Origin of the sequence: Stenotrophomonas sp. SMYL41, assembly GCF_036319965.1 — a bacterium.
Taxonomy (GTDB): Bacteria; Pseudomonadota; Gammaproteobacteria; order Xanthomonadales; family Xanthomonadaceae; genus Stenotrophomonas; species Stenotrophomonas maltophilia_R.
Genome location: NZ_JAWIRX010000006.1, coordinates 141,935 through 226,092 on the forward strand (window position 1 = coordinate 141,935; position 84,158 = coordinate 226,092).

An 84,158-nucleotide genomic window follows, 5' to 3' on the forward strand; every position below is an offset into this window, starting at 1 on the left:
CGGGGTGGGTCCGGTTGCGGGGGCGTGAGCCGCATGGATGCGGCGACCGAGCTTACATGGACGTACTTGCAGCGTCTCCCGCAACCGGACCCACCCCGCCAACCCTCAGGAAACCAGCTGTTGCTGTTGCTTCGGCCGTTGCCGTTGCTTGCGCGTCTGCGGGTGCAGGGCGCAGCCCTGCCGAGCAACCCTATACTTGCCGCCGTGACTGCCTTCCCTTCCCTCGTTCCGCTGGATGCACCACTGCTGGTGGGCTACAGCGGCGGCGTCGACTCGACCGTGCTGCTGCACTGGCTGTGGCACTGCGCGCGTGCCTCCGGCACCACGCTGCGTGCGGTGCATGTGCACCACGGCCTGCACCCCGATGCGGACGACTGGGTGCTGCACTGCCAACAACAATGCGCAGCACTGGGCATTGAACTGGCCGTGCATCGCGTGCAGGTCGACCACACCCTGGGCCTGGGCCTCGAAGGCGCGGCACGGCAGGCGCGACGCGCCGTGTTCGCCGCCGAACTGCGCGACGGCGAAACACTGGCGCTGGCGCAGCACCTGGACGACCAGGCCGAGACCTTCCTGCTGCGTGCCTTGCGTGGTTCCGGCGTCGATGGCCTTGCCGCGATGTCCGCGGACAGCCGCCTGGGCGAACACCGTTTGTGGCGACCGCTGCTGGCGGTGCCGCGCAGTGCGCTGCTCGACCATGCCCGGCAATACGCACTGCATTGGATAGAAGATCCCAGCAATGCCGACGACCACGCCGATCGCAACTTCCTGCGCCTGCAGGTGCTGCCGCTGCTGCGCCAGCGCTGGCCGCACGCCGCTGCGGCACTGGCGGGCAGCGCGATGCACTGCGGGCAGACCCGCGAGCTGCTGGAGGAGGAAGACGCCGAGCTGATCGCGCATCTGGAGGTCGTACCGCGGGTGCTGTCGCTGCAGCTGCTGCGCCAGGTATCACCGGGCCGTGCGGCACGCGTGCTGCGCGCCTGGGTGGCCGGCCACGGTGCGGAGCCGCTGCCGGCCACGGTGCTGCAGCAGGCACTGGACGAGCTGCTGCCGGCCGGCAACGATCGCCAGGCGCGGGTACGCTGGCACGATCATGCCATCCAGCAATGGCGCGATCATGCCTATCTCCTGCCCGCGCAGCTGCCGGCGCTTCCCCATGATTGGCAGGCCGAATGGGATGGACGCGCGCCATTGGCGTTGCCCGATGGCGGTCAACTGTGCCTGCAGGGCGCCCCGGCCTTCGAGCGCCGATTGCAGGTCCGTGCACGCGTGGGCGGGGAGCGCATCCTGCTGCCCGGTCGCCCGCATTCGCATGCGCTGAAGGACTGCCTGCAACGCGAACACCTTGCCCCCTGGCGACGCGCCCAACTGCCGCTGGTCTTCGATGGACCACAGCTGCTTGCCGCCGCCGACGTGGTCATTGCGGCTCCCCTGCAGGCCTGGTTGCAGGCCCATGACGCGCAGCTGCAGTGGCGTCCCGGCGGCTGGTGAATTGACCCCCGCCCGCGGCCCGTCCACACTTGCCACATGGCCAAGAAGTCCCCCGAAAACGCCTCCCCTGTCGCCCAGTTCGAGCAGTCGCTCGAATCGCTGGAGCAGTTGGTGGAGCAGATGGAAACCGGCGAGCTGAGCCTGGAAGCCTCGCTCAGTGCTTACGAACGTGGCGTCGGTCTGTACCGCCAGTGCCAGCAGGCGCTGGAGCAGGCCGAACTGCGCGTGCGCCTGCTCAGCGATCCGGCGCAGCCGGAAGCCTCCGAGCCTTTCGATCCGCCCAGCCATGACGGCTGAGGTTCTGTTCGCGCGCTGGCGCGACCGTATCGAAAGCCAGCTCGACGCTGCCCTGCCCTCGCCTGCCGAAGCACCGCAGGGCCTGCACCAGGCCATGCGCTATTCCGTGCTGGGCGGTGGCAAGCGCATGCGTCCGCTGCTGGTGTATGCCAGTGGCCACCTGTTCGGCGCACAGCCTGAAAACCTGGATGCGGCGGCGATGGCCGTCGAGCTCATCCACGCCTATTCGCTGGTGCATGACGACCTGCCGGCGATGGACGATGACGCCCTGCGACGCGGCAAGCCGACCACGCACATCGCCTTCGATGAAGCCACCGCGATCCTGGCCGGCGACGCCCTGCAGACCCGTGCCTTCGGCCTGCTGGCCGATGCGCCGCTGCCGGCCACGCTGCGCGTGGCCTGCCTGCAGACCCTGGCCCACGCGTCCGGCGCCTCCGGCATGTGCGGCGGCCAGGCGCTGGACATCGATGCCACCGGCCAGCAGCAGGCACTGGCGGCACTGACCCGCATGCATGCACTGAAGACCGGCGCGCTGATCCGTGCAGCGGTGCGCATGGGAGCGCTGTGCGGCCAGGCCCACGAGCCGCAGCTGGCCCAGCTCGACAGCTTTGCCGACGCGCTCGGCCTGGCCTTCCAGGTACGCGATGACATCCTCGATGTCGAGGCCAGTTCCGAACAGCTGGGCAAGACTGCCGGCAAGGATCAGGCACATGACAAGAGCACGTTCCCCGCCCTGCTCGGCATGGACGGTGCGAAGGCCCAGCTTCACGAACTCGCAGCACGCATGCAGGCGATCCTGGCCGGATATGGCGAGGAAGCCGATCCGCTGCGTGCGCTGGCAACACTGGCGGTGGAGCGCGATCACTGATCGCTGTCGGGCTGTGCGCCCGCCGGGCGTGGCCCACATGGAAACGCCCGGCAATGCCGGGCGTTTCTTTTTGCGTCGTTGATCGTTGCCGCTTACTTGATCAGGCGCAGGGTGAACGGGTAGCGGTAGGCTTCGCCGTTGTTGGCCTTCACTGCGGCAATGATGCAGAACACCAGGTTGATGATGCCGACGATCGGGGCCAGGATGCCGCCGATGATCACGATCATCAGGATGATGCTGATGACCATGGCAATGGTCACGGTGATCTGGAAGTTCAGGGCTTCCTTGGCCTGGTCGGTCACGAAGGCCTTGCCAGCATCGTCCTTGTTGATCAGCCAGATGATCAACGCGCCGATGAAGCCGGTGAAGATGCCCAGCAGGTGCGCGGCCAGGGCCATGGTGCGCTGGTCGGCCGGCACGTCGGTGGTGGCCGGCGGCGGCGGGACGTTATCGAATTCGCTCACGACAAAACTCCTTTTCATTGGGTGGTCTTGACCCACCAGCACCAAGCTGGTCGCGTCAGGCGGGCATAGCTTACGCCATCAATGCCATCAATCATTACCGGCGATGGTCATCCGCCCCAGCAGGATCGAACCAGTCCGGATGTGCGAGCGCGGATCGACGTCGCTGCCAACCGCCTCGATACTGCTGAACATCTCACGCAGATTGCCGGCGATGGTGATGCCGTCCACCGGGTACTGGATCTCGCCGTTCTCGACACGGAAGCCGCCCGCGCCCCGCGAGTAATCGCCGGTCACCCCGTTCACGCCCTGCCCCATCAGCTCGGTCACCAGCAGGCCGTCGCCCATCTGCCGGGCGATCTCCTCCAGCGGGCCGGCATTGGCCGCCAGCTGCAGGTTGTGCACGCCACCGGCATTGGCGGTGGTCTGCAGGCCCAGCTTGCGCGCCGAATAACTGCCCAGCACGTAACGCTGCAGGACGCCGTCACGGACCAGCGCCGAAGCACGGGTGGCCACGCCGTCGCCGTCGAACGCGGCCGAACGCAGGCCGCGGCGCAGGTGCGGCAGTTCGTCGATCTGCATCCATTCCGGGAACAGGCGCTGGCCGACGCTGTCCAGCAGGAAGCTGGCCTGGCGGTACAAGGCGCCGCCGGACACCGCCGACAGCAGGTGGCCGACCAGGCTGCGCGCAACTTCCGGGGCGAACAGCACCGGCATGCTGCCGGTGGCCAGCGAACGCGGCTGCAGGCGGGCCACGGTGCGCTCGGCGGCACGACGGCCGACCAGGCCCACGTCTTCCAGATCCTCCCGGGCCAGCGCGCTGGTGTACCAGCCATCACGCTGCATGCCATCGCCCTGGCCGGCGATCAGCGCGCAGCCGATCGAATGGTGGGTGCCGCGCTCACGGCCGAAGAAGCCATGCGAGTTGGCATACACCGACAGGCTCTGCATGCTCGACACCGAGGCGCCGTCGGAATTGCGGATCTGCACGTCGGCCTCGCGGCCGGCGGCCTCGCAGGCCAGGGCCAGGTCCACCGCCTCATCGGCCTGAAGCGCCCACGGGTGCCAGGCATCCAGATCCGGGAAATCGGTGGCCATCAGCGCCGCCTCGGCCAGGCCGGCGGCCGGGTCATCCTCGGTATGCCGGGCGATCGCACAGGCCTGCTCGACCGTAGCGGCCAGGCTGGCCTCGTTCAGGTCGCCGGTGCTGGCACTGCCCTTGCGTTGGCCGAAATAGACGGTCACCGCAATGCCCCGGTCGCGGGTTGACTGCACGGTCTCCACTTCACCCAGGCGGACATTGACCTCCAGGCCACGGTCCTCGCTGCAGCTGACCTCGGCCTGGCTGGCGCCCAGCGCGCGGGCGCGGTCGAGCAGCTGCTGGGAGAGGTCGGCCAGCCGTTCCAGCCGGGCCGGGCTGTCGTCGCCGACGGCCACTTCAGGGGCGATCACGTTCAATGCTTTATCCTGTGCGGGTTGGGCCCGGCATCACGCCGGGCGACTTTTTTTGAGATCAGGTAGGGACGATGCGCGGACGCGACGAAGAAACCGGTGAATTCCACGACAAGAGCCGCAGCCAGAACCGGCGCGACGCACTCGACGTGCTGGCCCTGGGCGAGAAGCTGGTGTCGCTGACCCCGGCCCAGCTGGCGCGCCTGCCGATTCCGGAAGACCTGCTGCCGCACATCGCCGAGTGCAAGCGCATCACCGCCCATATCGCCCACAAGCGCCAGCTGGCGTTCCTGGCCAAGCACATGCGCCGCGAAGAGGACGCCACGCTGGATGCGATCCGCGATGCGCTGGACGCCAACAGCGAAACCGGCCGCCGCGAAGTGGCGATGATGCACCGCGTGGAAGACTGGCGCGAGCGCCTGCTGGCCGAGGGTGACAAGGCGCTGGCTGCACTGCTGGACGACTACCCGCAGGCCGACCGCCAGCAGCTGCGCACGCTGGTGCGCAATGCGCAGGCCGAGAAAGCGAAGAACAAGCCGCCGCGCGCCTATCGCGAGATCTACCAGGTGCTGCGCGGCCTGATGCTGCCGGCCGCGCTGGGCCTGAAGGCCAGCGCCGAAGACGCCGCCCCCGTCGAGGGCGACGAAGCCGACGAGGACTGAGTCCGCGCCGGCCAGGGCGGTGGCCGCGGCCATCGCCATGCTCAGGCCTGGGTACCGCCGACGGTGATGCCCTCGATCAACAGCGAGGGCTGGCCGACACCCACGGGCACACTCTGCCCGTCCTTGCCACAGATGCCCACGCCCTCGTCTAGGGCCAGGTCGTTGCCGACCATGCGCACCTTCTGCATGGTTTCCGGGCCGTTGCCGATCAGGGTCGCGCCCTTCACCGGCGTGGTGATGCGGCCATCCTCGATCAGGTAGGCCTCGGTGGCCGAGAACACGTACTTGCCGCTGGTGATATCGACCTGGCCGCCACCGAAATTGACGGCGTACAGGCCCTTCTTCACCGAACGGATCATTTCCTGCGGGTCGTGCTGGCCGGCGCGCATGTAGGTGTTGGTCATGCGCGGCATGGTCAGGTGCGCGAAGGATTCGCGGCGGCCGTTGCCGGTCGGCGCCACGCCCATCAGGCGGGCGTTGAGGCTGTCCTGCATGTAACCGACCAGGATGCCGTCCTCGATCAAGGTGGTGCACTGGCTGGGATGACCCTCGTCGTCGATGTTCAACGAACCGCGGCGACCGTCCAGCGTGCCGTCATCGACGATGGTCACGCCCGGGGCGGCAACGCGCTCGCCGATGCGGCCGGCGTAGACGCTGGTGCCCTTGCGGTTGAAGTCGCCTTCCAGGCCATGGCCGACCGCTTCGTGCAGCAGCACGCCGGGCCAGCCCGGACCAAGCACCACCGGCATCACCCCGGCCGGCGCCGGCACCGCGTCCAGGTTCACCAGCGCCTGGCGCAGCGCTTCGCGGGCGAACGCTTCGGGGCGGCCGTCGGCGAACAGCTGGTCGTAGCCATAACGGCCACCGCCACCGGCATAGCCGGACTCACGACGGCCGTTCTGCTCGACGATCACCTGCACGTTCAGGCGCACCAACGGGCGCACGTCAGCGCCCAGCACACCGTCGCTGCGGGCGATCAGTACCGTATCGACGCCGCCGGACAGGCTCACCATCACCTGCTTCACGCGTGGATCGGCGTCACGCAGGTAGCCATCCAGGCGCTTGAGCACCTCGACCTTGGCCTCGTTGCCGATGCCATCGATCGGATCCAGCGCCGGGTACAGCGCGCGCGCGTTGCCGCGCAGCAGCGATCGCCCGGACTGGGCGCCGCCCTCGCGCGAGATCGCGCGCGCCGACTGCGCCGCCGCCAGCAGTGCGTCGGCATGGATGTCATCGGAGTAGGCGAAGCCGGTCTTCTCGCCGGAAATCGCCCGCACGCCCACGCCCTGCTCGATGGAATGGGCGCCGCCCTTGACGATGCCGTCTTCCACGCTCCAGCTCTCGCGGCGGGCGTGCTGGAAATAAAGGTCGCCGAAGTCCACACCGGGGCCGAGCAGCTGGCCGAAGGTGCGCTCCAGGCCAGCGGTATCCAGGCCGCCGGGGCGCAGCAGGCGGTCTTGGGCAAGCGTCAGGGCGATATCAGTCATGGTTCTCGATCTGGGGATGCGGGGGCGCTCAGGCAAGCCCCGTGAATAGGGAACCGCGCTCAACGCGAGCGCGGCAGGCCGGTGACGGTCGGCGGAATGGTCGGTGCAGGTGCCGGCTCGGGCGGTGATGGGGTCTTGTCGCGGCTGCGCTCGATCACTTCCACCTTCGGTTCCTTCCATGGACCGGTCACCTTGTAGGTACGGGCGCCAATCTCGCCCAGCGGCTTGGACAATACCGCATTGGTGGCCGCGCCCAGCGCCGCCCCCACCGGGCCACCGGCCACCGCACCGACCACGGTCAATAGGTTGCCCGCGCGCGGGTTGACGTCGATGGTCTGGTCGAATTGCTGGTTGCGCAGGTCGGCCTCGCCACGGATGGTGATGTTGGCTGCCGGGCCTTCGATCAGCACCTTGTCGGTGCGCGCCATGCCCTGGCCGAACTGCATGCTGCCGTCGATCTGGTTGAACGCGAAGCCCTTGGAGAAGAAGTCGCGGAAGTCGAACATCAGACGCCGCGGCAGCTGGGTCACGCTGAGCAGGCCCAGCACGCGGCCTGCGCCCGGCTCCAGCTCCAGCAGCTGGCCGTTGCGCGCGTGCAGGTCCAGGCGTCCCTGCAGGTTGCCCAGCTGGAAGTCCGACGGACCGCCACTCCACGTGGCCTGCAGCTGCGCCTGGCCGGAACCGCCACGCAGCTGGCCACCGTAATCGAGGTTCTGCATCAACCCGCCCAGATCCTCGCTGCGCACCTGTGCGGTCAGCTCGGTGCGGCCCCCCCCGGTAGGGCCCAACCAGCGACCGCTGATGTCGATCTCCTGGTCCGGCGCACGGAAGCGCAGCTCGTCCACGTTCAGGCCATTGGCCAGCGGGCGCGTACGCAGCACCGCTTGCCCCAGCACCACCTTACCGAACTTCAGGTCGGCGATGTCCAGCGCGAATGGCGGCAGCTTGGCCGGGTCCATGTCGTTGGCGCCGGCCTGTACCCGTGCCGGTGCGGCCGGTGCACCTGGAACCGCCGGCAGCGACTGCCAGTGCACGCGGTCCAGTTGGCCACTGATGGTGCCGCCGTCTGCATTGGGGACGGTCAGGCGCCCGGCCAGCGACGGGCCGTCCAGGCGCACATCCAGTGCCTGCGCTCCCGGGCGCAGCTGCAACCGGGTCTGCTCGAACACGCCACCGATCAGCTTCAACTGGCCGACCTGCACGTCCACCGCACGCAGTGGCATGGTGTCGTCATCACTGCCACCACGCGCCAGGCTGATCCATTCCAGGGCGTCCAGGGTCGGGCTGCGGCCATTGACGGTCAATCCGCTCGGCGACGGCTCGCGATCGACGTGGTCGCTGCCCAGCGTCACCTGCACCCCGGTCTGGTTGTTGTGGCTGCGTGCGGCCAGGGCCAGGCGCTGGCCGAAGGCCACATCGATGCGCCCGGCGCCCATCGGCAGCTGCGCGGCTACGGTGGTCGCCAATGGCTCGGCAGCGGGTTTGTCCAGCGGCGCCGGCAGGTCCAGCCGGGTGCCGACCAGGTCCGAACTCAAACGCAGCTCGCTGGGCGGCGCAGGTGCCCCGGGCGCCACCTTGGGCAGGTTGACCGCGATGGTCCATGCCGAAGTGCCGGAGATGTAAGGCTTGAGCCAGGCCATTTCCGGTGCGCGGTCGATCAGCACGCCGGCATCAAGATGGGCCGTCAGCTGCGACTCGAAGGCCCGCGTGCTGTCGTGCACGTAGCCGCCGGCGCGCAGGCTCAGCCGACCGTCCTGGCCAAGGTGGCGCACCGACAGTGCCTCGGCATCGAAACCGCCATTGCTGTAGCGCGCCTGCCCGTGCATGTTGTCGAAGGCGAGCTGGAAGCGCTTGTCGACCAGCTTCACGCCGGCCAGATCGACCGTCCCCTGCAGGTGGCCGCCACCCTCATCGTGGTGCAGTGGCTGCAGCAGATCGAAGGTCACATGCGCCGGGCCAGCGGCGGTGAGGTTGTCCAGGGTGTCGCCATAATCCTTGTGCAGCGGGCTCTGCCGCAGCATTGCCAGCAGTTTGCCGGCCTCGCTCTGCGCATCGGCGCGCACGTACAGCGGCTGCTGCCCGAAGTCCTGGATGCCTGCCTCGAATTTCTGCACCGCCACGCCCGCCAGGTCGCCGCGCCCGTGCATGTCGAAGCCGGGGCCGATGAAGGCGATATCGGCATCGACCTGGCTCATCAGCGGCCAGTCGTGCTGGAAGCGGATGTCGCCGTTGGTGATGTGGCCGGTGGCCTCGAAGCGGCCATCGTTGTTGTCGAACGGCCAGTCGTCCAGGTCACCGCTGACCAGGCCGACGCCATTGCGCACCTGGCCGCCGGCCAGCGCCATGTCCAACCAGTCGGTGGCGCCCTTGCTCATCTTGGAGTGGATCCAGAAGCGCTTGGCTGCGGTCATCGGCACATCGTCCAGCTTGGCCGCCAGCTGCAGCCACGGCCGGGTGCCGTCGCCCTGGAACCAGACACCACCGCGCACATCGGCCGCATAGTCGGTGCCTTCCACGCGCATCGCCGCCGTGCCGATGCGCCAGCCACCGCCTTCATCGCGCCAGCCCACCACCTGGCCCGCCAGATGCAGATCGTGGCGCACGCCGAAGCCGGTCGGCCAATCGAACTGCAGCTGTCGTTGCGGCGGCAGCTGCAGGCTGAAGCCATCCGCGTCGCCTTCGAAGCGCCCGCCCAGGCCGCGCAGGCCGGGCGAATTGCCCACGCTGGCGAAGCCCAGCGACTGCAGCTCGCCCTGTGCCCACAAGGGGCCATCGCGTTCGCCGGCCAGCGTCAGGTCGCGAACGTCCAGCTGCGGCCTGGACAGGAAAAGCCAGCGGCGCAGGCCCGGTTCAAGGCGATCGCTCAGCGCCAGTGCGCGCAGCGCAATACCGGCCTGCACCGCACCGGCGTTCACCCGCAGCTGCTGGCCGACCTGCAGCTGCAGGCCATCGAGCTGCTGTTCGCCTTCTTCGGTCTTCAGGCGCAGGCGCGGTACCTGCAACGCCCAGCCATCGGCCTGGCGCTGCCAGCGCAGGCGGGCCTGCAGCCGTTGCAGCTGCAGCTGCGGTGCCGCCATGCCGGGCATCGGCGCGCCGTCAATGCGCACCTCGCGCAGGTCCGAATCGGTGGTCAGCGCCACCGGTGCGAAGTCTCGCAGGGTCAACCACAGGTTCAGCTCGCCCTTGCCCTCGCGAAGGCGCGCACCACCGGCCGCCAGCAAGGGCGACCAGGCATGGAAATCGACCGGGTCGGCGCCCAGCCAGGCCTGGCCGTTGCCGCGCACACGGTCCACGTCCAGTACCGCAGTCAGCGGCAGCGCTTCGGCGTGCGCCCAGGCGCGCACGCCCACACGCAGGCGATCGCCATTGACCCGCATGCGCAGGTCGATGCGCGGCAGGGTGGTGTCGATGCCCAGCGCCGGCGCGTGCACGCCCAGGCGGCCTCCGATCACCTGCAGCTCGCCCAGCCGGCGCATCGCATCCAGGGGATCACCGCCGTTGCCGGGCTGCGGCAACCCGCGTACCGACCAGCGTCCATCCTCGTCCTGCTGCAGGTCCAGCACCAGGCCACGCAGGCGCAGCTCGGTCAGCGAGCGCCCCGGCAACAGCCCGCTGTACATCGACACCAGCACCTCGGCCTCACCGATCGCCAGGCCCTGCCCGGCGCCGATGCGCAGGCCCTTCAGCTGCAGCAGCGGGCCGCGGCGGGTCCAGGCAGTCTGCAGCTGGTCGAAACGCACCGGCTGGCCGGCACGCTCACTCAACCAGGCGGCAATCCTGTCGGGATGACGCTCGGCCAGCGGCAGCAGCTGGCTGAGCGTGCCCACCAGCAGTGCAAGCCCGACCAGGCCCACCGCACAGGCGGCGATGAAATGACGGCGGATCCTTCGCAGTCGCAGGCGCGGCGGCGCACTCATCGGCCACCGCCGGCCTGCAGCCGGCGAGGATCAGAGCAGAACGACATCGAATTGCTCCTGCAGGTACTGCTCGTCCGCCTGGAAACGGATGCTCTTGCCGAGGAACTCTTCCAGCTCGGCCACCGCCGAGGATTCCTCATCGGTGATGCGTGCGACCACCTTGGTCGAAGCGATCACCAGCAGGCGCGCGGCATCGAACTGGCGCACGGCACGGGTGATCTCACGGAAGATCTCGTAGGTCACCGTCTCGGTGGTCTTGATGCTGCCGCGGCCGCTGCACTGCGGGCAGGTCTCCGACAGCTGGCGCTCCAGGCTTTCCACCGTGCGCTTGCGGGTCATCTCCACCAGGCCCAGCGGCGAGAAATCATAGACCGTGGTCTTGGCATGGTCGCGGGCCAGTGCCTTTTCCAGCGTGCGCAGCACCTGGCGGCGGTGCTCTGCATCATCCATGTCGATGAAGTCGATGATGATGATGCCGCCCAGGTTGCGCAGCCGCAGTTGCCGCGCCACCGCCTGCGCCGCTTCCAGGTTGGTGCGGAACACCGTTTCTTCCAGATTGCGCTGGCCGAGGAACGAACCGGTATTGACGTCGATCGTGGTCATCGCTTCGGTCTGGTCGATCACCAGGTAGCCACCGGACTTGAGTGGTACCTGCTTGTCCAGCGCGCGGCCGATCTCGTCCTCCACGCCGAACATGTCGAAGATCGGCCGGTCACCGGAATACAGCTCCAGCTTCTCGGCCAGCACCGGCATGTACTTGGCGACGAAGGCCTGCAGCTGGCCGAAGGTCTCCTTCGAGTCCACCTTCACCTTGTCCACGTCCTTGCGGATCAGGTCGCGCACCGACCGCAGCGGCAGGCTCAGGTCTTCATAGATGATGCTGCACGACGGCGCTTCGCGGCCGCGGCGTTCGACCACGTTCCACACGCGCGACAGGTAGGCGATGTCCTCGGCAATGGCCTCGGCCGGCTGGCCTTCGGCGTTGGTGCGCACGATGTAACCGTAGCCACCGTGCTGTGCCGACAATTCGGTCACCAGCGCCTTCAGGCGGGCGCGCTCGGTTTCGTCTTCGATGCGCGCCGACACGCCCACCACCTTGGACTGCGGCAGCAGCACCATGTAACGCGAGGGAATACTGATCTGCGTGGTCAGGCGTGCGCCCTTGGTGCCGATCGGGTCCTTGACCACCTGCACCACGATATCCTGGCCATCGCGCAGCAGCTCGACGATCGGCACGCTGGCCGGCGGCGGCAGGGTGGTGTTCTCGGTGTCGGCGCTGGCCACCGGCGCCGGGCGCACTACGTCGTTGGCATGCAGGAACGCCGCCCGCTCCAGGCCGACTTCGACGAAGGCGGCCTGCATGCCGGGCATTACCCGCTGCACCTTGCCCTTGTAGATGTTGCCGACCACGCCACGGCGCCAACCGCGCTCGATGTGCAGTTCCTGCAGCATGCCATTTTCGATCACCGCGACCCGGGTCTCGCGCGGGGTCACGTTGACCAGGATTTCCTCAGACATCGGCAGCCTCCCTGGCGGCATCGGCAGTGGGGGCCGGCACGCCACAGCGCGCCAGCAGACGATCGGTGTGCAGCAGCGGCAACCCCATTACACCGGAGTAGCTACCGGAAAGGTGTTCGATCCAGCGTTCGGCCCCACCCTGGATGGCGTAGGCACCGGCCTTGTCCAGTGGCTCGCCGGTGGCGACATAGGCGGCGATGTCGGCGGCGTCGATCGGGGCGAAGGTCACCTCGGATATGACCAGCTCGCTGTCCAGGCCGGCCGCGTCGACCACCACGACCGCAGTCATCACCTGGTGGGTGCGCCCGGCTAGTCTGGCCAGCATCGCCCGCGCATCGGCGGCATCGGCCGGCTTGCCGAAGACCTCGCCATCGAGCACCACCTCGGTGTCCGAACCGAGCACGCGCGCCTGCGGGTCACCAGCCAGTACCTCGGCCAGGCCGGCGCGCGCCTTGTCGGCGGCGACCCGGCACACGTACTGCTCGGCACTTTCAGCCGCCGCGCGCTGCTCGACGACCTCCAGGTCCAGGGCCTGGAAGGGGCGCCCGAGTCGGGACAGAAGCTGGTTGCGTCGGGGGGAGCGGGAAGCAAGATAGAGCATCGGCACAGCATAACCTGAGGCCGCCACCTGAATCGCCGGCAACCCGTTCCGGAACGCGTACAACCCCGAACAGGCTCACAGCGCGTTCATCGCTACGACACCACCCTCACTGCCACAACAAGGAGATCCCATGCGCCTGACCGCCACCCCGTTGCTGCTTGCCCTGTCCCTTGCCCTTGGAACCTCGATGACCGCCCATGCCGCTCCGTCGTCGCCGTCGATCGCCGCCGCGGCCGAAGGCACCCTGTTGAACATCTCGGCCAACGCCGAGGCAACCCGCGTGCCGGATGTCGCCACCCTCTCGGCCGGCGTGGTCACCCAGGCCGCCGACGGCAACAGCGCCATGCGCCAGAACGCCCAGCAGATGGACAAGGTGCTGGCCGCGATCAAGGCCGCCGGCATTGCCGAGCGTGACGTGCAGACCAGCGGCATCAGTCTCAATCCGCAGTACCGCTATGCCGACAACGAAGCGCCGAAGATCACCGGCTACCAGGCCAACAATACGGTCAGCCTGAAGGTGCGTGACATCGCCAAGCTCGGCAAGGTGCTGGATGCCCTGGCCGCTCAGGGTGCCAACCAGATCAACGGCCCCAGCTTCGAGATCGACCAGCCCGAACCGGTCTATGACGAAGCCCGCCTGGCCGCCTTGAAGAAGGCCCAGGCCCGCGCCCAGACCTATGCCAAGTCGTTGGGCCTGCAGGTGCGCCGCATCGTCAGCATCTCCGAGAACAGCAACGGCGGCTTCCGCCCGATGCCGGTGATGCGCACCATGGCAGCCGGTGCGGCGATGGACAAGGCCACCACCGTCGCGCCGGGCGAATCGACGGTCTCGGTCAACCTGGACGTGGTGTTCGAACTGGGCCGCTGATCGCGTCCGCCGCGCTCGACCCGGGCGGGCCCCGCAGGGGGCCCGCCTTTTTCATGCGCGCCGCCGGCACTGGCTGAAGGCCAGCCCAACGATCTTGCCCCTGCCTCTAGGCAGTGGCCGCCATGCCGCGCTACTGATGGACTGCCAGCCGCGTGCGGCAACCCCGCCACGGGCCCTGGTGCGTTGAGGACTTCGTCACTGGCATGGAGGTGGATCATGGTTCGTACGTACCCCGTTGCATCCCCGCATTTCGACCCTGCCCGCGTTGCCGCCTGGAGCGCGGCGATCGCCCTGCATCTGCTGGCCTTCCTGTTGCTGCTCATCCCTGCGACCTACCAGGCGGTGCAGGTCCCGCGTGACAAGACCACGGTCAGGCTGATCGAGAAGATCCCGCCGACACCGCCCCCGCCGGTGCTGCAGGAACCGAAGGAAGTGGCCCGGATCGTGCCGAAACCGCAGGCCCAGCCGGTCACGCCGCCGCTGCCGGCCCCCACCGCGACCGTGGAGGAAACCCAGGGCATCGCACTGCCGGCGGCCGAACCGGCCCCGCCGCAACTCGCGCCGAGCATCGACACGTCCACCCCGTTGGCCGGCGCCCAGTTGCAATACCGCAGCGCCCCGCCGCCGAGCTACCCGATCCAGTCCCTGCGCAACCACGAACAGGGCACGGTGCTGTTGCGGGTGGAAGTGGACACCCAGGGTCAGCCAGTGGCCGTCAGCGTCGAGCGCAGCAGCGGCTCACGCAACCTGGACCAGGCCGCTCGCCAGCAGGTGCTCAGGCACTGGCGCTTCGAGCCTGCCCAGCGTGACGGCGTGGCGGTTCCGGCCATCGGCATGGTGCCGGTGCAGTTCTCGCTGCCGGATTGAGCGAGCTTCCGGCCCGGCCTCGCGCCGGGCCGGCCGCCTGCCTTCAGCCGCCGAGACTGCGGACAGGCGCGGACCAAGCGTTACCGATTAAGCAAAAATTCACGACTTCGTCACCTGCTGGAAACCTAGATTGGCATGTCCCGGTATCGATCCGGCGACAGCCCTCAACGCTACGGTTTTCCAGTTAGGAGAGAAGCTGTGAAACACCCGATCCAACGGCCCGCCAGCCGCCGCAGCACCCTGGCATCGTCCATCACCCACATCCTCACCGGCGGCGCCCTGTTGCTGGCCGGCGCCGTCGCTTCCTCCTCCGCCTTCGCGCAGGAACAAGCCACCAACCTCGACCGCATCACGGTCACCGGCTCCAACATCCCCCGCACCAACACCGAGACGCCCTCCCCGGTACAGGTGGTGAGCCGCCAGGAAATCGACCGCAGTGGCAAGACCACGCTGGCCGAGTACCTGCAGACCATCACCGCCGATGGCGCCGGCTCGATTCCCAAGACCTTCGGCAACGGTTTCGCCGGCGGTGGCGCCGGCATCTCGCTGCGCGGCCTGGGCGCGGGCTCGACGCTGGTGCTGTTGAACGGCCGCCGCATGGCGACCTATGGCCTGGCCGACGACGGCCAGAAGGTGTTCACCGACCTCAGCACCATCCCGCTCGATGCCGTCGAGCGCGTGGAAGTGCTCAAGGATGGCGCCTCGGCGATCTATGGCTCCGACGCCATCGCGGGTGTGGTCAACATCATCCTGCGCAACGACTTCCAGGGTGCGATCCTGCGCGCGTCCTACGGCCTGTCCGGTGACAGCGACGGCGATACCAAGAAGGCCACCCTGACCGCCGGTACCGGCGACCTGTCCAAGGATGGCTGGAACGCGTTCTTCAGCCTGGACGTCGGCAAGTCCGATGCGATCAAGATCAGCGACCGCAAGAACCGCAAGTGGATCGGTACCGGCGATACGCGCCCGTGGGGCTATGACGCCACCGATGCGCAGTTCCTCGGCGGCCCCTACCTCAGCGGCCGCACCAACGGCGGCGTCGGCCCGAACGGCTCGGTGTTCAACAATGACTCGCCGTCGCCGCACCTGGTCGCCCTTCCGGGCTGCGCCAACCTGAGCACCATTCCGGGCCAGACCGAAGCCTCTTCGGCGGCCCAGGGCTGCCTGTGGGATCCAGCGCAGCAGTATCGCGACCTGACCCCGGAAGAGAAGTACATCAACGTGTTCGGCCGCGCCACGTTCGCCTTCGGCGAAGGTGGCGAGATCTACACCGAGATCGGCTACTCGAAGAAGGAAACCATCTTCAGCAATACCCCTTCCAGCGTGTCCGGTGGCTGGGGCTTCCCCGGCGGCCCGAAGAACGCCAGCAGCGGTGACGGCGCGACGATGCTCTATGCCGGGCATCCGGACAACCCGCTGCCGTATGCGGCGCGCCTGCGCTACAGCGCGTGGGATGTCGGCCCGCGGGTGACCAACAACACCAACGAGTTCAACCGTTTCCTGGTCGGCGCCAAGGGCAACTGGGGCGACTGGAGCTACGACACCGCCTACCTGCATTCGGGCACCGACCTGGTCAACAAGCGCACCGGCTTCCTGCGTTACAGCTCCGTGCTGTGCGCGCTGGGCAACCCGAACTGCGCAGGTGGTACGTGGCGCATCGGTGACAACGCAAACCTGAACTCGCAGGCGCTGTACGACTACATCTCGCCGACGATCAGTGCGCGCGCCAAGTCCAGCCTGGACATGTTCGACTTCACCGTGTCGCGCAGCCTGGCCGACCTCAAGGGTGGCCCGCTGGGCCTGGCCATCGGTACCGAGTGGCGCAAGACCAGCAACAGCCTGACCCCGCAGACCTACACCGACCAGGGTGACATCATCGGCCTGGGCTACTCGGCCTACGACGGCACGCAGAACGTGTACGCCGGCTACGTCGAACTGTCGGCGCCGGTGCTGGAACAGCTGGAACTGTCCGGCGCGGTGCGTTATGACAAGTACGAAAGCGGTGAAGGCAAGGCCACGCCGAAGCTGGGTGTGAAGTGGACCCCGGCCGACTGGATCGCGCTGCGCGCCAGCTACGCCGAGGGCTTCCGTGCGCCGAATCCGGCCGAGAACGGTGACGGTGGCCTGGCCGCCTTCTCCAACGCCCGCGATCCGGTGCGTTGCGCCATCGATGCCGACGAGTGCACGCCGCGCTCGATTGCGATCATCACCCGCCCGAACAAGGACCTGAAGCCGGAAGAGTCCAAGAGCTACTCGGTGGGCCTGGTGCTGCAGCCGACCTCGACCACCTCGATGACCGTCGATGCCTGGCAGATCAAGCGCACCAACGAGATCGTACAGGGCAACACCGCGGCAGCCATCCTGGCCGGCAACGTGCTGCGTGATTCCAACAACATCGGTGGCGTGCCCAACTCCGGCAGCATCCTGGCCGTCAACACCGGCTACGTGAATGCCAGCTCGTCGCGCGTTCGCGGTATCGATACCGATATCCGCCAGACCTTCGATATCGGCCCGGGCCAGCTGGAGCTGGACCTGCAGTGGAGCCACATCCTGAAGTTCGAGCGTACCGAAGACGGTGAGACCGTCGACTATGCCGGCACGCACGGCAACTGCGACGTGACCAACTGCATCGGCACGCCGAAGGACAAGATCAACTTCGGCACCACCTGGAAGCAGGGTGCGTGGAGCGTGAGCGGTGTTGCCAACTACATCAGCAAGATGGACAACACCGACAAGCGTGGTGGCGACTACCAGGCGTTCTACGAGGATGGCACGCCGGTGACGAAGATCTCTTCGTTCACCACCTTCGATCTGTCCGGCCGCTGGAACATCACCGACGCCTTCGAGCTCAATGCCTCGGTGGCCAACGTGTTCGACCGCATCGCACCGCTCGATCCGACCACCTACGGCGGCGTGAACTACAACCCGATGCACTTCTCCGGTGCACTGGGCCGTTATTTCACCGTGGGTGCCAAGTACACCTTCAAGTAATCCTGCAGCAGCGTCACCTGCAAAGGCCCGGGCCAACACCCGGGCCTCTGCATTTTCAATGCCACCCGGCATTGTCGAGCCAGCGTCAGCCGAACAACCATAGCCAGCACATCCAGCAGATCAGCAGCACCGCAGCGGTGGTGAGGCCCCAGAAGCAACGCTGGTACAGACGCCGTTCGGCCACCTCCGAATTGAGATCATCACGAGCGGACTGCAGCACCTTCTGCAACGTCAACTTCTCCTTTCTCAGATCAGCAGCGACTTTCTGCATGCCGGCAAGCAGCTCCTCGCTCTGCTTCAACTGGGCAGATAACCTGCCATGGCTCTCTTCCAGTGCAAGACTGCGTGCGCTCGCCCCTGCCACCTCGGACTGCAGCAAGGCTTCCCGCCCGCTCGCCGCCTGCAGGTCCTTTTGCTGGCTGCGCACCAGCGCCTCCAGATAATCGTTGCTGCTGGGATTGCTGAGGACCATCGCCTGCAGGAATCCACGCTCGCTTTCCAGCAAGCGCTTGATTCTTTCGAGGTATCGAGCTTCCTCCGCATCACTGGTTTCGTCCTCGGGAATGGTATAGCCGTAGATCGGCACCCTGCCGATATCCACTTCGATCACTGCAATGCCCAGTTGCCGGAGGCCATCTTGTTTTGCAGCATCCACAGCATGTGAGCGCCTGACCTCAAGCAGGAACTTCCCGTCCCACTTGGAACCCAGATCATCCTCGCTGGTGAACTCGACATACAAATCTGCCCGATAATCGCCCCTTCCCGGCACCTGCCACTCCTGCTCCACCCGGGAGATCGAGATTCTCGATTCACGCCAGCGACGAGGCCCTTTTCTGGTAGGAAGCGAAAGGGACAGCTGCACATGATCCAGCCGACTGAAAGCCTCCTTGAACAACAGATGCTGCAGCGATTCGCCTCCCGCTGCCGCTCCGCCCTTCGCACCGTCGATATATGCGAAGTACCACGACCGCCCCTTCATCACGTGCTTCACTGGGCGCCGCTGGCCTGCACGGTGCGTTGAGAAATAGCGATCTCCCGTGGGTTCTCCCGCATAGTCCCTGTTGCGACGGTGGCCCACAGCCTGCGCCGTAACGTACTCGGTTCCATCGGGAGTGAGAAAGGCCCGCGATTTGGTCATGGGGGTGCGCGCTCATGGAGGGAAGCCGACTATGCCAACCTTCCATCGCACCCGATGAGATGGATAAGATCGATGACCCGAATGCAACTGCTGCACTGCCCGGCCAAAAGGCCGATGGGATGACCGCAAGGGAACCAAAGCATGCCCTCGTCCAACCACCGTCTCGGCCTGCCCGCGTTGACTGCACTGGTAGTCGGCTCGATGGTCGGCGCCGGCATCTTCTCATTGCCGCAGAACGTTGCGCGCAGCGCCGGCCCGGCCGCCGCGATGATCGGCTGGGCGCTTAGCGGTGCGGGCATGCTGATGCTGGCCTTCGTGTTCCAGGCCCTGGCCAACCGCCGGCCGGACCTGGACACCGGCATCTACGCATACGCGCGGGAAGGCTTCGGCAACTACATCGGCTTTTCCGCGGCATGGGGTTACTGGGTTGCCTCGGTGCTCGGCAACGCCAGCTTCTTCGTGCTGATCTTCAGTGGCCTCGGCCACTTCATGCCCATCTTCGGGGAAGGCAATACCCCGGCCGCCGTGGCCGCATCGTCATTGCTGTTGTGGACCGTGCACCTGTTGGTGCTGCGTGGCCTGCGCACTGCCGCCATCGTCAACGGCCTGGTGACCGTGGCCAAGCTGCTGCCGATCGCACTGTTCCTGATCCTGGCCGCCGGCGCGTTCCGCATGGACGTGTTCCGCGCCGGTTTCCTCGGCACGCCTGCGCTCGGCGACCTTGGCCAGCAGCTGCGCGGCATGATGCTGGTAACCGTGTGGGTGTTCATCGGCATCGAGGGCGCCAGCATCTATTCGCGGCGCGCCGCACGCCGCGCCGACGTGGGTCGCGCCACGGTGATCGGCTTCCTCGGTGTGTGGCTGCTGCTGGTGCTGGTCAGCCTGTTGTCGATGGGCGTGCTGTCGCAGGCGGAACTGGCCGGACTGCCCAATCCGTCGATGGCCTATGTGCTGCGCGCCATTGTCGGCGAATGGGGCGCGACGGTGATCATCATCGGCTCGATCATCTCCGTTCTCGGTGCGCTGCTGGCCTGGGTGCTGCTGTGCGCCGAAGTGCTGTATGCCGCCGCAGGTGACGGCACCATGCCGGCCTTCCTCGGCCGCGAGAATGCGCGCGGCGTACCGGCCAATGCACTCTGGTTGAGCAACGGCCTGATCCAGCTGTTCCTGCTGCTGGTGCTGGTCAATGCAGGCAGCTACACCGGGCTGGTGCTGCTGGCCGCATCGATGAGCCTGGTGCCCTATTTCCTGTCCACCGCGTTCGGCGTGCAGTTGGCCTGGCGCGGGCAGGCCTACGTTGGCGAACCGCGCGTACGCTGGCGTGATTTCGGGGTGGCACTGCTGGCCAGTGCGTATGCGCTGTGGCTGGTGTATGCCGGCGGGCTGGACAATCTGTTGTTGTCGGTGCTGCTGTACGTGCCCGGTGTAGTGCTGTTCGCACTGACCCGGCACCAACGCGGCGAGCGGGTATTCACCCGCTGGGAGTGGGTACTGTTCGGCGCGATCCTGGCGGTGGCGATCGCCACGCTGGTGGCGTTCTGGCGAGGAACACTGACACTGTAGCCAAGCCATGCTCGGCTGCTGCGGATGAACCAGCCGAGCATGGGCTCGGCTCTACAACAAGGCAAAAAAAACCTGCATCTCGCGATGCAGGTTTCTCAAGGTGGCGCCCGAAGTTGGACTCGAACCAACGACCCCCTGATTAACAGTCAAGTGCTCTAACCGGCTGAGCTATTCGGGCAGACGACCAGTATAACCACTCTTCACGCGCGATGGTAGGGGTGATTGGCAATCATTGCGGCGGCCCGATACAACTGCTCGGCCACCACCAGGCGCACCAGCATGTGCGGCAGCGTCAGCGGTCCGATCGACCACGTCTCATCGGCCAGTGCGGACACGTCCGGCGAATGCCCTTCCGGGCCACCGATCAGGAACGCCAGGTCGCGGCCCTGCCCGCGCCAATGCTCCAGGCGCTGTGCAAGCTGTTCCGAACTCAGCTGTCGCCCCGGCACATCCAGTGCCACCACATAGGCGTTCTTCGGCAGCGCAGCGATGACCCGCTTGCCTTCATCTTCAGTGGCGCGGCGCGGATCACGCCCCTTGCCGCGCAGGCCGGGCTCGATTTCCACCAGCTCGAACGGCAGCCAGTGCGACAGCCGCTTCTGGTATTCGGCGAAGCCCTGCGCGACCCAGCTGGGCGCACGTTCACCGGTGGCGATCAGGCGAGCTTTCATCAGCGGTTCTCCAAAACGCCGACGGCGCCATCGGCGCCGTCGAAGGGATGCATCAACGTGCGGCTCAGGCCACTTCGTCGTCGCTGGACGGCGGCTGGTCGCCGACGGTCCACAGGCGCTCCAGGGCGTAGAACTCACGCACGCGCGGCAGCATCACGTGGACGATCACGTCGCCCAGATCGACCAGCACCCACTCGGCTTCGCGCTCGCCTTCAACACCCAGCGGCATCACGTCGATGTTCTTGGCGAAGCGCACGACTTCATCGGCGATCGACTTGACGTGGCGGGTCGAGGTGCCCGAAACGACGATCATGTAGTCGGCAACGCTGGACCGGCCGCGTACGTCGATCTCGACCAGGTCCTTGGCCTTCAGGTCTTCGGTGGCTTGGCGGACGCTGGCCAGCAGTTCCGGCACGGACGGCGGCGGGCTGGGCAGATCGACCTTGATGGTCTGGGGCTGGGTCTGGTTGCTCAAAGTGGATCGACTCGATAAACGTGGGGGCGATTATACGGGGATGGCGCGGCCGCGGCATTCACGCTGTGGCCGGGCGGTACAGCCCGTGTGCAGCGACATAGTCGGCCACGGCCGGTGGCAGCAGGGCGCGCCAGGGGCCACCGGCGGCGATCTGCGAGCGCACGGCGCTTGCCGACTCCTCACGCAGCGGGTGGTGCAGGCGCAGGATGCGCCCGGCCGGGCTGGCGAACAGGGCCTGTTCGTTGTCGGCCCAGCGCCCTTGCAGGGCACGCCCCAGCTCGCCATTGATCGACGCCTGCAACGGGCTGCCCGGCCGTTCGGCCACCACGAAGTGGGCCAGCCCGAACAGGGCCTCCCATTCGTGCCAGCCGGACAGGCCCAGCAGGCTGTCGGCGCCAACCAGCCAGGCCAGCGGCCGGCTCGGGCCCAGCTCGCCACGCAGCTCGCGCAGGGTATCGACGGTGTAGGAAGGACGACCGGGAAAGCGTGCGGCACGGTCCAGCTCACGGCGGTCCAGCAGCAGGCCCGGCTCGTCGCCGATGGCCAGCGACAACATGCTGCAGCGCTGCTCAGCGGTGGCGCCGGGCACCTCACGGTGCGGCGGATCGGCCGCCGGCAGCATGCGCACAGCGACCTGCAGTTCGTCCCGGGCGGCCCGCGCGATTGCCAGATGCCCCAGGTGCACCGGATCGAAGGTGCCCCCGTAATAGATCCGCAGGCTCATCGCTCAAACCCGCGCCAGCAGGCGCACGGCACGCGGTTCGGCCACGGCCACCAGCAGGCGCTCCAGCGCCAGCCAGGCATCGCCGTCGGCCCGTCCCTTGGCGATGCGGTCGACCAGACCGGCTTCGGCCACGAAGCGTTCCCAGCGCTTGCTTTCCGGGTGGCGCTGCAGCGCGCGCTTGTAGGGCGCCTGCCGCGATTCCCAGATGCCACGCGATTTCATTTCAGCGGCCAGGTTGCCGCCACGGGCCTGCACGCGGGCCAGGGCCGCACCGGCCAGCAGTTCACGGATCACGATCGGCATCAGTGCGGCCACCGCCTCGCCTTCGCCGCGCAGGCCAGCCAGCATGCGCAGCACGGCCGGCGGCTGGCCGGAGAACGTGGCCTCCACCAGCCGGAACACGTCGTAGCGGGCGGCGTCAGCCACCAGCGATTCCATCCGCTCCACATCCAGCGGCTGGCCATCGGCCAACAGCGCCAGCTTGTCGATTTCCTGGGCAGCGGCCAGCAGGTTGCCCTCCACCCGCTCGGCCAGGCGCTGCACGGCGGCCGGGTCGGCACGCAGGCCCTTGCCGCGCAGGCGCCGCTCGATCCAGTCCGGCAGTTCGTGCGGCTTGATCGCCCAGGCCACCGACAGCACGCCGATGCGGCTGACCGCATCGGCCCACTTGCCCTGATGGGCCTTGCTCCATTCATTGGCGGTGATCATCAGCACCACGTCCGGCGCCGGATTGGCGCAGAACTGGCTGATCACCTCGGCGCCGTCCTTGCCCGGCTTGCCGCTGGGCAGGCGCACCTCGACCAGGCGGCGGGCGCTGAACAGGCTGGGCGCATTGAAGCTGGCGTCGAGCTGGTTCCAGTCGAAATCACGCCCATCGGCGTCGAAAACTTCGCGTTCGCCGATACCCGAGGCCCGCGCGCGCGCGCGGATGGCATCTGCCGCCTCCAGCACGCGCAGGGTTTCCGGGCCTGCGATCAGGTAGACCGGCGCCAACGCGGTGTCAGCGCCCTGGCTGGCCAGCTGCTCCGGACGCAGTTCCATCGCCGCTGCCGCTCAGTGCTTGACGTCGGCGGCCGGTTCGGCCGGCACCGCACCCTCGATCGGCTTGGCCTTCGGCGCGGACAGGCTGCCACCCTTCTCGAGCTCGGCGCGGACCACGCTGTCGATGCGGCGGATGATCGAGGCGGACATTTCCCGGCGCAGCTCCGTGGCCAGGATTTCGCGTTCGGTGGTGGTACCGGTGGCGTCGGTCGGCGGCGACACGTAGTCGCGCGACAGTTCGATCACCTGCTGCGGGACCAGTTCGCTGCCATCCTCGCGGCGGAAGATGAAGATCACCGCGTAGCGCAGGCTGTATTCCTGTGCGCGGCCCTGCGAGTCGATGGCGATCGGCAGGTCACCCCAGCGCTCGGACAGCACCTGCAGCTGGGTACTGGGCCCCTTGCTGTCCTCATCGGCCAGCTTGGCACCGGAGGCCAGCAGGCTGCGGTTGAGCAGCTTGACCAGTTCACTGTACGGGGCGGTGGAGACCACCTTCACCGGGGCGGTGTCGGTCGGCAGCATCAGCTTGTTGCGCAGATGGAAGCCGCAGCCGGCGAGGCCGAGGACAAGAACGAGGGCAAGCAGGATTCGGGTCATGGAGACAGTCTGGCGGAGCCGGGCGATCACGGCAACACACAGCGTGCCCGACGCCGCGTGAATGCAGGGCCATCAGGCACCCGGCCCTGCTTCTGGAAACGCACCGGCCACCGCGCGGGTGACCGGTACGGGGGGACATCAGGCAGCGACGATGTTCACGATCTTGCCCGGCACGATGATGATCTTGCGCACCGTCAGGCCTTCCATGAACTTGGCCGCGTTGGGTTCGGCCAGTGCCAGCGCCTCGACCTGCTCGCGCGCGGCATCGGCCGCCACCTCGATGGTGCCGCGCAGCTTGCCGTTGACCTGCACCGCCAGGGTCAGCGCATCGCGCACCAGCGCGCTGCTGTCGGCCTGCGGGAACGGCTGGTCTTCGAGCAGCGTCTCGCCGTGGCCCAGCACCTGCCACAGGGCATGGCTGGCGTGCGGGGTGATCGGGTTGAGCAGCAGCACGATGGCCTGCAGCGCTTCCTGGCGCACCGCACGGCCCTGCTCGCTGCCGTCCTCGAACTTGGCCAGCGCGTTCATCAGCTCCATCACCGCAGCGATCGCGGTATTGAAGCTGTGGCGGCGGCCATAGTCGTCACCGACCTTGCCGATGGTCTCATGGGTCTTGCGGCGCAGCGCCTTCTGGTTGGCATCCAGCACGGCGGCATCCAGTGCCGGGGCGGCACCGTCGGCGGCATGCTTCTGCACCTGTGCCCACAGGCGGCGCAGGAAGCGGGCCATGCCGTCCACGCCGGCTTCGTTCCACTCCAGCGACTGTTCCGGCGGCGCGGCGAACATCGAGAACAGGCGCACGGTATCAGCGCCGTACTTGTCGACCATCGCCTGCGGGTCCACGCCGTTGTTCTTCGACTTGGACATCTTCTCGGTGCCGCCGACCACCACCGGCTGGCCGTCGGCGATCAGGGTCGCGCCGGTGATGCGGCCGCGCTCGTCGCGCTGCACTTCCACATCGGCCGGGTTGATCCAGTCCTTCGAGCCATCCGGGTTAGGGCGGTAATAGGTTTCGGCGATCACCATGCCCTGGCACAGCAGGTTGCGCGCCGGTTCGTTGCTGTCCACCATCCGCGCGTCGCGCAGCAGCTTGTGGTAGAAACGGAAATACATCAGGTGCAGGATCGCGTGCTCGATGCCACCGATGTACTGGTCCACCGGCAGCCAGTAGTTGCCGCGCTTGTCGACCGCATCACGGGCACCCGGGGAGGTGTAGCGGGCGTAGTACCAGCTCGACTCCATGAAGGTATCGAAGGTGTCGGTCTCGCGCTCGGCCGCACCGCCACATTCCGGGCAGGTGGTCTTGCGCCATTCCGGGTCGGTCTTGATCGGCGAACCGGTACCCGAGAACGCCACGTCCTCCGGCAGCACCACCGGCAGCTGTTCTTCCGGCACCGGCACCGCACCGCACTTGGCGCAGTAGATCACCGGAATCGGGCAGCCCCAGTAACGCTGGCGGCTGACGCCCCAATCGCGCAGGCGGTAGTTGACGCGGCGCTGGCCCTGGGCCTTGCGCTCGAATCGTTCAGCCAGGGCTTCGAAGGCGCCCTGGAAGTCCAGGCCGTCGAACTCGGCCGAGTTGACCAGCTCGAAGGCACGGCTCTTGTCGCTGTACCAGTCCTGCCAGCGGCTGCCGTCCCAGTTGCGCTCTTCTTCGGTGCGCGCATCCTTCAGCGCGATCACCTGCCTGATCGGCAGGCCGTACTTGTTGGCCACTTCGTTGTCGCGCTGGTCATGGCCCGGCACGGCCATTACCGCACCGGTGCCGTAGCCCATCAGCACGAAGTTGGCGACCCACACCGGTACCGGCTCGCCGGTGACCGGATGCAGCGCGCGCAGGCCGGTGTCCATGCCGCGCTTTTCCTGGGTTTCCAGTTCCGCCTCGGACACGCCGCCCTGCTTCAGGTCGGCCAGCATTGCGGCCAGTTCCGGGTTGTTCTTCGCCGCATGCAGCGCCAGCGGGTGCTCGGCGGCGATCGACACGAAGGTCACGCCCATCACCGTGTCCGGGCGGGTGGTGAACACGCGCAGCGGGTCCAGCGCACTGCCGTCGACATCGCGCACGTCGAACTGGATTTCCAGGCCTTCGGAACGGCCGATCCAGTTGCGCTGCATGGTCTTGACCGAATCCGGCCAGCCGTCCAGCTCGTCCAGGCCATCCAGCAGTTCCTGCGCGTAATCGGTGATGCGCAGGAACCACTGCGGGATCTCGCGCTTCTCGACCAGGGCGCCGGAGCGCCAGCCGCGGCCGTCGATGACCTGCTCGTTGGCCAGCACGGTCTGGTCGACCGGGTCCCAGTTCACCACGGCGTTGCGGCGGTAGGCCAGGCCCTTGCGCATCAGGCGGGTGAACATGCGCTGCTCGTGGACGTAATAGTCCGGACGGCAGGTGGCGAACTCGCGCGACCAGTCAACGGCATAGCCCATGGCCTTGAACTGGCTGCGCATGTGCTCGATGTTCTTGTAGGTCCAGGCCGCCGGCGCGGTCTTGTTCTTGATCGCGGCGTTTTCCGCCGGCAGGCCGAACGCGTCCCAGCCCATCGGCTGCAACACGTTGTGGCCGGTCATGCGCTTGTAGCGGCTGATCACGTCGCCGATCGTGTAGTTGCGTACGTGGCCCATGTGCAGCGCACCGGACGGGTACGGGAGCATCGACAGGCAGTAGTACTTCGGCTTGTCCGAGGTCTCGTCGACTTCGAAGGCACGGGTGGCGTCCCAGTACTGCTGGGCGGCGGATTCAACCTGCTGCGGGTCGTAGGCGTTGGTTTCAGCGCTGGTCATGGAACACGCGGATGCGGCGGCAAAGCGGTACAGCGTACCGCAGTGCGGCAAACGTCTCCAATCCTGCCTGCGGCGCGCCGGCGCCCCGGCACCACGGAATGCGTCTCAGCGCGGGCGCGACAGCGGCAATGCCACCGCCAGCCAGACCAGCCAGCAGGCGAACGCGAGGCGTTGTGCCATCGGCGCCGGCAGCGTGCCCTGCAAGGCAAACGCCGCCAGCGCGGCCAGCGCACCGCAGGCCAGGGCCAATGCGCCGAAGGCACGGCCAAGCGCCTGGCGCAGATGGGACACGCCCAGCAGCACGGTGCCGGCGACGAAACCCAGCACCCAGATCATCCAGGCACTGGCGTGCAGCTGACTGGCCGGCCCGTGCAGGTCGTCCACGTCCAAGGGCAGCAGCCCCATCGCGGCAAAGGCCAGCCCGGCCAGCAGCAGCATCTGGCTGCCGACCCGTGGCGCCCAGCCGGCGGTGGCCGGCAGACTGCGACGCAGGCGTTCAGCCACCGCCGCCGCCAGTAGGCCGGGCAGCACGAAACCCAGCAGATTGAAGGCCAGCGCATGCGGTACGCCCTGCGCGCCCAGCAGCGCCACCGGGTGGCGGGCCTGCGCGTAGCCGTCCAGGCCGGCACCGAAGCCGGCCACGGCCAGGACGAATACAACTGCAGCAAGCAGCCCCAACCAACGATCAAGCCGGACCACGGACATTGCGCGCAATCACCCGGAAAGGAATGGACCCCGGCATTGTCGCGGCAGCGACGCGATGCGCCAAGCGCCGCGCATTTTCAGAGAAATTCGATGTCCGTGGTTCTCTCCTCCCACGATGCTCCCTGCATGGCAATCCCGCCATGCAGGGAGTTCCCCGTGATCCAACGCATCCTCATCGCCGCCGCACTCAGCCTGGGCCTGGCCACCACCGCCCACGGCGCTGATTTCAACTGCTACGCCAAGGTCGGCCCCGCCAGTGCCGCGCAGAACAGCAGCACCCTGATGGGCAGCGTCAGCGCTGCCGGCCTGCAGGCCGCCGAGGCCGAGTACTTCCGACGCACCTCGACCACCAAGCCGGTCAGCTCCGGCAAGTGGGTGATCCACGAGCTGTACTGCGTGCCGCGCTCCTGAGGATGTCACGGCGGGCCTGCAGGCCCGCCCCCTCCCGGGCGCACGCGTGTGATGGCAGGGTTGAGACCGACATCGATCGTCACCATAGAATCGGTCTCCAGATGCCAAGCGATGCCACCCCCATGACCGAGACGACCTACGTATTCGACGCCACCACTGCGACCTTCGAGGCCGAAGTCCTGCAGAAGTCGCTGCAGACGCCGGTGCTGGTCGACTTCTGGGCCACCTGGTGCGGGCCATGCAAGACCCTGGGCCCGATGCTGGAAAAGCTGGCTGCCGAGTACAACGGTGCCTTCGAGCTGGCCAAGGTCGATGTCGACAAGGAACAGCAGATCGCTGCGGCCTTCCAGATCCGCTCGGTGCCGACCGTGTTCCTGGTCAAGGGTGGCCAACTGGTGGACGGCTTCCCCGGCGCCATTCCGGAAGGCCAGCTGCGTGAGTTCCTGGCCCAGCACGGCATCGCGCCGGCCGATGTCGGCGACGCCGCCGCCGAGGATGACGCCCCGCTGGACCCGCAGGCGCAGGTGGACGTACTGCGCGCGCAGATCGCCGCCGAACCCGACAAGGACGAGCTGAAGCTCGACCTGGCCCTGGCCCTGCTGCAGATCGGCGGCGTGGACGAGGCCGGCACCCTGATCGACGGCCTGCCGGCCAATCTGGCCACCGACGACCGTGCCGTGCGCGCCCGCGCCCGCCTGGCCTTCGCCGCCGCGCTGAAGGATGCCCCGGCGGCCGAGGTGCTGGAGGCACGCATCGCCGCTGATGGCAGGGATCTCAAGGCCCGCCACCTGCGCGGCGTGCAACTGCTGCTCGGCGGCCATGACGAGGCCGCGCTGGCCCAGTTCCTGGAAATGCTGCGGATCGACCGCGGATTCGAGGAAGGCCTGCCGCGCAAAGCCTTGATTGACGCCTTCAATGTGATCTCCGACGAGGACCTGGTGGGCCAGTACCGCCGCAGGATGGCCTCGCTGCTGTTCTGAACGGGATCCCGCTCCGTTCAGAATCCCTGCACTGAACGCGGGCAATAATGCGCGCGCTGGCGGCCATGCGGTCGCCACGATCCGTTCGGGGGGATGAGGTCGGGGCCATGGGGTCTTGCAGCTGCACCCCCGCATTGCCGGGATTGCAAACTGTGACCGTCGTCCGCTCTTTGTCGTTCGCCATGCGTTTAACGAGCGCCCTGCTCTGCGCCCTCTTCCTGCTGCCCGCCATCGCCGGCGCCCAGGACTGGAACTACCGGGTCCGGCCCGGCGACACCCTGTGGGACCTGGGTGGGCTGTACCTGAAACCCTCGGTACGCTGGCAGCAGCTGCAGCAGCACAACCGCATCGACAACCCCTACCAGTTGCCGCCAGGCCAGCTGCTGCGCTTTCCGATCAGCTGGCTGCGCACCGAGCCGGCGCCGGCACGGGTGCTGTCCGTGCGCGGCAAGGTCGAGCTGTCCGGTGCCGATGGCACCGCGACCCGTGCGCTCCAGGCCGGCGAGCAGCTGCATATCGGCGACACCGTGGAAACCGAGGGCGATTCCAGCATCACCCTGGAATTCGCCGATGCCTCGCGCCTGCAGCTGCGCGAACACTCACGCCTGCGCCTGGACCAGCTGAGCCGCTATGGCCACACCGGCATGGTCGATACCCGCCTGCGCCTGCAGCAGGGACGGGCCAGCAACCGTGTGACCCCGGCGCGCGGCCCGGCCTCGCGTTACATCATCGATGCGCCCACCGCGACCAGCAGCGTGCGCGGCACGGTGTTCCGGGTCAGCGCCGGAGATGCCGGACACGTCGGCGCCACTGAGGTCCTGCAGGGCAAGGTGCAGGTCGGCAATCACCATGGCCAGCGCCTGGTCCGGCCAGGCCAGGCCACCCGCAGCAGCAGCGTGGATGCTGCCCCTACCACAGTCTCGGCACTGCTGCCGGCGCCGGTGCTGCGCAATGACGAGCTGCGCCTGGCGCCACTGCCAACCGTGCTGGCCTGGGACCCGGTCAATGGCGCCGACCACTACCGGGTGGAAGTGGTGCAGGCGGCAACGCCGGAGATCCTGCTGTTCGCCGCCACCACCGCCGACACCCGGCTGGCGATCGGCAACCTGCCGCCCGGCCAGCTGCGCATCCTGCTGCGCGCGGTCGACATCCAAGGCGTCGAAGGCCTGGATGCCAGCGCCGATTTCGAGCTCAGTGACCAGCCTCCGCCGCCGCTGACCGTATCGCCGCTGCATGGGCAGACGATCAACAGCGACCGCCCGCGTTTCCGCTGGAGCCAGGCCCCCGGTGCGCGCAGCAGCGTGCTGCAGATCGCCGCCGAACCCAGCTTCCGGCAGCCGCTGCAGGAGCAGACCACCCAGGCGACCGACCTGCGCCTGGCGCAACCGCTGCCGCCCGGCCAGTACTACTGGCGCGTTGCCTCGCGCGATGGCGAAGGCCACCAGGGCCGTTATGGCCAGGCCCTCCCGCTGCAGCTGAGCAATGAGCCGGTGGACCCGGCGCTGCAGCCCCCCGAGGCCGCGCATGGCGAGCTCACCCTGCGCTGGCAGGCCGGCAGCGAAGGCCAGCGCTACCGGGTTCAGGTGGATCGTCGAGGCGACTTCAAGGCCCCGCTGGTCGATGAAACCGTGGCCCAGCCGCAGGTGAGCTTCAAGCGCCCATGGAGCGGCACCCTGCACGTACGCGTGCAGTACATCGACGATGACGGCCACGCCGGCGAGTTCTCTCCTGCCCAACAGATCCCATTGCCATGCCGCCTGTGCTACGGCGCCGGTGGCGGGGCCCTGCTGCTCTGGTTGTTGTTGTGAGGCGCTCGCCTTTGCCATGGTCGAAGCGGATCCTGCTGGCCCTGCTGGCCGGCGTGCTGACCATCGTGGCCAGCCAGGGCCAATGGCTGTGGCGACAGGACGAGGCGGCCTATGACGCGCTGGTCGGCAACTGGGACTACCGCCCGGACCCGAGCGTGCTGATCGTGGCCATCGACGAAGGCAGCCTGCAGCGTATCGGCCAGTGGCCCTGGCCGCGCTCGGTGCACGCTCGCCTGCTGGACCGCCTGACCGATGCTGGCGCCGAACGCGTCGCGCTGGACCTGATGCTGTCCGAACCCGACCGTCGCGACAGCCGCCAGGATGACGCGCTTGCGGCCGCCATCCGGCGCAATGGCCGGGTGGTGCTGCCGGTGCTGGCCGCGCCTGCAGCCGGCGACCGCATGGCCGAGGAAATGCTGCCGATCCCGCAGATCGCCGCCAGTGCCGCCGCGATCGGCCACACCGATGTCGAGGTGGATGGTGACGGCGTCGCCCGCGGCGTCTATCTGCATGCCGGTATCGGCCAGCCGCATTGGCCGGCGCTCGGCCTGGCCCTGGCCGACCTGCCTGCGGGTGCGGTACGCGGCCTGCCCGATCCCGACCCGGAACTGGGCTCGCCCTATCAATGGCGTCGCGACGATTACGTTCGCGTGCGCTACGCCGGCCCGCCCGAGAGGCTGCCGCAGGTGTCCTATGCCGACGTGCTCGATGGCCACGTGGACATGGCGATGCTGCATGGCCGTCGCATCGTGGTCGGCATGACAGCCAGCGGCATTGCGCCTCGCCTGCTGACCCCGACTACCCGCGAATTCTGGATGAGTGGCAGCGAATACCAGGCCAACATCACCTCGATGCTGCTGCAGGACAAGCAGATCGATGTGCTGCCTCACGCGTGGCAGCACGCCATCAGCGGCGTGCTGGTGGCGCTGTGCGTGATCCTGCTCGGCCTGCGCCTGCCCTGGCTCGCCGCGTTGTGCTCGTTGCCGATGCCACCGCTGCTGAGCTGGCTGCTGCTGCGCACGGCAGACCTGTGGTGGGCACCGGCCAGCGCGATGCTGGGCGTGGCGCTGGCACTGCTGGTCTGGGCGGTGTGGCGGATCTCGGCCTGGCATCGCCAGGCCAACCGCGATGCCCTGACCGGCCTCGGCAACCGCCTGCGTTTCGAGCAGTCACTGCAACAGGAATGCGATGCCGCGCGGCGCAGTGGCAAGCCATTGAGCCTGGCGCTGATCGACGTTGACCATTTCAAGCGCCACAACGATCGTCACGGGCATCAGGTCGGCGACCGCGTGCTGCGCGATGTCGCCCGCCTGATCGGCGCGCATGCCCGCCGCCCGCGCGACATGGCGGCACGCTACGGTGGCGACGAATTCGCACTGGTGCTGCCGGATACGCCGGCCGAGGGCGCGCGCCGGGTGATCGAGGACCTGATCGCCTGCGTGCGAGCACTGCCGGCGCCGGGCGATGGCAGCGAGGACGCTGTCACCCTCACCATCGGTGTATTCACCCGCGTGCCCGACGGTGACCTGCAACCACACCATTTCGTGGAAGGCGCCGACACCGCCCTGTACCAGGCCAAGGCCAACGGCCGCGATGGATACGTGATCGACGGCGGGACGTGACCCACCCCGGGTACAACATACGCATACGAATGGTTAGACTGGGCACCTCGCCTCGCGCCCCTGACCCGCATGAACGCCCGCCTGTTCCGTTTCGGCATCAACCTCTGGCCGCCGTTCCTGTTCACCGGCATCCACGTCACCCGGATCACGCCCGATTACCGGCAGATCGACGTGGAGCTTCGGCTGCGGCCCTGGAACCGCAATTACGTGGGTACGCATTTCGGCGGCAGCCTGTTCGCGATGACCGATCCGTTCTGGATGCTTGGCCTGCTGCACATCCTCGGCCGTGACTACTATGTGTGGGACCGCGCCGGTGCGATCGATTTCCTCAAGCCTGGGCGGGGCACGGTGCGCACCTCGTTCCGCATCGACGATGCATTGCTGGATGAACTGCGTGCCGAAGCGGCTGGCGGCGAAAAGGTGCTGCGCTGGTTCAGCAACGATGTCGTCGACGAAAGCGGCGACGTGGTCGCCCAGGTACGCAAGCAGGTCTACCTGCGATTGAAGCCGCACGCACGCTGAGCCAGCACGCGGGCGCTATCCTCCCTCCTGCCATGGAGGCTGCGATGCGCCCGAATCCGCTTGCCCCACTGCTGGGCACTCTGCCCTCCGAGCCCACGCACGCCCGTCCGGGCATGCGCTGGCAGTGCAGGACCAGCGGCTGATACCGCGCCGGGACAATCCGGTAATGAGCGGCCCGCTCGAAGATGGCGGCGTCAGCATCCAACGCAGCCCCCTGGAAATACGCTGTTTTCATTCGCCAGCGCGGGACGCTGGTCAATGGGCGCGACCGCCTTCACCTTCCGCTGGCAGCCGCTGCTCAGTCGCGCGCAGCGCTAGCCGGGGCGTCCTCCATCACCAGCGGCACCGACAGCCATGGGCTCTCTTCGCTGCTACGCGACGGTGACCGCCGCGGCACCTGCAGGCGGCGGCCATCGGCCGACAACTGCGGTGCCCGCACCGGGGAGCGGAATTGCGCAGGCAGGCGCGGCAGCGCCGCCACCGGGTCCTCCGCCTGCTGCCGCAGCCAGCGCTGCGCGCCGATCAGCCGTACCATCGCGGCGGCATCCTGGGTCCGTGACGAATAGGCGGGATAGACCGGGCCGGCGATATCGGTCAGCACGCATCCCATGATGTTCGACAGGCAGCCGAAGTCATGCGGCGGCGGCGCTGGCACCGGCAGCGGGCGATCCGCTTCCAGCGCCACCATGGCCGCCGCGCCGCAGGCCCAACCCAGATTGCCCGCCGCGCGTGCCAGGGTGCTGCGGCGATCCAGCACCAGCACACCGCCGAATTCCTGCGCCGAGGTTTCGATCGCGACCCGGCTCATCGCGTACTCACCCTGCATCGCCCGGCACAGGCTCTGTTCGGCAGCCAACATCGGCTGCATCGCTTGCTCGCATTCCGCTGGCAACGAATGGTCGGCCGGCAGTTCAACCAGCATGTCGGCCAGCAGCTGGGCGTTGGCCTGCACCAGGCTGGCACCGATGATGCTCTCCACCAGGTAGCTGCCGCCCGTCACCAGCCTGCGGCCCAGCTGCAGCCCCCGGCAACTGCCACGCAGCGCACCGTCGACATCGCCCTGCACATAGGCCAGCGCGCGTGCGCTGGTGGCATCGAGCAACAGGCCGTACGTTGGCATCGGCACCAGGATGCCATCGCCCGTGGGCCGGAACGGCGACACGAAGTGGTCCGCATCGGCCAGCTGGTCCAGTCGCGCATGCAGCTGCTGGTGGCCAGCATGGGCATCGATGAAGCGCTGCGGATCGGCGCGCACCTGGCCCAGGCAGTCGCTGGCGGTCGGTCCGCAACTGGCCGCCGGCCGTGATCGCAGCTCGTCGTGGTCCTCCGCCAGCTGCGGGCCGGCGCCGCCACTGCCGCGCGGGTCCGCCTCCCAACGCTGCACATCGCGGGCCAACGCCTGTTCGCGCTGGCGCGCATCGAGATCGTCGAACGCGAGTGTCCACAGCAGCGCAAAGCCGTTGTGGCCGTGGGCAGGCAGGCGGGCCTGCAAGCGCTGCTGGGCCTGCAGCCACGCGTCCGGCACCGGCCACATGCGCGAGGCGCACCACACCACCATGGCCAGCAGCAACAGGCCTGCCAGGGTCCAGCCCAGTCCGCGCAGAATCTTCAACACAGCTTCCCTTCCATGTGCCGTTACCGCAGTCAATTCCCCAGCGTAATCGACCGGCCGCGACCGCTACAATGCGCCCATGTCGCTTGAAGCCCCCGCCCTGGTCCCCCGCCCCTCCCTGCAGCGCCTGTTCCTGACCGGCCTGCTCACCCTGCTGCCGATCTGGCTGACCTGGGTCGTGGTCAAGTTCGTGTTCGTGCTGCTGTCGGGCATTTCCAGCCCGTTGGTGGTGCCGCTCTCCGAGCAGATCGCGACCAGCTTCCCGCATTACCTCGGCTGGGTCCGTGCCGAGTGGATCCAGAACACCATCGCCCTGCTGGCCACCCTGCTGGTGATCCTGGCGGTAGGCGTCGCCAGCCGCCGCGTGCTGGGCCAGCGCCTGCTGCGCTGGGTCGGCGCGGTCATCAAGCGCATTCCGCTGGCCAGCATCATCTACGACAGCGCCAAGAAACTGCTGGACATGCTGCAGACCGAGCCGGGCAGCACCCAGCGCGTGGTGCTGATCGACTTTCCGCACCGCGACATGAAGTCGGTCGGGCTGGTCACCCGCGTGATCAAGGAACACGGCACCGACCGTGAACTGGCCGCCGTATACGTGCCGACCACACCGAACCCGACGTCGGGCTACCTGGAAATCGTGCCGGTCGAGCTGCTGACCCCGACCGACTGGACCGTCGACCAGGCCATGAGCTTCATCATTTCCGGCGGCGCCGTGGCACCCGCCAGCGTACCGTTCACCCGCGCCGGCGACCGCGCCGAATGACTGCGGCGCCGATCGAGCGCCCGTTGCAGGACCGCGCGGTCCTGCTGTTCATCGTGCTGGCCGCGTTCTTCTGCGGCAATGCGGTACTGGCCGAACTGATCGGGGTGAAGATCTTCGCCCTGGAAGACACCCTCGGCATCGATCCGCTGAACTGGAACCTGTTCGGCCAGACCGGTTCGCTCAGCTTCACCGCCGGCACCCTGCTGTGGCCGGTGGTGTTCATCATGACCGACACCATCAACGAGTTCTTCGGCAAGCGTGGCGTGCGCTTCATCTCGTGGCTGGCCGTGGTGCTGATCGGTTATGGCTTCCTGTTCGCCTTCGCCGCCATTTCGCTGGCGCCGGCCAGCTGGTGGGTCACCTCGATGAACGGTCACGGCGTGCCCGACTACCAGGCCGCATTCGCAGCGGTGTTCGGCCAGGGCATGTGGACCATCGCCGGTTCGCTGGTGGCCTTCCTGCTCGGCCAGCTGATCGACGTAGCGGTGTTCCATCGCATCCGCCAGGCCACCGGCGAACGCCACGTGTGGCTGCGCGCGACCGGCTCTACCGCGGTCTCGCAGGTGGTGGACAGTTTCGTGGTGATCTGGATCGCCTTCGTGCTCGGCCCGCAGCACTGGCCGACCTCGCTGTTCCTGGCCGTCAGCAGCGTGAACTACATCTACAAGATGGGTTTTGCGATCGCATTGATTCCGCTGCTGTACCTGATGCGACGTGCGATCACCCGCTATCTCGGCGCAGACAGGGCCGCCGCGTTGCGCGCCGCCGCCGCGGCTGACTGAAGCCCCAGCGACGGCAAGCTGACTGCGCCTTCACGCTGGCCGTAGGCGGCCGGATCGTGCAAGCTCCACGGTCTGTGTTCCACGGAAGCTCCTGATGCCGCATCCCACCCGCGCCCTGGCCGTCGCCATTGCCGCGTTGTTCCTGTTCAGTGCCGTGCCGTCGGCCGAGGCCGCGAAGAAGAAGGCCAGCCGCCCCGCCGCCGCGCAGACCCGTCAGGCCGCCAAGCCCAAGGCCCGGCCCGCCCGCGCCACCGCGCCGGCGCGTGGCAGCTCGGCGCGTCGCGCCACCCCGCGTCCGGTCGCACCGGCCCGTGCCGTACCCAAGCAGGTGCAGCTGGAGCGCCTGTATGACGAATACTGGGATGCCTCGATGCGGTTGAATCCGCTGCAGGCCACTTTCCAGGGCGAGGCCCGCTACAACGACCAGCTGCCCAACATCCTGTCCGCCGCCTGGCGCCAGCAGTCGCACGACTTCACCACAGAGTGGCTGGGCAAGGTCGAGAAACTCGGCAGCGATGGCCTGCAGGGCCAGGACCTGCTCAGCTACGAGATCTTCGTGCGCGACGCACGCGCCTCGCTGGCCGCCGAGCGCTACCCCAGTTGGATGATGCCGATCAGCCAGTACTACAACATCGGCAGCATCATGGCGATTCTCGGTGCCGGTGCCGGCGCCCAGCCGTTCAACACCGTGCAGGACTACGACACCTGGTCGCGCCGTTCGCTGGGCATTCCCGGGCTGTTCGACCAGGCCATCGACAACATGCGCCAGGGCATGAAGGCCGGCGTGGTACAGCCGCGCGACCTGATGGAAAAAGTGCTGCCGCAGCTGGATGCAGTGATCAAGCCGACCGCCGAGGAGAGCATCTTCTGGTCACCGATCCGCACCATGCCCACTACCATCGCGGCCGAGGACAAGGCGCGCATCAGCGCCGAGTACAAGCGCATGATCGAACTGCGCATCATGCCGGCCTACCGCGCCCTGCGCGGCTTCATTGCCACCGAATACCTGCCCGCCACGCGCGCCAGCAGCGGCCTGGGCGCGCTGCCCGATGGCCAGGCCTGGTACGCCAACCTGATCGTGCAGACCACCGCCAGCGACCAGAGCGCCGCGCAGCTGCACGCGCTGGGCGAACAACGCGTGCAGGAACTGCAGGCCCAGATCGCCACGGTGATGAAGGATGCCAAGCTGCGCGGCACGCCCACCAAGCTGCTGCGCAGCATGCGCAATGACCGCCAGTTCCAGTACGGCGATGCCAACGCGCTGCTCAATCGCTACCGCCAGGTGCAGCAGCAGGTCAACGCACGCCTGCCGCAGGTGCTCGACACGCTGCCCAAGTCGACGCTGGACGTGCGCGCAGTGGAACCGGAGCGTGCGCTGACCGCCGCCGCAGCGGCCTATCAGCCGTCTGCGGCCGGGCAACCGGGCGTGCTGTACGTGAACACCCGCGACCTGCCCAGCCGCAAGCGCTGGAACGTGCCGGTGCAGTACCTGCATGAAGCGATCCCCGGCCACCACGTGCAGCTGGGCCTGCAGCAGGAGCTGGCCAAGCTGCCGCGCTTCCGCCGCCTCGGTGGCGATCTCGCCTTCGTCGAAGGCTGGGGCCTGTACGCCGAAACGCTGGGCGAAGACCTGGGCATCTACACCGATCCCTACGACCGCATCGGCTACCTGTACTCGCGCCTGCTGCGCGCCGCCCGCGTGGTGGCCGATACCGGCGTGAACGCCCAGGGCTGGAGCAAGCAGCAGGCCGTCACCTACCTGCAGAAAACCGTGGACATGAGCAGCGACGACGCCAACGCGGAAGTCGAGCGGATCATGGCCCAGCCCGGCCAGGCGCTGTCCAACGTGGCCGGCCTGACCACCATCGTGGCCCTGCGCGACAAGGCCAAGGCACGCCAGGGCGCTGCCTTCGACCTGCGCCGCTTCCACGCCGAACTGCTGAAGGACGGCTCGATGCCGCTGGACGTGCTGGACCGCAAGATGGAACGCTGGATGGCGCAGCCGGCCAGCGCCTCGCCCGCGCCGTCACCCTGACCCTTACGGAGCCGCCATGCGCCCTGCCGCCGCCTTGTTTGCCGTCGTGCTGGGCCTGCTGCCGCTGGCCACCTCTGCCGCACCGGTGCTGACCCCACCGGATGCGGGCATCGACGGCCTGATGCGGGCCTACGACGGCCAGGTGCCCGGCGCCGCCGTTCTGGTGCTGCATGACGGGAAACCGGTGTTCCGCCGCGGCTACGGCCTGGCGGTGGTGGAAGACGGCACCGCGGTCACCGCGGCCAGCAACTTCCGGCTGGCCTCGGTCAGCAAGCAGTTCACCGCTGCGGCGGTGTTGCTGCTGGTGGAGGATGGCCGGCTCGGGCTGGATCAACCTGCCCGGCACTGGCTGCCCGAACTGCCTCCGGCTGGCGCCGGCATCACCATCCGCCAGCTGCTCTCGCACACCAGTGGCCTGCTCGATTACGAAGACCTGATGGACCCGGCCAACAGCCGCCAGGTGCACGACGCCGATGTGCTGACCCTGCTGTCGCGCCAGGACCGGCTGAACTTCGCCCCCGGCACGCAGTACCGCTACAGCAACAGCGGCTATGCCCTGCTGGCACTGATCGTCGGTCGCGCCTCCGGGCAGGACTTCGCAGCCTTCCTGCAGCAGCGCATCTTCCGCCCGCTGGGCATGGCCCACACCGTGGCCCACCAGGACGGCGTCGATACCATCGCCGCACGCGCCTATGGCTACAGCTGGATCGATGGCCGCTGGCAACGCACCGACCAGAGCACCACCAGCGCCGTGCTCGGCGATGGCGGCATCTATTCCTCGCTGGACGACCTGGCCCGCTGGGATGCGGCGCTGTACGACGACCGCCTGCTGTCGAAGGCCTCGCGCCGCGCGATGTTCAGCCCGGCCACGGCAACACCCGAACCGGACGTGCCGCACTACGGCTTCGGCTGGCGCCTGAATGGCCCGGTGCAATGGCACAGCGGCGAGAGCATCGGCTTCCGCAACGTGATCGTGCGCCATCCGGAGAAGCACCTGACCGTGATCGTGCTGACCAACCGCAACGACCCCGAACCCTATCCGCTGGCGCTGAAGATCGCCCAGCGCTGGCTGGACACCCTGCAATGACCCGCGATGCCGACGCCCTGCTGGGCATTCACCACGCTGCACTGATCTGCAGCGACTACGCACGTTCAAAAGACTTCTACGTGCGCATCCTCGGCCTGCGCGTGCTGGCCGAGAACCACCGCAGCGCGCGCGCCTCCTGGAAACTGGACCTGGCCCTTCCGGACGGCAGCCAGCTGGAACTGTTCTCCTTCCCTTCCCCCCCGCCCCGTCCCAGCCGCCCGGAAGCCCAGGGCCTGCGTCACCTCGCGTTCCGGGTGGCCACGCTGGAGCCATTCATCCAGCGCCTGGCCGCGCATGGCGTGGTGTGCGAACCGATCCGCGTGGACGAGTACACCGGCCGCCGCTTCACCTTCTTCGCCGACCCCGACGACCTGCCGCTGGAGCTGTACGAGGTCGGTTGACCCCGCATTCCCACGGAATCCCGCCGCTGCCGTTGCTGTTGCCTCTGCAGGTGCAGGGCGCAGCCCTGCAAAGCCCCCCTTCCCCATACCCAGCCGAATGGGTATACAGTCGACCCGTACCGGCACCGTGCCGGAATGAACCCTGGGAGGGGACCATGCGCAACACCTTCAAGACCCTGCTGCTGGCACTGCCGCTGTGCCTGGCCGCCCTGTCGGCCCAGGCCGCCGACGGCGCCGCCGGCCGCTGGAAGACCATCGACGACAAGACCGGCAAGGTGAAGTCGATCGTCGAGATCACCCAGGCCGCCAACGGCACGCTGACCGGCAAAGTGGTCGACATCCTGCACTCGGACAAGGGCCCGAACCCGGTCTGCGACGGCTGTGAAGGCGCCAACAGGAACAAGCCCGTGAAGGGCATGACCATCCTCTGGAACCTGAAGGCCGACGGCACCAACAAGTGGTCCGGCGGCACCATCCTCGACCCGGCCAACGGCAAGACCTACAAGTCGAAGATGGAACTGCAGCCCGGCGGCACCAAGCTGGACGTGTCCGGCTGCATTGCCTTCATCTGCCGCGCGCAGACCTGGCAGCGCGAGTAAGCGCCCCGGCCCCCGCTTCATCCCCGTGACCCGGCCCCGGCCGGGTCACCTCGTTGCGGGCATGCGATACTCTGCGGTTCCCCTCGGCTTCACCCCGCGACCATGACCCGTACCGCGCTCGTCACCACCGCCCTGCCCTACGCCAACGGCCCGCTGCATCTGGGCCACCTGGTCGGCTACATCCAGGCCGACATCTGGGTGCGTGCGCGGCGAATGAGCGGCGGCAAGGCCTGGTTCGTCTGTGCCGACGACACCCACGGCACGCCGATCATGCTGGCCGCGGAAAAGGCCGGGGTCACCCCGGAAACCTTCATCGCCAACATCCAGGCCAGCCACGAACGTGACTTCGCCGCCTTCGGCGTGGCCTTCGACCATTACGACTCGACCAACTCGGCGGCCAACCAGGCGCTGACCGAGCAGTTCTACCTGAAGCTGGAAGCGGCCGGCCACATTAGCCGCCGTTCGGTCGCCCAGTTCTACGACCCGGCCAAGGGCATGTTCCTGCCCGACCGCTACGTCAAGGGCATCTGCCCGAACTGCGGCAGCCCCGACCAGTACGGCGACAACTGCGAAGTCTGCGGCGCCACCTATGCGCCGACCGACCTGAAGGAGCCGCGTTCGGTCATCTCCGGTGCCACGCCGGAACTGCGCGATTCGGAGCACTTCTTCTTCGAGGTGGGCCACTTCGATGCGTTCCTGCGCGAATGGCTGGCCGGCGATGTCGCCCTGCCGGGCGTGAAGGCCAAGCTGGGTGAGTGGCTCAATGCCGAAGGTGGCCTGCGCGCGTGGGACATCTCGCGCGACGCACCGTACTTCGGTTTCCAGATTCCCGGCCAGCCGGGCAAGTACTTCTACGTCTGGCTGGATGCGCCGATCGGCTACCTGTCCAGCTTCCAGACCCTGTGCGGCAAGCTCGGCGAAGATTTCGAAGCGCACCTGCGCGCCGGCACCACCACCGAGCTGCACCACTTCATCGGCAAGGACATCGTCAACTTCCACGGCCTGTTCTGGCCGGCGGTGCTGCACGGTACCGGCCACCGCGCGCCGACCCGCCTGCACGTCAACGGCTACCTGACCGTGGACGGCGCCAAGATGAGCAAGTCGCGCGGCACCTTCGTGATGGCCCGTACCTTCCTCGATGCCGGCCTGGAGCCGGAAGCGCTGCGTTACTACTACGCTGCCAAGTCCGGCGGTGGTGTCGACGATCTCGACCTGAACCTGGGAGACTTCATCGCCCGCGTCAACGCCGATCTGGTCGGCAAGTTCGTCAACCTGGCCAGCCGCTGCGCCGGCTTCATCAGCAAGCGCTTCGACGGTCTGCTGGCGGCGCAGCTGCCCGATGCGGCGCAGTACCAGCGCTTCGTCGATGGCCTGGCGCCGATCCGTGAAGCCTACGAACGCAACGACCCGGCCGCGGCGATCCGCCTGACCATGACCCTGGCCGACGAAGCCAACCGCTACATCGACGACGTCAAGCCGTGGGTCATCGCCAAGCAGGAAGGCGCCGACGCGCAGCTGCAGGCCGTGTGCAGCCAGGGCCTGAACCTGTTCCGCGTGCTGGTCACCGCACTGAAGCCGGTGCTGCCGGCCACCGCCGCGCAGGCCGAGGCCTTCCTCGCCGCGCCGGCCAACGACTGGACCGACCTGGTGCAGCCGCTGCTGGGCCACCGCATCACCGACTACACCCCGCTGTTCACCCGTATCGACCCGAAGAAGATTGACGCCATGATCGACGCCTCCAAGGACACCCTGCAGCCGGCCGCCGCTGCCGCCCCCGCCGCCAAGACCGAAGCGGCCAAGCCGGCCGCACCGGCACCGGCCAAGGACGACGCAAAGAGCGCCGATGCTCCGGCCTACATCGGCATCGACGATTTCGCCAAGCTCGACCTGCGCATCGGCAAGGTGCTGGTGTGCGAGTTCGTGGAAGGTTCGGACAAGCTGCTGCGCTTCGAACTGGACGCCGGCGAACTGGGCAAGCGCCAGATCTTCTCCGGCATCCGCGGCAGCTACGGCGAGCCGGAAACGCTGGTCGGCCGCAGCGTGGTGTTCATCGCCAACCTGGCTCCGCGCAAGATGCGCTTCGGCCTGAGCGAAGGCATGATCCTGTCGGCCGGTTTCGACGGCGGCGCACTGGCGCTGCTGGACGCCGACAGCGGCGCACAGCCGGGCATGCCGGTGCGCTGATGCCTGCAGCGGGCGTGGCCACCGCCGCGCCCGCCGGCAGCACCGGCCACCGGAGGCAACGCGATGGGAAGCAACGGAATGGAACTGGCGCTGTTCGACTTCGACCACACCGTGACCACCTGCGATACCTATGGCCGTTTCCTGCGCCGCGTGGCCACCGCCGAACAGCTGGCGCAGGCGTGGTGGAAGGTCGGCCCGTGGCTGGCCGCGTACAAGCTGAAACTGATCTCGGCCGAACGCATCCGTGCACGCGTCACCCGCCTGACCTTCAGCGACCGCCACAGCGATGACATCACCACGCTGGCGGCCGGCTTCTCGCGTGAGTTCCTGCCCGAGGTGGTGCGTCCGGAAATGCTGGAGCAGATCCGCTGGCACAAGGAACAGCAGCACACCGTGGTGATCGTGTCCGGCTCGCTGGACCTGTACCTGCGGCCATGGTGCGAACAGCTGGGCCTCCAGTTGATCTGCAACCGGCTGGAGAGCCAGGACGGCCGCCTGACCGGTCGCTATGCCGGTGGCGACTGTGGTCCGCGCAAGGTCGAGCACATCCGTCGCCAGTTCGATCTGTCGCGCTACGTGCGCATCCATGCCTACGGTGACAGTTCCGAAGACAAGCCGATGCTGGCGCTGGCTCACGAGCGCTGGTTCCGCGGCAAACCCCTGAAGTAACCCCGACGCGCAGCCTTCGCCACGCATGAGCCTGATCCCGCCCCTGACCGAACGCCTCGACCGCCTGCTGCCGCAGACCCAATGCGGGCAATGCGGCTACGACGGCTGCCGCCCATATGCGCAGGCCATGGCACGCGGCGAGGCCGGCGTGGACCACTGCCCGCCGGGCGGCGATGCCGGTGCGCGCGCATTGGCGCAGGTGCTGGCCGTGCCGGCCGTTCCCTACGACCGCTCGCGTGGCGAACACAAGGCACCGCAGGTCGCGTTGATCGTGGAAGCCGACTGCATCGGCTGCACCAAGTGCATCCAGGCCTGCCCGGTGGACGCCATCGTCGGCGGTGCCAAGTACATGCACACGGTCATTGCCGACCTGTGCACCGGCTGCGAGCTGTGCATTCCACCGTGCCCGGTGGACTGCATCGAGCTGGTGCGCCTGTAACAGGGGGTCAGATCCCTTTTCCTTCGGAAAAGGGATCTGACCCCGTTCAATGATTACGGCACCGCTGCCGTCACCACGATCTCGACCTTCCACTCGGCGTGGGCCAGCTTGGCTTCGAACGTTGCGCGGGCCGGAGTCGCGCCCTCGACCACCCATTCGTCCCATGCCTTGTTCATGCCGTCGAAGTCGGCGATGTCGGCCAGGAACACTTCCGCGCGCAGCACGTGCTGGCGATCACTGGCGACCAGCGCCAGCAGCTTGTCGATCTCCGCCAGCACCTGCCGGGTCTGCCCGGTGATGTCCTGGCTGGTGTCTTCCGGAATCTGGCCGGAGAGGTAGGCGACCTTGTTGTACACGGTCATTTCGGACATGCGCGGTCCGACGTCGTAACGCTCCATCATGGGCGTGGCTCCTGCGGTTGATCAGGCCTGCATTGTCCTCCAAACCGGTCAACGGTGGGTGCAGGGGGACGCTTCGCGCAACGTCACTACCGGGCTCCGACACGCCGGCTGGTCAAATGACGGCGACAGGCGCACGATGCGCCACGCCCCGCGTTGACATCGCACTCGCCCCTCCTGACGCACCCTTGCGCCGATGACCCCAGCCACCACGCCCGCCACCGCTTCCTCCACCCCGGCATGGAAGCGGCTGCTCACCATCGTTGTTCCCCTGCTGATCCTCTCGCTGGCCCTGCATGGCCTGGCCAGTGAATTCGATGAGCACGGCTACCGAGCCATCCGCCAGGCGTTCCGGCAGCTCAGTGGCGCCCAGATCGCGCTCACCGTGGCACTCGGCCTGGCCAGCTACGCCTGCCTGATCGGCTTCGATGCCATCGGCCTGCGCCGCAGCGGCATCCGCGTGCATCCGGCGCGCATCGGCATCACCGCCTTCCTTGCGCATACGCTGGGCCAGACCGTGGGCTTTGCGGCATTGACCGGTGGCGCGGTGCGCCTGCGCGGCTACCGCAGCGCCGGTCTGGACCTGGCGCAGATCGGCCAGGTGGTGCTGATGAGCACGCTCGGATTCGTGTTCGGTGCGTGGCTGCTGATCAGCGTGGCGCTGTGCATGGAACCGGCGGCGGCGGCATTGGCATTGCCGTTGAATCCCGATGCCGTGCGCATCGTCGGCGTCGTCGCCCTGCTCGCCTACCTCGCCACCGTGCTGCTGGTCGGCCGCGAGGGACGGCAGTTCAGCGTGTTCGGCCATGCATTGTGGCTGCCCGACCGCCGCACCATGATCGGCGTCACCGTGCTCAGCGTAATCGAGCTGGTGCTGGCCAGTGCCGCCTTCTACGTGCTGCTGCCGGACTCCACGCCGACCGGCCTGCCCGGCTTCGTCGGCCTGTACCTGGTGGCGGTGCTGGCCGGCCTGGTCTCGACCGTGCCGGCCGGCCTGGGCGTGTTCGAATGGAGCCTGCTGAAGCTGTTGCCACAGGTGGCACCTGCGGCGGTGCTGGCCGCAGCACTGATCTACCGCGTCACCTACTACGTACTGCCGCTGGTGCTGGCCACTCTGCTCGCCCTCGCGCCCGCCCTGCGGCAACCGCTGCAGGCCAGTGCCGGAGCGACCCGTGCGGGCTGGAACGCACTTCGCCCGTGGCTGCCGCAGATCATCGCGCTGGCGGTGTTCAGCATCGGCGCGGCGCTGGTCATCGATGGCACGCTGCCGACGCCACGCCGTCACCTGGTGAATGCCTCGCTGCCGATCCTGGAAACCTCTCACCTGATCGGCAGCCTCAGTGGCGTTGCGCTGCTGCTGATCGGCCAGGGCCTGGCACGGCGCAGCCACGCAGCGTGGATGCTGGCAATGGCGTTGTGCGTGGTCACCCCGCTGCCGCTGTGGCTGCGTGGCGGCCAACTGTTGATCGCGGTGTCCGCACTGCTGGTGGCAACGGCGCTGTGGGCCGCCCGGCGCGAGTTCTACCGCCAGGGCGCGCTGCTGGATGAGGCCTGGTCATGGCCGTGGCTGCGCAACCTTGGCCTGGTGCTGGTAGCGGTGACCTGGTTGCTGTTCTTCACCTACAGCCATGTCGAATACCAGAACGAGCTGTGGTGGCAGTTCGCGCTGTCCGGCAACGCGCCACGCGCACTGCGTGCGTTGCTGGTGGTGGCGATCGCGCTGGTGATGTTCGGCCTGGCGCGGCTGCTGCACAGTACGCGCAGCCCGCTGCCAGCCGCTGACGAGGCCACGCTGCAATCGCTGGCGCCGGTACTGGCCGGTGCCACCGACACCCAGGCCTGCCTGGTACTGACCGCTGACAAGGCGGTGCTGCGTGATGATGCGAAGCAGGGCTTCGTGATGATGCAACGCTACGGCGGTTCGCTGATCGCGATGGGCGATCCGGTGGGTCCGCCTGACGTGGCGCGCGCGCTGATCTGGCGCTTCCGCGAGGAAGCCGACCGCCTCGGCCTGCGCCCGGTGTTCTACCAGGTCGGCGAGGCCTATTGGCAGACCTATCTCGACCTCGGCCTGGGGCTGGTCAAGCTGGGCGAAGAAGCGATGGTGCCCCTGCACGACTTCGGCCTGGAAGGCCGCGAACGTGCCGACCTGCGCCAGGCCTGGAACCGTGGCAAGCGCAGCGGCCTGTCGTTCCGCGTGGCACAGGTGGAAGAAATCCCCAGCCTGCTGCCACGCCTGCACGCGATCTCCAACGCCTGGCTGGAAGACAAGGCCGGCGACGAAAAGGGCTTCTCGCTCGGCAGCTACGACCCGGATTACCTGGCGCGCTTCCCGGTAGCGCTGGTCGAAGCCGAAGGCCAGATCGTGGCATTCGCCAACCTGTGGCAGGCGCCGGCCGGAGCCGAGCTGTCGGTGGACCTGATGCGCCACGTCAACGAGGCGCCGAAGGGCACGATGGACTTCCTCTTCATCGAACTGTTCCTGTGGGGCCGCGCGCAGGGCTATGCCCGCTTCTCGCTGGGCATGGCGCCATTGTCCGGGCTGGCACAGCATCGCCTGGCCGGCCGCTGGAACCGCCTGGCCGGCCTGTTGGCGAGGCATGGCGAACGCTTCTACGGGTTCAGTGGCCTGCGCCGTTTCAAGTCGAAGTTCGATCCGCAGTGGCGGCCGCGTTACCTGGCCGCACCCGGTGGCATGCACCTGCCAGCGGCGCTGCTCGATGCCACGCGCCTGATCTCGCTGGATCCACGGCGGAATTGACGCCGCGATCCGCCGGGCCCAGCTCGACGCTACCGCGGCTCGTTCCGGTGGGTGCGAACCGTGGGTTCGCACGCGCTCCGGTTTACGCCCCGCCCTTGAGGATCACTTCGGCCAAGCGGTCGTAGTCACCACCGAAATGGTGATCGCCCGGCAGCTTCACCTTCCTCACGCCGTCATTGGCCGGCAGGTCCGGGCACAGTGCGTCCTCATCCTTGTCGCCGTACACGCACAGCGTTTTCTCCGCCGGCAGCCTGGCCACTTCCGGCGCGATCGGCACGCCGTCACCGCCACCGCCCAGCCAGTTGCTGACATGGAATTCGAAGTCGGCCTTCCTGCCCACCGACAGCAGCACGATGCGCTCCAGCGCCTCGCGGGTACCGGCGTCGAGCTGGTTGATGGTGGCCGGCAGCACGTCGGCGCCCTGCGAGAAACCGATCAGCATCACTTTGTCGCGGTGCCACTGCCGGCGATAGTGGTCGATGATCTTCTGCAGGTCAGCGGCGAACCCCTTCGGCGTGCGCTCGCTCCAGAAGTAGCGCAGCGAATCGATGCCGACTACCGCCACGCCATGCTCGTTGAGTGAAGACGCCACGTTCTTGTCCAGGCCGGCCCAGCCACCGTCACCGGAGACGAACACAGCCATCGTATCGCCGCTGCCGGCCGCCGGCATTTCCACCACCGGCAGGCCCTTCAGTGCAGCGGGTGGCGGTGCCAGGCTGACGCCGGCCTGTGCGCCCATCACCCGTGCCGCAGCCACCAGGCCTGGTGACGCATCACCGCGCGCAGTGCGCTTGAACTCGCGTGCCATCGCGACCTGCTGCACGAACTGGCCGGCCTCGCCCGCCTTGCAGCCGTGATCACCGGCCGCACTCAACCACGGGACGTTCAGTTCGGCGGGGTGCAGCGCGTTGCGCTTCACGCCATCGCCGCAGACCATGCGTTCGTGGTTGTGGTCCGGGCAGAAGCCGGTGGTGAGCAGGCCGGCGAATACCTGGGTATCGGCCTGCGCAGCCAGCGAATAGGCCAGTTCGGCACCTTCACCATCACCGCCGACCAGCGGCAGGTGGTAGCCCGGCAGGTGCAGGAAGGCCTGCAGCCAGCGCGAGAAGTTCTCGACGTCGCCGGAACCGAACGAACAGGCCAGGCCGCCTTCACGCTTGAGCACCCCGCGCAGGTGCGCGATGTCCACGGCTGCGACCATCGCACCATCGGCACGCAGGGCCTCGATCGGCAGACGGCTGGTATCGCCGCCTGCGGAAGGTTCATGGAACCAGATCACCACCCGCTGCGGCGTGCCGGCCGGCATATGCACCGGAATCTGTTCGAACCGCCCGTGGCTGAACTGCTGCGCGGGTGCTGTCGCGGTGGCTGCCGCGGTTGCCGGCAGTGCGGCCAGTGCCAGCACCACACCCATTGCCCTGCCCAGCCCTGCACGCTTCATATCGCAGCCCCGATGGAATGCGCACACGATACGCTGCCTGCACGTGCACGGCACGTACCAGCGCAGGCCGTTGGGCCTTCAGCAGGCCGCGGCGCGACGACTGCGCCGATACAGCGCCAGCGCCAGATACAGCAGCCAACCTACGATCACCACGATCACCGCTTTCTGTCCCAGCCCGCGTGGCGGCCCGCCACGCCACAGCACGTGCAGCCACAGCATCACGAAGGCCAGCCAGGCCCAGCCCCAGAGCAGGCCGGCGGCAGACTGCCAACCCGGTTCGCGGCGCAGGTACCAGGCCTGCAGCAGCATGCCGACGCTGGCGCACAGGAACGCGGTGTTGGCCGCCAGCCCATGGATGAACGGTGCCAGCAGCGGGGTTGCGTCGGGCAGCCAGCTGTCACCGATGGCGACCGTGGCCAGGCCCAGCGCCGAGACCGTGAACAGCAGCGGCGCCGCCGCGCTGCGCCGCGGGCCGATGCTGCCGCGATAAAGGGCGATGCCGAGCAGGGCGATCGCCAGTGCCAGCAGGCAGTAGGCCGCGCGCAACGTCAGCCCCCACGGCCCGTGCAGGTAGAGGCTGAGCGTGGCCCGCACCCAGTCCAGGTCGGTGCGTGCGAACTGCGTCCACAGCGCGGTGGCCAGGAACAGAACAAGGGCTGCCAGCGCCAGCAGCGCCGCCGGACGCGCGCGGCTCATGCGGACGCCTCCGGGTGCCGCGCCTGCCACTCGGCCAACGCCTTGCGATAACGCTGCAGCTCATCGGCATACAGATCCAGCACGCACAATGGGCAACCGCTGCCACAGCATTCGTTGGGACCGGGCTCTTCCGGTGGCAGCGGGCGGGGATCGGGATCAGGGACGGACACGATTGGAAGCGACGATCGTTGGAAACGGGCCTAGTGTACCGGGCTGGCTCAGCGGCCCAGCTGGCGGCGCAGGTTGTCACGGGCGGCGGCGTCGAGGCGCTGGTGGAAGAACTCGCTGAGGAAGATCCGCGGTGCGCGCAGCAGGCCCTGCAGGAATCGGCGGCGACCGGCTCGGTACAGGAAGCCCGGCACCACGCCCTTGTATTCTTCGGCCACGCCACGGTCATAGGCAGCAAACACCGGCTCTGGTGCGGCCAGGATCGCCATGTCGCAGTCCAGGAACAGCGCCGCCTCGGCATCCACATCCTCCGGTCCCAGCGCGCCATGGCGGGCGGTCAGCAGGATCAACTGTTCGACGCGTGCGGCATCCACCGTGGCCAGCTCCGGCGCCTGCGCGATCGCCTGCAGGGCCAGCTGCGCCGAACGCGCCTCGTTGTCCTTTCGCCCCGCCACGTAGATCGCATCGTGGTAGAGCACCGCCAGGTAGACTTCGGCCGGCTGCTGCCAGCCGGGGCCGTCGGCAACCTCCTGGCAGTGCTGCAGCACCGCGCGCACGTGGCCGAAGTGGTGGTAGGCCCGTGGCGGCGTTGCATAGCTGTCCTGCAGCGCCTGCCACTGCTCTGGAGCGAGCGTCAGCGGGGAAAAGTCCATGCCCGGATCATCCCGCCTGCGCCGTTGGCGGGCAAGATGTCGCTTTTTTCACCACCCCCTCACAACGCCCTTCGCACTAAGCCGCATCGCGGTTGTCCACAGCTTTTTCGAGCGCTGGTCCACACCGGTTGTGGATGAACGCGTGGACCGACCAACGGTCGCTGCAGTGGTGCGCACACAGGTCTACACTCGCCTCAGGCGGGAGCGCCCGCCGCTGCCGGGAGCCGTCATGTACTGTCCTGCCGCCCGATTCGCTCTGCTCGCACTGGCCGCGTGGGCGGCACCGTCCGCGATCGCGCAGGATCGCGCCGGAACGGCCGCCCCCCTGGTCGTTGCCAACACCGCCATTCCGGCGATGCCGACGCCGCAGCAGGTGTCCGCAATTCCACCGGCGATGCTCGACATGCTGCGCACGCAGGTGATCAATCGCAGCTACTCGCGCGAGCAGCGCCTGCAGGCGCTGGTGGAGATGATCTTCGACCGCCACGGCCTGGACCTGCAGTACGACGCCGACGCGACCCTCACCGTCAGCGAAATCTGGCAGCAGCGGCGCGCCAACTGCCTGGCCTTCACCCTGATGTTCGTCGCCCTGGCACGCGAAGCCGGCATCCAGGCGCGCGTGCAGGAAGTCGGCCAGGTGGTGTCGTGGTACCAGGACCAGGCCCAGGGCCTGGTCTACAGCGTCGGCCACGTCAATGCCGGGGTCGGCTTCGCCGGCCGCTTCGCCACCGTCGACCTGGATCGCAACGTGCTGTACGACCGCCGCGGGCCGCTGCCGATCAGCCAGGCACGGGCATTGGCACACTTCTACAACAACCGCGGCGCCGAACGCATGGCCAGCGGCGATCTGCTGGGCGCACGTACCTTCTTCAATGCCGCGCTGGCACAGGACAACAGCTTCGCCGCCACCTGGAACAACCTGGGCGTGCTGGAAAACCGTACGGGCGATACCGCCGCCGCGCGCCGGGCACTGGAAACGGCGCTGCGACTGGACGGCCGCCAGGACGCTGCACTGACCAACGCCAGCGCGTTGTACCGAAAGCTGGGCATGGTCGTGCAGGCGCAGGCGCTGGAGCAGCGGCTGCAGTCGGTGCAGCGCGAGGATCCGTTCGCGCAGTACATGCTCGGCGCCGAGGCCGAACGCGCCGGCCAACTGGATCAGGCAATCCGCCATTACCGGCAGGCCGTGCGCCTGTACGACACCGCCCACCAGTTTCACTTCGGGCTGGCGCGGGCCTATTTCCTGGCCGGCCAGCTCAAGCGCGCCGATCGTGAACTGCAGCGCGCGCAGGAACTGGGCGGTGCCCCGCAGCAGGCGCGCTACCAGGCCAAGCTGGACAGCCTGGCCCGCTGGCGCGCACAGCAACAGGCCAGGCGCTGAAGGCCGGTCAGGCCTTCTTGAGGAAACAGGTCTTCAGGACCAGGCCCTTGATCTTGTCCGAGTTGCCTTCGATGTGCTCGGCATCGTCCTCGACCAGGCGGATGTTGCGGATCACGGTGCCCTGCTTGAGCGGGATCGAGGAACCCTTCACCTTCAGGTCCTTGATCACGGTGACGGTGTCACCGGCCTGCAGGGTGTTGCCGTTGCTGTCACGCACGACCAGGGTCGAACCGGCACCTTCCTCGGCGGTCCATTCGAAACCGCAGTCGGCGCAGATCCACAGCGCGCCATCGGCATAGGTGTTTTCCAGGGTGCACTGCGGGCAGGCGGGGACAGAAGACATCAGCAAGTACCTCAAAGTGAATCAACAGCCGCCATTGTAACCGCCGGCTCCCCTGGCCTTTTCCGGGCAGCGCCCGGCTGCCTGCTTGACCCGATCCGGCCTCCTGGATCCGGAACAGGTGGCCGCAGGAACTTGCAGTCGGCGGCGAACTGCAGCAGAGTGCGCGGCCCCTGATCGCCCCCGGACCTCCCCATGCGCCTCGGCATCGACTTCGGTACCAGCAACTCCGCCGCCGCCATCGTGCATGAGGGGAAACTGCTGCCGATCCGCTTCGGCGACGCCGAGCAGTTCCGCACCAGCGTGTATTTCCCCGGCGTGGTGCCCGACCCGGACGACTTCCAGCTCGACGACGGCCAGGAACACCAGCTGCAGCAGATGATCGACAGCGCCGCGCGCGCGGCGCGTGCCGCCGGCCAGGAGCGCACGCCGCAGGCCCTGCGCCGCGAAGCCCTGCGCGCACTGCGCCGGGAATGGATGGAAGCCCGCGCCGGCAAGGAACGCAGCGCCAGCGACCTGCTGCAGAACGCGGTCTACGGTGACGAAGCGCTGGAAGCCTATTTCGAAGAACACGAAGGCAACCTGGTGCAGAGCCCGAAGTCGATGCTCGGCTACAACCTGCACCCGCGCGCGAAGCAGACCATCACCGGCATCGCCGCGCACATTCTCGAACACATCCGCCTGACCGCCAGCGCCCAGCTCGGCCAGCCGCTGCGCGCCGCCCTGCTCGGGCGCCCGGTGCAGTTCCGCAGTTCGATCGGCGCCGCCGGCAACGACCAGGCGCTGGACATCCTGCGCGAAGCGGCCACCCAGGCCGGCTTCGACCAGATCGATTTCCTCGAGGAGCCAGCCGCGGCGGCCATGCATTACCACGCCGAAAGCCGCGAGCGGCACCAGGCGGTGATCGTCGACATCGGCGGCGGCACCACCGACATCGCCCATGCCGAGGTCGGCGGCGACGACGCCCCGCGCATCCACCGCGCCTGGGGTATCGCCCGTGGCGGTACCGATATCGATCTGGCGCTGAGCCTGTCCAGCTACATGCCGCTGTTCGGTCGCGGCATCACCCGCGTGCCCGCCCACCACTACGTGGAAGCCGCCACCGTGCAGGACATGACCCGCCAGCGCGATTTCCGCCAGCACACGTACGACCACGTCGACGCCCCATGGGGCCCGCGCCTGCAGGCCCTGCAGGACACCGGCAATACCGCGCGCCTGTACCGCGACGTCGAGCGTGCCAAGATCGCCCTCAGCGCCGTCAGCGAACACCGCAGCACGCTGGACTACATTGCCCGCGACCTGCATGCCGACAGCAGCGCCGATGGACTGGCCGCCGCCGCCCATGGCTACCTGGAGCAGATCCGCGAGCTGCTGGCCCAGGTCCGCAGCGACATCGGCGGCGACCCGGATGCGGTGTTCCTGACCGGCGGCATGTCCCGCGCCGGCTACCTGCGCCAAGCGGTGGCGGCCGCGTTCCCGGGCGCCCGCATGGTCCACGGCGAACCCTCGCTGGGCGTGGTCCAGGGCTTGGCACTGGCGGCAGCCAGCCAGGATTAACAAAACGTTACGCGGTCTAAGTTACTCTTGGTCGGCTAGAACTTCGCTGCACCTTCCATCGGCCACGCCGGTGTGTGTCCACGGTGCAGCCAGGCCCGCCCTGCGGGCCTGGCGGCCATGCCTTTCTGGCTCGTTCATGGTCCGCGTCCCACCTGAGCCGCCATCGAGACCCGCTTTGGGCACCCGCCAGGCCCCTGAGGCCTTACAACCTGACGCAGCACCTGCACCCATCGACTGCCGCCGTTGTGACGCGGTCTGTTGCCGGTTGCCCGTGCTGCTGCAGCCCGGCGACCACGTGCCCGGCCAGTTCCTGTCACGCGACACCCACGGCCGTGCCGTGATGGCGCGCAACGAGGAAGGCTGGTGCGCGGCGATCGATCCCTATCACCTGCGCTGCACGATCTATTCGCAGCGCCCGGCGATCTGCCGCCAGTTTTCGATGGGCGGCGATGACTGCCGCCGCGAGCGGCAGGACTACCTGCGCCAGGCCGACGCCTGGGCGCTTTCCTCCCCTTCCACCTGACAGGAGCAACCATGCCCCGCAAGGCAAAGACCCCCGCGAAGGCCAGCAACAGCATCCGCAGCGAACGCAAGGGCGCGGCCGCCAGCACCGTGGTCAGCAGCGATTCGATCGCTTCGGACCTGGCAGCGTTCCGCAAGGCCGGTGGCAAGATCGAAGTCCTCGGCACCACCTGGGCGCTGAAGAAAGCCAGCTGACCCAGCTCCGACCGCGGCGGCGCTGCCGCCGCGGCCTGCCGGATCGCGCTCAGCGATCCAGGCTTACCCGGACGCTGCCCGAATGCGACTGGATGCGGATGTCACCGTCGCCACTGCCGAGCCGTGTATCGAGATGGCTCCCGGGGCCGTAGCGCGGCCGCTCCACCTGGCCGGCATCGCTGTTGATCGACCCGCTGAAGCTGTTCACCGACAGCTGCGCCGAGACCGAGCGTGGCAGGCGCAGGTTGACCGACGCACTCACCGATTCGACGTTGATACGCCCCCCCGGCGCCAGCCCGGCCGCCGACAGGTCGATGCTGCCCGACACGGTTTCCACTGCCAGCCGCTGCACCCGCCCGGCATCCACCTCGACCCGGCCGGATACCGTCTGTGCACCAATATCACCGGACACGCCGCCACCGGCGTCGATGCGGCCGCTGACCGTGTTCACATCCAGCTTCGGGGTCTGCAGGCGCGCGCTGACACCGCCACTGACCGTATTGAGCCTGCTGTCGCCGCTGCGACCGGAAGCGCTCAGGCTGCCGCTGACGGTGTCGGCCTGCAGGCGGCGCACATCGATGCCGCTGATGTCCTGGCTGGCACTGACCGTGCTCAGCAGCAGTTCCACCGAGCGCGGCACGTTCAGCACCAGCGTCGCGCCGCCGTTGTTGTTGCGACGCGGATATTCGATCTCCCAGCGCACGCGGTTGGCACTCTTCTCCTGGCGCAACTGCAGGCCGTCGCTGAGCGTACCGGTGAGCTGCACGTCATTGCGGTCCCAGCCACGCACGGTCACTTTGCCAGCGACGTTGCTCAGTTCGATGCGGCCACCAGTGGCCAGGTTGTGGCGCTCGTCGATCCGGGTCTCAGCCAGGGCTACCGCGGGCAGCAACAACAGCGCAGCGCAGCAGGTCATCAGGGTTCGTGTCATCGGGGGGCTCCTCAGGTCGTCAGGCCGGACTCGGCGGCATAAGCCGCCTGCCGGGTCAATTCCAGCCGCAGCGCATAGGTGCGCTTGAGCTGGCCAAGCAGGTGCGGCGCACGTGGATCCTGCGCCAGCGCGGCCTGGATCTGTGCCGCGCTTTCATCGAGTTCGTGCAGCGCCGGCTGCCATTCCGGCGCCCGGCCCGCGGGCAACGAGGCCACTGCCTGCCGGTACTGCTCGGTCATCGCTGCGGCCTGCAGCTGCAGGGTAGACGGCACCGGCGCGTCCGGCTGCACATGGCGCCATGGCGCCACCGCGTAGACCGCCAGGCTGGCCGCCAACGCCGTACCCACCGGCAACCACCAGCGCCGACGCGAACGAGCGGGCAGCGCCACCACGTTGTCGGCCAGCACAGGCCCCGCCTGCGGTTCACGCGGCGGCAGCTGCGCCGACAACCGCGCCCAGCCATCGGCGGGCACGCTGCGTTCGGGCGGCAGCGCGCGAAGTCGGGCCACCAGATCGGGGTCGGAATCGTGTTCGTGTGTACTCATGTCATGTCTCCCAGCCGTGCACGCAACAAACCGCGCGCACGATGCAACTGTGCCTTGGAACTGCCGATTGCCATCTGCAGCTGCTCGGCGATTTCCTGGTGTTTCCAGCCTTCGATGTCATGCAGCACCAGTACCGCGCGCGCCCTCGGCGGCAGCGTCGACAGCGCCCGTTCGAGGTCGCGTTCGGTCCCGGCACAGCGGTCGTGCACCGCCAGTTCCTGCAGTCCTCCGTCCACATCATCAAGACTGTCGTGGTCCTGCCCGGCTGCGCGCCCACGCAGTTCCATCAGCGCAGCGTTGACACCCAGCCGGTGCAACCAGGTCGACAGGCTGCTTTCGAAGCGGAACCCCGGCAGCGCCTTCCATGCCTGCAGGAAGGCTTCCTGCAAGGCATCTTCGGCACGCGCCTGCTGGCCGCCACACAAGCGCCACAGCACGGCGAACACGCGCGGCGCATGGCGCCGGTACAACAGTTCGTAGGCCGCGGTATCGCCGGCGACCGCCGCCCGCACCAGGGCGGGTTCGTCGACGGGGTCGTTGGCGGCAGGCGGCGCGGGCATGGTGGTGTCGAGCATATCGCTTGGATGCGGCGACCCGGGAAAAGGTTTAGAGCCCATCCATGGTCGATGCCATGCAACCTTTTTGATGACTGCTGCATCCATAGAGGGTCCTTCGCGAAATTGCCGTCCAGGAGTCCTGCCATGTCCAGCCCATCCTGCGCCGCCCTGCTGGTGATCACTGCCTGCGTCCTGTTGCAGGCGCTGGGCCTGTCACTGCAGCTGCGTCCCGGCAATGGCCGCGCCTGCCTGCAGCAGCATCGCCAGGAGGTGGTGTGCCTGGCCTGGACCCCGGCGGTCGAATCCCCCGCACGCGCCGGGTAACATCGGGGGCCGTTTCCCCCCTCCGTAGTCGCCCCATGATGTTGTCGCTGAAGGATCACCTGCCCGCCTGGACCCACCCGTGGTTGAACTACGCCGGCGTCGCCCTGCAGATCGTACTGGTGTTGCTGGTCGCGTGGCTCCTGCGCGTGCTCGCCCGTCGCCTGATCCGCCGCTTCGCCGAGCACTACACGCTGCCGCCCGAAATGGTGATGGGCGCGCGCCGGATCACCAGTTTCGTGGTCTATTTCAGTGCACTGCTGTACATCCTCAGCCTGCTTGGCGCGAAGCCATCGGTGCTGTGGACTGCCTTCACCGGCTTCGCTGCCGTGGGCGCGGTCGCCTTCTTCGCGGCGTGGAGCGTGCTGTCCAACATCTTCTGCACGCTGCTGATCTTCACCACTCGCCCGTTCCGCCTGCACGACTACATCGAGGTGCTGGAGAACGGCGAGAAGCCGGGCCTGAAGGGCCGGGTGATCGACGTGAACCTGATCTACACCACCCTGCAGGAAACCGGCGACGGCCACGAAGGCACGGTGCTGCAGCTGCCGAACAACCTGTTCTTCCAGCGCACGGTGCGCCGCTGGCGCGACCCGGCGCAGGCCCCCGGCGGCATCCAGGGCGACGGCTGAGGGGGGGTTCGGCAGGGCTGTGCCCTGCCGAACAACCTTTACCTCAACTGGCTGTCCTTGCTGCCGCGCCGGTTGTAACCGGCATGCGCCTGTTCTTCATCGTCATGCGCCTGCTGGCACGCCACGCACAGCCGCACCCCGGGCACGGCTCGGCGCCGCGCCAACGGGATCGGCGCGTCGCATTCCTCACAGTGTTCCAGACCCGGGCCCTGGCGCAGCTGGCGCCGCGCGCGGGCGATCGCATCGTCGACGGTGGCGTCAATCTGGTCCTGGACCGCGCCGTCTCCCGCCCAACCGGTGGCCATGGCCATCCTCCGCAGGTGTGTCGCCTGATATGGGGACGATACACCCCGGCAAAAAGACAGGCCTTCATGTGGAGCCGAGCCATGCTCGGCGGCTCTTCAGGATGACGAACAGAGCGTGGGCGGATCCGATCAGGCCGATTGCGGCTTAATCCCCTCCGTCCCCTTTTTGCTTACCAGACCAGGTCGTCCGGCACCTGGAACTGCGCGTAATAGGCGTCGTCCTCGGCGTTGCCGGTGGAGATCTCGGCGGTCGAGCCCGGCTGGCCGTGGTCGACGATGATCGCCTCCGGGGCGCGCTCACGCACCTTCTCGGCGGCAGCACGCGGCAGCAGGGCATAGCCCTCGCCATGGGCAACGATGACCAGCACGCCCACCGACAGCGCCTTGCGCAGCTTGGGGTCGATCAGCAACGTGCGGATCGCCGCGCCGTCGCTGAAGCGGTACTCGTCGTCGCCCTTGTGGGGTACGGCATGGGCCGTGATGATCTGCCTGGCCTGGGCCTTCTGTTCAGCCTGCCTGGCCTGGGCATTGCGTTCGGCGGCCAGCGCACGGTCGCGCTCGACCTTCTCGGCGCGGGCGCGTTCAGCCTCGCGCTGGACCTCGGCCGACGTCGATTCGGCCTTGCCCTGGCGGGCCTTGGCCTGCTCGCGCGCGGCGGCGCTGGCCTGCGACTTCTTGGCCAGGCCGGCCTTGAGCAATTGTTCCTGCAGCGCGTTGGGCTTTGCCATGGTCGGTGCGTACCGCGTGTAATCTTGGATGTCCCCATTCTACCGACGCCCCGCCGCCCCTGCATGGCAGTCCTGAAGTACCTCACCGGCTATCCCGAACCCCTGGTCGCACAGGTCAGCGAACTGCTGGCGCAGGGCAAGCTTGGCCCCTGGCTGCAACAGCGCTACCCCGACCCGCATGAGGTGCGCAGCGACCGCCAGCTGTACGACTACACCCAGGACCTGAAGGACCGCTACCTGCGCAAGTCGGTGCCACTCAACAAGGTCTGCTACGACAACACGCTGGAAGTGATCAAGCACGCGCTGGGCACCCATACCGCCATCTCCCGCGTGCACGGCGGCCGCCTCAAGGCCAGCCGCGAGATCCGCATCGCCACCGTGTTCCGCCAGGCGCCAGCGGCATTCCTGCGCATGATCGTCGTGCATGAGCTGGCCCACCTGAAGGAAGCCGACCACAACAAGGCCTTCTACCAGCTGTGCCAGCACATGGAGCCTGATTACCTGCAGCTGGAGTTCGATACCCGCCTGTACCTGACCGAGCTGGCCAACCGCAGCCAGCGCTGACCGGCCGCAGCAGCTACACTGCGCGCCCCCTGCCCGACCTGCCCATCATGGAACCGATCCGTCTCGACAAACGCCTGTCCGCCCTGCTCGGCATCCCGCGCGGCGAAGCGCGACGCTACATCGAAGGCGGCTGGGTCACGGTCAACGGCGACGTGGTGGAACAGCCGCAGCGCCCGGTCGATGACAGCGCAGTGATCGTGGTGGCCGAACAGGCCAGCGATGAAAAGGCCGAACGGGTCAGCATGCTGCTGCACAAGCCGGCCGGTGTCGCCGCCGAAACCCTGTGCGCGCTGGTCAGCAGTGACAGCCGCAGCGAACTTGATGCCAGCGACATCCGTCCGCTGCAGCGTCACTTCCACGGCCTGCAGTTGGCCGCCTCGCTTCCGGCCAGCGACAGCGGGCTGGTGGTGGTCAGCCAGGACCCGGCCACGCTGGCCCACCTGCAGCGCAACCTGGGCCGCACCGAGCAGGAATACCTGATCGAAGTGGCCGAAGGCGGCCCCGAGCGCGGCCCGTGGCTGCTGGCGCGGCTGCAGCAGGAATCCGGCGGCGCCAAGGTCAGCTGGCAGAGCGAGCAGCGCCTGCGCTTCGCCGGCAAGGGCCTGACGGCCAAGGGCCTGCGTGTGGCGGTCAGCGCCGCCGGCCTGCAGGTCACTGCCGCGCGCCGCCTGCGTATCGGGCGCGTGGCGCTGGGGCCGCTGCCACCGGCGCAGTGGCGTTATCTGGGCAGCGACGAGCGGTTCTGAGGTAGGCGGGTCAGAGCCCTTGCCTGCGGCAAGGGATCCGACCCATCGGTGACGCCCTCTCGGGGTCGGATCCCTTGCCGCAGGCAAGGGCTCTGACCCCCTATCGATCCTGCAGGCATTCCTTCATCCATGGCGTGGATCTACCATCGGGGCATGAGCCTGCCCAACTCCTTGTGGCGACGCCTGATGCGCATCGCCGCGATCGTCATCGCCGCGCTGTTGCTGCTGGTCCTGTCCGGCCTGCTGCTGGCCGACCACCTCACGCCGCAGGCGCACGGCCCCCCCTCGCACGTGCTGCCGCTGCAGCCGGCGCAGACCCGCATCGACCAGCAGATCGTGCCGTTGCAGGCGGCCCATCCCGGCCAGTCCGGCGTGGCCTTCCTCAGCGATGGCCTGGATGCCTTCGCCGCGCGCGCGCTGATCACCAGCCAGGCCGGCCGCAGCCTGGACCTGCAGTACTACATCTGGCACGACGACCTGATCGGCCACCTGATGGCCAAGGCGCTGCATGACGCCGCCGAGCGCGGGGTGCGCGTGCGGATCCTGCTCGACGACATGAATGCCAAGGACAAGGACGCGCTGATGATGGCCCTGGACCGGCACCCGAACATTGAAATCCGCCTTTACAACCCGTTCCGCAACCGGACCGGCATCCTGCGCATGGTGGAGATGGTGCAGCGCTTCTTCAGCGTGAACCATCGCATGCACAACAAGAACTGGATTGCCGACGGCCGCGTCGCGATCGTCGGTGGCCGCAACATCGGCGAGGAATACTTCAGCGCACGCACCGATGTGAACTTCCAGGATCTGGACCTGCTGGTGGCCGGCCCTGCCGTGGAACAGGCCAATCGGATCTTCGACGACTACTGGAACAGTGAAGCAGCCATTCCAGTATCGGCGCTAGCCTTCCATACCGATGCACAGCTGCGCCTGCTGGTCCGCGAATCGGACCATGAAGCGCAGCGGGACGTGGCGCGGCCCTACCTTGCGCGCGTGGCCGAATCGCGCCAACGGCAGCGTCCAAGCCCCGAGCCATTGCACTGGAGTGGTGCGGTGCGCATTGTCTCGGACCCGCCGATGAAGCACCGCGACGATGATCGCGGGGCCTGGCTGGTGTCGACGCTGATCAGCGAGCTGCAGGCCGCCCGGCACAAGTCCCTGCTGATCTCGCCCTACTTCGTACCCGGCAACGAGGGCCTGGATGGCTTTTCGGCCATGGCCGGGCGGGGCGTGCAGGTCGGCGTGATCACCAACTCACTGGCCGCCAACGACGTCGCCGCCGTGCACGGTGGCTACATGGGCTACCGCGTGCCGTTGCTCGACGCCGGCGTCCACCTGTACGAACTGAAGGCGCAGGGGCAGTCCGGCGACGCCGGGGTCTTCGGCAGCAGCGGCGCGAGCCTGCATACCAAGGCGTTCCTGGTCGACGACCGCCGCGGTTTCGTCGGTTCATTCAACCTGGACCCGCGCTCAGCCTATCTGAACACTGAAATGGGCGTGCTGTTCGACGATCCGGTGCTGGGCGCACAGCTGCGGGACGAGTACCTGCGCCTGGCTGACCCCAGGCACAGCTGGTGGCTGGCGGTGGACGACCGCCGCCGGTTGCGCTGGCTGGAGCGAGAACCGCCACCGCACTGGGTGGAGGCCGAGCCGGGCGCCACGGCGCGCAAGCGCTGGTTGTCGCGGGCGATCAGCTGGCTGCCGGTGGAATCGCAGCTGTAGCGTTCAGGCGGGCGGCCCGACATCGTCCTTCGCCGCCTCATCCAGTGTTTCCACGCTGCGCCCATGCAGGCGCCGCCAGATCCAGCGCAGGGCATGCGGCGGTGCCGATGGCAGCTGTTCCAGCAGGGCCAGCATGCGGCTCTGGCTGGCATGCCCATGGCGGCACAACAGGCTGGCCGCTGCGGCGGCGCTGGCCAGGCGCAGGCTGTCGGCCAACGGTCCTTCTGCATCCACCGCCAAGGCCTGGTGAACCGGCTCAGGCAGCTCCCATGCGGCGGCCACCCGCTGCGCCAGCGGCAACGACCACTGCTGCAGCAGCTGCAGGGCCAACGCCGGCTCCATGGCCTCGCCACGGGCCTGCGCCTCCTGCAGCAGCTGGCGCATCACCAGTGCTGCACCCAGCCCCTGCACCAGGCCCAGCCACTGCGCGGCGAAGGCATCGCCGAAAGTGACCGTGCGCGCGTGGTCGGCCGCTGCACGCGATGCCAGCAGCGCGTGCTCCCAGATGATCGCGCTGAACTGCGGGAACACCTCGCATTGCACCTGCATCACCGGCTGCACCAGTACCGCACTGATGATCTGCCGCACGCCCTCGGTGCCGACCAGGGTCACCGCCCGCTGCAGGCTTTCGACCGGGCGCTCGTGGACCTTGTAGGCCGGGCTGTTGGCGATGCGCAGCAGGTTGCCGGTCAGCACCGGGTCCTGGCCGATGATCGCGGCCATCACCCGGGCCGAGGCGGCATCGTCGTTGACGGTCTGGATCAGCTGCGGCAGCAGCTGCGGCCGGCGGGGCAGCTGCCTGGCCGCCCAGTCGCGGTCCTGCAGCGCGCGCGCCACCGCTTCGCCCAGGCCGGGGTCCTGCACCGGTGCCGGCTCGCCTGCCAGCCGCGGGTACAGGGCCAGCGCATGCAGACCGCGTTGCAGGTGAGCGGCGATCTCCGCCGGCGGCAGCGCCTCGCCCTGCAGGCTCGCCGCAGCGGCAGCCACCGCCTGGCGGGACGCGGCAACCAGCCGCGCCGGTGCCGCCCCGGTCGAACGCGCCAGCCAGCCACGCAGCGATCGCCACCAGGCCGGTGTCATCGCCGCCCGCCCTGTCGTTGTAATGCCCTTGCCATCACTGACCGACCTGCCTCTTCACGCCCATCCGGCCACCCGCCGTCGTCGCAGCATCGGCCGCACTTTCATCTTCTTTAACCGGACGGCCACCAACGTCGACGGCAGCGGCCGGGGGAATGGACTAGAATGGCGCCGCGCGACCCGTCCCCCTGCCATGACGACGTCGCTTTTTTTGTTTTTGGGACCCTACCGTTCACTGGCCGTTCGCTGCAGTTCGCCGCTGTTCGCGCCATCGGAGACGCCATGCTATTCGAAACCCTCGCCACCACCGGCCACGAACAAGTGGTGTTCTGCCACAACCACGATGCCGGCCTGAAGGCGATCATCGCCATCCACAACACCACCCTGGGCCCGGCCCTGGGTGGCGTGCGCATGCGCCCCTACGCCAGCACCGACGAGGCACTGGCCGACGTGCTGCGGCTGAGCCGGACGATGACCTACAAGAATGCGCTGGCCGGCCTCAACGTCGGTGGCGGCAAGGCAGTGATCATCGGTGATCCGAAGGTGGACAAGACCGAGGTGCTGTTCCGCGCCTTCGGCCGTTATGTCGACTCGCTGGGTGGGCGCTACATCACCGCCGAGGACGTCGGCACCGACGTCAACGACATGGAAAACATCTACCTGGAGAGCCAGTTCGTGACCGGCGTGCACCAGGTCCATGGCGGCTCCGGCGACCCGGCCCCGTTCACCGCCTACGGCGCGCTGCAGGCGCTGATGGCGGCGATGCGCTTCAAGTTCGGCCATGAGGAAGTGGGCAAGACCAGCATCGCGGTGCAGGGCCTGGGCCACATCGGCATGGAGCTGGTCAAGCTGCTGCGCGACCGTGGTGCCAAGCTGTATGTCACCGACCTGGACAGCGCGCTGGTTGATCGCGCGGTCAGCGATTTCGGCGCCGAAGCGGTCAAGCCGGACGAGATCCACGAAGTGAACGCCGACGTGTTCGCACCGTGTGCGCTGGAAGGCGCGATCAACGCCGACACCCTGCCGCGGATCAAGGCGAAGATCATCTGCGGTACCGCCAACAACCAGCTGTCGAGCCTGGAAATCGGCGATGAACTGCACGCCCGCGGCATCCTGTATGCACCGGACTATGCGGTCAACGCCGGTGGCGTGATGAACGTGTCGCTGGAGATCGACGGCTACAACCGCGAACGCGCGATGCGCCTGATCCGCAGCATCTATCACAACCTCACCCGCATCTTCGAACTGTCGCAGCGCGAGAACATCGCGCCGCAGCGGGCGGCCGACCGCATCGCCGAAAGCCGCATCCTGTCGATCGGCAAGCTGAAGATGCCGCTGGGCCGCAGCACCCCGCGCCTGGGCAACCTGCGCGGCGGCTGAGCCTGCCAATGTCGCGCCGGGGCTGACGTCCCGGCGCGAGCGCCCATTCAGAACCCGGTGCTGTAGCGAAGTGCCGCCTGGCGCGCGCCCTCGCCACCAACGCGCTGGTCGAAGCCCAGGCTCAGGCGGCCATTACGGCCCCACCACGACTCCAGCGCCACGCCGAACAGCGCACTGCCGCGCGGCGCGTTCCAGCCCGCCAGCGGCGCCCAGGCATCGACACCAACGAAGCTGGCCTGCCAGCCCGCATCGGCACCGTCGAGCCGCTGCTGCCATTCGGCATGCCCACGCAGCGTCCAGCGCCCCCAGCCGCGCTCGCCACGGATGCCGGCCAGCATCTGGCTGCGCTGCACGCGGTTGGCATCACCACGCAGGCCGAAGCCGAACCCGCCCAGCTCGTTGAAGGCATCGGTATCCACGCGCGTGGTGCTGGCACCCAGGTACGGTGTCAACGACGCACCCGGGCGCCCGAAACGATAACCACCTTCGACGCTGGCACTGCTGAAGCGTCCACCGTAACGTGCGGAAACACCATAGGCACCGGCGCCCAGCAGCAACTGGCGGTCCAGCGCACGTGTGAACTGGCCGCTGCCGACCTGGGCCAGCGCATAGCCCCGGCCCAGGTTCCAGCCGGCATACAGCTGCGCCTGCGCCTGGCGATCACGCCCACGATCGCCGCCGAAGCTGCTGCCACCATTGCTGCGGGTCTCGCCGAAGGCCACGCCCATCAGCCCATTGCTGCCCAGCGGCAGGTCCTGACCGGCCATCCAACCGCGGCTGTCGGCGGCATTGCCGGCAAAGCTGCCCTGCCCGGCCTCACCGAGCGCGCTCTGCCAGGCCCCGCGCAGGCGCGGCGCAGCCTGCACGCGATCAAAACGCTCGGCAATCGCACGGCGTGACATGTCGATGCTGTCGAAGGTGGCTGACTCGGCCCGCGCATGCGCCTGCCCGGACAGGCTCTGCAAGCTGGCCTCCAGCCCTTTGCTGCCACCGCCGGTCCACTGCAGCGCACCGGCCGCCGTACCGAAGGCCGAACCCTGCAGCGCCTTATTGCCATCGAGCGCACTGAACGCACCGTCCACGCGTTGCGCAGCGGACTGCGCCGAGGCCGTGAGCCCGGTCGCCGCCGCCGTGACGCTGACCTGGGTCAGGTTCAACCAGGCATTGTTGCTGTCATAGCCATAGCTGCTCTGCAGCAGCGACAGTCCCTGCAGGCCGCTGGAAGTGGCCGGAGCGCTGAAGGTGCCGCTCAGGCCACCGGCGGCGTGGATCAGGTCCTGGCGGCTGCCGTTCTGCGGCACATAGCCGGAGACGAAGCCATGCACGCGCACGCCACCATTGATCGTGGCGTTGCCGGTTACCTGCAGCGCATTGGCACCAAGCGCGATCATCAACTGCGCGCCCGCCTGCTGGGTGTAGTTGCCCTCGATGGTGCCGGTGGTGTTGCCGGTGGTGAGGAACACGCTGCTGCCGTTGACCACGTTGCCGATCACGCGCGGTGTACCGCCATTGAACTGCAGGCCGGTCGAATCCGGATCGGGCTGGCCGAGGATGGTCACGTTGGAACGGATGACACCGCCGTTCTGTAGCGACAGGATGCCGCGCTCGATGCGGGTGGCGCCGCTGTAGTTGTTGTTGCCCGCGAGCACCAGGGTGCCCCCGCCCTGCTTGACCAGTCCGCCGCTGCCGACGATGTCGTTGCTCCACTTCGAGCCTGTCGAAGCCACATCCACGTTGGCGACCACATCGCCCCAATCGAAGCGGCCAGGACCGTTGATCGCACGGCCGATGTCGAGCAGGCCATAGCCGAACACCGCATCCACGCCGGGCGCGCCGATGTCCTTGGCGGTGCCCAGCAGGGTCTGCCGCACCAGGTTGTTGTCGAAGTACGGATAGCGCTGCCAGACCAGCGCGGCGGCGCCGGAGACCAGCGGCGCGGCGAAGGATGTGCCGTAGTTCCAGTAGTAGGTGCTGCCATTGGCGTCCGGATAGACCGCGCTGCCCGGCGCCGCCAGGCAGTAGCGCGCGGCCTGGCCACAGGCATTGGCGTAGCTGGCCAGCGTGCCCGGTGCATACGGATCCACGGCGGTCGCCACCAGCCAGCCGCGCTCCAGGTCGGCCGCCGGCAGCGAGCCGGCAACGCCCTGCTGGCTGGGCAGGGCGGCCAGGCTGCTCGGTTCGGTGCGCGCATCGTTGCCGGCCGCGAACACCACCAGGCCGCCATGGTTGATGACGAACGGACGGTACTCGGCCGCTACCTGCGCGGTGGTCGGCAGGTCGGTCCAGTACAGGCCGCCCCACGAATTGTTCATCACCTTCACGTTGTAGCTGATCAGGTCCTGGTGGACCTGCGCCACGCCCAGCGGGCCACTGAAGGAATTGCCCTTGCCGCTGCCGTCATCGACGGGCGGCTTGTCGGCGATGATCCGCGCCGAAACGATCTGCGCACCGGGGGCGATGCCGCCCGGCCAGGATCCCACCGACGCGCCGGCAGCCAGGCTGGCCACCGCCGTGCCGTGGCCCACCACGTCGTCCACCAGCAGGTTGTTGCGCGCCGGATCGATGTAGTTGAGGTTGCCCACCACCCGCCCGTTCAACGCCGCTGCGTTGCGCTGTACGCCCGAGTCGACGATGCCGATGCGCACGCCCTGCCCGGTCAGGCCGGCGGCCTGTGCGGCACGCGCATTGGTCACTGACAGGTGCGCGTCGAAGGCCGGTTCCTGCGGCTTGGCCGGAGGCGGTGTCGTCGGAGGGGGCGTGGTTGGGGGTGTCGGGGTGGTCGGGGGCGGATCGATGCGGACATTGCCGCCGCCTCCACCGCCGCCACATGCCGTCATTGCCATCGCCAGCGCCGTTGCCAGCGCGGACCTCACCATCATCGTGCGTTCCATCGATTCCTTCCCATGAACGTTGGCCTGCCTACATCCCGGCAGGCGTGCGGTGCCACCCAGCGGCGGCCCTCCCCGACCCTCTATACTTGGGCCGACCCCCACGCAGTCTGCCGGGAAACCGCGTCGCTTCCAACGTCTGCGGTCTCCTTTCCGAACATTGCTCACGCATCAACGAGATTGCCATGTCCAACATCGTCATCGCCGCCGCCAAGCGCACCGCCATCGGCTCCTTCCTCGGCCAGTTCAACGGCGTGCCGACCCCCACCCTCGGCGCGGCCGTCATCGCGGCCGCCCTGGAACAGTCGGGCGTACCGGCCGGCGACGTCTCCGAAGTCCTCATGGGCTGCGTGCTGCCGGCCAACCTCGGCCAGGCGCCCGCCCGCCAGGCGGCGATCGCCGCCGGCATTCCGCTGTCGACCGGTGCCACCACCCTCAACAAGGTGTGCGGTTCGGGAATGAAGACCATCATGCTCGGCCATGACCTGATCAAGGCCGGTTCGGCCAGCATCGTGGTCGCCGGTGGCATGGAATCGATGTCCAACGCCCCGCACCTGCTGCCGAACTCGCGTACCGGCAATCGCTTCGGCAACTTCCAGGCGGTCGACCACATGGCCCACGACGGCCTGGTCAACGCCTACGACGGCAAGGCCATGGGTGAATTCGCCGAATGCGCCGTGGACAAGTACCAGTTCAGCCGCGAGGAGCAGGACGCCTACGCGATCGAATCGGTGAAGCGCGCGCAGGCCGCACAGGCCAACGGTGCGTTCGCCGACGAGATCGTCGCGGTGAAGGTGGCCACCCGCAAGGGTGATGTCGAGGTCGCCATCGACGAACAGCCGGGCCGCTCGGACATCGCCAAGATCCCGACCCTGCGCCCGGCCTTCAAGAAGGACGGCAGCGTCACCGCCGCCAGTTCCTCCAGCATCTCCGACGGCGCCGCCGCAGTGGTCCTGCTGACCGAGGAAGACGCGGCCGCACGTGGCATCACTCCGCTGGCGCGCATCGTCGGCCACGCCACCCATTCGCAGGAACCGGAGTGGTTCACCACCGCCCCGATCGGCGCGATCCACACGCTGCTGGCAAAGACAGGCTGGTCACTGGACCAGATCGACCTGTTCGAAATCAACGAAGCCTTTGCCGTGGTGGCGATGGCACCGATGCGTGAACTGGGCATCCCGCACGACAAGCTCAACGTGAATGGCGGGGCCTGCGCACTGGGCCATCCCATCGGTGCCTCCGGTGCACGCCTGGTGGTGACCCTGGTCAACGCCCTGCGCACGCGCGGTGGCAAGCGCGGCATTGCCACCTTGTGCATCGGTGGCGGCGAAGCAACGGCAATCGCCATCGAATTGATTTAAAAAGGTTTAACGACGATTTCGCAAAAATGAATGCGGGATCGCTTGACACCCAATCTTGGCTTGTCATCATGTTGTCGGCGCGCAGCATGCGCGTTGCCTAATTCTAACGACGAGGATTTACACAATGAGCATCAACAAGCTGCTGGTCGCGATGTCCCTGGCTCTGGCCCTGGCCGCCTGCTCGAAGCAGGAAGCTGCCCAGGACGCCGCTGCTTCGGCCAACGAAGCCGCCACCGAAGCCCAGGCTGCTGCCGACCAGGCCGCCGCTGCCGGCGCCCAGACCGCCGACGCTGCCCAGCAGGCTGCCAACACCGCCGCCACCGCTGCTGACGCTGCGACCGATGCTGCTGCCAGCACCGCTGCTGCCGCGACCGACGCTGCTGCTGGCGAAGCCAAGGACGCTGCCAAGGCTGCCGAAGCTACCGCTGAGCAGGCCAAGGACGCTGCTGAAGAAGCCAAGAAGTAATAACTTCTTTCTTCACGCTGTTCTGGAAAAGCCGCTGGTCCGCCAGCGGCTTTTTCTTTGCACCGATGCCACCGCGTACCACTGGCATCGCGACCCCGTCTTCACAACGGCATGAATAGGCTGGCGTCCCCATCCATTGCAGTACCGGAGACCGCCATGAAGATTCGCCCGATCACCACCACCCTGCTGGCCGCCTCCCTGCTGCTGGCCCTGGCCGCCTGCAAGGGCCCGGAAGCCGAACAGGCCAAGCAGGACGCACAGCAGGCCGCTGACAGCGCTGGTGCGGCCGCCCGTGATGCGGTCGACAGGGCAGCAGAAGCCACCCGTGACGCCGCCGACAAGACCGCTGCAGCCTCCGAGCAGGCCGCCGCCGATACCCAGCAGGCACTGGACACGGCCGCAGACGCCACCGCAAACGCTGCTGACAAGGCCAAGGACGCCGCGACCGACGCCGCTGCACACGCCAGCGATGCCACCGCCAACGCCGCGCAGAAGGTGGCCGACAAGGCCCGCGACGTCGCCAATGACGCGAAGTCGAACGCGGCCAAGGAAGAAGCCAAGCACTGAGGTGTACCGCCAGCCGGGCATGGGCTCGGCGCTACAGGAAAAGCCGCGGCACTGCCGCGGCTTTTCTGTTTTTCGCTTTCCGCTTTTTCTGTTGATTCCGTGGTGGACGCGTACGGAAAGTGTCCAAGGACGCGCGGGCAGGTCGCGCAGGGGCGCAAGCGCCATGGATGGCGCGCCCGAGCCTACAAGGACGTATCCACGGCGCCCCCGCGCGACCAGCCCGCGCGCGCCCCACCCACAGTATCGGCGCCCATCACGAGGGGCACCGCCGTTGGCCGCCTCCTACGGCAGCGCGCGCACCAGCATCGCCGACAGATCCACGCCCGCCGGCAGCGTCCCGAACACCAGCCCATGGTTCCCTTCCAGCCGGCTGCGCACGAACGCTTCAGCCATCGGACTGCGCGCACGCAACAGCAACGCGGCCTGCAACAGCAGCGCGGTGCGCTCGCAGAACAGCCGCGCCTGCGACTCATCCGGTGGTGGCGCCGCTGCCCAACGCTGCAAAGCCGCTGCATAGCGCGCATCACGATCGGCCACCGCCGCCAGTTCAGCGCGCAGCGCCGCCAGCGTCTCCGGCTCGCGCGCCAGCGCACGCAGCACGTCCAGGCACTGGATGTTGCCGCTGCCTTCCCAGATCGAATTCAACGGTGCCTGCCGGTACAACCGCGGCAGCATCGATTCCTCCACATAGCCCGCACCGCCCAGGCATTCCTGCGCTTCATTGACGAAGGCCGGCGCGCGCTTGCACAGCCAGTACTTGCCCAGCGCCGTCCCCACCCGTGCCAACGCAGCTTCGTTGGCATCCATGCCGGCCCGATCCACCGCACGTGCGATGCGCATCGACAATACCGTGGCCGCTTCCGACTCCAGTGCCAGGTCGGCCAGCACATTGGCCATCAACGGGTGCTCGACCAGCGGCTTGCCGAACGTGCGGCGATGACGTGCGTGATGCAGGGCCTGCGCCAGCGCCATGCGCATTTCCGCCGCCGCACCCAGCATGCAGTCCAGGCGGGTCATCATCACCATGCCGATGATGGTGGCCACGCCGCGTCCCTCCTCACCCACGCGCCACGCCTGCGCCCCGCAGAACTCGACTTCGCTGGAGGCATTGGCCCAGTCGCCGAGCTTGTCCTTCAAGCGCATCAGCCGGAATGCGTTGCGGTCGCCGTCAGCCAACCGGCGCGGCATCAGCAGGCAGGTCAGCCCGCCCGGCGCCTGCGCCAGCACCAGGAAGCCATCGCACATCGGCGCGGAAAAGAACCACTTGTGGCCCACCAGGCGATAGCGCTCGCCATCGATCGGTTCGGCGCGCGTGCTGTTGGCGCGCACGTCCGAACCTCCCTGCTTCTCGGTCATGCCCATGCCCAGGGTAATGCCGTCCTTGTCCGTCACCGGCACATCGCGCGGGTCATAGACCGGCGCGGCGGCCTTGCGCGCCCACTCGGCCAGATGCGGCTGCGATTGCAGCACCGCCACTGCCGCATGGGTCATGGTCAGTGGGCAGCTGGTGCCCGCTTCGGCCTGGTGGTGCAGATAGCTCAGCGCCGCCCGCGCCACGTGCGCACCCGGCTGCGGCTCGTGCCAGGACAGGCCCGCCACGCCATGTTGCTTCGCTGCGCCCATCAGCTGGTGGTAGGCCGGATGGAACTCCACCGCATCGATGCGGTGGCCCTGCGCATCATGCGTGCGCAGGCGGGGTCGATCGCGGTTCGCGTCGAAGCCAAGCCGGTACAGCTCGTCACCCGCCAGCGCGCCATAGACCGCCAGTCGCGGCACGAAGCTGCCAGCGCCTTCGCGCTGCGCGGCGTCCATCAATGCCATGTCGTCAGTCCACAACTGGCGCCCCGCGAACGGCGGCGGCTGGTTGAGCACCACATGGGTTTCGTACGGCGCGTTGCTGCTGAAGCTGGGTCCACTCATCCGGTCCGTCCTGGCGGCAAGAGGTGTGCGGTTCGATTGTGCCGCATCGCCTGCCAAGCCCGTGTTCAGGCCGATTCTCACCCTGTGCACGAGCGGCCGGCCACAGTGATCACATGGCAGTCAACGACGATCTGGTGGTCCTGCGCCCCGAAGGGCTGTACTGCGCCGCCGGTGATTTCCACATCGACCCCTGGCGACCGGTAGCGCGCGCGGTCATCACCCATGGCCACGGCGATCACGCACGCCCGGGAATGGGCGAATACCACTGCAGCGACGGCAGCCTGCCGATCCTGCGCTGGCGCCTGGGCGATGTGCCGGTGCAGGCGCATGCCGAGGGCGTGCCGTTCCGCCTGGGCCAGGTGCAGGTATCGCTGCACCCGGCCGGCCATGTACTCGGGTCTTCGCAGGTGCGCATCGACGACGGGCAGCAGGTCTGGGTAGCGTCCGGCGACTATAAGCGCCAGCCTGATCCAACCTGTGCGCCATTCGAAGTGGTGCCCTGCGATACCTTCATCACCGAGGCGACCTTCGCCCTGCCGATCTACCGTTGGCCGGACACGCCCACCGTCGCTGCGGAGATCGTGGCATGGCGCCGCGAATGCGAGCAGCGCGGCGAAGCTGCGATCCTGCTGTGCTATGCACTGGGCAAGGCGCAACGGGTGCTGGCCGAACTGCTGCCGCTGGACGATCGCCCGGCCTGGCTGCACGGTGCCATCGCCAATGGTGTGGCGGTGTACCGGCAGGCCAACGTGCCAATGCTGGAGACGCTTGCGGTGGCCGAGCAGGGTCGCCAGCCGGATGCCGCCGGCCAGTTGATCCTCGCCCCGCCCTCGGCTGCCGGCACACCGTGGATGCGCCGCTTCGGCCGCCACCAGTTGGGCTTCGCCTCGGGCTGGATGCAGCTGCGCGGCAACCGGCGTCGCCGCAACGTCGATCGTGGCTTCGTCATTTCCGATCACGCCGATTGGCCCGCACTGCTGCAGACCATCGAACAGACCGGCGCGCAGCGGGTGATCGCCACCCATGGCAATACCGATGCGTTGATTCCCTTCCTGCGCGAGCGCGGCGTGGCGGCCGAAGCCTTCCGTACCGATTTCGGGAGCGAGGAATGAAGGCTTTCGCTGCGCTCTACCAGCGCCTGGACCGCAGCACCGCCACCCTGGACAAGCGCGCAGCGCTGGTCGATTACTTCCGCCAGGCAGGCGCGCATGATGCGGCGTGGGCGCTGTACCTGCTCAGCGGTGGCAAGGTCGGTGGCGCACGCCGGAAGATCGCCGCCAGTGGCGAACTGCGCACCTGGATCGCCGAGGAATCGGGGCTGCCACCGTGGCTGGTGGAAGACAGCTATGCGCAGGTCGGTGACCTCGCCGAGACACTGACCCTGCTGCTGGATGATCCACCACAGCCTTCGCCCGACCGCCCGTTGGCCGAATGGATCGAACAGCACCTGCTGGCGGTGGCCAACCAGCCCGAAGCGGTGCGCCGTACGGCGGTCGTCGCCGGCTGGCGGCAGCTTTGCAGCGGCGAACGCCTGGTGTTCAACAAGCTGCTGACCGGCGCCTTGCGCGTCGGCGTCTCGCAGCGCCTGGTGCAGCAGGCACTGGCGGAGTGGTCCGGCCTGGACATCGCACGCATCGCCCAGCGCATGCTGGGCGAATGGGTGCCCTCGCCCGGGCTGCTGGGCCAGCTGCTGTCGCCGGATGAGCTGCCACTGGACCGGCAGCAACCCTACCCGTTCTTCCTCGCCTCGCCATTGGAAAGCGATCCTGCCGAACGCCTCGGCCCTATCGAAGATTGGCTGCTGGAATGGAAGTGGGATGGCATCCGCCTGCAGCTGCTGCGTCGGCGTGGTGAGGTCGCATTGTGGTCACGCGGCGAAGAGCGGCTGGATGGCCGCTTCCCCGAAATCGAGCAGGCGGCGATGGCGCTTCCCGATGGCTGCGTACTGGACGGCGAGCTGCTGGCCTGGGACGACGCCACCGACCTACCGCGTGCATTCACCGCACTGCAGACCCGCATCCAGCGCCGCAAACCCGGTGCGGCCACCCTGCGCAACACGCCGGTGCGCGTGCTCGCCTATGACCTGCTGGAACTCGATGGCGCGGACCTGCGTGAGCATCCGTTGCAGGAACGGCGTGCACGGCTTGCCGAGATCGTCGGTGCCCTGGGTGATGCACGGATCCGGCTGTCACCCGACGTTGCCGCCGAAGACTGGCCGCAGGCTGCAGGGATGCGGGAAATAGCGCGCGAACGCGGCGTGGAAGGGCTGATGCTGAAACGACGTGGCTCGCCCTACCAGGCCGGGCGACGCCGCGGCGACTGGTGGAAATGGAAGGTCGATCCGCTCACCATCGATGCGGTGCTCTTGTATGCGCAGGCCGGCCATGGGCGGCGCAGCACGCTGTATACCGACTACACGTTCGGCGTCTGGGACGGCGACGCGCTGGTACCGGTGGCCAAGGCCTATTCGGGCCTGGATGACAAGGAAATCCTCGCGCTCGACCGCTGGATCCGCGCCAACACCCGCGAGCGCTTCGGACCGGTGCGCAGCGTGCGCGCCGAACAGGTGTTCGAGCTGGGCTTCGAGGCAGTCAACCGCAGCAGCCGGCACAAGTCCGGTATCGCCGTGCGCTTTCCGCGCATCCTGCGCTGGCGCCACGACAAGCCGGCCAGCGAGGCCGATCAGCTGGCCGCCCTGCAGGCGCTGGCGCGATGAACCGCAGCCAGGCCCTGCGCCAGCTGGAAGACTGGTTCGCGTCGAAAGGCTGGCGCTCGCTGCCGTTCCAGCGCGCGATGTGGCGGCACTATCTCGCCGGCGGATCCGGGTTGCTGCACACGCCCACTGGCAGCGGCAAGACACTGGCGATGTTCGGGGGACCGCTGCTGCAGGCCATGATCGCCCCACCGCCCCCGCCCCGGCGCGCAAGCGCGGTGCGCCCACTGCAGGTGCTCTGGGTGACGCCCCTGCGCGCGTTGGCCAGCGACACCGCGCGCGCACTGCAGGCCGTGGTTGATGGGGTGGGGCTTGGATGGCGCGTCGGCCTGCGCAGTGGCGACGCCAGCAACCGCGAACGACGACAGGCGCGCGAGGGCCGCATCGACGTACTGGTCACAACGCCGGAATCGCTGGCGCTGCTGCTGAGCTATCCGGATACGCTGCAGCGCATGCGCCAGCTGCGCTGCGTGGTGGTGGACGAATGGCACGAGCTGCTGGGCAGCAAGCGTGGTGTGCTGCTGCAGTTGAACCTGGCGGTGTTGCGCGAGGCCGCGCCTGCATTGCAGCTATGGGGCCTATCGGCCACGCTGGGAAACCTGCAGGAAGCGCGCGACGTGCTGCTGCCCGGGCAGCCGGATGCACCGATCGTGCAGGGCGTGCGCCCGCGCGCAATCAGCGTGCGCAGCCTGCTGCCGGACCCCGGCGAACGTTTCCCGTGGGCCGGGCATCTCGGCCTGGCGCAGCTGCCACGCGTACTGGAGGCACTGATGCAGGCGCGCAGCAGCCTGCTGTTCACCAACACCCGTGCGCAGGCAGAACTGTGGCACCAGGCGCTGGCGGCGGTCTGGCCGGAAGACCCGGCCACGTTGGCGCTGCACCACGGCTCGCTGGATCCGGCGCTGCGCCAGGAGGTGGAAGACGGGCTGCGCGCGGGCATGCTGCGCTGCGTCGTTGCCACCTCCAGCCTCGACCTCGGCGTGGACTTCCCCGAGGTTGAACAGGTACTGCAGCTGGGCAGCCCGAAGGGCGTGGCGCGCCTGCGCCAACGCGCCGGACGCGCACGCCACCGTCCGGGTGCCAGCGGCTCGATCCTGTGCGTCCCCAGCCATGCGCTGGAGCTGGCCGAGTACGCCGCGGTGCGCCGTGCATTGGCCGAAGGCGTGGTCGAAGCACGCAGGCCACCGACGCTTTCGCTGGATGTGCTGGCCCAGCATGCGGTCAGCCGCGCTCTGGCTGGCGGCTTCGACAGCGCCGCGCTGCTGGCGCAGGTACGGCGTACCCATGCTTTCGCGTCTCTCGGCGACGATCAATGGCAGGCCGTGCTCACGTTCATCGTGCAGGGCGGCCAGGCGCTGGCCCAGTACCCCGATTTCCACAAGGTCGTGCGTGATGCCGATGGGCAGTACCGCATGCACGACCGTCGCCAGGCGCTGCGCCATCGGCTGTCGATCGGCACCATCAGCAGCGATGGCAGCGTGCGCGTGCAGTTCCTGCGCGGCGGTAGCTTGGGCGCCGTGGAAGAACAGTTCGCCAGCCGCCTGCGCCGAGGCGATCGCTTCCAGTTCGCCGGACGCCTGCTGGAGCTGGTGCAGCTGCGCGACATGACCGCCTTCGTGCGGTTGGCACGAGGGCGCGGTGACGGTGTCGTGCCACGCTGGCAGGGCGGCCAGCTGCCGCTGTCGATGCCGCTCGGCCGCGAGCTGGAGTGGGTCCTGTCCGGGGCCGACGACAGTGCCGAATCACGCTGGCTGTCACCCCTGCTGGCACTGCAGCAGCAGTTGTCGTCGCTTCCCGGCCCTGGCCACCTTCTGGTGGAAGAGGTGCGACGCCGCGAAGGCCAGTTCCTGTTCGTCTATCCCTTTGCCGGCCGCCACGTGCATGAGGCGCTGGCCGCCCTGCTGGCGCTGCGCTGCACCCGTCAGCAGCGCAACAGCATCGGCTATGCCGTCAATGACCATGGCCTGGTGCTGGCACCGGCACAGGCAATCGATCTGGACGCGGCGCAATGGCGTGCGCTGTTCAGCCCCGATCAGCTGCTCGACGATCTGCGTGCCGCGGTGAACCTGGGCGAGCTGGCGCGCCGCCAGTTCCGTGGCATCGCACGGGTAGCTGGCCTGCTGGTACCCAGCCTGCCCGGCGGCATGCCGCGATCACTGCGCCAGCTGCAGGCCTCGGCGGGCCTGCTCTTCGACGTGCTGCGCGAGCACGATCCTGAGCACCTGCTGCTGGCGCTGGCCGAGCACGAGGTGCTGCACGACAGCCTCGACCTGCCCGGGTTACAGCAGGTACTGGCAAGGATCGGCACGCAGATCCTCTCGATGCAGCGTCCATCGTCACTTACACCACTGGGCTTCCCGTTGTGGGCCGAACGCCTGCGTGGGCAGTTCAGCAACGAGGACTGGCGTACCCGCGTGCAACGCGCGGCCCAGCAGCTGGAGCGCCGCCATGGCCGATGAACTGCCGCTGCTGCGCGCGGGCGAATCGCTGAGTCTGCTTGGCGCGCGTGCGCTGTACTGGCCCGCGCGGCAGGCGCTGTTGATCGCCGACCTGCACCTGGGCAAGGCCGATGTGTTCCGCCGCGCCGGCATCGCACTGCCCAGTGGCGGCACTGGCGAAGACCTGCAACGCCTGCAGGAACTGCTGGACCGGCATGCCTGCCGCGAGCTGTGGATCCTGGGCGACATCCTGCATGGACCGGCGCATCGCGCCGCGTGGTACCAGCAATGGCTGGGATGGCGCGAACGCAATACCGCACTGGACGTGCACGTCCTGCGCGGGAATCACGATCACCAGCTGCCACATGCCCAGCTGCAGGTACAGGTCCACGACGAAGTACGGCTGCAGCCGTTCCTGCTTCGCCATGAGCCGACGCCCGATGCGGAGCTGCATGTGATCGCCGGGCATCTGCATCCGCAGGTCGCCTTGGCGCCGTTGCGACGGCGCTTCCCCGCATTCTGGCTGCGCGAGAGGATGACGGTCCTTCCGGCCTTTTCCGCGTTCACCGCCGGAATCGTGCCTGTTCCCGCTCTCGGCGAACAGATGGTCGCCTGCGTGGAAAACGGCCTGGTGGAACTGCCAGTGGTTTGAATCAGGCCGGACCAATGCCCAGCTGCGGCATCAACTGGAACTCGGGCGTGTCATCTTCGCGTCGCCGCGGCAGGGCCTGGGTTGCCGCCAGCATCTCCTGCGCGCAGGCACGGATGCGTGCGTGGTGCTCCGGCGATGCATGACTGATCAGGCTGCCCACATGGAATTCAAACACGTCCTCCAGTACGTCGGGCTGGTCCTCGTGCAGCATCTGCAACAGTCCGCGCAGCTTGCAGATTTCCGATTCCAGCTCCTCGACCGCGAACAACATGGCGTCCTCCTCTTCAACAACAGGCGGCACGTCCGGGCCGCAACAGGCCGCAACGGCAGCGCCGCCCGGGCCACGCGCGATGTTGATCACGGAAATGAAAACGGGCGACGCGCAATCGCGTGCAATCTACTTCTCGCATATCCACGGTGAGGCAACCGTTAATTCACGTGACGGCGTGCTTCACGCCGTTGCCGCGGCCACGTGCGCGCGAGGTGGTTCGGCGGCGCTGGCCAGCGCGCCGATGAATGCCGGATCCAGCGCAAGCGAACCGAACCAGCCATGCTGGGTACCACTGAGCACGCGCAGCATGTGGCCACGTCCTCCGGGCAGGCGCCCCATCGGGCCGAGCAGTACGTCGCGCGCCTTCGCCCAGGCGTCACGATCGGACTGGAACAGCGGCGTCAGCCAACGGCTCCAGCGCTGGTAGACCGCAACGTGCGCCCTGCGCTGCGCCTGGTAGGCCTGCAATGCAGCGGCACCGCCACCATGCGCGCGCACGACATCACGCAGTGCCAGCGCATCGAGCAGCGCCATGTTCACGCCCTGCCCCAGCTGCGGGCTCATCGCATGCGCGGCATCGCCGGCCAGCACCATGCGGCCGTGATGCCAGCGCGCCATCACAGCGTCACGGTAGACCGCGCGCGCCAGCTGGCCGGCATCATGCAGATGCGCGAAACGCGCACTGGCCTGCGGCCACAGCGCGTGCAGTTCGTCCAGCCAAGGCGCCATGCCATCGGCTTGCCAACGTTCGAAATCCGCGCGTGGCAGGCTCCAGAAGAAACTGAGGCGCGGCGTGTCATCACCGGGCCGCGTACCGACCGGCAGCAGCCCGATCATCTTGCGCGCGGCCACGTAGCGCTGGCGCAGCTCCTGCAGGTGCGGCCAGTCCTCGGCCGGCAGCAGGCACCACAGCGCTCCCCAGGGATACACCCGGTCCAGCCCGGTACCGCCTTCGATCGTGCTGCGCAGTGTCGAGGCGGCACCATCGGCGGCCACCACCAGATCAAACGGGCCATGCATGCGCCCGTCACTGTCGCGCAGGCGGCCCTGCGCGGCATCTACTGCGGCAATGGTGACGCCGGCATGCAGCTGGCCCGCACCCGCACGCGCCGCGTCCAGCAGCGAGAACAGCGCCCCACGCTGCATGCCGAGGCCATGCAGCCGCGCATCCAGGCCGTCATAGCGCATGTCCATCACCGCGCGTTCGCACGGGGTATCGCCATACAGGCGGTGCACCGGCGCGGCATGCGCGCGCACGGCATCAAGCAGGCCCATCTGCCACAGCACCTGCAGGCCGCTGGGTTGCAGCAGGAAGCCGGCGCCAACGGGCCCCGGCGTGGGCACGCGTTCGAAGATCTCCACCTCGTGGCCATCACGGGAGAGCAGGATGGACACTGCCTGTCCGGCGGTGCCGTAGCCGATCACGGCGATACGCAGTCGTTCCTTCATGGCCGCATTGTGCCCGAGCGCAATTCCGGATGACCATCTGCACTCCTGCCCCCGGCAGCACAATCCTTGCCGTGACGCAAAAAAAACCCCGCCGAAGCGGGGTTTTCAACGCACTGTCGAGTGGATCACTCGGCCGGCGTGATGTTCGAAGCCTGGGCACCCTTCGGGCCCTGGGTCACGTCATAGGTGACACGCTGGCCTTCCTGCAGGCTGCGGAAGCCCTTGGAGTTGATGGCGGAGAAGTGCGCGAACACGTCGGCGCTGCCATCCTCCGGCGAGATGAAGCCAAATCCCTTGGCGTCGTTGAACCACTTGACGGTACCGTTCGGCATGGTGATGCGAGACCTTATGCAATGAATGGGTGGTGTACGCTGAACCCGCGCACAAGCTGAGTATGCAAAGCTTGCTCGGGGAAGACAATCACCCCCGCGCCAATTCGCCCACCAGTTCCGGAAGTCCGTTGCTGGCCGCCTGCACATTGGCCAGCACTTCAGCCATCGTAATCTCCTCGCCATCACCACAACCGGCGGCCCAGTTGGCGATGATCGCCAGGCAGGCGTAATCCAGCCCCAGCTCCCGCGCGAGTGCGGCTTCCGGCATGCCGGTCATGCCCACCAGATCGCAACCGTCGCGGCGCATGCGGGCGATTTCGGCGATGGTTTCCAGGCGCGGGCCCTGCGTTGCGCCATAGCAGCCACCGTCATGGACCGTGACACCGGTCACTTTGGCTGCCGCCAGAATCTTGCTGCGCAGCATCGGCGTGTACGGATGGCCGAAATCGACGTGGACCACGTCGGTGCCTTCTTCTTCACAGATCGTGCTGATGCGGCCCCAGGTATAGTCGATGATCTGGTCCGGGCAGGCCAGCACGCGCGGACCAAAGTGTTCGGTGATGCCACCGACCGTGTTCAACGCCAGCACGCGCTGCGCGCCCAGCTGCTGCAGCGCGGCCAGGTTGGCGCGGTAGTTGATCTTGTGCGGCGGCAGCGAATGCCCCTCGCCATGCCGCGCCAGGAACGCCACACGATGGCCGAGCAGCGTGCCCACCCGCACCGGGCCGGACGGGCGACCGAAACGGGTGTCGACCTCGTGGGTCTGCACGTCGTCAAGCTTGGCCAGGTTGTAGACACCGGTACCGCCAATCACGGCCAGGGCGATCTGTTGCATTCGAAGCACTCCATGAAAAGACGAACGCCGGCACCCGAGGATGCCGGCGATGGAAGAAGACGCGCTGTGGGCAGCTACGCCGTTATTCCTTCATCGCGTAGATGGCCGGCACGCAGCGCAGGGTTTCGTTGACGTCCATGCCGAAGCCGAACACGTAGCGGTCCGGCAGCTCGATACCCGCGTAATCGGCGGTCACGTCCGGCAGTGCGCGGTCGTGCTTCTTCACGGTCATCGCGGCGATGCGTACGTCGGTCGCGCCCTGTTCCAGGCACCAGGTGCGCACGCCCTGCAGGGTGTAACCCTCGTCGAGGATGTCGTCGACCAGCAGCACGCGGCGGCCGAACAGCGAGGTGGCCGGCTTGTGCTTCCAGACCAGGTCGCCGCCGGTGGTTTCGCCTCGGTAGCGGGTGGCGTGCAGGTAATCGAACTGCACGTCCTGGCCGCGCGCGCCCAGTTCCAGCGCCAACTGGCCGGCAAACGGCAGCGCACCATGCATGATCGACAGGAACAGCGGCACCTCGCCCTTGTAATCGCGCGCGATGGCGTCGGCGATACCAGCGATGGCCTTGTCGATGGTGGGACGGTCGACCAGCAGGTCAGCCTGGGCCAGGGCCTGGGAAATGGTGAGGTTGGGCATCAGACGGTTCTTCCAAGGGTTTCAAGCAGACGGGATTGGGTATCGCCATGGCGGGCATCGGCCAGCAGGCCGTCCCAGCCAAGCGCGCCGCGGCCGAGCAGGCCCAGCAGCGCAGCAGTATTGAGGGAGCGTCCCTGCACGGCGTGCAGGGCTTCATCGACCAGTTCCGGGTGGCAGACCAGCACGACGTCGCAGCCGGCATCCAGGTGTGCATGCACGCGCGCCGGCACGCCGCCGGCACTGTGCGAGGCGGCCATGCCGATGTCATCGGAGAACACCACGCCGCGGAAGCCGAGCTCGCCGCGCAGGATGTCCTGGATCCAGCGCGGGGAATAGCCGGCCGGCTCAGGCGCCACCTGCGGGTAGATCACGTGCGCCATCATCACCGCGTCGGCACCGGCGGCGATGCCGGCCTGGAACGGGACCAGGTCCTGCGTGCGCAGTTCCTCCAGCGCGCGCGGATCGATCGCGGTATCGACGTGGGTGTCTTCCAGCACGGTGCCGTGGCCGGGGAAATGCTTGAGCGTGGCGGCCATGCCGACCGCATGCATGCCACGCACGTAGGCGGCGGTGAACGCGGCCACCACCTGCGGGTCTTCACTGAAGGCGCGGTCGCCGATGGCGCGGTTACCACGGCCAAGGTCGACCACCGGCGCGAAACTCAGGTCGAGGCCGCTGGCGCGCACCTCGCTGGCCATCAGCCAGGCGTGCTGCTCGGCCAGGGCCAGCGCCCGCTGCGGATCGGTCGCGTACAGCGCGCCGATCTCCTGCAGCGGCGGCAGCGCGCTGTAGCCCTCGCGGAAGCGCTGCACGCGGCCGCCTTCCTGGTCCACGCAGATCAGCTGCGGGCGCGGGGCAGCGGCGCGGATCGCCGCGCTCAGATCGGTCACCTGCTGGCGCGACGCAAAGTTGCGCTTGAACAGCACCACCCCGGCCACGGCATCGTGCTGCAGCCAGTCGCGTTCCTGGGCGGTCAGTTCGGTGCCGGCAACGCCGATCAGCAGCATGGTCGATCTCCACAACACGCGCCCGCATGGCGCAGTGCCGCATTGTCGCAGAACCGGCCGACAGGCGCAGTGGTCAGAAAAAGGGGACGGAGGGGATTAAGTCGCAATCGGCCCCAGCGGGCTGGATACGTCCTGATCCCCACCATCCCCTTTTGAGGGCCTGATCAGACCTTGCAGCCGTCCGGGCCGCAGGCCTCGTCGCCGCCCGCCAGGGTGCTCGGGGTGCCCTGTTCGGCCGCGATCTGGCGCAGGGCGTTGGCGAATGCCTCTGGGGGCTGTGCTCCGGAAATGGCCCAGCGGCTGTCGATGACGAAGGTCGGCACCGAGGAAATGCCCAACGCGCGGGCCTCCTCCAGCTTTGCTTCAACTTCGGCCAAGCCTCGGTCGGAGGCCAGCATCTGCGCGATTTCACCAGCGTCGAGGCCGCCTGCCACACCGGCCTTGATCAGCACCGAAGGGTCCGCCAGGTTCTGGCCAAGCTCGAAGTGGGCGCGGAACAGCGCCTCCCCGACCGCATCCTGCACGCCGTGCTGTCCGGCCAGCCACAGCACCCGGTGCGCCGGCAGCGTGGTCACCCGCACCTGGCCTTGGCTGAAATCCATGGGCAGGCCCTCGGCCCGTGCGGTGGTCTGGGTCTGGCCGAGGATCTGCTCGGTACGCTCGACGCCACCAAACTTGCGCACGTAAGCCTCGCGCAGCGGCACCGGGGTGTCGTCCGCGTCCGGATCCAGCTGGAACGGCTGCCAGTGGATATCGAGTTCAGGCGCATTGGCGCCCAGCAACTGCACGCCCTGCTGGAAGCGGTGCTTGCCGATCCAGCACCAGGGGCAGACCACGTCGGAGTAGATGTCGATTCTCATCCCCCCGACATGGGGCCCGCCTCCCTCGAAAAAAGGGGACGGAGGGGATTAAGTCGTTTCCCGCACAAGTGGGGTAAAGACGACTTAATCCCCTCCGTCCCCTTTCTGGGGTTTCACCATTGTGAATAGGGGCGGCTGGCCAGCGCGACGTTGTAGTAGCGCGCGTCGTCGGTGACTTCGACGCCCACCCAGTCCGGCAGGTCGATGGCCTGGTCGGCGCTGTCCAGCTCGACTTCGGCCACGATCAGGCCGGCGTTGTCGCCGAGGAATTCGTCCACTTCCCAGGTCAGGCCGGCGTGTTCAACCAGATGGCGGCGCTTGTCGATCAGCCCCCCCACGCACAACGCCAGCAGCGCGCGCGCATCGTCCACCGGGATCGGGTAGTCGAACTCCTGGCGGGTATGGCCGATGGTGCGCGACTTCAGGTTCAGGGCAGCGTGGTCGCCTTCGATGCGCACGCGCACCGAGGCGTTCTGGGTGCCGCGGTCGAGCGCGCCCATGTCGTTGATGTAGCCCTGCGCCATCGGGATCACCCGGTGCGCGGCGGTGCGCCAGCCATCACTGCTGACGAGGAATTTGCGTTCGATTTCGATGCCCATCGCGCCATTATGCGCGATGGGTGATGACAACCTGTCAGCGCTTCTCGAACACTGCGATGCTTTCCACATGCGCGGTGTGCGGGAACATGTCCATGGCGCCGGCACTGACCAGGGTGAAGCCCTGCTCATTGACCAGATAGCCGGCATCGCGCGCCAGCGAGCCCGGGTGGCAGCTGACGTAAACGATGCGCTTGAACTGCTTCAGCGGCAGCTGCTGCAGCACTTCGATCGCGCCCGAGCGCGGCGGGTCCAGCAGCAGCTTGTCGAAGCCCTGGCGCATCCACGGGGTGCTGCGCTGGTCCTGGGTCAGGTCGGCGCTGAAGAACTGCGCGTTGGCGAGGCCGTTGCGCTCGGCGTTCTCACGCGCACGCGCGACCAGGCCGGCATCGCCTTCCACGCCGACCACCTCGCGCACGCGGCGCGCCAGCGGCAGGGTGAAGTTGCCCAGGCCACAGAACAGGTCCAGCACGCGCTCGTCGTCCCCCGGTTCCAGCAGGTCCAGGGCGTGGGCGATCATCTTCTCGTTGAGCTTGGCATTGACCTGGATGAAGTCCAGCGGACGGAACGCCAGCTCGACATCCCACGGCGCCAACCGGAACGACAGCGGCACACCCTGCCCGTCCAGCGGTTGCACCGTGTCCACGCCGCCGGACTGCAGGTAGATCACGAAGCCATGCTGCTGGCCGAAGGCGGCCCAGGCCACGCGGTCGGCATCGCTGAGCGGCTGCAGATGGCGCACGGTCAGGACCACGGCCTGGTCACCGGCGATGAACTCGATCTGCGGGATGTCACGCTTGCCATCGAGTGACTCGATGAAAGTGGACAGCGCCTCGACCTTGGTGCCGATCTCGGGGATCACGGTCAGGCACTGGCTGAGGTCGGCGACGAAGCGCGGATCCTGTTCACGGAAGCCGACCAGGGTCTTGTCCTTCTTCTCGACCCGCCGCACCGAGAAGCGGCCCTTGCGGCGGTAACCCCAGCTCTCACCGACCAGTGGCGCCAGCACGGTGCCCGGCTTCACATGACCGATCCGCTCCAGGTTGTCCATCAGCACGCGCTGCTTGGCGACAATCTGCTGGTCCTCGTCCAGGTGCTGCAGCACGCAACCGGCGCAGGTACCGAAATGAGGGCACTTGGGGGTCACCCGCTGCGGCGAGGCCTGCAGCACTTCCACGGTGCGCGCCTCGTCGAAATGGCGGCTGCGGGCGGTCTGTTCAGCCATCACCACCTCGCCGGGCAGCGCGCCACTGACGAAGGTGACCTTGCCGCCCTCGCCTTCACGGCGGGCGACACCGCGACCATCATGGCTGAGGTCGAGGATCTCGGTCTGGAATGGGGTACGGTCGGTGCGGGAACGGGATCGGGCCACGTGGCAACAGGCTGCGGGCAAAAATGGGGGCGTATTGTCGCAGATCCTGACCGACGGGGCCGGGACCCGCTTGCGCCCGTGGCCGCCGTGCTTGATGATTGGGACAGCTGACATGGAGGCAGCCCTGATGCAGATGACCCCGCGGGCCGCACGGCCCCGCTTCCTGCTTGTCGAGGACGACATCATCAGCCGCGGTTTTTTCAAGGCGGCGTTGGAAACGTTACCGGCGGATGTGGATACCGCAGATTCGCTGGCCAGTGCCCTGGCCAGTGCCGAACCCGGCGCGCATGATCTGTGGCTGATCGACGTCAACCTGCCAGACGGCAATGGCGCGCAGCTGCTGCGCGAGCTGCGCCGTTCACACCCCGACACGCCGGCGCTGGCACATACCGCCGACGGCGATACCTCCATCCACGCCCGCCTGCGCGAAGCCGGTTTCAGCGACACCCTGGTCAAGCCACTTGGCCGCGACCAGCTGCTGAAGGCGGTGCGCCGTGCGCTGGTCAACAGCCCGGCGGGAATCTTCGTTGCACAGGCTCCGGCCGCAGTCGAGCTGGCCGTACAGGACTGGGACGAGACCGCAGCCCTGGCCGCGCTCAATGGCCAGCGCAACCACCTGATCGCCCTGCGCGAGCTGTTCCTGGCCGAGTTGCCGGGCGTGCGTGATGCAGTGGAGCAGGCGGTGGACCAGCACGACGAGCGCAAGCTGCGCAGCCAGCTGCACCGGCTGCAGGCCAGCTGTGGCTTCGTGGGAGCGGCACGGTTGGGCCGGGCGGTGCGCCAGCTGCATCATGCGCCCGAGTCTGGACAGGCCCAGGCGGGGTTCCGCGATGCGGTGGCTGCCCTGCTGCATTGAGGGGTGTTCGGCAGGGCTGCGCCCTGCACCTGCAGAGGCTTCAAGCCAAGGCAACGGCAAGAGCAAAAACTGGAATTCCGTGGGCTGGTGGGGGGGGGGGGGGGGGGGGGGGGCGGTGGGGGGGGGGGGGGGGCCCCCCCCCCCCCCCCCCCGGCCCCCCCCCCCCCCCCCCGGCCCCCCCCCCCCCCCCCCCCCCCCCCCGCCCCACCTCTGACAGATTTCCGCGATC

General features: G+C 68.0%; 79 protein-coding genes and 1 tRNA gene. 41 read left to right on the forward strand and 39 right to left on the reverse strand.

Features of this window, described 5'->3' with window-relative positions:
* Nucleotides 1–204 precede the first annotated feature (204 nt).
* The 3 genes from tilS to V3B30_RS09480 are packed head-to-tail and all read left to right on the forward strand — an operon-like array spanning nucleotide 205 to nucleotide 2,656.
* Nucleotides 205–1,491 carry a tRNA lysidine(34) synthetase TilS gene (gene tilS, locus V3B30_RS09470; protein WP_262084415.1) on the forward strand — a complete coding sequence of 429 codons (1,287 nt, stop codon included), beginning with the start codon at nucleotides 205–207 and terminating at the stop codon, nucleotides 1,489–1,491.
* Between the two features lie 36 nt (nucleotides 1,492–1,527).
* Nucleotides 1,528–1,788 carry an exodeoxyribonuclease VII small subunit gene (locus V3B30_RS09475; RefSeq protein WP_005410522.1) on the forward strand — a complete coding sequence of 87 codons (261 nt, stop codon included), beginning with the start codon at nucleotides 1,528–1,530 and terminating at the stop codon, nucleotides 1,786–1,788.
* On the forward strand, nucleotides 1,778–2,656 hold the full coding sequence (locus V3B30_RS09480; protein ID WP_262084413.1) for a farnesyl diphosphate synthase: 879 nt from the start codon (nucleotides 1,778–1,780) through the stop codon (nucleotides 2,654–2,656). Before V3B30_RS09475 ends, V3B30_RS09480 begins: the two co-directional genes overlap by 11 nt.
* Before the next feature lie 92 nt (nucleotides 2,657–2,748).
* On the opposite strand, the gene V3B30_RS09485 is transcribed toward V3B30_RS09480, so the two are convergent.
* Nucleotides 2,749–3,120, reverse strand: coding sequence for a DUF4870 domain-containing protein (locus tag V3B30_RS09485; protein ID WP_100473510.1), 372 nt, complete (start codon nucleotides 3,118–3,120; stop codon nucleotides 2,749–2,751).
* A gap of 87 nt (nucleotides 3,121–3,207) precedes the next feature.
* Nucleotides 3,208–4,575, reverse strand: coding sequence for a metalloprotease PmbA (gene pmbA / locus V3B30_RS09490; protein WP_100473511.1), 1,368 nt, complete (start codon nucleotides 4,573–4,575; stop codon nucleotides 3,208–3,210).
* A gap of 68 nt (nucleotides 4,576–4,643) precedes the next feature.
* Between pmbA and yjgA the strand changes: the two genes are divergently transcribed.
* Nucleotides 4,644–5,231, forward strand: coding sequence for a ribosome biogenesis factor YjgA (gene yjgA / locus V3B30_RS09495; protein ID WP_100473512.1), 588 nt, complete (start codon nucleotides 4,644–4,646; stop codon nucleotides 5,229–5,231).
* Between the two features lie 41 nt (nucleotides 5,232–5,272).
* Here the strand turns inward: yjgA and tldD are convergent, their stop codons facing one another.
* Genes tldD through V3B30_RS09515 form a run of 4 tightly spaced genes read right to left on the reverse strand, consistent with a single transcriptional unit; the run spans nucleotide 5,273 to nucleotide 12,754 of the window.
* Nucleotides 5,273–6,718, reverse strand: coding sequence for a metalloprotease TldD (tldD, locus tag V3B30_RS09500; protein ID WP_262084412.1), 1,446 nt, complete (start codon nucleotides 6,716–6,718; stop codon nucleotides 5,273–5,275).
* Nucleotides 6,719–6,777: 59 nt separating this feature from the next.
* Nucleotides 6,778–10,635 carry a YhdP family protein gene (locus V3B30_RS09505; protein ID WP_262084411.1) on the reverse strand — a complete coding sequence of 1,286 codons (3,858 nt, stop codon included), beginning with the start codon at nucleotides 10,633–10,635 and terminating at the stop codon, nucleotides 6,778–6,780.
* 30 nt (nucleotides 10,636–10,665) lie between these two features.
* Nucleotides 10,666–12,153 carry a ribonuclease G gene (gene rng, locus V3B30_RS09510; RefSeq protein ID WP_005418079.1) on the reverse strand — a complete coding sequence of 496 codons (1,488 nt, stop codon included), beginning with the start codon at nucleotides 12,151–12,153 and terminating at the stop codon, nucleotides 10,666–10,668.
* Nucleotides 12,146–12,754, reverse strand: a complete 609-nt coding sequence (locus tag V3B30_RS09515; protein ID WP_100475231.1) for a Maf family nucleotide pyrophosphatase — start codon at nucleotides 12,752–12,754, stop codon at nucleotides 12,146–12,148. Before V3B30_RS09515 ends, rng begins: the two co-directional genes overlap by 8 nt.
* A gap of 130 nt (nucleotides 12,755–12,884) precedes the next feature.
* Here V3B30_RS09515 and V3B30_RS09520 point away from each other — a divergent pair, with 130 nt between their 5' ends.
* The 3 genes from V3B30_RS09520 to V3B30_RS09530 all read left to right on the forward strand — a co-directional run bounded on the left by V3B30_RS09520 (nucleotide 12,885) and on the right by V3B30_RS09530 (nucleotide 17,480).
* Nucleotides 12,885–13,622, forward strand: a complete 738-nt coding sequence (locus tag V3B30_RS09520; RefSeq protein ID WP_100473515.1) for an SIMPL domain-containing protein — start codon at nucleotides 12,885–12,887, stop codon at nucleotides 13,620–13,622.
* Nucleotides 13,623–13,838: 216 nt separating this feature from the next.
* Entirely contained in the window at nucleotides 13,839–14,489 is a 651-nt protein-coding gene (locus V3B30_RS09525) for an energy transducer TonB (protein ID WP_100473516.1), read from the forward strand.
* A gap of 198 nt (nucleotides 14,490–14,687) precedes the next feature.
* Nucleotides 14,688–17,480, forward strand: coding sequence for a TonB-dependent receptor (locus V3B30_RS09530; RefSeq protein ID WP_100473517.1), 2,793 nt, complete (start codon nucleotides 14,688–14,690; stop codon nucleotides 17,478–17,480).
* A gap of 85 nt (nucleotides 17,481–17,565) precedes the next feature.
* Here the strand turns inward: V3B30_RS09530 and V3B30_RS09535 are convergent, their stop codons facing one another.
* Nucleotides 17,566–18,618: a hypothetical protein gene (locus V3B30_RS09535; RefSeq protein ID WP_262084410.1), complete on the reverse strand. Its 1,053-nt coding sequence runs from the start codon at nucleotides 18,616–18,618 to the stop codon at nucleotides 17,566–17,568.
* Nucleotides 18,619–18,759: 141 nt separating this feature from the next.
* Between V3B30_RS09535 and V3B30_RS09540 the strand changes: the two genes are divergently transcribed.
* On the forward strand, nucleotides 18,760–20,181 hold the full coding sequence (locus V3B30_RS09540) for a basic amino acid/polyamine antiporter (protein ID WP_262084409.1): 1,422 nt from the start codon (nucleotides 18,760–18,762) through the stop codon (nucleotides 20,179–20,181).
* 101 nt (nucleotides 20,182–20,282) lie between these two features.
* On the opposite strand, the gene V3B30_RS09545 is transcribed toward V3B30_RS09540, so the two are convergent.
* The 8 genes from V3B30_RS09545 to V3B30_RS09580 form a co-directional block, all read right to left on the reverse strand.
* Nucleotides 20,283–20,359 (reverse strand) — tRNA-Asn (locus V3B30_RS09545).
* A gap of 22 nt (nucleotides 20,360–20,381) precedes the next feature.
* Nucleotides 20,382–20,852: a 23S rRNA (pseudouridine(1915)-N(3))-methyltransferase RlmH gene (gene rlmH / locus V3B30_RS09550; RefSeq protein WP_100473520.1), complete on the reverse strand. Its 471-nt coding sequence runs from the start codon at nucleotides 20,850–20,852 to the stop codon at nucleotides 20,382–20,384.
* A gap of 64 nt (nucleotides 20,853–20,916) precedes the next feature.
* Nucleotides 20,917–21,327: a ribosome silencing factor gene (gene rsfS / locus V3B30_RS09555; protein WP_005418109.1), complete on the reverse strand. Its 411-nt coding sequence runs from the start codon at nucleotides 21,325–21,327 to the stop codon at nucleotides 20,917–20,919.
* Between the two features lie 58 nt (nucleotides 21,328–21,385).
* Nucleotides 21,386–22,051 carry a nicotinate-nucleotide adenylyltransferase gene (nadD, locus tag V3B30_RS09560; protein WP_100473521.1) on the reverse strand — a complete coding sequence of 222 codons (666 nt, stop codon included), beginning with the start codon at nucleotides 22,049–22,051 and terminating at the stop codon, nucleotides 21,386–21,388.
* Between the two features lie 3 nt (nucleotides 22,052–22,054).
* Nucleotides 22,055–23,092: a DNA polymerase III subunit delta gene (holA, locus tag V3B30_RS09565; protein WP_262084408.1), complete on the reverse strand. Its 1,038-nt coding sequence runs from the start codon at nucleotides 23,090–23,092 to the stop codon at nucleotides 22,055–22,057.
* Nucleotides 23,093–23,104: 12 nt separating this feature from the next.
* The gene (gene lptE, locus V3B30_RS09570; RefSeq protein WP_100473523.1) at nucleotides 23,105–23,689 is read right to left on the reverse strand and encodes an LPS assembly lipoprotein LptE; all 585 of its coding nucleotides are present in this window, start codon (nucleotides 23,687–23,689) and stop codon (nucleotides 23,105–23,107) included.
* Between the two features lie 138 nt (nucleotides 23,690–23,827).
* Nucleotides 23,828–26,470, reverse strand: coding sequence for a leucine--tRNA ligase (leuS, locus tag V3B30_RS09575; protein WP_262084407.1), 2,643 nt, complete (start codon nucleotides 26,468–26,470; stop codon nucleotides 23,828–23,830).
* A 105-nt stretch (nucleotides 26,471–26,575) separates the two neighbouring features.
* Nucleotides 26,576–27,175: a DUF998 domain-containing protein gene (locus V3B30_RS09580; RefSeq protein ID WP_262084406.1), complete on the reverse strand. Its 600-nt coding sequence runs from the start codon at nucleotides 27,173–27,175 to the stop codon at nucleotides 26,576–26,578.
* A 156-nt stretch (nucleotides 27,176–27,331) separates the two neighbouring features.
* On the opposite strand from V3B30_RS09580, the gene V3B30_RS09585 reads away from it, so the two are divergent.
* The 5 genes from V3B30_RS09585 to V3B30_RS09605 all read left to right on the forward strand — a co-directional run bounded on the left by V3B30_RS09585 (nucleotide 27,332) and on the right by V3B30_RS09605 (nucleotide 32,518).
* A complete protein-coding gene (locus V3B30_RS09585) occupies nucleotides 27,332–27,586 on the forward strand; it encodes a hypothetical protein (RefSeq protein ID WP_100473525.1) in 255 nt (84 codons plus the stop codon).
* 122 nt (nucleotides 27,587–27,708) lie between these two features.
* Nucleotides 27,709–28,566 (forward strand): thioredoxin, encoded by an 858-nt coding sequence (trxA, locus tag V3B30_RS09590; protein WP_100473526.1) that lies wholly within the window; start codon nucleotides 27,709–27,711, stop codon nucleotides 28,564–28,566.
* A gap of 107 nt (nucleotides 28,567–28,673) precedes the next feature.
* On the forward strand, nucleotides 28,674–30,374 hold the full coding sequence (locus tag V3B30_RS09595; RefSeq protein ID WP_315973643.1) for a FecR domain-containing protein: 1,701 nt from the start codon (nucleotides 28,674–28,676) through the stop codon (nucleotides 30,372–30,374).
* Nucleotides 30,371–31,996, forward strand: coding sequence for a CHASE2 domain-containing protein (locus V3B30_RS09600; RefSeq protein WP_100473528.1), 1,626 nt, complete (start codon nucleotides 30,371–30,373; stop codon nucleotides 31,994–31,996). Before V3B30_RS09595 ends, V3B30_RS09600 begins: the two co-directional genes overlap by 4 nt.
* Before the next feature lie 69 nt (nucleotides 31,997–32,065).
* Entirely contained in the window at nucleotides 32,066–32,518 is a 453-nt protein-coding gene (locus V3B30_RS09605) for a DUF4442 domain-containing protein (RefSeq protein WP_262084404.1), read from the forward strand.
* Between the two features lie 298 nt (nucleotides 32,519–32,816).
* Here the strand turns inward: V3B30_RS09605 and V3B30_RS09610 are convergent, their stop codons facing one another.
* Nucleotides 32,817–34,133, reverse strand: a complete 1,317-nt coding sequence (locus V3B30_RS09610) for a hypothetical protein (RefSeq protein WP_262084403.1) — start codon at nucleotides 34,131–34,133, stop codon at nucleotides 32,817–32,819.
* Nucleotides 34,134–34,209: 76 nt separating this feature from the next.
* On the opposite strand from V3B30_RS09610, the gene V3B30_RS09615 reads away from it, so the two are divergent.
* The 9 genes from V3B30_RS09615 to rnfB all read left to right on the forward strand — a co-directional run bounded on the left by V3B30_RS09615 (nucleotide 34,210) and on the right by rnfB (nucleotide 43,089).
* Entirely contained in the window at nucleotides 34,210–34,893 is a 684-nt protein-coding gene (locus V3B30_RS09615) for a DUF502 domain-containing protein (protein WP_100473531.1), read from the forward strand.
* Nucleotides 34,890–35,675: a queuosine precursor transporter gene (locus tag V3B30_RS09620; protein WP_100473532.1), complete on the forward strand. Its 786-nt coding sequence runs from the start codon at nucleotides 34,890–34,892 to the stop codon at nucleotides 35,673–35,675. The genes V3B30_RS09615 and V3B30_RS09620 overlap by 4 nt, the downstream gene beginning before the upstream one ends.
* A 94-nt stretch (nucleotides 35,676–35,769) precedes the next feature.
* Nucleotides 35,770–37,710 carry a DUF885 family protein gene (locus V3B30_RS09625; protein ID WP_100473533.1) on the forward strand — a complete coding sequence of 647 codons (1,941 nt, stop codon included), beginning with the start codon at nucleotides 35,770–35,772 and terminating at the stop codon, nucleotides 37,708–37,710.
* A gap of 16 nt (nucleotides 37,711–37,726) precedes the next feature.
* The gene (locus V3B30_RS09630) at nucleotides 37,727–38,797 is read left to right on the forward strand and encodes a serine hydrolase domain-containing protein (RefSeq protein ID WP_100473534.1); all 1,071 of its coding nucleotides are present in this window, start codon (nucleotides 37,727–37,729) and stop codon (nucleotides 38,795–38,797) included.
* On the forward strand, nucleotides 38,794–39,198 hold the full coding sequence (locus tag V3B30_RS09635) for a VOC family protein (RefSeq protein WP_100473535.1): 405 nt from the start codon (nucleotides 38,794–38,796) through the stop codon (nucleotides 39,196–39,198). The genes V3B30_RS09630 and V3B30_RS09635 overlap by 4 nt, the downstream gene beginning before the upstream one ends.
* Before the next feature lie 155 nt (nucleotides 39,199–39,353).
* On the forward strand, nucleotides 39,354–39,797 hold the full coding sequence (locus tag V3B30_RS09640; RefSeq protein WP_049421044.1) for a DUF2147 domain-containing protein: 444 nt from the start codon (nucleotides 39,354–39,356) through the stop codon (nucleotides 39,795–39,797).
* A 102-nt stretch (nucleotides 39,798–39,899) separates the two neighbouring features.
* Entirely contained in the window at nucleotides 39,900–41,981 is a 2,082-nt protein-coding gene (gene metG / locus V3B30_RS09645) for a methionine--tRNA ligase (protein WP_262084402.1), read from the forward strand.
* A gap of 78 nt (nucleotides 41,982–42,059) precedes the next feature.
* On the forward strand, nucleotides 42,060–42,650 hold the full coding sequence (locus tag V3B30_RS09650; RefSeq protein ID WP_075677000.1) for an HAD family hydrolase: 591 nt from the start codon (nucleotides 42,060–42,062) through the stop codon (nucleotides 42,648–42,650).
* A 25-nt stretch (nucleotides 42,651–42,675) separates the two neighbouring features.
* Entirely contained in the window at nucleotides 42,676–43,089 is a 414-nt protein-coding gene (gene rnfB, locus V3B30_RS09655; protein WP_262084401.1) for an Rnf electron transport complex subunit RnfB, read from the forward strand.
* A 53-nt stretch (nucleotides 43,090–43,142) separates the two neighbouring features.
* Here rnfB and V3B30_RS09660 read toward each other — a convergent pair whose 3' ends face one another.
* On the reverse strand, nucleotides 43,143–43,490 hold the full coding sequence (locus tag V3B30_RS09660) for a RidA family protein (RefSeq protein WP_005418155.1): 348 nt from the start codon (nucleotides 43,488–43,490) through the stop codon (nucleotides 43,143–43,145).
* A 193-nt stretch (nucleotides 43,491–43,683) separates the two neighbouring features.
* On the opposite strand from V3B30_RS09660, the gene mprF reads away from it, so the two are divergent.
* On the forward strand, nucleotides 43,684–46,248 hold the full coding sequence (mprF, locus tag V3B30_RS09665) for a bifunctional lysylphosphatidylglycerol flippase/synthetase MprF (protein WP_262084400.1): 2,565 nt from the start codon (nucleotides 43,684–43,686) through the stop codon (nucleotides 46,246–46,248).
* An 82-nt stretch (nucleotides 46,249–46,330) separates the two neighbouring features.
* Here mprF and V3B30_RS09670 read toward each other — a convergent pair whose 3' ends face one another.
* From V3B30_RS09670 to V3B30_RS09685, 4 genes are all read right to left on the reverse strand, one after another.
* The gene (locus V3B30_RS09670; RefSeq protein WP_315973642.1) at nucleotides 46,331–47,689 is read right to left on the reverse strand and encodes an AcvB/VirJ family lysyl-phosphatidylglycerol hydrolase; all 1,359 of its coding nucleotides are present in this window, start codon (nucleotides 47,687–47,689) and stop codon (nucleotides 46,331–46,333) included.
* A gap of 78 nt (nucleotides 47,690–47,767) precedes the next feature.
* Nucleotides 47,768–48,385: a DUF998 domain-containing protein gene (locus tag V3B30_RS09675; RefSeq protein ID WP_100473540.1), complete on the reverse strand. Its 618-nt coding sequence runs from the start codon at nucleotides 48,383–48,385 to the stop codon at nucleotides 47,768–47,770.
* Complete coding sequence (locus V3B30_RS09680; RefSeq protein ID WP_032958663.1) at nucleotides 48,382–48,555, reverse strand: oxidoreductase-like domain-containing protein; 174 nt, start codon at nucleotides 48,553–48,555, stop codon at nucleotides 48,382–48,384. The genes V3B30_RS09675 and V3B30_RS09680 overlap by 4 nt, the downstream gene beginning before the upstream one ends.
* 48 nt (nucleotides 48,556–48,603) lie before the next feature.
* Entirely contained in the window at nucleotides 48,604–49,206 is a 603-nt protein-coding gene (locus V3B30_RS09685; RefSeq protein ID WP_100473541.1) for a hypothetical protein, read from the reverse strand.
* A 229-nt stretch (nucleotides 49,207–49,435) separates the two neighbouring features.
* Here V3B30_RS09685 and V3B30_RS09690 point away from each other — a divergent pair, with 229 nt between their 5' ends.
* The gene (locus tag V3B30_RS09690; protein WP_262084399.1) at nucleotides 49,436–50,587 is read left to right on the forward strand and encodes a transglutaminase domain-containing protein; all 1,152 of its coding nucleotides are present in this window, start codon (nucleotides 49,436–49,438) and stop codon (nucleotides 50,585–50,587) included.
* 7 nt (nucleotides 50,588–50,594) lie between these two features.
* Here the strand turns inward: V3B30_RS09690 and V3B30_RS09695 are convergent, their stop codons facing one another.
* Nucleotides 50,595–50,930 carry a zinc ribbon domain-containing protein YjdM gene (locus tag V3B30_RS09695; RefSeq protein WP_249843261.1) on the reverse strand — a complete coding sequence of 112 codons (336 nt, stop codon included), beginning with the start codon at nucleotides 50,928–50,930 and terminating at the stop codon, nucleotides 50,595–50,597.
* A gap of 192 nt (nucleotides 50,931–51,122) precedes the next feature.
* On the opposite strand from V3B30_RS09695, the gene V3B30_RS09700 reads away from it, so the two are divergent.
* From V3B30_RS09700 to V3B30_RS09710, 3 genes are all read left to right on the forward strand, one after another.
* Nucleotides 51,123–52,484, forward strand: coding sequence for an Hsp70 family protein (locus V3B30_RS09700; RefSeq protein WP_262084398.1), 1,362 nt, complete (start codon nucleotides 51,123–51,125; stop codon nucleotides 52,482–52,484).
* Between the two features lie 229 nt (nucleotides 52,485–52,713).
* A complete protein-coding gene (locus V3B30_RS09705; protein WP_053462562.1) occupies nucleotides 52,714–53,007 on the forward strand; it encodes a YkgJ family cysteine cluster protein in 294 nt (97 codons plus the stop codon).
* A gap of 11 nt (nucleotides 53,008–53,018) precedes the next feature.
* Entirely contained in the window at nucleotides 53,019–53,201 is a 183-nt protein-coding gene (locus tag V3B30_RS09710; protein ID WP_005410566.1) for a hypothetical protein, read from the forward strand.
* A 49-nt stretch (nucleotides 53,202–53,250) separates the two neighbouring features.
* On the opposite strand, the gene V3B30_RS09715 is transcribed toward V3B30_RS09710, so the two are convergent.
* From V3B30_RS09715 to V3B30_RS09725, 3 genes are read right to left on the reverse strand one after another with little or no spacing between them, the layout of a single operon-like run.
* Complete coding sequence (locus V3B30_RS09715; RefSeq protein WP_262084397.1) at nucleotides 53,251–54,132, reverse strand: DUF4097 domain-containing protein; 882 nt, start codon at nucleotides 54,130–54,132, stop codon at nucleotides 53,251–53,253.
* Between the two features lie 11 nt (nucleotides 54,133–54,143).
* Nucleotides 54,144–54,677: a hypothetical protein gene (locus V3B30_RS09720; protein WP_262084396.1), complete on the reverse strand. Its 534-nt coding sequence runs from the start codon at nucleotides 54,675–54,677 to the stop codon at nucleotides 54,144–54,146.
* The gene (locus V3B30_RS09725) at nucleotides 54,674–55,252 is read right to left on the reverse strand and encodes a sigma-70 family RNA polymerase sigma factor (RefSeq protein ID WP_100473546.1); all 579 of its coding nucleotides are present in this window, start codon (nucleotides 55,250–55,252) and stop codon (nucleotides 54,674–54,676) included. The genes V3B30_RS09720 and V3B30_RS09725 overlap by 4 nt, the downstream gene beginning before the upstream one ends.
* Before the next feature lie 126 nt (nucleotides 55,253–55,378).
* Between V3B30_RS09725 and V3B30_RS09730 the strand changes: the two genes are divergently transcribed.
* Nucleotides 55,379–55,558, forward strand: a complete 180-nt coding sequence (locus V3B30_RS09730; protein WP_100473547.1) for a hypothetical protein — start codon at nucleotides 55,379–55,381, stop codon at nucleotides 55,556–55,558.
* A 35-nt stretch (nucleotides 55,559–55,593) separates the two neighbouring features.
* Complete coding sequence (locus V3B30_RS09735; RefSeq protein ID WP_080291803.1) at nucleotides 55,594–56,187, forward strand: mechanosensitive ion channel family protein; 594 nt, start codon at nucleotides 55,594–55,596, stop codon at nucleotides 56,185–56,187.
* 38 nt (nucleotides 56,188–56,225) lie between these two features.
* Here the strand turns inward: V3B30_RS09735 and V3B30_RS09740 are convergent, their stop codons facing one another.
* A complete protein-coding gene (locus tag V3B30_RS09740; protein ID WP_012480956.1) occupies nucleotides 56,226–56,492 on the reverse strand; it encodes a DksA/TraR family C4-type zinc finger protein in 267 nt (88 codons plus the stop codon).
* A gap of 170 nt (nucleotides 56,493–56,662) precedes the next feature.
* Complete coding sequence (locus tag V3B30_RS09745) at nucleotides 56,663–57,220, reverse strand: DUF2058 domain-containing protein (protein WP_014647975.1); 558 nt, start codon at nucleotides 57,218–57,220, stop codon at nucleotides 56,663–56,665.
* Between the two features lie 63 nt (nucleotides 57,221–57,283).
* Here V3B30_RS09745 and V3B30_RS09750 point away from each other — a divergent pair, with 63 nt between their 5' ends.
* The 3 genes from V3B30_RS09750 to V3B30_RS09760 all read left to right on the forward strand — a co-directional run bounded on the left by V3B30_RS09750 (nucleotide 57,284) and on the right by V3B30_RS09760 (nucleotide 60,252).
* A complete protein-coding gene (locus tag V3B30_RS09750; protein ID WP_100473548.1) occupies nucleotides 57,284–57,784 on the forward strand; it encodes a M48 family metallopeptidase in 501 nt (166 codons plus the stop codon).
* A gap of 47 nt (nucleotides 57,785–57,831) precedes the next feature.
* Nucleotides 57,832–58,530, forward strand: coding sequence for an RNA pseudouridine synthase (locus V3B30_RS09755; protein ID WP_100473549.1), 699 nt, complete (start codon nucleotides 57,832–57,834; stop codon nucleotides 58,528–58,530).
* A 129-nt stretch (nucleotides 58,531–58,659) separates the two neighbouring features.
* Nucleotides 58,660–60,252: a phospholipase D family protein gene (locus tag V3B30_RS09760; RefSeq protein ID WP_262083434.1), complete on the forward strand. Its 1,593-nt coding sequence runs from the start codon at nucleotides 58,660–58,662 to the stop codon at nucleotides 60,250–60,252.
* A 3-nt stretch (nucleotides 60,253–60,255) separates the two neighbouring features.
* Here V3B30_RS09760 and V3B30_RS09765 read toward each other — a convergent pair whose 3' ends face one another.
* A complete protein-coding gene (locus V3B30_RS09765; RefSeq protein ID WP_262083435.1) occupies nucleotides 60,256–61,332 on the reverse strand; it encodes an HDOD domain-containing protein in 1,077 nt (358 codons plus the stop codon).
* A 279-nt stretch (nucleotides 61,333–61,611) separates the two neighbouring features.
* Between V3B30_RS09765 and V3B30_RS09770 the strand changes: the two genes are divergently transcribed.
* The gene (locus V3B30_RS09770; RefSeq protein ID WP_008264553.1) at nucleotides 61,612–62,709 is read left to right on the forward strand and encodes a Glu/Leu/Phe/Val dehydrogenase dimerization domain-containing protein; all 1,098 of its coding nucleotides are present in this window, start codon (nucleotides 61,612–61,614) and stop codon (nucleotides 62,707–62,709) included.
* Nucleotides 62,710–62,756: 47 nt separating this feature from the next.
* Here V3B30_RS09770 and V3B30_RS09775 read toward each other — a convergent pair whose 3' ends face one another.
* Nucleotides 62,757–65,600 carry an autotransporter serine protease gene (locus V3B30_RS09775; protein WP_262083436.1) on the reverse strand — a complete coding sequence of 948 codons (2,844 nt, stop codon included), beginning with the start codon at nucleotides 65,598–65,600 and terminating at the stop codon, nucleotides 62,757–62,759.
* A 182-nt stretch (nucleotides 65,601–65,782) separates the two neighbouring features.
* Here V3B30_RS09775 and V3B30_RS09780 point away from each other — a divergent pair, with 182 nt between their 5' ends.
* The 3 genes from V3B30_RS09780 (at nucleotide 65,783) to V3B30_RS09790 (ending at nucleotide 67,991) form a co-directional block, all read left to right on the forward strand.
* A complete protein-coding gene (locus V3B30_RS09780) occupies nucleotides 65,783–66,958 on the forward strand; it encodes a thiolase family protein (protein WP_262083437.1) in 1,176 nt (391 codons plus the stop codon).
* Between the two features lie 124 nt (nucleotides 66,959–67,082).
* Nucleotides 67,083–67,424, forward strand: coding sequence for a hypothetical protein (locus V3B30_RS09785; RefSeq protein WP_049413058.1), 342 nt, complete (start codon nucleotides 67,083–67,085; stop codon nucleotides 67,422–67,424).
* Nucleotides 67,425–67,580: 156 nt separating this feature from the next.
* Nucleotides 67,581–67,991 carry a hypothetical protein gene (locus V3B30_RS09790; RefSeq protein ID WP_262083438.1) on the forward strand — a complete coding sequence of 137 codons (411 nt, stop codon included), beginning with the start codon at nucleotides 67,581–67,583 and terminating at the stop codon, nucleotides 67,989–67,991.
* A gap of 282 nt (nucleotides 67,992–68,273) precedes the next feature.
* Here the strand turns inward: V3B30_RS09790 and V3B30_RS09795 are convergent, their stop codons facing one another.
* Nucleotides 68,274–69,911 carry an acyl-CoA dehydrogenase family protein gene (locus V3B30_RS09795; RefSeq protein ID WP_262083439.1) on the reverse strand — a complete coding sequence of 546 codons (1,638 nt, stop codon included), beginning with the start codon at nucleotides 69,909–69,911 and terminating at the stop codon, nucleotides 68,274–68,276.
* Between the two features lie 113 nt (nucleotides 69,912–70,024).
* Between V3B30_RS09795 and V3B30_RS09800 the strand changes: the two genes are divergently transcribed.
* The 4 genes from V3B30_RS09800 to pdeM are packed head-to-tail and all read left to right on the forward strand — an operon-like array spanning nucleotide 70,025 to nucleotide 75,714.
* Nucleotides 70,025–71,023 (forward strand): ligase-associated DNA damage response exonuclease, encoded by a 999-nt coding sequence (locus tag V3B30_RS09800; RefSeq protein WP_262083440.1) that lies wholly within the window; start codon nucleotides 70,025–70,027, stop codon nucleotides 71,021–71,023.
* A complete protein-coding gene (locus V3B30_RS09805; protein ID WP_262083441.1) occupies nucleotides 71,020–72,627 on the forward strand; it encodes an ATP-dependent DNA ligase in 1,608 nt (535 codons plus the stop codon). The genes V3B30_RS09800 and V3B30_RS09805 overlap by 4 nt, the downstream gene beginning before the upstream one ends.
* Nucleotides 72,624–75,083, forward strand: coding sequence for a ligase-associated DNA damage response DEXH box helicase (locus V3B30_RS09810; protein ID WP_262083442.1), 2,460 nt, complete (start codon nucleotides 72,624–72,626; stop codon nucleotides 75,081–75,083). Before V3B30_RS09805 ends, V3B30_RS09810 begins: the two co-directional genes overlap by 4 nt.
* Nucleotides 75,073–75,714 (forward strand): ligase-associated DNA damage response endonuclease PdeM, encoded by a 642-nt coding sequence (pdeM, locus tag V3B30_RS09815; protein WP_262083443.1) that lies wholly within the window; start codon nucleotides 75,073–75,075, stop codon nucleotides 75,712–75,714. Before V3B30_RS09810 ends, pdeM begins: the two co-directional genes overlap by 11 nt.
* Before the next feature lies 1 nt (nucleotide 75,715).
* On the opposite strand, the gene V3B30_RS09820 is transcribed toward pdeM, so the two are convergent.
* The 9 genes from V3B30_RS09820 to rlmD all read right to left on the reverse strand — a co-directional run bounded on the left by V3B30_RS09820 (nucleotide 75,716) and on the right by rlmD (nucleotide 83,073).
* Complete coding sequence (locus tag V3B30_RS09820; RefSeq protein ID WP_100473560.1) at nucleotides 75,716–75,985, reverse strand: hypothetical protein; 270 nt, start codon at nucleotides 75,983–75,985, stop codon at nucleotides 75,716–75,718.
* A gap of 180 nt (nucleotides 75,986–76,165) precedes the next feature.
* Nucleotides 76,166–77,434: an NAD(P)/FAD-dependent oxidoreductase gene (locus V3B30_RS09825; protein WP_262083444.1), complete on the reverse strand. Its 1,269-nt coding sequence runs from the start codon at nucleotides 77,432–77,434 to the stop codon at nucleotides 76,166–76,168.
* A gap of 125 nt (nucleotides 77,435–77,559) precedes the next feature.
* Nucleotides 77,560–77,766 carry a cold-shock protein gene (locus V3B30_RS09830; protein ID WP_005410590.1) on the reverse strand — a complete coding sequence of 69 codons (207 nt, stop codon included), beginning with the start codon at nucleotides 77,764–77,766 and terminating at the stop codon, nucleotides 77,560–77,562.
* A gap of 88 nt (nucleotides 77,767–77,854) precedes the next feature.
* A complete protein-coding gene (locus V3B30_RS09835) occupies nucleotides 77,855–78,601 on the reverse strand; it encodes an S-methyl-5'-thioinosine phosphorylase (protein WP_049430529.1) in 747 nt (248 codons plus the stop codon).
* An 82-nt stretch (nucleotides 78,602–78,683) separates the two neighbouring features.
* On the reverse strand, nucleotides 78,684–79,238 hold the full coding sequence (locus V3B30_RS09840; RefSeq protein WP_005410592.1) for a hypoxanthine-guanine phosphoribosyltransferase: 555 nt from the start codon (nucleotides 79,236–79,238) through the stop codon (nucleotides 78,684–78,686).
* Nucleotides 79,238–80,245 (reverse strand): beta-N-acetylhexosaminidase, encoded by a 1,008-nt coding sequence (nagZ, locus tag V3B30_RS09845; protein WP_262083445.1) that lies wholly within the window; start codon nucleotides 80,243–80,245, stop codon nucleotides 79,238–79,240. Before nagZ ends, V3B30_RS09840 begins: the two co-directional genes overlap by 1 nt.
* 164 nt (nucleotides 80,246–80,409) lie before the next feature.
* Entirely contained in the window at nucleotides 80,410–81,105 is a 696-nt protein-coding gene (locus V3B30_RS09850; RefSeq protein WP_262083446.1) for a DsbA family oxidoreductase, read from the reverse strand.
* Nucleotides 81,106–81,218: 113 nt separating this feature from the next.
* Nucleotides 81,219–81,704 (reverse strand): CYTH domain-containing protein, encoded by a 486-nt coding sequence (locus V3B30_RS09855; protein ID WP_262083447.1) that lies wholly within the window; start codon nucleotides 81,702–81,704, stop codon nucleotides 81,219–81,221.
* 34 nt (nucleotides 81,705–81,738) lie between these two features.
* On the reverse strand, nucleotides 81,739–83,073 hold the full coding sequence (rlmD, locus tag V3B30_RS09860) for a 23S rRNA (uracil(1939)-C(5))-methyltransferase RlmD (RefSeq protein ID WP_100473565.1): 1,335 nt from the start codon (nucleotides 83,071–83,073) through the stop codon (nucleotides 81,739–81,741).
* A 127-nt stretch (nucleotides 83,074–83,200) separates the two neighbouring features.
* On the opposite strand from rlmD, the gene V3B30_RS09865 reads away from it, so the two are divergent.
* Nucleotides 83,201–83,929 carry a hybrid sensor histidine kinase/response regulator gene (locus V3B30_RS09865; RefSeq protein WP_262083448.1) on the forward strand — a complete coding sequence of 243 codons (729 nt, stop codon included), beginning with the start codon at nucleotides 83,201–83,203 and terminating at the stop codon, nucleotides 83,927–83,929.
* The last annotated feature ends 229 nt before the right edge of the window (nucleotides 83,930–84,158 follow it).

Coding starts and splice junctions, on each gene's coding strand:
- V3B30_RS09475 (WP_005410522.1), top strand. CDS start 1,528: ATGGCCAAGAAGTCCCCCGAAAACGCCTCCCCTGTCGCCCAGTTCGAG.
- V3B30_RS09480 (WP_262084413.1), top strand. CDS start 1,778: ATGACGGCTGAGGTTCTGTTCGCGCGCTGGCGCGACCGTATCGAAAGC.
- yjgA (WP_100473512.1), top strand. CDS start 4,644: ATGCGCGGACGCGACGAAGAAACCGGTGAATTCCACGACAAGAGCCGC.
- tldD (WP_262084412.1), bottom strand. CDS start 6,718: ATGACTGATATCGCCCTGACGCTTGCCCAAGACCGCCTGCTGCGCCCC.
- V3B30_RS09505 (WP_262084411.1), bottom strand. CDS start 10,635: ATGAGTGCGCCGCCGCGCCTGCGACTGCGAAGGATCCGCCGTCATTTC.
- rng (WP_005418079.1), bottom strand. CDS start 12,153: ATGTCTGAGGAAATCCTGGTCAACGTGACCCCGCGCGAGACCCGGGTC.
- V3B30_RS09515 (WP_100475231.1), bottom strand. CDS start 12,754: ATGCTCTATCTTGCTTCCCGCTCCCCCCGACGCAACCAGCTTCTGTCC.
- V3B30_RS09520 (WP_100473515.1), top strand. CDS start 12,885: ATGCGCCTGACCGCCACCCCGTTGCTGCTTGCCCTGTCCCTTGCCCTT.
- V3B30_RS09525 (WP_100473516.1), top strand. CDS start 13,839: ATGGTTCGTACGTACCCCGTTGCATCCCCGCATTTCGACCCTGCCCGC.
- V3B30_RS09535 (WP_262084410.1), bottom strand. CDS start 18,618: ATGACCAAATCGCGGGCCTTTCTCACTCCCGATGGAACCGAGTACGTT.
- V3B30_RS09540 (WP_262084409.1), top strand. CDS start 18,760: ATGCCCTCGTCCAACCACCGTCTCGGCCTGCCCGCGTTGACTGCACTG.
- rlmH (WP_100473520.1), bottom strand. CDS start 20,852: ATGAAAGCTCGCCTGATCGCCACCGGTGAACGTGCGCCCAGCTGGGTC.
- nadD (WP_100473521.1), bottom strand. CDS start 22,051: ATGAGCCTGCGGATCTATTACGGGGGCACCTTCGATCCGGTGCACCTG.
- holA (WP_262084408.1), bottom strand. CDS start 23,092: ATGGAACTGCGTCCGGAGCAGCTGGCCAGCCAGGGCGCTGACACCGCG.
- lptE (WP_100473523.1), bottom strand. CDS start 23,689: ATGACCCGAATCCTGCTTGCCCTCGTTCTTGTCCTCGGCCTCGCCGGC.
- leuS (WP_262084407.1), bottom strand. CDS start 26,470: ATGACCAGCGCTGAAACCAACGCCTACGACCCGCAGCAGGTTGAATCC.
- V3B30_RS09580 (WP_262084406.1), bottom strand. CDS start 27,175: ATGTCCGTGGTCCGGCTTGATCGTTGGTTGGGGCTGCTTGCTGCAGTT.
- trxA (WP_100473526.1), top strand. CDS start 27,709: ATGACCGAGACGACCTACGTATTCGACGCCACCACTGCGACCTTCGAG.
- V3B30_RS09595 (WP_315973643.1), top strand. CDS start 28,674: ATGGGGTCTTGCAGCTGCACCCCCGCATTGCCGGGATTGCAAACTGTG.
- V3B30_RS09605 (WP_262084404.1), top strand. CDS start 32,066: ATGAACGCCCGCCTGTTCCGTTTCGGCATCAACCTCTGGCCGCCGTTC.
- V3B30_RS09615 (WP_100473531.1), top strand. CDS start 34,210: ATGTCGCTTGAAGCCCCCGCCCTGGTCCCCCGCCCCTCCCTGCAGCGC.
- V3B30_RS09620 (WP_100473532.1), top strand. CDS start 34,890: ATGACTGCGGCGCCGATCGAGCGCCCGTTGCAGGACCGCGCGGTCCTG.
- V3B30_RS09625 (WP_100473533.1), top strand. CDS start 35,770: ATGCCGCATCCCACCCGCGCCCTGGCCGTCGCCATTGCCGCGTTGTTC.
- V3B30_RS09630 (WP_100473534.1), top strand. CDS start 37,727: ATGCGCCCTGCCGCCGCCTTGTTTGCCGTCGTGCTGGGCCTGCTGCCG.
- V3B30_RS09635 (WP_100473535.1), top strand. CDS start 38,794: ATGACCCGCGATGCCGACGCCCTGCTGGGCATTCACCACGCTGCACTG.
- V3B30_RS09640 (WP_049421044.1), top strand. CDS start 39,354: ATGCGCAACACCTTCAAGACCCTGCTGCTGGCACTGCCGCTGTGCCTG.
- metG (WP_262084402.1), top strand. CDS start 39,900: ATGACCCGTACCGCGCTCGTCACCACCGCCCTGCCCTACGCCAACGGC.
- V3B30_RS09650 (WP_075677000.1), top strand. CDS start 42,060: ATGGAACTGGCGCTGTTCGACTTCGACCACACCGTGACCACCTGCGAT.
- rnfB (WP_262084401.1), top strand. CDS start 42,676: ATGAGCCTGATCCCGCCCCTGACCGAACGCCTCGACCGCCTGCTGCCG.
- V3B30_RS09660 (WP_005418155.1), bottom strand. CDS start 43,490: ATGATGGAGCGTTACGACGTCGGACCGCGCATGTCCGAAATGACCGTG.
- mprF (WP_262084400.1), top strand. CDS start 43,684: ATGACCCCAGCCACCACGCCCGCCACCGCTTCCTCCACCCCGGCATGG.
- V3B30_RS09670 (WP_315973642.1), bottom strand. CDS start 47,689: ATGAAGCGTGCAGGGCTGGGCAGGGCAATGGGTGTGGTGCTGGCACTG.
- V3B30_RS09675 (WP_100473540.1), bottom strand. CDS start 48,385: ATGAGCCGCGCGCGTCCGGCGGCGCTGCTGGCGCTGGCAGCCCTTGTT.
- V3B30_RS09685 (WP_100473541.1), bottom strand. CDS start 49,206: ATGGACTTTTCCCCGCTGACGCTCGCTCCAGAGCAGTGGCAGGCGCTG.
- V3B30_RS09690 (WP_262084399.1), top strand. CDS start 49,436: ATGTACTGTCCTGCCGCCCGATTCGCTCTGCTCGCACTGGCCGCGTGG.
- V3B30_RS09695 (WP_249843261.1), bottom strand. CDS start 50,930: ATGTCTTCTGTCCCCGCCTGCCCGCAGTGCACCCTGGAAAACACCTAT.
- V3B30_RS09700 (WP_262084398.1), top strand. CDS start 51,123: ATGCGCCTCGGCATCGACTTCGGTACCAGCAACTCCGCCGCCGCCATC.
- V3B30_RS09710 (WP_005410566.1), top strand. CDS start 53,019: ATGCCCCGCAAGGCAAAGACCCCCGCGAAGGCCAGCAACAGCATCCGC.
- V3B30_RS09715 (WP_262084397.1), bottom strand. CDS start 54,132: ATGACACGAACCCTGATGACCTGCTGCGCTGCGCTGTTGTTGCTGCCC.
- V3B30_RS09720 (WP_262084396.1), bottom strand. CDS start 54,677: ATGAGTACACACGAACACGATTCCGACCCCGATCTGGTGGCCCGACTT.
- V3B30_RS09725 (WP_100473546.1), bottom strand. CDS start 55,252: ATGCTCGACACCACCATGCCCGCGCCGCCTGCCGCCAACGACCCCGTC.
- V3B30_RS09730 (WP_100473547.1), top strand. CDS start 55,379: ATGTCCAGCCCATCCTGCGCCGCCCTGCTGGTGATCACTGCCTGCGTC.
- V3B30_RS09735 (WP_080291803.1), top strand. CDS start 55,594: ATGATGTTGTCGCTGAAGGATCACCTGCCCGCCTGGACCCACCCGTGG.
- V3B30_RS09740 (WP_012480956.1), bottom strand. CDS start 56,492: ATGGCCACCGGTTGGGCGGGAGACGGCGCGGTCCAGGACCAGATTGAC.
- V3B30_RS09745 (WP_014647975.1), bottom strand. CDS start 57,220: ATGGCAAAGCCCAACGCGCTGCAGGAACAATTGCTCAAGGCCGGCCTG.
- V3B30_RS09750 (WP_100473548.1), top strand. CDS start 57,284: ATGGCAGTCCTGAAGTACCTCACCGGCTATCCCGAACCCCTGGTCGCA.
- V3B30_RS09755 (WP_100473549.1), top strand. CDS start 57,832: ATGGAACCGATCCGTCTCGACAAACGCCTGTCCGCCCTGCTCGGCATC.
- V3B30_RS09760 (WP_262083434.1), top strand. CDS start 58,660: ATGGCGTGGATCTACCATCGGGGCATGAGCCTGCCCAACTCCTTGTGG.
- V3B30_RS09765 (WP_262083435.1), bottom strand. CDS start 61,332: ATGACACCGGCCTGGTGGCGATCGCTGCGTGGCTGGCTGGCGCGTTCG.
- V3B30_RS09770 (WP_008264553.1), top strand. CDS start 61,612: ATGCTATTCGAAACCCTCGCCACCACCGGCCACGAACAAGTGGTGTTC.
- V3B30_RS09775 (WP_262083436.1), bottom strand. CDS start 65,600: ATGGAACGCACGATGATGGTGAGGTCCGCGCTGGCAACGGCGCTGGCG.
- V3B30_RS09780 (WP_262083437.1), top strand. CDS start 65,783: ATGTCCAACATCGTCATCGCCGCCGCCAAGCGCACCGCCATCGGCTCC.
- V3B30_RS09785 (WP_049413058.1), top strand. CDS start 67,083: ATGAGCATCAACAAGCTGCTGGTCGCGATGTCCCTGGCTCTGGCCCTG.
- V3B30_RS09790 (WP_262083438.1), top strand. CDS start 67,581: ATGAAGATTCGCCCGATCACCACCACCCTGCTGGCCGCCTCCCTGCTG.
- V3B30_RS09795 (WP_262083439.1), bottom strand. CDS start 69,911: ATGAGTGGACCCAGCTTCAGCAGCAACGCGCCGTACGAAACCCATGTG.
- V3B30_RS09800 (WP_262083440.1), top strand. CDS start 70,025: ATGGCAGTCAACGACGATCTGGTGGTCCTGCGCCCCGAAGGGCTGTAC.
- V3B30_RS09805 (WP_262083441.1), top strand. CDS start 71,020: ATGAAGGCTTTCGCTGCGCTCTACCAGCGCCTGGACCGCAGCACCGCC.
- V3B30_RS09810 (WP_262083442.1), top strand. CDS start 72,624: ATGAACCGCAGCCAGGCCCTGCGCCAGCTGGAAGACTGGTTCGCGTCG.
- pdeM (WP_262083443.1), top strand. CDS start 75,073: ATGGCCGATGAACTGCCGCTGCTGCGCGCGGGCGAATCGCTGAGTCTG.
- V3B30_RS09820 (WP_100473560.1), bottom strand. CDS start 75,985: ATGTTGTTCGCGGTCGAGGAGCTGGAATCGGAAATCTGCAAGCTGCGC.
- V3B30_RS09825 (WP_262083444.1), bottom strand. CDS start 77,434: ATGAAGGAACGACTGCGTATCGCCGTGATCGGCTACGGCACCGCCGGA.
- V3B30_RS09830 (WP_005410590.1), bottom strand. CDS start 77,766: ATGCCGAACGGTACCGTCAAGTGGTTCAACGACGCCAAGGGATTTGGC.
- V3B30_RS09835 (WP_049430529.1), bottom strand. CDS start 78,601: ATGCAACAGATCGCCCTGGCCGTGATTGGCGGTACCGGTGTCTACAAC.
- V3B30_RS09840 (WP_005410592.1), bottom strand. CDS start 79,238: ATGCCCAACCTCACCATTTCCCAGGCCCTGGCCCAGGCTGACCTGCTG.
- nagZ (WP_262083445.1), bottom strand. CDS start 80,245: ATGCTGCTGATCGGCGTTGCCGGCACCGAACTGACCGCCCAGGAACGC.
- V3B30_RS09850 (WP_262083446.1), bottom strand. CDS start 81,105: ATGAGAATCGACATCTACTCCGACGTGGTCTGCCCCTGGTGCTGGATC.
- V3B30_RS09855 (WP_262083447.1), bottom strand. CDS start 81,704: ATGGGCATCGAAATCGAACGCAAATTCCTCGTCAGCAGTGATGGCTGG.
- V3B30_RS09865 (WP_262083448.1), top strand. CDS start 83,201: ATGCAGATGACCCCGCGGGCCGCACGGCCCCGCTTCCTGCTTGTCGAG.